Origin of the sequence: Amycolatopsis sp. CA-126428 (genome assembly GCF_002904335.1) — a bacterium.
GTDB lineage: Bacteria > Actinomycetota > Actinomycetes > Mycobacteriales > Pseudonocardiaceae > Amycolatopsis.
The window spans coordinates 1-115,343 of record NZ_PPHF01000164.1 but is presented as its reverse complement, the minus strand read 5'-3'; the positions used below and the strand labels follow the sequence as shown (position 1 = coordinate 115,343).

At 73.1% G+C, this 115,343-nt stretch carries 89 protein-coding genes and 3 pseudogenes (1 of these 92 running past the window's edge); 55 read left to right on the top strand and 37 right to left on the bottom strand.

The window, feature by feature from the left end; translation table 11 throughout:
- The 3 genes in view from C2L58_RS42245 to C2L58_RS42235 are tightly spaced (each overlapping or abutting the next) and all read left to right on the top strand, a layout consistent with a single transcriptional unit that may run on beyond the window.
- A protein-coding gene (locus tag C2L58_RS42245; RefSeq protein ID WP_103343227.1) for an FAD-dependent oxidoreductase crosses the window boundary here: on the top strand, nt 1-1,091 show its 3' portion. The gene continues 397 nt to the left of window position 1, outside the view; the window shows 1,091 of its 1,488 coding nt (coding positions 398-1,488); its start codon lies beyond the left edge, outside the window; its stop codon occupies nt 1,089-1,091.
- On the top strand, nt 1,088-2,365 hold the full coding sequence (locus tag C2L58_RS42240) for an amidohydrolase family protein (protein ID WP_103343226.1): 1,278 nt from the start codon (nt 1,088-1,090) through the stop codon (nt 2,363-2,365). The genes C2L58_RS42245 and C2L58_RS42240 overlap by 4 nt, the downstream gene beginning before the upstream one ends.
- Nucleotides 2,365-2,934: a TetR/AcrR family transcriptional regulator gene (locus tag C2L58_RS42235; RefSeq protein ID WP_103343225.1), complete on the top strand. Its 570-nt coding sequence runs from the start codon at nt 2,365-2,367 to the stop codon at nt 2,932-2,934. Before C2L58_RS42240 ends, C2L58_RS42235 begins: the two co-directional genes overlap by 1 nt.
- A 71-nt stretch (nt 2,935-3,005) precedes the next feature.
- On the opposite strand, the gene C2L58_RS42230 is transcribed toward C2L58_RS42235, so the two are convergent.
- Nucleotides 3,006-3,575, bottom strand: coding sequence for a TetR/AcrR family transcriptional regulator (locus tag C2L58_RS42230; RefSeq protein WP_103343224.1), 570 nt, complete (start codon nt 3,573-3,575; stop codon nt 3,006-3,008).
- 78 nt (nt 3,576-3,653) lie between these two features.
- Between C2L58_RS42230 and C2L58_RS42225 the strand changes: the two genes are divergently transcribed.
- The 8 genes from C2L58_RS42225 (at nt 3,654) to C2L58_RS42190 (ending at nt 22,315) form a co-directional block, all read left to right on the top strand.
- Nucleotides 3,654-4,340, top strand: coding sequence for an SDR family oxidoreductase (locus tag C2L58_RS42225; RefSeq protein ID WP_103343223.1), 687 nt, complete (start codon nt 3,654-3,656; stop codon nt 4,338-4,340).
- Between the two features lie 192 nt (nt 4,341-4,532).
- Nucleotides 4,533-8,369, top strand: coding sequence for a non-ribosomal peptide synthetase (locus C2L58_RS42220; protein WP_233226233.1), 3,837 nt, complete (start codon nt 4,533-4,535; stop codon nt 8,367-8,369).
- Nucleotides 8,366-16,846 (top strand): non-ribosomal peptide synthetase, encoded by an 8,481-nt coding sequence (locus C2L58_RS42215; RefSeq protein WP_103343221.1) that lies wholly within the window; start codon nt 8,366-8,368, stop codon nt 16,844-16,846. Before C2L58_RS42220 ends, C2L58_RS42215 begins: the two co-directional genes overlap by 4 nt.
- A gap of 23 nt (nt 16,847-16,869) precedes the next feature.
- On the top strand, nt 16,870-17,742 hold the full coding sequence (locus tag C2L58_RS42210) for a TauD/TfdA dioxygenase family protein (RefSeq protein WP_103343220.1): 873 nt from the start codon (nt 16,870-16,872) through the stop codon (nt 17,740-17,742).
- A gap of 28 nt (nt 17,743-17,770) precedes the next feature.
- The gene (locus tag C2L58_RS42205) at nt 17,771-18,979 is read left to right on the top strand and encodes a cytochrome P450 family protein (RefSeq protein WP_103343219.1); all 1,209 of its coding nucleotides are present in this window, start codon (nt 17,771-17,773) and stop codon (nt 18,977-18,979) included.
- Nucleotides 18,976-19,656 carry a hypothetical protein gene (locus tag C2L58_RS42200; RefSeq protein ID WP_103343218.1) on the top strand — a complete coding sequence of 227 codons (681 nt, stop codon included), beginning with the start codon at nt 18,976-18,978 and terminating at the stop codon, nt 19,654-19,656. The genes C2L58_RS42205 and C2L58_RS42200 overlap by 4 nt, the downstream gene beginning before the upstream one ends.
- A 2-nt stretch (nt 19,657-19,658) precedes the next feature.
- Nucleotides 19,659-21,122, top strand: a complete 1,464-nt coding sequence (locus tag C2L58_RS42195; RefSeq protein WP_199191686.1) for a serine hydrolase domain-containing protein — start codon at nt 19,659-19,661, stop codon at nt 21,120-21,122.
- Nucleotides 21,119-22,315 (top strand): glycosyltransferase, encoded by a 1,197-nt coding sequence (locus C2L58_RS42190; protein ID WP_103343216.1) that lies wholly within the window; start codon nt 21,119-21,121, stop codon nt 22,313-22,315. Before C2L58_RS42195 ends, C2L58_RS42190 begins: the two co-directional genes overlap by 4 nt.
- A gap of 81 nt (nt 22,316-22,396) precedes the next feature.
- Here C2L58_RS42190 and C2L58_RS42185 read toward each other — a convergent pair whose 3' ends face one another.
- Together C2L58_RS42185 and C2L58_RS42180 are read right to left on the bottom strand one after the other, a co-directional pair.
- Nucleotides 22,397-22,750: an L-rhamnose mutarotase gene (locus C2L58_RS42185; RefSeq protein WP_103343215.1), complete on the bottom strand. Its 354-nt coding sequence runs from the start codon at nt 22,748-22,750 to the stop codon at nt 22,397-22,399.
- Between the two features lie 29 nt (nt 22,751-22,779).
- Entirely contained in the window at nt 22,780-23,538 is a 759-nt protein-coding gene (locus C2L58_RS42180) for a FadR/GntR family transcriptional regulator (protein ID WP_103343214.1), read from the bottom strand.
- Nucleotides 23,539-23,689: 151 nt separating this feature from the next.
- Between C2L58_RS42180 and C2L58_RS42175 the strand changes: the two genes are divergently transcribed.
- Genes C2L58_RS42175 through C2L58_RS42160 form a run of 4 tightly spaced genes read left to right on the top strand, consistent with a single transcriptional unit; the run spans nt 23,690 to nt 27,914 of the window.
- Nucleotides 23,690-24,958, top strand: coding sequence for an ABC transporter substrate-binding protein (locus C2L58_RS42175; protein ID WP_103343213.1), 1,269 nt, complete (start codon nt 23,690-23,692; stop codon nt 24,956-24,958).
- A gap of 4 nt (nt 24,959-24,962) precedes the next feature.
- Nucleotides 24,963-25,910, top strand: a complete 948-nt coding sequence (locus tag C2L58_RS42170) for a carbohydrate ABC transporter permease (protein WP_233226232.1) — start codon at nt 24,963-24,965, stop codon at nt 25,908-25,910.
- Nucleotides 25,910-26,737 (top strand): carbohydrate ABC transporter permease, encoded by an 828-nt coding sequence (locus C2L58_RS42165; RefSeq protein ID WP_103343212.1) that lies wholly within the window; start codon nt 25,910-25,912, stop codon nt 26,735-26,737. Before C2L58_RS42170 ends, C2L58_RS42165 begins: the two co-directional genes overlap by 1 nt.
- A 1-nt stretch (nt 26,738) precedes the next feature.
- On the top strand, nt 26,739-27,914 hold the full coding sequence (locus C2L58_RS42160; protein ID WP_103343211.1) for a mandelate racemase/muconate lactonizing enzyme family protein: 1,176 nt from the start codon (nt 26,739-26,741) through the stop codon (nt 27,912-27,914).
- A gap of 32 nt (nt 27,915-27,946) precedes the next feature.
- Here C2L58_RS42160 and C2L58_RS42155 read toward each other — a convergent pair whose 3' ends face one another.
- Nucleotides 27,947-28,855, bottom strand: a complete 909-nt coding sequence (locus C2L58_RS42155) for an SDR family NAD(P)-dependent oxidoreductase (protein WP_103343210.1) — start codon at nt 28,853-28,855, stop codon at nt 27,947-27,949.
- Nucleotides 28,856-28,982: 127 nt separating this feature from the next.
- On the opposite strand from C2L58_RS42155, the gene C2L58_RS42150 reads away from it, so the two are divergent.
- Both C2L58_RS42150 and C2L58_RS42145 read left to right on the top strand, forming a co-directional pair.
- Nucleotides 28,983-29,651: a TetR/AcrR family transcriptional regulator gene (locus C2L58_RS42150; protein ID WP_103343209.1), complete on the top strand. Its 669-nt coding sequence runs from the start codon at nt 28,983-28,985 to the stop codon at nt 29,649-29,651.
- A gap of 19 nt (nt 29,652-29,670) precedes the next feature.
- Nucleotides 29,671-30,039 (top strand): hypothetical protein, encoded by a 369-nt coding sequence (locus C2L58_RS42145; protein WP_103343208.1) that lies wholly within the window; start codon nt 29,671-29,673, stop codon nt 30,037-30,039.
- Between the two features lie 3 nt (nt 30,040-30,042).
- Here the strand turns inward: C2L58_RS42145 and C2L58_RS42140 are convergent, their stop codons facing one another.
- A complete protein-coding gene (locus tag C2L58_RS42140) occupies nt 30,043-30,939 on the bottom strand; it encodes a LysR family transcriptional regulator (protein ID WP_103343207.1) in 897 nt (298 codons plus the stop codon).
- 84 nt (nt 30,940-31,023) lie between these two features.
- On the opposite strand from C2L58_RS42140, the gene C2L58_RS42135 reads away from it, so the two are divergent.
- A complete protein-coding gene (locus C2L58_RS42135; protein ID WP_103343206.1) occupies nt 31,024-32,232 on the top strand; it encodes an MFS transporter in 1,209 nt (402 codons plus the stop codon).
- A gap of 48 nt (nt 32,233-32,280) precedes the next feature.
- Complete coding sequence (locus C2L58_RS42130) at nt 32,281-32,958, top strand: alpha/beta fold hydrolase (RefSeq protein WP_103343205.1); 678 nt, start codon at nt 32,281-32,283, stop codon at nt 32,956-32,958.
- A 2-nt stretch (nt 32,959-32,960) separates the two neighbouring features.
- Here C2L58_RS42130 and C2L58_RS42125 read toward each other — a convergent pair whose 3' ends face one another.
- On the bottom strand, nt 32,961-33,734 hold the full coding sequence (locus C2L58_RS42125; protein ID WP_103343204.1) for a maleylpyruvate isomerase family mycothiol-dependent enzyme: 774 nt from the start codon (nt 33,732-33,734) through the stop codon (nt 32,961-32,963).
- A gap of 65 nt (nt 33,735-33,799) precedes the next feature.
- Here C2L58_RS42125 and C2L58_RS42120 point away from each other — a divergent pair, with 65 nt between their 5' ends.
- From C2L58_RS42120 to C2L58_RS42110, 3 genes are all read left to right on the top strand, one after another.
- Nucleotides 33,800-34,249 (top strand): hypothetical protein, encoded by a 450-nt coding sequence (locus C2L58_RS42120; RefSeq protein WP_103343203.1) that lies wholly within the window; start codon nt 33,800-33,802, stop codon nt 34,247-34,249.
- A gap of 78 nt (nt 34,250-34,327) precedes the next feature.
- On the top strand, nt 34,328-35,908 hold the full coding sequence (locus tag C2L58_RS42115; RefSeq protein WP_103343202.1) for a long-chain-fatty-acid--CoA ligase: 1,581 nt from the start codon (nt 34,328-34,330) through the stop codon (nt 35,906-35,908).
- 50 nt (nt 35,909-35,958) lie between these two features.
- Nucleotides 35,959-36,330 (top strand): MerR family transcriptional regulator, encoded by a 372-nt coding sequence (locus C2L58_RS42110; protein ID WP_103343201.1) that lies wholly within the window; start codon nt 35,959-35,961, stop codon nt 36,328-36,330.
- 38 nt (nt 36,331-36,368) lie between these two features.
- Here the strand turns inward: C2L58_RS42110 and C2L58_RS42105 are convergent, their stop codons facing one another.
- On the bottom strand, nt 36,369-37,217 hold the full coding sequence (locus tag C2L58_RS42105) for an SCO6745 family protein (RefSeq protein ID WP_103343200.1): 849 nt from the start codon (nt 37,215-37,217) through the stop codon (nt 36,369-36,371).
- 140 nt (nt 37,218-37,357) lie between these two features.
- Here C2L58_RS42105 and C2L58_RS49560 point away from each other — a divergent pair, with 140 nt between their 5' ends.
- The 5 genes from C2L58_RS49560 (at nt 37,358) to C2L58_RS42085 (ending at nt 40,876) form a co-directional block, all read left to right on the top strand.
- Complete coding sequence (locus C2L58_RS49560; protein ID WP_155258927.1) at nt 37,358-37,495, top strand: hypothetical protein; 138 nt, start codon at nt 37,358-37,360, stop codon at nt 37,493-37,495.
- Nucleotides 37,496-37,562: 67 nt separating this feature from the next.
- The gene (locus C2L58_RS42100; RefSeq protein ID WP_103343199.1) at nt 37,563-38,096 is read left to right on the top strand and encodes a MauE/DoxX family redox-associated membrane protein; all 534 of its coding nucleotides are present in this window, start codon (nt 37,563-37,565) and stop codon (nt 38,094-38,096) included.
- 13 nt (nt 38,097-38,109) lie between these two features.
- Nucleotides 38,110-38,601 (top strand): TlpA family protein disulfide reductase, encoded by a 492-nt coding sequence (locus tag C2L58_RS42095; protein WP_103343198.1) that lies wholly within the window; start codon nt 38,110-38,112, stop codon nt 38,599-38,601.
- Nucleotides 38,598-40,403 carry an ABC transporter ATP-binding protein gene (locus C2L58_RS42090; protein ID WP_103343197.1) on the top strand — a complete coding sequence of 602 codons (1,806 nt, stop codon included), beginning with the start codon at nt 38,598-38,600 and terminating at the stop codon, nt 40,401-40,403. The genes C2L58_RS42095 and C2L58_RS42090 overlap by 4 nt, the downstream gene beginning before the upstream one ends.
- A complete protein-coding gene (locus C2L58_RS42085; RefSeq protein ID WP_103343196.1) occupies nt 40,403-40,876 on the top strand; it encodes a S26 family signal peptidase in 474 nt (157 codons plus the stop codon). Before C2L58_RS42090 ends, C2L58_RS42085 begins: the two co-directional genes overlap by 1 nt.
- On the opposite strand, the gene C2L58_RS42080 is transcribed toward C2L58_RS42085, so the two are convergent.
- Nucleotides 40,849-43,719, bottom strand: a complete 2,871-nt coding sequence (locus C2L58_RS42080) for an AfsR/SARP family transcriptional regulator (protein ID WP_103343195.1) — start codon at nt 43,717-43,719, stop codon at nt 40,849-40,851. The genes C2L58_RS42085 and C2L58_RS42080 overlap by 28 nt on opposite strands.
- Nucleotides 43,720-44,461: 742 nt before the next feature.
- On the opposite strand from C2L58_RS42080, the gene C2L58_RS42075 reads away from it, so the two are divergent.
- On the top strand, nt 44,462-46,150 hold the full coding sequence (locus C2L58_RS42075; protein ID WP_233226231.1) for an enoyl-CoA hydratase-related protein: 1,689 nt from the start codon (nt 44,462-44,464) through the stop codon (nt 46,148-46,150).
- A 6-nt stretch (nt 46,151-46,156) separates the two neighbouring features.
- Here the strand turns inward: C2L58_RS42075 and C2L58_RS42070 are convergent, their stop codons facing one another.
- Nucleotides 46,157-46,720 carry a CGNR zinc finger domain-containing protein gene (locus tag C2L58_RS42070; protein ID WP_103343194.1) on the bottom strand — a complete coding sequence of 188 codons (564 nt, stop codon included), beginning with the start codon at nt 46,718-46,720 and terminating at the stop codon, nt 46,157-46,159.
- An 82-nt stretch (nt 46,721-46,802) separates the two neighbouring features.
- Here C2L58_RS42070 and C2L58_RS42065 point away from each other — a divergent pair, with 82 nt between their 5' ends.
- Entirely contained in the window at nt 46,803-47,975 is a 1,173-nt protein-coding gene (locus C2L58_RS42065) for an epoxide hydrolase family protein (protein WP_103343193.1), read from the top strand.
- A 152-nt stretch (nt 47,976-48,127) separates the two neighbouring features.
- A complete protein-coding gene (locus C2L58_RS42060) occupies nt 48,128-49,276 on the top strand; it encodes a polysaccharide deacetylase (protein ID WP_103343192.1) in 1,149 nt (382 codons plus the stop codon).
- Between the two features lie 28 nt (nt 49,277-49,304).
- Here C2L58_RS42060 and C2L58_RS42055 read toward each other — a convergent pair whose 3' ends face one another.
- Together C2L58_RS42055 and C2L58_RS42050 are read right to left on the bottom strand one after the other, a co-directional pair.
- The gene (locus tag C2L58_RS42055; protein ID WP_103343191.1) at nt 49,305-50,780 is read right to left on the bottom strand and encodes an RICIN domain-containing protein; all 1,476 of its coding nucleotides are present in this window, start codon (nt 50,778-50,780) and stop codon (nt 49,305-49,307) included.
- Between the two features lie 31 nt (nt 50,781-50,811).
- Nucleotides 50,812-52,920 (bottom strand): RICIN domain-containing protein, encoded by a 2,109-nt coding sequence (locus tag C2L58_RS42050; protein ID WP_233226230.1) that lies wholly within the window; start codon nt 52,918-52,920, stop codon nt 50,812-50,814.
- A gap of 380 nt (nt 52,921-53,300) precedes the next feature.
- Here C2L58_RS42050 and C2L58_RS42045 point away from each other — a divergent pair, with 380 nt between their 5' ends.
- Nucleotides 53,301-55,976 (top strand): glycoside hydrolase family 9 protein, encoded by a 2,676-nt coding sequence (locus tag C2L58_RS42045; protein ID WP_103343189.1) that lies wholly within the window; start codon nt 53,301-53,303, stop codon nt 55,974-55,976.
- 7 nt (nt 55,977-55,983) lie between these two features.
- Here the strand turns inward: C2L58_RS42045 and C2L58_RS42040 are convergent, their stop codons facing one another.
- A complete protein-coding gene (locus C2L58_RS42040) occupies nt 55,984-56,976 on the bottom strand; it encodes an RNA polymerase subunit sigma-70 (protein WP_103343188.1) in 993 nt (330 codons plus the stop codon).
- 175 nt (nt 56,977-57,151) lie between these two features.
- Nucleotides 57,152-58,144: a zinc-binding dehydrogenase gene (locus C2L58_RS42035; protein WP_103343187.1), complete on the bottom strand. Its 993-nt coding sequence runs from the start codon at nt 58,142-58,144 to the stop codon at nt 57,152-57,154.
- Nucleotides 58,145-58,348: 204 nt separating this feature from the next.
- On the opposite strand from C2L58_RS42035, the gene C2L58_RS42030 reads away from it, so the two are divergent.
- Nucleotides 58,349-58,915 carry a DM13 domain-containing protein gene (locus C2L58_RS42030; protein ID WP_103343256.1) on the top strand — a complete coding sequence of 189 codons (567 nt, stop codon included), beginning with the start codon at nt 58,349-58,351 and terminating at the stop codon, nt 58,913-58,915.
- Between the two features lie 49 nt (nt 58,916-58,964).
- The gene (locus tag C2L58_RS42025) at nt 58,965-60,152 is read left to right on the top strand and encodes a cytochrome P450 (protein WP_199191685.1); all 1,188 of its coding nucleotides are present in this window, start codon (nt 58,965-58,967) and stop codon (nt 60,150-60,152) included.
- Here C2L58_RS42025 and C2L58_RS42020 read toward each other — a convergent pair.
- From C2L58_RS42020 to C2L58_RS41985, 8 genes are all read right to left on the bottom strand, one after another.
- Nucleotides 60,142-66,531: a beta-ketoacyl synthase N-terminal-like domain-containing protein gene (locus C2L58_RS42020; RefSeq protein ID WP_103343185.1), complete on the bottom strand. Its 6,390-nt coding sequence runs from the start codon at nt 66,529-66,531 to the stop codon at nt 60,142-60,144. The genes C2L58_RS42025 and C2L58_RS42020 overlap by 11 nt on opposite strands.
- Before the next feature lie 19 nt (nt 66,532-66,550).
- A complete protein-coding gene (locus C2L58_RS42015) occupies nt 66,551-68,692 on the bottom strand; it encodes a DUF6351 family protein (protein ID WP_103343184.1) in 2,142 nt (713 codons plus the stop codon).
- Nucleotides 68,693-68,823: 131 nt separating this feature from the next.
- Nucleotides 68,824-70,962 carry a transglutaminase family protein gene (locus C2L58_RS42010; RefSeq protein WP_103343183.1) on the bottom strand — a complete coding sequence of 713 codons (2,139 nt, stop codon included), beginning with the start codon at nt 70,960-70,962 and terminating at the stop codon, nt 68,824-68,826.
- Nucleotides 70,962-72,107 carry a DUF58 domain-containing protein gene (locus C2L58_RS42005; protein WP_103343182.1) on the bottom strand — a complete coding sequence of 382 codons (1,146 nt, stop codon included), beginning with the start codon at nt 72,105-72,107 and terminating at the stop codon, nt 70,962-70,964. The genes C2L58_RS42010 and C2L58_RS42005 overlap by 1 nt, the downstream gene beginning before the upstream one ends.
- 2 nt (nt 72,108-72,109) lie before the next feature.
- Nucleotides 72,110-73,069: an AAA family ATPase gene (locus C2L58_RS42000; RefSeq protein ID WP_103343181.1), complete on the bottom strand. Its 960-nt coding sequence runs from the start codon at nt 73,067-73,069 to the stop codon at nt 72,110-72,112.
- 129 nt (nt 73,070-73,198) lie between these two features.
- Nucleotides 73,199-73,537: a hypothetical protein gene (locus tag C2L58_RS41995; protein WP_146073790.1), complete on the bottom strand. Its 339-nt coding sequence runs from the start codon at nt 73,535-73,537 to the stop codon at nt 73,199-73,201.
- A 4-nt stretch (nt 73,538-73,541) separates the two neighbouring features.
- Nucleotides 73,542-74,354, bottom strand: a complete 813-nt coding sequence (locus C2L58_RS41990) for a hypothetical protein (RefSeq protein ID WP_103343179.1) — start codon at nt 74,352-74,354, stop codon at nt 73,542-73,544.
- Entirely contained in the window at nt 74,351-74,599 is a 249-nt protein-coding gene (locus C2L58_RS41985; RefSeq protein WP_146073789.1) for a hypothetical protein, read from the bottom strand. The genes C2L58_RS41990 and C2L58_RS41985 overlap by 4 nt, the downstream gene beginning before the upstream one ends.
- Between C2L58_RS41985 and C2L58_RS41980 the strand changes: the two genes are divergently transcribed.
- Nucleotides 74,598-75,908, top strand: coding sequence for a serine/threonine protein kinase (locus C2L58_RS41980; protein ID WP_103343177.1), 1,311 nt, complete (start codon nt 74,598-74,600; stop codon nt 75,906-75,908). The two genes, C2L58_RS41985 and C2L58_RS41980, sit on opposite strands and share 2 nt — an antisense overlap.
- Before the next feature lie 12 nt (nt 75,909-75,920).
- Here the strand turns inward: C2L58_RS41980 and C2L58_RS41975 are convergent, their stop codons facing one another.
- The 3 genes from C2L58_RS41975 to C2L58_RS41965 form a co-directional block, all read right to left on the bottom strand.
- Nucleotides 75,921-77,771 carry a fibronectin type III domain-containing protein gene (locus C2L58_RS41975; protein ID WP_233226229.1) on the bottom strand — a complete coding sequence of 617 codons (1,851 nt, stop codon included), beginning with the start codon at nt 77,769-77,771 and terminating at the stop codon, nt 75,921-75,923.
- An 81-nt stretch (nt 77,772-77,852) separates the two neighbouring features.
- Nucleotides 77,853-79,097, bottom strand: coding sequence for a sensor histidine kinase (locus tag C2L58_RS41970; RefSeq protein ID WP_103343175.1), 1,245 nt, complete (start codon nt 79,095-79,097; stop codon nt 77,853-77,855).
- Entirely contained in the window at nt 79,094-79,765 is a 672-nt protein-coding gene (locus tag C2L58_RS41965) for a response regulator transcription factor (protein ID WP_199191684.1), read from the bottom strand. Before C2L58_RS41965 ends, C2L58_RS41970 begins: the two co-directional genes overlap by 4 nt.
- 56 nt (nt 79,766-79,821) lie before the next feature.
- Here C2L58_RS41965 and C2L58_RS41960 point away from each other — a divergent pair, with 56 nt between their 5' ends.
- The 3 genes and pseudogenes from C2L58_RS41960 to C2L58_RS41950 all read left to right on the top strand — a co-directional run bounded on the left by C2L58_RS41960 (nt 79,822) and on the right by C2L58_RS41950 (nt 82,194).
- Nucleotides 79,822-81,264 (top strand): AfsR/SARP family transcriptional regulator, encoded by a 1,443-nt coding sequence (locus C2L58_RS41960; protein WP_103343174.1) that lies wholly within the window; start codon nt 79,822-79,824, stop codon nt 81,262-81,264.
- 21 nt (nt 81,265-81,285) lie between these two features.
- Nucleotides 81,286-81,483: pseudogene (locus C2L58_RS41955) on the top strand (helix-turn-helix domain-containing protein); the annotation flags it as partial.
- 27 nt (nt 81,484-81,510) lie between these two features.
- Nucleotides 81,511-82,194 (top strand): winged helix-turn-helix domain-containing protein, encoded by a 684-nt coding sequence (locus C2L58_RS41950; protein ID WP_103343173.1) that lies wholly within the window; start codon nt 81,511-81,513, stop codon nt 82,192-82,194.
- Between the two features lie 29 nt (nt 82,195-82,223).
- Here C2L58_RS41950 and C2L58_RS41945 read toward each other — a convergent pair whose 3' ends face one another.
- The 10 genes and pseudogenes from C2L58_RS41945 to C2L58_RS41905 form a co-directional block, all read right to left on the bottom strand.
- Nucleotides 82,224-83,015 (bottom strand): FHA domain-containing protein, encoded by a 792-nt coding sequence (locus tag C2L58_RS41945; protein WP_103343254.1) that lies wholly within the window; start codon nt 83,013-83,015, stop codon nt 82,224-82,226.
- Nucleotides 83,012-84,214: a right-handed parallel beta-helix repeat-containing protein gene (locus tag C2L58_RS41940; protein WP_146073787.1), complete on the bottom strand. Its 1,203-nt coding sequence runs from the start codon at nt 84,212-84,214 to the stop codon at nt 83,012-83,014. The genes C2L58_RS41945 and C2L58_RS41940 overlap by 4 nt, the downstream gene beginning before the upstream one ends.
- Nucleotides 84,215-84,295: 81 nt before the next feature.
- Nucleotides 84,296-86,077 (bottom strand): serine/threonine-protein kinase, encoded by a 1,782-nt coding sequence (locus C2L58_RS41935; protein WP_103343171.1) that lies wholly within the window; start codon nt 86,075-86,077, stop codon nt 84,296-84,298.
- A gap of 96 nt (nt 86,078-86,173) precedes the next feature.
- Nucleotides 86,174-86,305: pseudogene (locus C2L58_RS51085) on the bottom strand (RICIN domain-containing protein); the annotation flags it as partial.
- Nucleotides 86,306-86,317: 12 nt separating this feature from the next.
- Nucleotides 86,318-87,493 (bottom strand): RICIN domain-containing protein, encoded by a 1,176-nt coding sequence (locus C2L58_RS41930; protein ID WP_233226227.1) that lies wholly within the window; start codon nt 87,491-87,493, stop codon nt 86,318-86,320.
- 153 nt (nt 87,494-87,646) lie between these two features.
- A complete protein-coding gene (locus tag C2L58_RS41925; protein ID WP_103343170.1) occupies nt 87,647-88,501 on the bottom strand; it encodes a class II fructose-bisphosphate aldolase in 855 nt (284 codons plus the stop codon).
- Nucleotides 88,498-89,439 (bottom strand): 1-phosphofructokinase family hexose kinase, encoded by a 942-nt coding sequence (locus tag C2L58_RS41920; protein WP_103343169.1) that lies wholly within the window; start codon nt 89,437-89,439, stop codon nt 88,498-88,500. The genes C2L58_RS41925 and C2L58_RS41920 overlap by 4 nt, the downstream gene beginning before the upstream one ends.
- Complete coding sequence (locus C2L58_RS41915; protein ID WP_103343168.1) at nt 89,436-90,347, bottom strand: DMT family transporter; 912 nt, start codon at nt 90,345-90,347, stop codon at nt 89,436-89,438. The genes C2L58_RS41920 and C2L58_RS41915 overlap by 4 nt, the downstream gene beginning before the upstream one ends.
- 9 nt (nt 90,348-90,356) lie before the next feature.
- Nucleotides 90,357-91,313 (bottom strand): N-acetylglucosamine kinase, encoded by a 957-nt coding sequence (locus C2L58_RS41910; protein WP_103343167.1) that lies wholly within the window; start codon nt 91,311-91,313, stop codon nt 90,357-90,359.
- Nucleotides 91,314-92,456 (bottom strand): SIS domain-containing protein, encoded by a 1,143-nt coding sequence (locus tag C2L58_RS41905; protein WP_103343166.1) that lies wholly within the window; start codon nt 92,454-92,456, stop codon nt 91,314-91,316. It lies immediately after the preceding gene.
- 125 nt (nt 92,457-92,581) lie between these two features.
- Here C2L58_RS41905 and C2L58_RS41900 point away from each other — a divergent pair, with 125 nt between their 5' ends.
- The 12 genes from C2L58_RS41900 to C2L58_RS41845 all read left to right on the top strand — a co-directional run bounded on the left by C2L58_RS41900 (nt 92,582) and on the right by C2L58_RS41845 (nt 106,320).
- Entirely contained in the window at nt 92,582-93,388 is an 807-nt protein-coding gene (locus tag C2L58_RS41900; RefSeq protein WP_103343165.1) for a DeoR/GlpR family DNA-binding transcription regulator, read from the top strand.
- Nucleotides 93,389-93,478: 90 nt separating this feature from the next.
- Entirely contained in the window at nt 93,479-94,294 is an 816-nt protein-coding gene (locus C2L58_RS41895; RefSeq protein ID WP_103343164.1) for an endo alpha-1,4 polygalactosaminidase, read from the top strand.
- A 215-nt stretch (nt 94,295-94,509) separates the two neighbouring features.
- On the top strand, nt 94,510-95,775 hold the full coding sequence (locus C2L58_RS41890; RefSeq protein WP_103343163.1) for an ABC transporter substrate-binding protein: 1,266 nt from the start codon (nt 94,510-94,512) through the stop codon (nt 95,773-95,775).
- A 9-nt stretch (nt 95,776-95,784) separates the two neighbouring features.
- Nucleotides 95,785-96,696, top strand: a complete 912-nt coding sequence (locus tag C2L58_RS41885) for a carbohydrate ABC transporter permease (protein ID WP_233226226.1) — start codon at nt 95,785-95,787, stop codon at nt 96,694-96,696.
- Nucleotides 96,693-97,583, top strand: a complete 891-nt coding sequence (locus C2L58_RS41880) for a carbohydrate ABC transporter permease (RefSeq protein ID WP_103343162.1) — start codon at nt 96,693-96,695, stop codon at nt 97,581-97,583. Before C2L58_RS41885 ends, C2L58_RS41880 begins: the two co-directional genes overlap by 4 nt.
- Before the next feature lie 35 nt (nt 97,584-97,618).
- Complete coding sequence (locus tag C2L58_RS41875; protein ID WP_103343161.1) at nt 97,619-98,926, top strand: alpha-glucosidase/alpha-galactosidase; 1,308 nt, start codon at nt 97,619-97,621, stop codon at nt 98,924-98,926.
- Nucleotides 98,927-99,312: 386 nt separating this feature from the next.
- Nucleotides 99,313-101,370 carry a PQQ-dependent sugar dehydrogenase gene (locus C2L58_RS41870; protein WP_103343160.1) on the top strand — a complete coding sequence of 686 codons (2,058 nt, stop codon included), beginning with the start codon at nt 99,313-99,315 and terminating at the stop codon, nt 101,368-101,370.
- Between the two features lie 61 nt (nt 101,371-101,431).
- Nucleotides 101,432-102,439: an SMP-30/gluconolactonase/LRE family protein gene (locus C2L58_RS41865; protein ID WP_103343159.1), complete on the top strand. Its 1,008-nt coding sequence runs from the start codon at nt 101,432-101,434 to the stop codon at nt 102,437-102,439.
- A 241-nt stretch (nt 102,440-102,680) separates the two neighbouring features.
- The gene (locus C2L58_RS41860; protein WP_103343158.1) at nt 102,681-103,175 is read left to right on the top strand and encodes a SigE family RNA polymerase sigma factor; all 495 of its coding nucleotides are present in this window, start codon (nt 102,681-102,683) and stop codon (nt 103,173-103,175) included.
- Nucleotides 103,175-104,044: a hypothetical protein gene (locus C2L58_RS41855; RefSeq protein WP_103343157.1), complete on the top strand. Its 870-nt coding sequence runs from the start codon at nt 103,175-103,177 to the stop codon at nt 104,042-104,044. The genes C2L58_RS41860 and C2L58_RS41855 overlap by 1 nt, the downstream gene beginning before the upstream one ends.
- Nucleotides 104,045-104,187: 143 nt before the next feature.
- A complete protein-coding gene (locus tag C2L58_RS41850; RefSeq protein ID WP_103343156.1) occupies nt 104,188-105,024 on the top strand; it encodes a serine hydrolase in 837 nt (278 codons plus the stop codon).
- 54 nt (nt 105,025-105,078) lie between these two features.
- Nucleotides 105,079-106,320 (top strand): prolyl oligopeptidase family serine peptidase, encoded by a 1,242-nt coding sequence (locus C2L58_RS41845; RefSeq protein WP_103343155.1) that lies wholly within the window; start codon nt 105,079-105,081, stop codon nt 106,318-106,320.
- A gap of 20 nt (nt 106,321-106,340) precedes the next feature.
- Here C2L58_RS41845 and C2L58_RS41840 read toward each other — a convergent pair whose 3' ends face one another.
- From C2L58_RS41840 to C2L58_RS41830, 3 genes are read right to left on the bottom strand one after another with little or no spacing between them, the layout of a single operon-like run.
- Nucleotides 106,341-108,431, bottom strand: coding sequence for a xanthine dehydrogenase family protein molybdopterin-binding subunit (locus C2L58_RS41840; RefSeq protein WP_103343154.1), 2,091 nt, complete (start codon nt 108,429-108,431; stop codon nt 106,341-106,343).
- A complete protein-coding gene (locus tag C2L58_RS41835; RefSeq protein ID WP_103343153.1) occupies nt 108,428-109,432 on the bottom strand; it encodes an FAD binding domain-containing protein in 1,005 nt (334 codons plus the stop codon). Before C2L58_RS41835 ends, C2L58_RS41840 begins: the two co-directional genes overlap by 4 nt.
- A complete protein-coding gene (locus tag C2L58_RS41830) occupies nt 109,429-109,953 on the bottom strand; it encodes a (2Fe-2S)-binding protein (RefSeq protein ID WP_103343152.1) in 525 nt (174 codons plus the stop codon). The genes C2L58_RS41835 and C2L58_RS41830 overlap by 4 nt, the downstream gene beginning before the upstream one ends.
- A gap of 133 nt (nt 109,954-110,086) precedes the next feature.
- Between C2L58_RS41830 and C2L58_RS41825 the strand changes: the two are divergent.
- From C2L58_RS41825 to C2L58_RS48985, 6 genes and pseudogenes are all read left to right on the top strand, one after another.
- Nucleotides 110,087-110,284, top strand: a pseudogene (locus tag C2L58_RS41825) (glycoside hydrolase family 15 protein); the annotation flags it as partial.
- Nucleotides 110,285-110,469: 185 nt separating this feature from the next.
- Nucleotides 110,470-111,282: a maleylpyruvate isomerase family mycothiol-dependent enzyme gene (locus C2L58_RS41820; protein WP_103343151.1), complete on the top strand. Its 813-nt coding sequence runs from the start codon at nt 110,470-110,472 to the stop codon at nt 111,280-111,282.
- 51 nt (nt 111,283-111,333) lie between these two features.
- On the top strand, nt 111,334-113,010 hold the full coding sequence (locus C2L58_RS41815; protein WP_103343150.1) for an MOSC and FAD-binding oxidoreductase domain-containing protein: 1,677 nt from the start codon (nt 111,334-111,336) through the stop codon (nt 113,008-113,010).
- A gap of 83 nt (nt 113,011-113,093) precedes the next feature.
- Nucleotides 113,094-113,549 carry a hypothetical protein gene (locus tag C2L58_RS41810; protein ID WP_146073785.1) on the top strand — a complete coding sequence of 152 codons (456 nt, stop codon included), beginning with the start codon at nt 113,094-113,096 and terminating at the stop codon, nt 113,547-113,549.
- Nucleotides 113,550-113,881: 332 nt separating this feature from the next.
- A complete protein-coding gene (locus tag C2L58_RS48990) occupies nt 113,882-114,256 on the top strand; it encodes a hypothetical protein (RefSeq protein ID WP_146073784.1) in 375 nt (124 codons plus the stop codon).
- Nucleotides 114,257-114,307: 51 nt separating this feature from the next.
- Complete coding sequence (locus C2L58_RS48985) at nt 114,308-114,733, top strand: hypothetical protein (protein ID WP_146073783.1); 426 nt, start codon at nt 114,308-114,310, stop codon at nt 114,731-114,733.
- The last annotated feature ends 610 nt before the right edge of the window (nt 114,734-115,343 follow it).

Sequence of the window (115,343 nt, the reverse complement as noted above, 5' to 3'; positions counted from 1 at the left end):
CCGGGTTCGACCAGGACGGCACGTCGGTCACCGCCACCGTGCTCGGCGACGACGGCCCCGAACGGATCACCGCCCGCTACCTCGTCGGCGCCGAAGGCGGTTCCAGCGCCGTCCGCAAGCACCTCGGCCTCGGCTTCCTCGGCGAGACCCACGACCAGGACCGGATGCTCATCGTCGACGCCGTCACCACCGGCCTGTCCCGCGACCGCTGGCACGTCTGGCCCGGTGTGCAAGGGCGGTTCGCGGGTGCTTGCCCGCTGCCGCACGCCGACCTGTTCCAGTGGATGATCCGCCTGTCCTCCGGTGAAGAGCCGCCCGAAGGCGAGGAGGCGATCACCCGGCGGATCCGGGCGCACACCCGCGATCGGCGGATCGCCGTGCGCGACATCCGGTGGCGGTCGGTGTTCCGGCCCAACATCCGCCTGGCTGAGGCCTACCGCCGCGGCCGCGTCTTCCTCGCCGGCGACGCCGCACACGTGCACACCCCCGCCGGCGCGCAGGGCCTCAACACCGGCGTCCAGGACGCCTACAACCTCGGCTGGAAGCTCGGCCAGGTCCTCGCCGGAGCCGATCCGCGGCTGCTCGACAGCTACGAAGCCGAACGGCTGCCGATCGCGGCGGGCGTGCTCGGCCTGTCCACGAAGAAGTACGAAGGCCTCGCCAAGCTCGACCCGTCGAGCCTGCGCCGCGGCCAGGACGAACAGCAGCTGTCCCTGACCTACCACGGCGGCCCGCTCGCCCCCACCGCAACCGACCGCACGACGACGCTGCAGGCCGGCGACCGGGCACCCGACGCCGACCTGGGCGGCTCCCGGCTGTTCGACACCTACCGGGGACCGCACTTCACGCTGGTCGCGTACGGCCCGCAGGCCGCGGCGGCGAGCGACGAGCTCGACTGGCCGGCCGCGGGAGCGCCGCTCCGCCGCATCACCGTCGACGACCGGCACGGCTTCCGCCGCAGCTACGGGGTCGAGGGCGACACCTTGCTGCTCGTGCGGCCCGACGGCTACCTCGGCCACATCGCGACCCGCGACTTCCTCGCCTCGACCCGCGCCGCCGCCCGGGCGATGACGCCGGAGGTGACGGGATGAGCCGCACCCTGCTGCGCGGCGCACGCGTGATCACCATGGCACCACACCGCCCCGACGCCGAACACGCCGACATCCTCGTCAACGGCGGCACCATCGCCGCCGTCGGCGAAAACCTCGACGCGACCGGCGCCGAGATCGTCGACACCGCCGACCGGATCATCATGCCCGGCCTGGTCAACGCCCACCTGCACACCTGGCAGACCGCCCTGCGCGGCGCCGGCGTCGATTGGACGCTGGCGGACTACCTCGGCCGGATGCACGGCGCCGTGGCCCGGCACTACCGCCCCGAGGACATGCGCATCGGCACCCTCGCCGGCGCACTGGGCCAGCTCGACCGCGGCACCACCGCCCTGGGCGACTGGTGCCACAACACCCCCACCCCCGACCACACCGACGCCGCACTCGACGGCCTCCGCGCGTCCGGCGTCCGCGGGGTGTTCCTGCACGGCACCCCGTACTCCGCGCCCGACGCGACCCACCCCCTCGACGAGATCGACCGGCTGACCGGTGGCCCGCTGCTCACCATCGGCATGGCCGCCCGCGGACCGCAACTGTCCACTCCGGACACCGCGGTCGCCGACTTCCGCGCCGCCGCCGAACGCGGGCTCGTCGTGTCGATGCACCAAAGCGGTGGCGCACCCGGGCCCGGATGGGCGGCCGTGCGAGCCGCCGGGCTGCTCGGCCCGGCCACCAACGTCGTCCACGGTGCCGGGCTCACCGAAGACTGGCTCAAGATCCTGGTCGACGCGGGCGCGAGTCTCACCTGCACGCCCGAGAACGAACTCGGCCAAGGCCACGGCATCCCCGTCACCGGGCACCTGCTCCGGCTCGGCGCCGCGCCATCGCTGGGCACCGACACCGACGTCGTCACCCCCGCCGACGTGCTCTCCGCCGCCCGCATCGCCTTGGCGCACCAGCGGGGCCACGACCACGAGGACCACCGCCGGGCCACCGGTTCCTTCTCCCTCACCGCGACGATCACCGCCAAGCAGGCGCTCACCTGGGCCACCGTCGAGGGCGCCCGAGCACTCGGCCTCGCCGATCGTGTCGGCCGGCTCGACGCCGGCATGCAGGCCGACCTCATCGTCGTCGACGCCCCGGGGCCGAACCCGGTCGCCGCAGCCCTGCACGCCACCGCCGGTGACATCGAAGCGGTCATGATCGCCGGGCACTGGCGCAAACGCGACCACACCCTCCTCGACGTCGACCTCGACACCGTGCGAGCCGAACTCCACGAATCCTCGGCCCGGCTCCTCCCCCACCTCGCCGGCTGATGAGCACGCGGGACGAACACGCGAGCCGGACCCGGGCGGACCTGCTCGCCGCGGCGAAGCGGCTGTTCCCCGACCGCGGCTACCTCGACACCCGGATCACCGACATCGCCGCCGCGGCCGGGCGCGCCGTGGGCTCCTTCTACCGTCACTTCAGCGACAAGAAGCAGCTGCTCGCGGTGCTGCGCAGCGAACTCGGCGAGGCGGTGGACCCCGGCCCGGCCGGCGACGATGCGGTCCGCGAGCACGTCACGGCCTGCTGGACCGCGATGCGCACCCACCGTCCCGCGGCCATCGCCCTGCTGCAGTCGGCGATCGCCGCCGCCCCGGCCTCCGGCCGGTTCCGCACCGAGCTGACCACCTGGACGGCCCCGCTGCGCAAGCACCTGGAGAGCCGGCGTGACCGCGGCGAGCCGCTGCCCGGCGACCCGGAGCTGGTGGCCGCGGCGGTGGGCGCCATGCTCGCCGGCCTCAACCACGCCCTGCCCACCGACGACGGCACCCTCGCCGACACCGTCACGAACCTCGTGCTCCACGGACTGGCCGGACCACACCCGGGCCATCCCCGCTGACGGTGGCGGGCTTTCGTCAGCAGTCCCGCCGGCGCAGCACCGGACCCGCCACCGGCAAAGCCCCGCCCGTTTCACGTGGCGAAGAGGATGTGCCGCAGGATGCGGGCCAAGTGGTCGATCAGCGCCGGCACCGGCAGCTCGGCAAGGGGCCCGGTGCGGGCGATGTACCGGTTGACCGTCACGCCGATGAGCTGCGCACCGAGCATCGAGACACGGGCGGCGACGTCCTCGCCGTCGAGGACTTCGCGGTAGGCCCGGATGCTGCTCTCCTCCATCGCGCTGTACAGCTTCGTCGCCGCCTGCTGGTCCGAGGCGATGCTGCGCAGCAAGACCACGAGGGGGTCGACCGCGGCGTTGGCCTCCATCCGCTCCACGTAGCCGCGCGCGACGCGCTCGGGCAGCGTCTCCAGGTCGCCGGCGATCACCTCGTCGAGCTCCCGGTGTCCCGGGACGGCGGCGAGGAACAACTGCTCCTTCGACCCGAACTGCCGCAGGACGAGCCCGTGGGTGACGCCGGCGCGGGCGGCGATGTCCCGCACCGTCGCGCGGGCGAAGCCGCGTTCGCCGAAGGAAGCGCGGGCCGCGTCGAGGATGGCCTGGCGGTGGCCTTCCGGGTCGCGCCGATGGGGGCGTCGGGTCATGCCGCCCAATTTACCAAGCGGTCAGCAAGCGGCTTATGCTGCTTGCTGACCAACTGGTCAACAGGACGGAGAGACAGCATGAGCACCATGATGATCATCGGCGGCACCGACGGGCTCGGCCGCTTCATCGCCCAGCGGCACGCGGACCGGGGCGGCACCGTGGTGATCGCCGGGCGCGACGCGGACCGGGCCGAGACCGTCGCCAAGGAGATCGCGCCGACCGCGCTCGGCCTCGGCTTGGACCTCTCCCGGCCGGAGACCATCGCCGCCTCGGCCGCCGGCGTGCCGGCCCTCGACCACCTGGTCGTCACGGCGAGCCACCAGCGCCCGAACACCTTACGGGACTTCGACATCGCCGAGGCGATCACCGCGGTGACGACGAAGCTGGTCGGCTACGCCGAAGCCGTCAGAGTGCTGCGAGAGCGCTTCACGCCGGAAGCGTCGGTCGTCCTCTTCGGCGGCCTGGCCAAGGAACGGCCCTACCCGGGCTCCACCGTCATCACTACTTTCAACGCCGCCGTCACCGGCCTGGTGAAGACGCTCGCCGTCGAGATCGCGCCGCACCGGGTCAACGCCCTGCACCCGGGCCTGGTCGGCGACAGTCCCCGCTGGCGCGACGCCGACCTCGGGACGCTGGCCGAGCGCACCCCGATCGGGCGGCTGATCACCATGGACGAGATCGCCGACGCGACCGGCTTCCTGCTCCGCAACGGCGGGATGAACGGCCACGACCTGGTCGTCGACGGCGGTTTCCTGACCCGGTGACCCCGGACCGGGCGGCGCCGAGGGACTTCCGGGCAAGCAAAGGGACTTCCGGGCAAACTTCTGTCGCCCCTCGTCATCACCCGATGGTGTGGTGTTAACTGGCGCCACAGACAGAGAGCGTTTCCCCCACTCGGCTGCGACGGCACAAAGCAGTACCGGTTCGCCCGCCCCGCCCGGAAAGGCCCGTTCTCGATGCGAGTGTCCGCCCCGCTGTCGTCCGGTCAGCAGCGCCTTTGGACCGTTTCCCAGCTGGACGGGGCGGGACCGGCCTACAACGAGACCATGGCCTTCACCCTGCGGGGACCGCTGGACCGCGAAGCGCTGCAAGGGGCTTTCGACGCCCTCGGCGACCGGCACGAAGCCCTGCGCACCCGGATCGTCGTCGAGGACGGCAAACCGGTGCAGGTCGTCGAACCCGCCGGTCACGGGTTTCCGTGCATGGTCACCGAGGTCGCCGGGCGGCCGGGCGAAGTGGCCGAGCTGCGGCGGGCCGACGCGCTCGAGGCGTTCGAGCTCACGCGGGCGCCGCTGGCGCGGGCGCGGCTGCTGGTCGGGGCCGGGGCGCCGCCCCCCGGTCTCCACGTTACCGGGCAGCACCGACAGTTCCGGGATGACGAGCACGTCCTGCTGATCACCGTCCACCACGTCGTCTTCGACGGCTGGTCCCGGACCCTGCTGCTGCGCGAGCTCGGTGTCCTCTACGCCGCTCGGCTGAGCGGGACCGAGGCGGAGCTGCCGCCCGCGCGGCCCTACCGCGAACACGCCCGGGCGCAGCAGGACTGGCTGGCCGGGGACGGCCCGGCACCGCACGAGGCCTACTGGCGGGAGCGGCTCGACGGCGTGCCACCGGTGCTGGAGCTGCCGGCCGACCGGCCGCGGCCGGCCCGGCAGGACTTCCGCGGCGGGCGGGTGCCCGTCGCACTGGGAGCCGACCTCACCGGGCGGCTGACGACGTTGGCGCGCGAGCACGGCGTCACGCTCTACTCCACCATCCTGACCTGCTGGTACCTGCTGCTGTCCCGGCTTTCCGCGCAATCTGACATCGTTGTCGGCGTCCCCACCGCCAACCGCGGCGCCGCCGGCGAGCACCCCGACACGCTCGGGTTCTTCGTCAACACCCTGGCCGTGCGCGCCGACCTGTCCGGTTCGCGCACCGGGGCTGTCCTGCTCAAAGAGGTCCGGGCGGCCCTGCGGGGCGCGATCGACCACGCCGAGCTGCCGTTCGAACGGGTCGTCGAGCTGGTCAACCCGCCGCGCAGCCCGGCGCACACCCCGCTGTTCCAGACGATGTTCGCCTGGGTGCCGACCCAGCACGACCTCCTCGAGCTGCCGGGCGTGGCCGTCGCACCCCTCGACGTCGAGCACGCCCCCGCGAAGTTCGACCTCGCGCTCGGCCTCGCCGGCGAGGCCGGCGACGGCGGCGACGTTCTTGGCCACCTCGACTACGCCGTCGCTCTCTTCGACCACCCGACCGCCGAGCGGTACGCGCGGTACCTCGTCCGGTTGCTGGATCAGCTGGCCACCCGGCCGGACGCCGACATCGCGAGCTACGAGCTCCTCGACGACACCGAACGCCGCGAGATCCTCACCGCCTGGAGCACCGGCCCACGACCGCGACGACGTCCCGGCGGGCTCGTCGACCGGTTCACCGCCCACGCCGACGCCACCCCGGACGCGCCCGCGCTCGTCTGCGACGGCCGGACCCGCACCTACGGCGAGCTGGACCGCCGCAGCACGAAGCTGGCGAACGCCCTGCGCGCCCGCGGGGCCGGCCGCGGCCGGGTCGTGGGTGTCCTCAGTGGACGGTCGGCGGAGCTGATCACCGCGGTGCTGGCCGTGCTGAAGAGCGGCGCCGCCTACCTCCCGCTCGACCCGGCGCAGCCGGCCGCCCGGCGGGCGGCGATGGTCGAGGACGCGTGCCCGGTGCTGGTCCTCGGGGACGACGTCGGCGACCTCGAGGCCGAGGGCGAGGAGACCCGGCGACCGGTCGCGACCGAGCGCGGCGACACGGCCTACGTGATCTACACGTCGGGGTCGACCGGGCGCCCGAAGGGGGTCGCCGTGACCCACCACAGCGTTCTCGCCCTCTTCGACCAATGGCTGGACCGCTTCGGCGCGACCCCCGGCGAGGCGACGTCGGCGTGGTCGAGCATCGGCTTCGACGCCTCGGTGCACGAACTACTGCTGCCGCTGACCACCGGCGCCGTGCTGCACGTCGTGCCCGAGGACGTCCGGCCCGACCCGGCCGCCCTGATGACGTGGCTGCGGGAACACCAAGTGGTCCAGGCCTTCCTGCCGCCCGCGTACGTCCGCTGGATCGACGAGGATCCAGCGCGCGTTCACGGGCTCGCCCTGCGGCACGTCCTCACCGGCGTCGAGCCACTCCCGGAGGCCGCACTCGCCCGGTTCGCCGCCGCTCTGCCCGGCCTGCGGATCTGCTTCGGCTACGGGCCGACCGAAGCCACGCTGTACGCCACCGCGCACTTCGACCCACAGCCACGAGACCGGCCGGCCCCGATCGGGCGGCCACTGCCCGGCTCGCGGCTGTACCTGCTGGACGAGCGGTTGCGCCCGGTGCCGCCCGGGGTGGCCGGCGAGGTCTTCCTCGCCGGCGACTGCCTGGCCCGCGGCTACCTGCACCGGCCGGGGCTGACCGCCGAGCGGTTCGTGGCGGACCCGTTCGTTCCGGGCGAGCGCATGTACCGCACCGGGGACCTGGCCCGGTGGCTGCCGGGCGGCGAAGCCGAGTACGCCGGCCGCCGCGACGACCAGATCAAGCTGCGGGGCTTCCGCATCGAGCCCGGCGAGGTGACCGCCGCGCTGCTGGCCGTCCCCGGCGTCCGCGAGGCCGCCGTCCTGGTGCACCGCGAAGGCGAGCCCCGGCTCGTCGCCGGTGTCGCGTGCGACGAGCCGCGGACTCCGCACGAGTGGCGGGCCGCGCTGGCGGACCGGCTGCCGGACTACATGATCCCGTCGGTGTTCGCCGAGTTCGACCGGCTGCCGCTGAGCCGCAGCGGCAAGCTCGACCGCGACGCCGTGCTGGCGCGCGCCCGGACGAGCGCACCCGCAGCGGTCAACACCGCGGCTCCGCGCGACCGCGTCGAGCTGGCCCTGCTGCGGATCTGGCGGGACCTGCTGCTGCACCCCGCGATCGGCGTCTCGGACGGCTTCTTCGACGTCGGCGGCACCTCGATCTCGGCGATCAAGCTGGCGCACGCGATCGGCGCGGAGTTCGGCCGTGAGCTGCCGATCCGGGACGTCATCCTGCACCCGACCATCGAGGCGCAGGCCGCGCTGCTGCGCACGGACCACCCGCCGGAGGGCGGCAGCCTGATCGAGTTCCGCCGCGGCGCCGGGCACGCCCGGGTCGTCTGCGTGCACCCGGCGGGTGGCACGGCGTTCTGCTACCTGCCGCTCAGCGCCGCCCTGCCCGAGGACGCCGGCGTCCTCGGCATCCAGTCCCCCGGGCTCAACGCCGGGGAAGCGCCGCTGCCCAGCGTCGAGGCGATGGCCGAGGAGTACCTGCGACTGGTCGGCCCACGGCCGGACGAGACCTTGGTCCTTTGTGGACTTTCCTACGGCGGCTTGGTCGCCTACGAAATGGGCCGCCGGCTCGCGGAGCACCACCCGCGCGTCCATGTCGTCCTGCTCGACACCACCGCCACCGACGACCCCGCCGAGAAGGCGGCGATCGAGCCGGTGCCCGCGGCCGAGTTCCGCGAGAAACTGGTCCGCTTCAACGGGATGTACCCCGGGATCGAGGATGCCCAGATCGAGCGCTACCACCGCACGTACAACCACAACCGGCTGACCGCCCGCGAGCACGATCCGGGCGAGACGGCGGCGCGCGTGGTGTTCGTGCAGGCCGTCGGCGAGGACACCGTCCCCGGCAGCGCCGAGTTCTGGCGCCACCGGGTCCGGGGCGAGTTCGAGGTGGTCCCCGCGGACTGCGGGCACTGGGACATGCTGGAAAGCGACGCACTGCCGCTGGTCGCGAAGCTCATCACCGCCGAGCTGGCGGCTCGATGACGTCGATCGCCCGCCGCGTCCACGACCGGGCCCTGCGGCACCCGGACGCCCTCGCCGTGTCCGACTGCGACCGCCGGCTCAGCTACGCCGAGCTGAACGCGGGCGCCGCTGCCGTCGCGGAAGCGTTGTCCCGCCGGGGAATCCGCCCGGGGGACGCGGTCGCCGTCGGCCTGCCGCGCTCGGCCGAGCTGATCCAGGTCATGCTGGGCGTGCTGCGCCTCGGCGGGCAGGTCGTCCCACTCGACCGGCAGAGCCCGCCCGCGCGCCGGGACGTCATCCTCGCCGACGCGGGCGCGGCCGTGGTCGTCAGCGACGACCTGCCCGGCGTCACACCGGCCGAGCTGCTGGCCGAACCCGCCGAAGCGGGCACGCCCGCCGAACCCGCGCCGGCGTCGTTCCTCTTCGCCACCTCCGGCACGACCGGGCGGCCCAAGGGGGTCGAGGTCCGCGACGCCGGAATCCTGCGCCTGGCCGAACCCGGCTGGCTCGACATCGGCACCCGGTTCGCCTGCCTGGCCAACCCCGCGTTCGACGCGCTCAGCTTCGAGGTCTGGGTGCCGCTGCTGACCGGCGGCACGTGCGTCGTGCTCGACGACGAAACCGTCCGCGACCCACAGGCCTTTGCGGGCGCGCTGGTCCGCGAGCGCATCGACACGATGTTCGTCACCGCCACGCTGTTCAACGCGGTCGCCGAGACCGTGCCGGGCAGCTTCGCCACCGTGCGCCGCGTCGTCATCGGCGGCGAGCAGCTCAACGCCCCGCTGATCCGCCGCTGGTACCGGGCCAACCCGGACGCCCCGACGCGGCTGCAGAACGGCTACGGCCCGACCGAGACGACGACGTTCGCGCTCAGCTACGCCATCCCGCGCGGCTTCGACGGCGACGTCGTGCCGATCGGCCGCCCGCTGCCGGGCACCGGCGCGGTCGCGGTGACGCCGGACGAGCGCGTGGCCGCCGAAGGCGAGGTCGCCGAGCTGTACCTCTCCGGAGCCGGTGTCGCGCTCGGCTACCGCGGCCTGCCCGCGGAGACCGGGCGGCGGTTCGTCCGGCTGCCGTGGTTCGACGAGGGCCGCGCGCGGTTCTACCGCACCGGCGACCTGGTCCGGGTGCTGCCGGGCGGCCGGTACGCCTACGTCGGCCGCACCGACCGGCAGGTGAAGGTCCGCGGGTTCCGGATCGAGCCGGGCGAGCTGGAGCAGCGGCTCCTGGCCCACCCGGAGATCCGGCAGGTCCACGTGGCCGTGCGTCGCGCGGCCACGGCCGAGTTGCTCGCGTTCGTCGTGGCCGGCGAGCTGCCCTATGCCGCTTTCGAAGCGCATCTGGCCGAGACCGTGCCGGCCTACATGCGGCCGCACCACGTGTTCCGCCTCGGCGAGCTGCCGCGGAACGCGAACGGGAAGGTCGACGAAGCCGCGCTGCTGGCGGGCGGGTTTTCGTCCTGGCGGCCGGACACCGGCGGCGACGCGACGGCGTGGGAGCGCGAAGTCCTGGAGGTCGTGTCGGACGTCCTCGGTGTGCCCGGCCTCCGGCCGCTGGACACCTGGCTGCGATCCGGGGGCGACTCGCTCAAGGCCCTGCGGCTGCGGTTCGCGATCCGGGAACGCTGGGGCGCGGACCTGGCGCCGTCGGTCGTGCAACGCGGCACCTTCGCCGATCTCGCCGCGGCGATCTCGGGGGCGGGGCGCGCGGCCTACCCGGAGCCGGGCGCCCCGGCCACCGCGGCCGCCGCCCCCGCCACCAGTGAACAGCAGCGGCTTTGGCTGGTGCAGCACCGAAATCCGGCTTCCACGGCGTACCACGTGCCGCTGGCCTTCCGCGTCACCGGCGAAGCGGACCTCGACGCCCTGCGCCGGGACGTGCGCGGCCTGGTCGAGCGGCACCCCGCACTGCGCACCGCGTTCGAGGCCACCCCCGACGGCCTGCGGCAGGTGACGAAACCGGCGTACGACCCGTGGACCGAGCCCGGCGAGGACTTCTTCACCGCGCCCTTCGAGCTCGCCTCGGGCCGGCTGCTGCGCACGGCCTGGCGTCCCGACGGCACGTTCCTGCTGTGCCTGCACCACATCGCCGTCGACGGCTGGTCGCTCAACATCCTGTTCCGGGAGCTGTCCGGCGCTCCGCCGCGGACCGCGCCCACGCCACTCGACTTCGCCGCCTGGCAGTCCCGCTGGTTCGCCTCCCCCGGCTACCGCGCCCAGCTGACCGAGCGGTCCGACGACGCCGAACCGCTCGGCGAAGCGTCCCTGGCCGGACGGCTGCACACGACCCGCATCGACCGCGAACGCGTCGACGCATGGGCCGCCGAGCTGGGCCTCACGCGGTTCCAGCTCCTGCTGGGCGTGTTCGCCTGGAGCCTCTACGCGGTGACCGGGCGGACCCGGCCGCGGATCGCCGCGCCGGTGGCGAACCGGCCGGTGCGGGCGTTCGAAGACAGCATCGGGATGTTCGCCAACACGGTCCGGCTGCCGGTGACCGTGGACCCGGCCGAAGACCTGGACGGCCAGCTGCGCCGGCTCGGCGAGGCGGCGGGTGCGGCGCTGGACCACCAGGACGTCGCGTTCGCCGACCTCGACCCGGGCTACGCGGCCTTCGACTTCCTGTTCGTCCTGGAGAACACCGATTTCGGGGCGCTGCGGCTGCCCGGCTGCTCGGTCAGTCCACAGTGGATCGAAGCGACCGAGGCCAAGTGCGCGCTCACGCTGTCGGTCGTGGAACGCACCGACGGCTTCGACTGCCTGTGGGAGTACGGGGAAGGCCACTTCACCGAATCCGAGGCGACGGCCCTCGGCGAAGTCTTCGACCGCGCCCTGCACGGCGACGCCCGGACTCCGGAGCGCCGCGACCACGGCCGGGGCGAGCCGGCGGAGCTGACGTGGGAAACCGTGGCGGACGGCTTCGCGCGGCAGGTCGAGCGGACGCCGGACGCCCCGGCGCTGACCGGCGACACGACGGTGACCTACGCCGAACTGGACGCGCACGCGGCCCGGCTCGCCGCCACGCTGCCCGCGGACGCCACCGACATCGCGCTGTACTTCCGGCCGTCGGCCGAGCACGTCGTCGCGCTCCTCGCGCTGGCCCGGCTGAACATCACCGCCGTGCCGCTGGACCCCGCGTACCCGCCGGACCTGCTGCGCGCCATGCTCGACCGCGTCCGGCCGCGCTGCGTCCTGCTCGCCCCCGGGGAAACATTCGAGACCGACGTCGAGCGGCGGTTCGTCACGCTCACCGGCGGGCCGGTACCGGACGTCCCGGCCCGGCACGCCGGGCGGCCGCTCTACACGCTGTTCACCTCGGGCTCGACCGGCGTGCCCAAGGGCGTGCGCGTCCCGGACCGCACCCTGGCCAACCTGCTGCAGTGGCAGGACGCGCCGCCCGCGGCGACGCAGCAGTTCTCGATGCTGTCGTTCGACGTGTCGTTCCAGGAGATCTTCACGACGCTGTGCGGCGGCGGCCGGCTGCACCTGATCCGCCCGGAGTGGCGGCACGACGTGCCGGCGCTGCTGGCGCAGCTGGACACCGCCGGGATCGAACGGATCTTCCTGCCGTACGTGGCTTTGCAGCTGCTCGCCGAGCACGGCGTCCGGCTCGGGCGGTACCCGGCGCGGCTGCGGGACGTCGTCACCGCCGGCGAGCAGCTGGTGTGCACGCCGGCGATCCGCCGCTGGTTCGCCGGACTGCCCGGCGCGCGCCTGCACAACCACTACGGCCCGACCGAAACCCACGTCGTCAGCGCGCTGACCCTCGACGGCGATCCCGCGGACTGGCCCGACTCCCCCGCCATCGGCCGGCCGGTCGCGAACGCGGTCCTGCGGGTCGCCGACGCCGCGGGCACGCCGCTGCCGCCGGGACAGGTCGGCGAGCTCCTCATCGGCGGGCTCGCGGCGAACCGCTGTTACCTCGGCGAAGCGGCGCCGGAGAAGTTCGCCGAGCTGCCGGAGCTGTACTACCGCAGCGGCGACCTCGCGCACTTCGACCGCGCCGGGCTGCTGCACTTCGACGGCCGGGCCGACCGGCAGGTCAAGCTCAGCGGCCACCGCCTCGAACTCGGGCAGGTCGAGGCGGCGCTGCTGCGGCACCCGGACGTCGTCAACGCGGTCGTCGCGGCCGAAGACGACCGGCTGACGGCGTACCTGGAGTGCCGCCGGACGCCTGCCGCCGCGGAGCTGGCCGATTTCCTGGTGCCGTTGCTGCCGCCGCACGCGCGGGTGGACCGCTTCCGCGTCGTCGACGCCCTGCCGCGCACGCCGAGCGGGAAACTGGACCGGGACGCCGCCGTCCGGGTACCGGGGACGGACCTCCACCGGACGACCGGACGGCCGTCGAGCGAGCTGGCGGCGTTGTTCGAGGAGGTGACCGGCACCCCGATCGGTCCCGACGAGACGTTCTTCGCCGCCGGCGCCAGTTCGCTGTCGCTGATGCGGTTCCACCTGCGCTGCGCCGAAGCCGGGTACCGGTTCACCGTGGCGGATCTCTTCGAGCACGTCACCCTCCGGGACCTGACGCGGCACCTCGAGAGCGGCCCGGCGCCGGCGCGGGCCTCGGGCCGGGATGCCGCCGACGAGCCGGTGGCGGTGGTCGGCATGGCGGTGCGGCTGCCGGGCGCGCGGGACCTGGCCGCGTTCTGGGACCTGGTCGTTTCGGGTCGCCGGGGCATCGAGGAGTTCCCGGCGGCCGACGGCCTGGTCGGCGCCCGCAGCCTCCTGGCCGACCCGCTGGCGTTCGACCCGGAGCACTTCGGGATCAGCCACCGCGACGCCGGCCTGATGGACCCGCAGCAGCGGCAGCTGCTGATGGCGTGCGTGGAGGCGTTGGCGCACGCCGGGATCACTTCGGGTGCCGGCGTCGGGCTGATCGCGGGCGGCGGGGAGAGCACCTACTTCCAGCAGATGCTGCGCGAGGCCGACCCGGCGGCGCTGCCCGGCGGCTTCCAGCTGGCCCTGCACCACGAGAAGGACTTCCTCGCCACGAAGGTCGCCTACCACCTCGACCTGCGGGGTCCGGCGCTGACGACCCAGACCGCGTGCTCGAGTTCGCTGGTCGCGGTCCACCAGGCGGCGGCGATGCTGCGCGGCGGCGAAGCCGAGGTGATGCTGGCGGGCGGCGTGCTCGTCGACGTCACCCTGGCCGGGGGGTACCGGTACCGGCCGCAGCACATCTTCTCGGCGGACGGGCACTGCCGCCCGTTCAGCGACGACGCGGACGGCACGGTGGGCGGCAGCGGCGTCGGCGTGGTGGTGCTGAAGCCGCTTTCGGCGGCCCGCCGGGCCGGCGACACGGTGTATGCGGTGCTCACCGGCTCCGCCCTGACCAACGACGGCGCGGTGAAGCAGGGCTACAGCGCCCCGTCCCCGGCCGGGCAGCGCGCGGCGATCCAGGCCGCCCTTCGGCGGGCCGGCCGCTCGGGCGCGGACGTCGGCTACGTGGAGGCGCACGGGACGGGGACCCGCCTCGGCGACCCGATCGAGGTGGCGGCCCTGCGCGAGGCGATGCCCGACGCGGCGGAGTGTGCGCTGTCCTCGGTGAAGAGCCAGCTCGGCCACCTGGGCGCGGCGGCGGGCGTGGTGAGCTTCATCCGCGCGGCCCTGTCGGTGCACCACGGCGTGCTGCCGCCGACGGTCGACTTCCGCGCGCCGAACCCGGCGCTCGACCTGGGGCCGTTCCGGGTGCCGACCCGCGCGGAACCGTGGCCGGCGGGCCCGCGGGTGGCCGGGGTGAGCAGCTTCGGCATCGGCGGAACGAACGCGCACGTGGTGCTGGAGTCGGTCCGCCCGGTGCCGCCCCCGCGCCCGGATCCGGTGCGGTGCTTGGTGCTGTCGGCTCGTAGTGCGGCAGCATTGCGCCTCGACGCGGCCCGGGTGGCGGATTATCTGGCCGCGCACCCGGAGTCCTATGTGGACGTGATCCGGCACCTGCAGACCGGCCGCCCGGAAGAGCGCTGGCGCATGGCGGCGGCCTGCCCGGACGCGGCCGCGGCGGTCGAGTGGCTCCGCACCGCCGAGCCGCAAGAGGTGCCCGAATCACCCGCCCCGGCCGGCGTCGTGAGTGAAAAAGCGGGTTCTAACCCTCCTTACCACTCACGACCGGCCGCGGAAGACCGCCCGGCCGACGCTTGGCTGGCCGGGATCTCCGTCGACTGGGGTCACCACTCGTCCGCCCCCGCGCCGTGGGACTTCCCGCCGCCCGCCTTTGCCGCGCGCGACTTCGGCTTCCCGCGCCGGGCCGCCGTCGGACGGCTGCCCGAAGCCGAGTGGCTGCACCAGCCCACCTGGGTCCGCCTGCGCCGCGCGACCACCGCCACCCCCACCGATCGCGTCCTCGTCATCTGCGGCGAAGGCCCCCTCACCGCCCCAGCCCTCGACGCCGCCTACCCGCGCGTCGTGCGGGTTCACGTCGCCGACCGCTTCGCCCGCCTCGGGCCCGACACCTTCGAAGCCGACCCGGCCGACACGACCCACCTCCGCCAGGTGCTGGCTGCCCTACCGGCCACCGAAATCGACTGGCTGCACACCCTCCCCCTCGGCATCACCGGCCCCGTCGGCGAAAAGTCGCTGGACCGGGCGCGGTGGGCCTGCCTCGACACGCCCGCCGCTCTCCTGCGGGCCGCCCACGACCGTCCACTCAGGACTTGGTGGCTCTCCGCCGGTGCCGTGCCCGCGAACACCGCCGTGACGCGCCCCGAAGCCGGGCTGCTCGCCGGGATCACCGCCGTCGGCCCGCAGGAAAGCGGCCTCCCCGGCCATTGGGTCGACCTCGAACGCCCCGACCTGGATCGGACCGCCGACCTGCTCACCGGCCCTCCCCCGCCGGCGCGGGTCGCCCTCCGCACCGGGTTCTGGTGGACCCAGGACAGTGCACCCGTCGCCACCACCGAGGTCGGGCTCCCCGACGGCACCTACCTCGTCCTCGGCGGCACCGGCGGCATCGGCACCGCGATCGCCGAGGAGCTGCTGACCCGCACCGGCGGCCGCGTCGTCCTGCTCGCGCGCCACCCCTTCCTGCCCGAGGCCCTCAAGCCGTGGGCGGACCGGGTCGACCTGCTCGCCGCCGACCTCGCCACCGTCACCGCCGACGAGATCCCCGCTCCCCTCGCCGGGATCGTGCACGCGGCGGGGACACCGGACGGCGGCCTGATCGCCACTCGCGGCGAGAGCACGCCGAGCGGCAAGCTCGCCGGGGCCCTCCTCGTGGAACGGCTCATCGAACGCGACCGGCCGGCGTTCGCCGTCTCCTGCTCGTCACTGTCCGCGCAGTTCGGCGGCACCGGCCAGCTCGACTACGCCGCGGCCAACGGGTTCCTCGACGCGCTCGCCCACCGCGACGGCCCGACCGCCCGGCTCGCCATCGGCTGGGACGTCTGGCGCGACAGCGGCATGGCCGTCACGGCGCTGGAGACCGACACCCGGCACCAGGCCCACTTGGCCGTCGGCCTGAGCGACGACGAGGGCCGGCGCACCTTCGCCCGCGCACTGGCGGCGGGGCTTCCGCACGTCCTGGTCGCGACGACCGGCCTCGACGCCGCCCGCGCCTTCCACGAACGCGACACCACGCCGGCGGCGAAACCGGCCGCGGCGGACCTGACCGAGGAAGTCCGCGCCCTCCTGGGTGTCGCCGAACTCGATCCGGACATCCCGCTGTACGACCTCGGCGCCGACTCCCTCACCCTGCTGGACGTCGTCGATTCGGTGAAACGCCTGTACGGCGTCGACCTCGACCTCGCCTGGCTCGGCCCGGAGGTCACGATGGCGGCCTTGCTGGCGAAGCTCGCCCAAGCCGCCGACACCGGCGAAGTGGTCGTGCAGGTCTGGCGCGAAGGCAGCGGCGACCAAGCCGTCTGCCTCGTGCACCCCGTCGGCGGGGACGTGCACGCCTACCGCCCGCTCGTCGAGGCCCTCCCGCCCGGCCTCGGCGTCTGTGTGATCGCCGACCCGGCGCTCGGCCGGCCGGAACCGCCCGGCTGGCCGGTCGCGGACCGGGCCCGCCGGTACTACGCGGCGCTGCGCACGCAGTTCCCCGGCCGCACCTGGCAGCTGGCCGGGTGGTCGTTCGGCGCCTGGGTCGCGGCCGGCATGGCCGCCGAAGCCGAGGCGGCCGGGCAGCCGGTGCGGGCGCTGCACCTCATCGACCCGCCGCCGCCCGGCGCGAGCGCCGCCGACTACAGCGACGCGCAGCTGGAGACGGTCTTCGAGCGCGAGCTGGGCGCCTCCGGCGGCACCGCGGGCGAGCACGCGCGGCGGCTGGCCCGGGCGTGCCGGGCCAACCTGCGCAGCATGGCCGGGCACGAGCTGCCCCGGCTGGCCGCGACGCCCAGCCACGTCTGGCTCGCCACCGAACCCGAGCCCGGCCTGCCCGTGGCCGGCCGCGACGGCTGGCGCGCCCTGCTGCCCGAACCGAGCCACTGGCACGCACTGCCCGCCACCCACTACGGCATCGTGCGCGCCCCGCACGTCGCCGGAGTGGCCGCCGCCATCGAACGGTGAGACCCACCGGAGGAAAGGAAACCATGGAGCAGTACGAACTCGAGGCCGTCAAGCGGATCACGACGCGGCCGGCGCGCGGCTACCGGACCCTGGCGGTGCGGGGCCTGACCCCGGTGCTCGGCGCCGAGGTCACCGGCCTCGACCTGACGCGGGAACTGACGGAAGAACAGCTCACCGAGCTGAAGACGGCCTTCCTGGACCACCACGTGCTGGTGTTCCGCGACCAGGACATCTCGGTGGCCGACCACAAGCGCCTGGCCGCGAGCTTCGGCGAGCTGCGCCCGGTGAACCCGCCGCCCGAGCACGGCGACCCGTACATCCTCGAGGTCGCGACCGCGCCGGAGTCGGCCAACGTCTTCGGCAACGGCTGGCACGCCGACGGCACCGCCGACGCCGAGCCGTCACTGGGCTCGATGCTCCACATCACGCGGGTGCCCGAGCCGGGCAGCGGCGGCGACACGCTCTTCGCGAACATGCACCTCGCCTACGACATGCTGTCGCCGAAGCTGAAGGAGCTGCTGGCCGGGCTGACCGCGATCCACGACGGCGCGCACGCCTTCCGCGGCCACAAGATCCCCGACGGGTACGAGCCGCCGGTGAGCGAGCACCCGGTGGTGGTGCGGCACCCCGAGACCGACCGGCCCCTGCTGTTCGTCAACCCGGCCTACACCTCGCGCATCCCGCAGCTGTCGGCCGACGAGAGCCAGGCCGTGCTCGACCTGCTGTTCTCGGTCGTGCCGAACCGGCCGATGCTCGCCTGCCGCGTCCGCTGGGAGCCGAACACGCTGGTGTTCTGGGACAACCGCTGCGTCCAGCACCACGCGACGTACGACTACTACCCGCACACCCGCTTCGGTCACCGCGTCGCGATCAACGGCGGCCCGCTCAAAGGCTGACCCCGTCTTCCCCGAGGAGCTCTGTCCCATGTCGTCCGAACCCGTGGTGGACGTCCGCGATCCGGCCGTCCTCGACGACCCGATGCGCGGCTACGACCGCATCCTCGCCGCGTCGCCGGTCTGCCGCGCCCGGCTGCCGAACGGCGGGGAGGGCTGGCTGGTCACCGGCAGCGCCGAAGTGCGCGCCGTGCTGGCGGATCCGGCCGTGCGCAACGACCCGGCCGGCCTGCCGGGCCAGGGTGCGCAGACGCAGGAGGAGGCGTTCCTCGCGCTGGGCACGCCGCGGGAGCACCTGCCCTACCTGCGGGCGAGCCTGCTGAGCCTCGACGGCGCCGAGCACACGCGGCTGCGGCGCAGCATCAGCCACGCGTTCGGCGCGACGCGGGTCGCCACGCTGCGGCCGCGGGTGCAGCAGATCGTCGACGAGCTGCTCGACGGCCTGGACGGCACGGCGGACCTGCTCGACGAGTACGCCTACCCGCTGGCCATGGCGGTGGTGTGCGAGCTGGTCGGGGTGCCCGAAGCCGACTGGGCGGACTGGTACCGCTGGGGCAAGGTCCTCGTCGACGGCGACCCGGCGCGGATCACGCCGACGCTGGGCGAGATGTTCGCCTACTGCCACGCCCTCGTGGACCGCCGCCGGGCGGACCCGCGGGACGACCTGCTCAGCGAGGTCGTCGCCCAGGACGACCTGACCGACGTCGACGCGGTGGCCCTGGTCGTGTTCCTGGTGCTGGCCGGCCACGAGACGATGGCGAACATGCTGGCCAACGCGGCGCTGGCGCTGATGCGCGACCCGGCGCAGCGGGAGCTGCTGCGCCGCGAGCCCGAGCTGTGGCCCGCGGCGGTGCGCGAGCTGGTCCGCACGGACGGCCCGGTGCAGCTGGCCCGCTTGCGGTACGCGGCCACCGACCTGGAGGTCGGTGGCGTGCGGATCAAGGCGGGGGACGCGGTGCAGGCGGTGCTCGGCGCGGCCAACCGCGACCCGCGGCAGTTCGCCCACCCGGACCGGGCGGACATCCGCCGGCAGGCCGAGCACGGCGGCCGGGAGGGCAGCGTGGGATTCGGCTGGGGGCCGCACTTCTGCCTCGGCGTCGCGCTGGCGAAGCTGGAGGCGGAGGTCGCGCTGCGGAGCTTGTTCGAGCGCTTCCCGGAGGTCGAGCCGGTCGGTGAGGCGGCGTGGGTGCCGCTGCCGCGCGCCCGGCACCGGGTCGCGTTGGCGGTGCGGCTGCGGTGAACGCCCCCGATGTTTCGGTCATCCTGCCGTGCGCCGGGTTCGGGACGCGGTTCGGCGCGCCGTACGCGAAAGAACTGCACTGCCTCGCGCCCGGGACCACCGTGCTGGACCGCAGCCTGGAAGCCGTGGTGGAACTGGTGAAGAGCGGGCTCAGCGTGCGCGTGGTCGTCGTGTTCGGCCCGCACAAGCTGGACACGGTGAAGTACCTGGCGCGCTACGCCGGGACCTTCCAGCTGGTCTTCGTCTACCAGGACGACGTGGGCGAGCCGGGGCTCGACGGCGCGATCCGGTGCGCCCTGCCGCTGACGCGGGGACCGGTGGCGCTCGTCCTGCCCGACATCGTCGTCAGCGGCGTCGACAGCCTGCTCTCCGCGCTGCGGCAGGCGGACGTGACGGGCTGGAGCGTGGTGGCCGCCGAGGAGCGGGATCCCGGCGTGCTGCGGCAGATGGGCGCCCTGGCGGTGACCCGCGACGCCGGTGTCGTGACCGTCGAAGCCGCCGCGGAAAAGCCGGCCGACCCCGCGGGATTCAACGCGCTCTGGGGCATGGTGGCGGTCATCGAGGAGCAGGCCCACCGGCTGCCGGACGTGGCGCGGCGGGACGCGGCCAGCCCGCTGGCCGGGGCACGCGCCCTGATGGTGGCGCGGATCGTCAACTACAACACCACCGAGGGGTGAGCATGCTCGACGACGTGGTGGCGGCGCTGGACACCGTCCTGCCGCGGCTGGCCGCGGTCACCGGCACACCCGGGGTCGCCGTCGCCGTGGCGACGAGCGACGACCTGCGGACGGCCGCGACCGGGTTCGCGGACCTGGCCGTGCGCACGCCGATGACCGCCGGGACGGTCGCGCCGGCGGGCTCGCTCACCAAGCCCGTGACCGGCCTGGCCTTCCTGCAGCTCGTCGAGGCGGGGATGGCCGGGCTGGAAACCCCGGTCGACCAGGTGCTGCCCGCCGGACTGCGCGGTCCCGGCGCGGCCCCCGCCACCACCGCCATGCTGGCCGCCCACCAGGGCGGCTACTCCAGCGACATCGTCACCGCGGTCGCGCCCACGGCGCCGGCCGAGCCGATCCTCGACTACGTCCGGCGGCGGCACGAGACCGGCCGCGCCGTCGAGTACGGCGGGGTGCTGCCGCTGGTGATGGCGCCGGGGTCCTATTCGTACTCCAGCTTCGGCGTCGGCGTGCTCGGCGGCGTGGTGGAGCACCTGGCCGCCGAGCCGTACCGGGCCCGCGTCGAGCGGGACGTGTTCGCCGCGGCCGGGATGCGGGACACGAGCATCGACGACGGCACGGGGAACGCCGGTGGCGCCACCGGTTACGCCGCCTTCGGCGACTGGTGCCTGCCGAGCCCGCCCCTGCGCACCGCGGCCTACCCGGGCGTCGGCATGCACACCAGCGCCGCGGATTTCGCGCGGCTGCTGCAATCCCTGCTGCGCACCGCCCGGGGCGAGCGCGGGCTGGTCGGGCCGGACTCGCTCGCGGCCATGGTGGCTCCGCGGGCCGAGCGCCCGAGCCCGCACGGCGTCCGCTCGTTTTCCGGCCTGACCCTCGAACTCGCCGATCCGGCGCTGGGCGAGGACTGGTGGTGGGGGCACACCGCGGCGTTCCCGTGGGGTTTCTGGTGGGAAGCACGGGTCTGGCCGCACCGCGACCTGGCCGCGGTCGCGGTCGGCAACCGGTGGGACATGGCCAGGTTCCACAACCCCGCGAGCCGCAGCGCGCCCGGGCTGGCCGTGGAGTGGGCGGGCCGCTGGGCGGTGTCCGGCTCGCCGGCGAAGCTCCCCGACATGGACGGGCGGCCCCGGTGGACCGGTCCCCGGCCCACGCCGGAAAGCTCGCACTGGATGGGCGTCCTGGTGGGCGAACGCACCCACGGCCTGCTCGGCGTGCCCGGCCCGCTGCCGGTCACGACGCTGACCGCCGGCGCGCGCTCCCTCGGCGACGGCGACACCGGCGGCTGGGACCCGGCCGCGTTCGGACGCGGCCTGGAACAGGCGCGCGCGGTGGCGCCGGACCCGGCCGCGCTCGGGGCCCTGGGCCGGGAGCTGGGCCCGGCCGCGGCGCTGTGGATGCTGGAGTGCGGGGCGTCGGGCGCCGACGTCACCATGCCGGTCGGCTTCTACGCCGGGGCATCGCGGTGACGCGGGTCCTGCTCTCCACCTACGGCACGCGCGGCGACGTCGAACCGCTGGTCGCCCTCGCGGTCGAGCTCCGGGCGCTCGGCGCGGACGTGCGGATGTGCACCCCGCCGGACGAGGAGTTCACGGACCGGCTGGCCGGTCTCGGGATCGAGTCGGTACCGGTCGGGCCGCCGGTGCGGGCGTTGATGAACGCGACGGCTCCCCCGACCTCGGCGGAACTGACCCGGTACCGGACCGAACTGCTCGAAACGCAGTTCGCCGTTCTCCCCGCGGCGGCCGGCGGCTGCGACGCACTGGTGGCGGCCGGTCTGGCGCAGGTCGCCGCGCGGTCCGTGGCCGAGGCCGCGGGCCTCCGCTACGTCTACGCGACCTATGCGGCGGTCAACCTGCCGTCGCCGCACCACGCGCCGCCGCCGCGGCCCGGCTGGCCGGAGCCGGCCGGCGCGGACCACGCGGAGCTGTGGGAGCTGGACGCCCAGCGGGTGAACGCGCAGTTCCGCGAACCGCTCAACGCGCACCGGGCCGCCCTCGGCCTGCCGCCGGTGGACAACGTGCGCGACCACGTCTACTCCCGTCGGCCGTGGCTGGCGGCGGACCCGGCGCTGGGGCCGTGGCCGGAAACCGCGGGTCTCGAAGTGGTCCAGACCGGTGCGTGGACCCAGGTGGACGACCGTCCGCTGCCGGCCGAGCTGACGGCGTTCCTGGACGCCGGCCCGCCGCCGGTCTACGTCGGCTTCGGCAGCATCGGCGCGGCACCGAACATCGCGCGGTGGTCGGTCGAGGCGAGCCGCGCGCGGGGGCACCGGGTGCTGGTTTCGCGCGGCTGGGCCGACCTGGCCGTGGAGGGCTGCTTCGCCATCGGCGACGTCAACCACCAGCGCCTGTTCGGCAGGCTGGCCGCGGTGGTCCACCACGGCGGCGCGGGCACGACGCAGACGGCCGCCCGGGCCGGCGTCCCGCAGGTGGCGGTCCCCATCCGCGTGGCGGACAACCCGTACTGGGCCGGCCGGGTGGCCGCGAGCGGGGTCGGCGCGGCCCTCGACGGCCCGACGGCGACGTTCGAGGCACTGACCGCGGCGTTCGACACGGCGCTGGCCCCCGAAACCCGGGCGCGGGCGAAGGCGCTGGGCGCCGGGATCCGCACCGACGGCGCCACTACGGCCGCCCGCCTGCTGCTCGACCAGCTCCGGTAAGCGCGGCCGGCGCACGTTGTCGTGAGTGGTAAGGCGGGTTCTAACCCGCCTTACCACTCACGACCAGCCGCGGCAGGCTGCTCAACCGCCACCTTCGCCGGCGGGGGCCGGGGAGAGGTGCCAGACCTCCGCCATGGGCGTCCACCAAGCGCCCCCTTCGCGCTCGGAGAGCGATTCCTGACAGGGGTCGGTCAACTTCCACCAGCGCTGCGTTTCGGGGTCCGCGGCGATGCGCGCCTGATCGGCGTCGTGGTCTTCGCCGACGTATTCGTAGTACCCGAAGAGCAGATCGTCGTGCCGGAAGATGGTGAAGTTGCGGATGTTGGCCTCCCGCAGCATCCGCTCGACGCCGGGCCAGACCTCGGCGTGCAGCCGCAGGTACTCCTCGCGCTTCTCCGGGCGCAGGCGGATCAACATGCCGTAACGCTGGGCCATGGAACTCCTTCGGAAAACGGGGACAGGGGTCAACGTTCCAGGCGGCCGGGGTCGCCGGATCCGGGACGGCGGGCGAGCCAGGCTTCGGTGATGTGGTCGAACATCGCCTTCGCGGCGCCGTCGCCGTCCCCGGCCGCGATCCGTTCGTAGACCCGGCGGTGCCCCTGGTTCGAGGCCACGCACAGGGCGCGCTCGCTCGGGCCCACGTAGCGGGCGGTGTTGACGACCTGGCTCTCCAGCGCGCGCACCACGCCCCGGGCGAGGCGGTTGCCCGAGACCTGCATGATCGTGTCGTGGAACGCGAGGTCCTGTTCGCGGTAGGCGGCGGGGTCGTCGACGAGCTCGTCCATGAGGTCCACCAGCTCCCCCAGCCGGGCGACGACCTCCGGGCCGGCGGTCCGGGCGGCGACCAGCGCCATGTCCGCTTCGAGCAGCCGGCGCGTCACCACCAGGTCGTCGAGGACGGCGGAGGTCTCGTCCTCGGCGATCACCGCGGCCAGGACGAGCTCGTCGAGCATGTTCCACATCGACGCCGGGTTCACCACCGTGCCCGCGCCTTGGCGGACCTGGACCAGACCTTTCGCCTGCAGCAGCTTCACCGCCTCGCGGACCACCGTCCGGCTCACCGCAAAGCTCTCGCACAGCACCGGTTCGGCCGGCAGCGACGTCCCGGGCGGGTGGACCCCGCGCACCACGCGTCCCACGAGTTCGGCGGTGACCGCACTCGCCAGGTTCGCGGGTCGGCGCACCCAGTCGGGGACAGCGGGTGGCCGGTCTGATGCCGTCATCGTTCCTCCGGTCGCACTGCGCCGACCTCCGCCGAACGCACGTGAAGCTTACACAGCCCAGGCGTTGACGTCATACGTCATACGAGTTACGTTTTCCGGCACTGCGCCGGGCCACTCCCCGTCCGGCCACCGTCTGGAGAAGTGAGCAGCGATGAAGCAGCGCACACTATTCTCGGCCGCCCTCGTCGCGGCGTTGGCGTTGACCGCGGGCTGTGGAAGCGCCGCCGGCCCGGCCGCCCCCACCGGCGACGCGAGCGGCAAGCTCGTGGTCTGGGACTGGAAGTCCGGCGACGCGAAAGCCGCGAGTTACGTGGCGAAGGCCAAGGCCGAGTTCGCCAAGCAGCACCCCGGCGTCACCGTCGAGTTCGTGGCCCAGCCCTACGACCAGTACTACACGCTGCTGGGCGCGGCGATCCAGGCCAAGAGCGGGCCGGACGTCATGCTCTTCAACGGCGGCGGCCAGATCCGCGACCGGGTCGGCGACCTCGCGCCGCTGGACTCCTACGTCGCCGACGACCGCTCGCGCCTCAGCGGCTGGGACGCCTTCACCAAGGACGGGAAGGTCTACGCCGAGCCGGTCACCTTGCAGGGACACCCCTTCTACTACGACAAGTCGCTCTACGAAAAGGCGGGGCTGAACCCGCAGGCGCCGCCCCGGACCTGGGACGAGTTCGTCCGCGACTGCGGCACCATCGCCGCGAAGACCGGCGCGAAGTGCCTGGCGCTGGGCAACAAGGAAGGCGCCGGGATCCAGTTCTTCCTGTCGGCCGTGGGTTCGGCGACCCTGACGCCGCAGGAGGCCACCGACTGGATCGCGGGCAAGCGCGACTGGACCTCACCGGACGTCAAGCGGGTCTTCGAGCTCTGGAAGCAGGTCAACGACACCGGGCTGAACACCGACGGCCCGAACTCCACCGCGATGTTCAACGACGCGTTCGCGCTCTTCCAGTCCGGCAAGGCCGCGAACGTCATCGGGCTGATGTCCGACGTCGGGCACTGGAAGGACTTCGCCGAGTTCCTGGGGGCGGACAAGGTCGGCGTGATGACCACGCCGGTGGTCAACCCGGCCGCCACCCCGAGCCTCCCCTACGACGGCGGCATCGGCTACGCGGTCGCGAAGACCACGAAGGATCCCAAGCTGGCCGCGGACCTGGTCCGGTCGCTGAGCTCGACCGACGCCTTGAAGTCCTTCTACGCCGACAGCGGCGCGATCGCCGCGGACACGTCGATCGACGTCTCGGCGGGCGGCCCGGCCGTGGCGACGATCGTCTCGGAGGTCAAGACCGGCAAGCCCGCGCTGCACGTCGCGCTCTCCTCGAAGACGCTCGACCTGATGGGCCGGCTCTCGCAGCAGCTGCTGAGCGGGTCGATCGGCGTCGACGAGGTGCTGCAGCAGCTGGCCGCGTCGGACAAGGGCTGACCACGTGACCGGGTACTCCCCCGCCCCGGTGGACCGGGCCCCGGCCCGGCCCGCCGGGCGGCCCGCGCCGGCCCGGCGCGCCCCGCGCGGAACGCGGCTCGAGCGCTTCGCGCCGCTCGTCCTCGTCGCCCCGGCCGTGCTGATCGTCCTCCTGCTGCGGCTGTGGCCGCTGCTGCTGGGCGTCAACTTCTCCTTCACCGGGGACGGCGCCCGCAACGGCACGGCCGTCGGCTTCGACAACTACGCGACGCTGTTCGACGACCCGCTGTTCCACACCGCCGTGCGCAACGTCGGGCTGCTCGTGCTGCTGCTCCCGGTCGCCGTCGCCATCCCCGGCCTGCTCGCCACCTTCATCCACCTGAAGGTGCCCGGGCACCGGATCTACCGCGGCGTCTACTTCTTCCCGGCCGTGCTGTCCCCGGTGATCGTCGGGGCGATCTTCAACCTGCTGCTGGCCTTCGACGGGCCGGTCAACGCCTTGCTGGGCCTCGTCGGCCTCGGCCCGGTGGACTGGCTCGGAAATCCCAGCGTGGCGATCTTCGCCGTCGTCGGGGTGCACGTCTGGGCGACGTTCGGCATGGCGCTGGTCGTCTTCCTCGCCGGCTTCTCCACTTTGGACTCCTCGTTGCTGGACGCGGCCAAGGTGGACGGTGCGTCGCTGCCGCAGACCATCCGGCACGTGATCGTCCCCGGCCTGTCCCGCACCATCCAGTTCGTCTTCGTCACCACCATGATCGGGATGCTGACCTCGATGTTCGGCCTGCTGTACGTGATGACCAACGGCGGCCCGGCCGGGTCGACCTACCTGCCCGAGTTCTACGTCTGGTTCCAGCAGGGGCACCTGAACCAGCCGGCACTGGCCTCGGCGGCGTCCACGGTGCTGTTCCTGATCATGCTCGTGGTCGGGCTGGCCCAGATCGGCATCCTGCGGCGCGCCGGGAGGGAGGACTGATGCGGGGTTCCCGGCTCACGAAGTGGCTCGCCGCCATCCCCATGGCCGCGCTCGCCCTGGCGACGATCTACCCCCTGGTGTTCACCGCGAACGTCGCGATGAAGGACCGCCGCGAATACACCCTCGACCGGTTCGCGCCCGCCGGCGCCCTCCGCTGGGACAACATCACCCGGGCGTGGACGAGCGTGGGGATGTCCCGGTACTTCCTCAACTCGGTCGTCGTCGTGGCGTGCTCGGTCGCGGTGCTGCTGCTGCTCGGGTCGATGGCGGGCTTCGCGCTCGGCCGCCTGCGCTTCCGCGGGTCGTCCGCGGTCTACCTGGGCATCCTCGCCGCGCTGTTCGTGCCGTTCCAGGTGATCATGGTCCCGCTCGCGCGGCTGATGGCCGGCACCGGGCTCATCGACACCTACCCGGGGCTGGTGCTCGCCTACGTGGCGCAGTTCCTGCCGTTCACGGTCTTCCTGATGACCAGCTTCTACTCGGCCGTGCCGGCGGAGATCGTCGACGCCGCCCGCGTCGACGGGTCGACCGTCTACGGCGTCTACTGGCGGATCATGCTCCCCCTGGGTGCCCCGGCGCTGCTGTCGGTCGGGGTGCTCAACGCGCTGTTCTGCTGGAACGACGTGCTGATCTCGCTGCTGCTGATGCCGTCGGTGGAGCACCGGACCCTCATGGTCGGGGTGACCGCGCTGCGCGGGCAGTATTCGGCCGACATCCCCACGTTCGCCTCGGGCGTGCTGATCGCCGCGGTGCCGGTGCTGCTCGTCTACCTGTTCCTGCAACGCCAGATCGCCGACGGGGTCACCGCCGGGTCCACGAAGGGATGAAATGCGCATCACTGGTTTCCGGGCCCTCACGACCGTGCAGGAGTGGGGCCGCCCGATCGGTGACGCCAACGGCGTCCACGCCGACGGAGTCGTCCGGATGCCGATCGTCGTCGTCGAGACCGACGAAGGCGTCACCGGCGTCGGGCTCGGCTCGCACGTGCTGGCGGAGACCGTCTTCGCCGCGCTCGAGGGCGAGGACCCGCGTGGCGTGACCGCGCTCTACGACCGGATGCTGCGGCGGATGTTCAAGGCCGGGCACGCCGGCGCGGTGTTCGGCACCATCGGCGCCTTCGACACGGCGTTGTGGGACATCAAGGCGCAGCTGGCGGGCGAACCGCTCTGGCGGCTGCTCGGCGGGCGGGACCGCCGTGTGCCCGCCTACGCCTCGGGTCTCGACATCGCCCTGGACGACGACGAGCTGGCCGAGCTGTACCGGACCTACGCCGCCCACGGGCTGCGCGCGGCGAAGCTCAAGGGCGGCCTGGACATCGACCGCGACCGCCGCCGCCTCGGCCTCGTCCGCGACGTCCTCGTCGAGGCCGGCGGCGGTGACCGCCCGGGCCTGATGCTGGACGTCAACGAAAACTGGACGCGCAAGCAGGCGGTGCGGCACATCGGCGAGCTCGAACGGACCCTCGACCTGACCTGGATCGAGGAACCCGTGCGGCGCTGGGACGTGGACGGCCACGCGGCCGTCGGCCGCGGCGTCCGCGCCTCGGTGGCCACCGGGGAGAACCTCACCGGGCTGGAGCAGCACCGGCCGCTGATCACGGCCGGCGCGGTCGACATCGTCCAGACGGCCGCCGGCTGGGGCGTCACCCACTTCCTGCGGGTCGCCGCCCTCGCCCACGCCCACGACCTGCCGGTCAGCCCGATCGGCACGACCCCGGTCGGGCTGGCGCACGCCGCGACCGCGGTGCCCAACCACCTGGTCACCGAGCTGCAGGACCTCCGCCCCCCGCTCGGCGTGTCCCTGGCTCACGAAATCGGCGACGGCGCGTTCATCTTGAGCGACTCCCCGGGCCTGGGCATCCGCCTCGACGAAGCAGCCATCGCGGCCGCCGGCCACCGGCTCCCGGACCCGGCGTCCGACGGGACGCACATCCGCCCGGACCGCGCCGGTCACTACCTGTTCCCGGCGTCCGGCAACGGTGACCGCCCGGCCGTGGAGGCCTGAGCCCGCTCGGCGACGCGGGGCCGCCTTCCGGCTCAGCCGACGGGGAACTTGACCGCCGTCAGCTCCTCCGAAACGGCCCAAAGCCGCCGCTGGATCGCCGCGTCATAGGACTGGGGGCTGGACGCGACCACCTGCGGACGCCCGCGGTAGCCGCCCGGGCCGGCCGGGCCGTAGTACTGGCCGCCGAGGGCGGCCGGGTCGGTCGCCGCGCGGAGGGTCGGGAGGGCGCCGCGCTCCGAGCTCTGGGTGAACAGCGGGGCCACCACCGGGAAGAGCGCGCGCAGCACCGACGGCGAGTTGCGCATCAGTTCCGTGCGGGCCACGCCGGGGTGCGCGGCGATCGATGCCGTCGTGCCGTGCGGGGCCAGACGGCGCTGCAGCTCGTAGGCGAACATCAGGTTGGCCAGCTTGGCCTGCCCGTAGGCCGCGACGCGGTCGTAGGAGTTCTCCCACTGCAGGTCGTCGAAGTGGATCGCGGCGCGGAGGCGGTGGGCGATGCTGGCGACCGTCACCACCCGGGAGCCCTCGACCGGGAGCAGCAAGTCGAGCAGCAGGCCGGTCAACGCGAAGTGCCCGAGGTGGTTCGTGCCGAACTGCAGCTCGAAGCCGTCCCGGGTGGTCTGGCGCGGCGGGTACATGACGCCGGCGTTGTTGATCAGCAGGTCGATCTTCGGCAGCGTGGCGTGCAGGTCGGCCGCGGCGGCCCGGACCGACTCCAGCGACGACAGGTCCAGCTCCTGCACCGTGACGTCGGCCGCCGCGCCGAGCTGCGCGGCCGCCTGCTTGCCCTTTTCGACGTCGCGGACGGCGAGCACCACCGTCGCGCCGCGCTCGGCCAGCACCTTCGCCGTGTCGAACCCGAGGCCGGTGTTGGCGCCGGTGATCACGGCCACGCGGCCGCGCTGGCTGGGGACCTCGTGCTCGGTCCAGTTGTCGCTCATGGCGGTCCTTCCGTCGCGGCCCTTTCGGACCGTCGGTCTGTTATGACTCCGACGCTAAGGAACCGTCGGTCTATTGTCAAGAGACTGCCGGTCTCCAATCTCGCGGCTCGCGCGTTACGCTGGTCTCATGACGTTCCAGCGGGCGCGCAGCGCGGAGCAGCGAGAGGAGCGGCGCCGCACCATCCTCGACACGGCGCTGAAGATGCTCGACGAGATGCCGGTGGCCGAGGTGAGCCTCAACGAGCTCAGCCGCCGGGTCGGCCTGGCGAAGTCGAACGTCCTGCGCTACTTCGAATCCCGCGAGGCCGTGCTGCTCGAACTGCTCGACCGCGCGCTGCGGGACTGGCTGGCCGAGGTCTCCGACGAGGTGGCCGAGGGCGTCGCCGCCGGCCTTCCGGCACGGGAGCGGGCCGAGGCCTTCGCGGCGGTGGTCTCCCGCTCGCTGGCCCGCCGCACGGTGCTGTGCGACCTCATCGGCGCGCAGGCGGGCGTCCTGGAGCACAACGTGTCCACCGACGTCGTGGTGCGGTTCAAGCGGTCCGCCCTCGGCGGGCTGGACGCGATGGCCGAACTCCTCCGCGGTGCCGTACCCGAGGTCGGTGCCGAAGCCGCGCCGGTGTGCTTGCTGGCCATGATCCTGGCCGGCGGCCTGTGGACCCACTGCCGCCCGTCGCCCAGCGCCCTGGCGGCGTACGAAGCGGACCCGGCGCTGACCGCGCTCCGGCTGGACCTGGCGCCGGCCTTGGAACACGGGCTGGCCCTGCTGATCACCGGTGCCATGGCCCGCAACGGCTGAATTCCCCGCACGGTCGCGGGTGGTCCGGACCAGTTCGGCCGTCGCCGCCCCCGCCGTCGCGGACGCCGCCGATTCCTGCTCCGCCTACACCAACCGGGCCGTCCTCGGCGGCTACGAGCAGACCCTGACCTGCGTCGGCAGCTCCTTCCGGGTGGTGGCGGGTCTCGGCACCACCTTGACCGACGCCGCCACCGAAGCCACCGCACTGGTGCAGGACCCCGCCATCGCCGCCTCGAAGCGCAGCTTCTACAACGGCAGCAGCGCCGTGCTGGGCGGCTTCAGCGTGACGCTCCAGTGCACCGCCCCGGCCGGCCTCTACTTCGTTACCGGCACCGGCACGAAGCTCACCGACGCGGCCGCCTCGGCCCGCGCCCTGATCCACTTCTGACGGTCACATCCGCTCGGCGAGGTCGCGCGCGACCTCCACGGCGATCTCCCGCGCCCGGACCGCGAGCGGGGATTCGGTGCGCCCGGCCGGCCAGTGCAGGGACAGCTCGCGGGTCGGCGACGGCTTCAGCGGGTGGATGGCGAGCTGCTCGTCGGCCCAGGCGTCCTGGCCGTGCAGGGCAAGCCACGGCAGCACCGCCCAGCCGATGCCCGCCCGCACCATCGACAGGATGGTTTCGTGGCCCGTCGTGCGGAACACGAACCGCGGCTGCGCGCCGGCGCGGGCGAACGTCCGCTCCAGCCACCGCTGGTGGTGGGTGCGCGGCCAGGCGACCATCGGGACCTCGTCGAGCAGCTTCACCCGCACCGGGCCACCCCCGGGCACCGCACCGGCGCCCGTCACCAGCAGGTACGGCTCGTCGAACAGCTTGACGTGCTCGACGTCGCCGTCGACCGGGCCGTCGTGGAACAGCAGGTCCAGCTCGCCGATCCGCGGGTCCTCCGGCGGCACGTCGGACAGCCTGATGTCGCAGCCGGGGTGCTCGTCCAGCAACCGGCGGATGACGGCGGGCAGGATCAGGTTCGACACGCTCTGGAAGGTGCCGATGTCGATGCGGCCGTGGCCGGCCCGGAACCGGCCGACGGCGTCGGTGAGCGTCGCCGCCTTCGCCAGCAGCTCGCGGCCGTGGACCAGGACCACCTCGCCGAGCCGGGTGATCCGGACCGGCTTCGGCCCGCCGGGGCGGTCGAAGACCGGGCCGCCGACGGCCTTCTCCAGCGCGGCGATCTGCTGGCTCACCGAGGATTGCGTGTAGCCGAGCCGGGCCGCCGCCTGCCCGAACGTGCCTTCCTCGGCGATGGCGGCCATGGTCCGCAGGTGGCGCAGCTGGAAGTCGGCCATAGCGGCTTAACATAGCCGATGGCGATCAATTCGATCGGAATTCATCGCTTTTCGTGATGTGTTCGCGGACCTAGCGTGGTTCCCATGACGACCACGGGCACGATCGATCCGGCGACCACGGCGGCCCGGCCCCGCCTCCCCGAGCTCGTCCGGGCCCTGGCGGCCACGCACTTCGTCGGCCGGGCCGGCGGTGTGGTGCGGGCGTTCCTGGTGCTGTACCTGACGCAGGCGCAGCACCTCTCCCCCGCGACGGCGGGCTCGGTGGTCGCGGCGGTCGGGCTGGGCGACATCGGCTCCCAGCTGCTCGGCGGATGGCTGGGCGACCGGATCGGCCGGCGCAACACGATGCTGGCCGGCTTCATCGGGGCCGCCGCGGCGCTCACCGCGCTCGGCTCGGCGGACTCGCTGCCCGGCATCTGGGCGGCCGCCGTGGGCGTCGGGCTGACGATCGAGCTGTTCCGCCCGGCCGGGTCGGCCGCGGTGGCCGATCTGCCGGCGTCCCAGCGGATCCGCGCGTTCGGCGTGCTCTACTGGGCGGCCAACCTCGGCTTCTCGGTCGCCACGATCGCCGCGGGGTTCCTCGCCAAGTACGGCTACGGGCTGCTGTTCTGGATCAACGTGCTGGCCTCGCTGGCCGCGGCGCTGATCGTCTGGCGCCGGGTGCCGGAAACCCGGCCGGCGGGATCGGTGCGGACGCGGCGGCCGCTGCTGCCCGTCGTGCTGCGCGACCGGTTGATGCTCGCGATGCTGGCGCTGCACACCGGCTACTTCACGCTGTTCCTGCAGACGTTCACGACGTTGCCGCTGCTGATGGCGGCCGGCGGTCTCGGCCCGGCGGCCTACGGCGGAGTCCTGGCCCTGAACGGGATCGCCGTCGTCGCGCTCCAGCCGCCGGCGGTCCGGTGGCTCGCCGGCCGCAACGGCGCCGCGGTGTCGGCCGCCTCGATGCTCCTGGTCGGCCTGGGCGCCGGGCTCGGTGCCGTGAGCACGGGCACCGCCGCCTTCGCCGGCTCGGTCCTGATCTGGACGCTCGGGCAGATCGGGATCGCCGTCCGGTTCGGCGACACCTTCGCCGGCCTCGCCCCGGCCGAGCTGCGCGGCGGGTACCTCGGCCTGGCTTCGACGACCTGGAGCGTCGGCGCGGTGCTCGGCCCGCTGGCCGGAACCGCGCTGCTCCAGCCGGCCGGGCCGGTCGTCCTCGGGGCGGCCTGCGCGGTCGGCGGGATCGCCCTGTTCGCCGCCCAGCGGGCGCTCGGACCGGCCCTGCGGCGCCGGACCACCGCACACGCCTGAAACCCCTGACGACCACCACCCGCACGACCACCACGGAAAGGCCATCCCATGAGCACGTACGTCTTGATCCACGGTGGCGGCGACGCCGGCTGGGCCTGGCACCTCGTCGGCGCGGAGCTGCGGGCCCGGGGCCACGAGGTGGTGGCTCCGGACCTGCCCGCCGACGACGCGTCGGCCACGCTCACCGACTACGCCGACGCGGTGGTCGAAGCCGTCGGCGACCGGACGGACCTGGTCGTCGTCGGCCACTCGTTCGGCGGGTTCACCGCACCGCTGGTCGCCGACCGGCTCGCGGCCGGCCTGCTGGTCCTGGTGGCCGGGATGATCCCCGCGCCCGGCGAGTCGCCCGACGACTGGGGCCGGAACACCGGGTGCGGCGAGGCGGTGCGGGCCCAGGCGGCGCGCGACGGTGGCCGCACCGGCCACGCCGACCCGCACGTCAGCTTCTACCACGACGTCCCGCAGGCCCTCGCGGACGAAGCGCTGGGCCGGGAGCGGGCCCACCCGTCCCCCACCGCGATGCGGGAGCCGTGGCCGCTGGACGCGTGGCCGGCGGTGCCCACCCGGTTCGTGCTGTGCCGCGAGGACCGCTGCTTCCCGCCGGACTTCTTCCGCCGGCTGGCGGCCGAGCGGCTCGGCATCGTCCCGGACGAGATCACCGCCGGTCACTGCGTCGCGCTCAGCCGCCCCGCCGCACTGGCCGACCTCCTCGAGAGCTACCGGTGAACTCAGAAGCCGGGGAACACCCGGCGCAGCTCGTCGAGCGTCACGCCGCCTTCGACGGTGACACCCTTGTCGTACGGAGTCTTGAGGCGGCCGCTGAGCAGCCGGATGAACGCCTCCGGCGGCCCGGCGAAGGTCGCGGACGGCGCCTCGAGGTGGTCCACCACGGTGACCGCGTCGTCGATCACCAGGCCGGCGCCGGGAACCGCGAGGGACACCGGGTTCGCGAGCTCGGCCGGCTTCGCGAGGAAGCCCAGCATGAACCCGATGGGCCCGGTCAGGAGGTCGACCAGCACCGCGGCCGAGTCCGCGTCGACCCCGGCCTCGGCGTCGAAGGCGACGCGCACGTCCCACGAGTGGTTGGCCACCTCGCTCAGCCGCATGCCCAGCGCGGTCACCAGCGGCACCGGCTCCGGCAGGAAGCCGAGGTCGACGGTCAGCGACGAACGCTGCTCGGGCGTGAACGCCTCGGCCGTTTCGAGCCAGCGGCTGTTGTGCTCCAGGAAGCCTTCGGCCTGCGCCCGCGGCGTGGACACGTCCCAGCGGGCCCAGATCGTCTGGTTGTCTTCGGCGGCCACGGTCTCGCCGGCGGCCCGCGCGAGGGGTGCGCGGCCGATCTCGGCGCCGCTGCCGAGGTGGGACAGGGCCTGGGCGACGGTCCACTCCTCGGCACCGCTGGGTGCGGCCAGCTGGTCGTCGGTGAGGCCGCGGACGAGGGCGGCGAGCGTGTCGTGCTCGGAACGGAGAGCGGTGATCGTGCGGTCCACGAGTGGGGTCATGCCACCGTCAACTCCCGGAGGGACGCAGGTGTTCCGGAGATCACCGTGCTTGCTAGGTTTCCCCGGTGAGCCTCCTCGATGACGTGGCCGAGCGCGACGGCTGGCGCTGCTGGGTGTGCGACGAGCCGGTCGACCCCGGCATGTCGGTGAACGACCCGCGCGGGCCCAGCGTCGACAGCCGGACCGCCGACCGGAAGGCCAAGGTCGCCGAGCGGCTCGCGCACCGCGGGTGCAACACCCGCAAGGGTGCGGTCAAGGTGGTCATCGCCTGGCCGGACCGCCTGCACGTGGCCGAACCCGCGCCGCTGATCACCGTGGCCGGGCGGCTGGAGCGCAAGGGCGGCCGGGAGATGGTGGCCCGCTGCCCGACCGAGCAGGACGCCCGGGAAGCGGCGGACTGGCTGGTGGACCGGTTCTCCCGGCTGGTACCGGGGCTGCCGGTCACCGCCGACGTCCAGCCGGGCGGCGGCCAGTTCCTCGTCATCCTGGCCACCGGCGCCGCTGATCGGCGCTGATCGGCGCGGTGGACCCCGCGGCCGCCGCCGTGGTAGAAGTAGAACCTGTTTCACTTCTGCCCGCCTGGAGGTGCGCGGATGAGCGTCCCGACGGTGACCGAACTACTGCTGGCCCGCGCGGGCGACGAGCGTCCGGGACTGCGGTTCGAGGACGAAACCTGTTCCTGGGCCGAGCACGTCCGGACCTCCGCGCGCTGGGCGGCCGGCCTGCGCGAAGCGTTGCGCCGGGACGAACCGCCCCACGTCGGCGTCCTGGCCGACAACGTACCGGCGTTCTCCCTTCTCCTGGGCGCCTGCGCGTTCGCCGGAGCGGTGCTGGTCGGGCTCAACCCGACCCGGCGCGGGGAAGCCCTCGCGCGCGACATCCGGCTCGCCGACTGCCAGTTCGTGCTCGCCGAGCGGAAGTACCGGCCCCTGCTGGCCGGACTGGACCTCGGCGGGATCGGCGTGCGCGACCTGGAATCCTGGGCGCCGCCGAACGAACCGGCCGAGCCCGTCCCCGCGGCCGCGGCCGATCTGCTGATGCTGATCTTCACCTCCGGCACCAGCGGCGACCCGAAGGCGGTGCGCTGCACCCACGGCAAGATCGCGTTCCCCGGCGCGATGCTCGCCGAGCGCTTCCGGCTGTCCACATCGGACACGGTCTACGTCACGATGCCGCTGTTCCACTCGAACGCCATCATGGCCGGCTGGGCCGTCGGGCTCGCGGCCGGCGCGGCCATCGCCCTGCGCCGCCGGTTCTCCGCCTCCGGTTTCCTGCCCGACGTGCGGAAGTTCGGGGCGACCTACGCCAACTACGTCGGCAAGCCACTGTCCTATGTGGTCGCCACGCCGCCGCGGCCGGACGACGCCGACAACCCCCTGCGCCTCGTCTACGGGAACGAAGGGGCGAGCGCCGACCTCGCCGCGTTCGAGAAGCGCTTCGGCTGCAAGGTCATCGACGCGTTCGGCTCCACCGAGGGCGGCGTGGGCTTCGCCCGCACCGACGACACCCCGCCGGGCTCATTGGGCCGGCCGGCCGGCGACGTGGCGATCCTGCACCCGGACACCGGCCGCCGCTGCCCGCCGGCCGAGTTCGACGCCGACGGCCACCTGGTCAACGCGGCGGAGGCCGTCGGCGAACTGGTCAACACCGAGGGCGCCGGCTGGTTCGCCGGGTACTACCGCGACGCGCAAGCCGACGCCGAGCGGCTGCGCGACGGCCGCTTCCACACCGGCGACCTCGCCTACGCCGACGCGGCCGGCTTCTGCTACTTCGCCGGCAGGCTCGGCGACTGGCTGCGCGTCGACGGGGAAAACCTCGGCACGGCCCCGATCGAGCGCATCCTGCTGCGGCACCCCGCGATCACCGACGCCGCCGTCTACGCGGTGCCCGACCCGGTGACCGGCGACCAGGTGATGGCCGCCATCGTCACCGACGGCACGCCCCTGGAGCCGGCCGGCTTCGGCCGCTTCCTGGCCGGCCAGGCCGACCTCGGCCCCAAACAGGTGCCCCGGTACGTCCGCACGGTCCGGCAGCTCCCGCGGACCTCGACGTTCAAGGTCGTCAAGCGGCAGCTGTCCGCCGAGGGCCTCGACGGCGCCGACGTGATCTGGGAACGGACGGGCAAGGAGATCACCTACACCCGCCTGACCCCGGCGGCCCGCGCTAAACTCTGACATCAGTGTCAGAGGAAGACCTCGGGCACGGGTCACACGAGGAGGCGTCCGTGCGGATCGGCGAACTGGCGGCCCGGACCGGCGTGAGTGTCCGGTCCCTGCGCTACTACGAGCAGCAAGGGCTGCTCACCAGCACCCGCAGCGCGAGCGGGCAACGGCACTACACCGCCGACGAGGTCGAGCGGGTCGGGTTCATCCAGCGCATGTTCGCCGCCGGCCTGTCCAGCAGCACGATCGCCGACCTGTTCCCCTGCATCGACTCCCCCGGCGAGGAGACCTCCGAGGCGGCCGAGCGCCGGATGGTCCAGGAACGCGACCGGCTCACCGACCACATCGCCGAGCTGATCCGCACGCGCGACTCGCTCGACCAGCTCATCGCCGTCAACCGCGCCCACCGCGCAACTCTCGCGGCACCGAACTAGGCCTCGGCCCCGCCGAGCAGACGACCCCGATCACCCCGCTACGACCGGTTGAGCACCCACGGCATCAGCTTCCCCGCCAGCGCCCGGCTGAACGGCCGACCCAGCTCCTGCAACTCGACGCACGCGGCCTCGCCGAGCCGGGCGTAGGGGGTCACGCTGTTCTCGTCGGTCGCCTTCTCGAGCTCGGCCCGGCGGGCCGCACCCGCGGGCGTGAACGTCAGCTCAGGGTCGCCGGTGAGCCAGTCGCGCTCCCGGAGGCCGGCGACCGCCCGGTTCCAGTCCTCTTCGGACCACGACCGGGAGGTGCGCAGGGTCTCGGCGGGGACCGCACCCGAAGCCGCGTGGGTGACGAGGGCTTCGATGCCGCTCAACCCGGCCGTCAGCAAAGCGGCGACGTGTGCGTCGCCGCGGTACTCCCGGAGCAGGGTCTGGGCGTGCCACAGGACCAGGTGGGGTTCGGTCGGCCACGGCAGCGCCGCGTGGGCGGCGAAGAGCGGGCGGCCGGTGACGTCGTCGGCGACCGTCTCGGCGGCCTCGCGCAGCAGGGCCGCAGCCTTGCGCATCTCCGGCGAAGTGATCGCGTCACCCAGGATGCCGCGCAACGCCCGGTCGGCCGCCGCGTGCCGCGCGGCCAGGACGGCGGCCGGGTCGGTGGTGGACCAGGCGGCGGCGATCGACTCCCGGACGAGGGCCGGGTTGAAGTTGTAGAAGGTCGCGACCACGACCGGTGCCGGGACCGCGCCGAGCGCCGCCGACCGTGACGCGAAATAGCCGGCGCGACCGGTGACGCCGAGCTCCGCATAAGCGGCCGCGGCTTCCGGGGCGAAGTAGATCATTCCGTGGTACGGCTCGAGAATTCGCCACGTCCGGCGCGCCACTTCGATCACGCCGTCAACATACCATCCGGTCGGTATGACGCGGCCCGGCGAACTGTGGCCTCTCCGGTCGGCCGTTTCCTCGATAGCGAACGGATAGCGCGGCTGAGCCACGATCTCCCGGTCGATTCCCGCTACTGAGAGGAGTGATCATGGCTCGCATGATCAACACCCTGGGTGACCGGCTGCTGGGGCTGTTCCTGCGCGAGGTCAAGGCCGGCGCGTGCATCCCCGAGCACGGCCAGGTCTGCAAGACCCTGCACTACGACTGCTACGGCAACTGCAAGTAACCGCGGCACCGACGCCTTTCCCGCCGCGCCCCTTGCGGCGGGAAAGGCGTTCCGAAGGGGGTTCACGATGATCGGCGCCCAGTTCGTGCTCGCCGCCCGGGTCCTGATCGGGGTGGTGTTCGCGGTCGCGGCCGTCGGCAAGCTCGCCGGGCGGGCGCGGCTGGCGGAGTTCGCGGATTCGCTGGCGCCGCTCGGCCGGTCGCCGGTGGGCTGGCTGCCGATCGCCGCCGGGACGGCTGTCGCCGAGCTGGCCGTCGCCGTGCTCGTCGGGTTCTCCCCCACCTCCCGGCTCGGGCTCGGGCTGGCGACGGCGGTGATGCTCGTGTTCTGCGCCGCCATCGCCCGTTCGATGCGGCTGGGCCGCCGCGTCACCTGCCGCTGCTTCGGCCGCTCCGGCGCGGTTCTCGGCCGTGCCCACCTCGTCCGCAACGCACTTCTCGCCGGGTCGGCCGCCGCGGCCCTCGCCGTGCCGCCGGGACCCGGTCTCGGCCTCGACACCGGCGCGGCCGCCGCGCTCGTCGGCGCGTTCGCCGCCCTCGTCGCGATCAACTGGGACAGCCTGGCCGGCCTGGTCGGCCGGGCCGGCACCGCCAACCGCTGAAAAGAGGTATCTCATGTCGTTCCTGGTGGCCGTGGTCGCGGTGCTGGCCGTGCTGACGGTGCTCAACCTGCTGCTGTCCTCGGCGATCATCCGGCTGCTGAACGAGCAACGCCGGCCCGTGACGCCCGACCTGCCGGCCGTGGGCACCGAGATCGGGACGTTCGAGGTGACCGACGCCGACGGCCGGACCGTCACCGACCGCGAACTGGACGACGTGCTCGTCGCCTTCCTGTCGCCGACCTGCGGGCCGTGCCGGCGCATCGCCGGCCAGCTCACCGAGCCGACCGTCGCGTTCGTCATCGACGGCGGTGACCGGGACAAGGCCGTCGAGTACGCGGCCGGGCTGGGCTCCGCGGTGCGCGTCGCCTTCGTCGGCGACCGCAGCCCGGTGTCGGCCGCCTTCAACGCGGGCGACGTGACGCCGACCCTGGTCCGCGTCCGGGACCACCGGATCGCCGCCGCCGGCCACGACCTCGACGCCGTGCGCCCGCAGCACGTCCGATGAACCTGTTCCGGGCGGCGGGCCCCGCGTTCGGCATCGCCTGGCGCGCGTCCCGGGTGGCCACCGGCGGCTCGGTCGCGCTGGCGGTGCTCGCCTCGGCCGTGCCGGCGGTGTCGGCGTGGCTGGGAAAGCTGCTCTTCGACGAGCTGGCCGGCGGCCGGGACGGTGGTGGCCCGGACCGGGACCTGATCGTGCTGCTGGCCATCGGCTCGGCCGCCGGCCTCGCCGTCGCGGCGGCGATCACCGCCGTCGCCTCCTACTGCACCGCGATCGTGCGGGCCAAGTCCGCGATCGAGGCGGAGGACCGCCTGGTCGGGGCGGTCGGCGCGCTCCCCGGGCTGCGCCGGCTCGAAGACCCGGCGTTCCTGGACCGGGTGCGGCTGGCCGAGCAGGGGGCGCAGGAGGCGGCGCCCGCGGTGCTGGCCCTGACGGTCGAGTCGGTGCGCACCCTGGTCGCCGTGCTCGGGTTCGGTGGCGCGGTCCTGCTCGTGTGGCCGCCGATGGCCGGGCTGCTCGCCGCGTCACTGGCGGCGGCGGCGATCTCCCAGCTGACGCTGTCCCGCCTGCGCGCGCGGGAGGCCGAGGCGATGATGGCCACCCAGCGCCAGCGGTTCCTGTTCCGCTCGCTGTGCTCGGACATCCGCGCGGCGAAGGAGACCCGGCTCTTCGGCCTGGCGGACCTGTTCCGGTCGCGCATGGTGACCGCCGTCCGGACCGCCACGGCCGGTGAATGCGCCATGCAGCGCCGGATCGCCGTCGCCGGGATCGCCGCCGCGGTCGTGTCGGCGGTGGTGGCCGGCATCGCCCTCGTGGTCGCCGCGACCGGCGCCGCCCGCGGGTCGCTGTCCATCGGCGACGTCACCCTCTTCACCGCCGCGGTGGCCGGCATCCAGTCGCCGGTGGGCGCGCTGCTGGGCCAGCTCGGCCGGGCCGGCGGCTCGCTCGGCTTGTTCCGGCACTACCTCGACGTCGTCACGACCGAACCCGACCTGGTCTCCGGGACGGCCGCCGTGCCCGCGCTGACGACCGGCATCGAACTGCGGGACGTGTGGTTCCGGTACGACGCGGCCGGCCCGTGGGTGCTGCGCGGGGTCGACCTGGTCATCCCCGCCGGTGCCGCGGTCGGGCTGGTCGGGGTGAACGGCGCGGGCAAGTCGACGCTCGTGAAGCTGCTGTGCCGCTTCTACGACCCCGACCGCGGCCGGATCCTCTGGGACGGCGTGGACATCCGCACCTGCGACCCGGCCGCGTTGCGGGCCCGCCTCGGTGCCACCTTCCAGGACTTCACCAGCTACGACCTGACCGCGGCCGACAACATCGGCATCGGCGACGTCGGCCGTCTCGGCGATCTCGACCGCGTTCGCGCGGCGGCCCGCCTGGCCGAGATCGACCCGGCGCTGTCGGCGTTGCCGCGCGGCTACGAAACCCTGCTGTCCCGGGCCTTCCTGGACGTCGACGACAAGGCCGGGGCGGCGCTGTCCGGCGGGCAGTGGCAGCGGGTCGCGCTGGCCCGCTCGCTCATGCGCGACGAAGCCGACCTGCTCATCCTCGACGAACCCAGCTCCGGCATGGACGCCGACGCCGAAGCCCGGACCCACGAGGCACTGCGCGCGCACCGGGCCGGCCGGACGAGCGTGCTGATCTCCCACCGCCTGTCCGCCCTGCGCGGCGCGGACCGGATCGTCGTCCTCGGCGGCGGCCGGGTGCTCGAACAGGGCACCCACGACGAGCTCCTCACCGCGGGCGGCGAGTACGCCCGCCTGTTCTCTCTGCAGGCCAAGGGATATGCGATGGCGGAGGCGTGATGGCCGCGCTCACGGCGGTCGTGGTGGTGGTCCTGCTGGTCCTGCTGGTTCTCCTGCGCCGCCGGTATGTGGTGGCCCGCGTCTGGGGCCACAGCATGTCCCCGACCTTCCACGACGGCGAGCGGGTCGTCGCGACCCGGCGGCACCACTACCGCGTCGGGGACGTGATCGTCTTCCGGCCGCGCTCCCACGCATCTCTTTCGGGGGTCCGGGTGGCGGAGCCCCCGGCCCGGGGCGAAGCCCCGGATGTCACCGCGACCGATGTCGCTTGGCGCATCAAGCGGATCGCCGCGGTCGCCGGCGACCCGGTCCCCGCCTGGCTGGAGACGGACCACCTCGTCGTCCCGCCCGGGCGCGTGGTGGTCGTCGGCGACAACACCGGCCACAGCGAGGATTCCCGCCAGCTCGGCTACATCGACCTCACCACCGTCGCCGGCGCCGTCCCTCACCGCGCCGCACCCGACGGCAACTGACCACCGATCTCCGCCAGCACCCGCTCCACACCCACCCGCTCCACCGGACTGTCGAACCGATCCTGCAAACGCAGAGCCGCGTCGGCGAGACGCCGAGCAGCGGCCCGGTCACCGGCGGCCAGCTCGATCGAGGCCAGCGCGAGCAGCGCGGCCGACTCGGCGTCCGGACGGCGGGTCCGGCGGGCCAGGCCCAGCGCGCGGTCGGCGCATCTCCGGGCGGCGAGCAGGTCGCCGTTCGCGCGGTGGGCGTCGGCTTCCGCGGCCAGGCACCAGGTCCAGCCGATCGGGTCGCCGTGCTGTTCCGCCAGGCCGCGGGCCTGCCCGGCGAGGCCGACCGCGGTCGCCGCGTCGCCGCAGGCCAGTGCCGTGCGCACGGCCACGAGCCGCACCTGGGCGCGGGTCTTCCAGTCGCCCGCGGCGTCGGCCAGCCGCAAGGCCTTCGCGCCGTGCACCCGCGCCGCGCCGAGGTCGCCGAGGTGGTCCCGGTACAGGGCGGCCAGCGTGCCGTGGCAGCCCGACATGCCCGCCAGGTTACCGGACTTCCGGAAGCACCCGACCGCCTCGCGCACGGCGGTGATCGCGCGGTGCCAGTCCCCGCACCGCTCGTACGCGTCACCCAGCTTGGTCAGCACCTCCGCCCGCAGCGCGAAGTCGACGTCTCGCAGCGGCACCTCGTTCAGGATGGCGACGACGTCGGCGTACCGGCTGCGGTGCATCCGCGCGGTCGCCGTGACCAGCGCCGCGGTCACCCGCACCACCGGGTCCGGGCCGCCCACGGCCGTCAGCCGCGCGGCCGCCCGGGCGCCGTGGTCGGAGAGGTCGAGCCGCACGAGCGGCGCCCGCAGCACCAGCAGCAGCGCCGCCGCGGGCCGGAGCAGACCGCCACGCACGGCGAGGGCGAACACGGCGAGCAGGACGTCGACGTCCGCGCCCACCCACGACAGCGGCTCCTTCACCACGTGCCCCAGCACGTCCCGGCCCAGCGGCGCGGCGGTCTCGGCGAGCACGGTGTAGCCGACCGGGGCGCCCAAAATGCCCTCGTAGGCGTGCCGGGTCAGCGCGACCGCCCAGCCGGCCAGCCGGTTCAGGGGGCCCGCGTCGAGCGACGGGCCGACCGTCCGGCAGTAGGCCCGCACGAGGTCGTGCATCCGGTAGCGGGGCACGCCGTCGCGCCCCGGGCCGGCCTGGTCGAGCAGGTTCATCGCGCACAGGTGCGCCAGCACCTCCTCGGTGCGGGCGAGCGGTACGTCGAGCACGGGCGCGAGCGGCCAGCCGGTGAACGTGGCCGATCCGATCGCCGCCAGCGCCAGCATCGCGGCCCGCGTTTCCCGGTCCAGCAACCGGAAGCTGGTGTCGAGACTGTCCCGCACGCTGCGCTGCCCGGCCACCAGCTCCCGCATCCGCCGCGACTCGTCGGACAGCCGCGCGGCCAGCTCCGCCACGCTGAGCTTGGGGTACGCGGCGAGCTGCGCCCCGGCGATCCGCAACGCGAGCGGCACGCCCCCGCACGCCTCGATCACCGTGGCGACCGTGCCGTCGCCGTCACCGTCGTCCAGCCGGGCCGCGCCCGCGACGTTCGCCAGCACGGTCCCGGCCACCTGGTCCGGCAGCGGCCCGAGCGGCACCCGGACCGCCGACTCGACCTCGGGCAGCACGGACCTGCTGGTCACGATGGTGGCGCAGGCCGGATCGGCGGCCAGGAGCGGCTCGATCTGCCCGGCGGTGGCGGCGTTGTCGAGCAACACGAGCACCCGCTTGCCCGCCGTGCGGCTGCGGAACTCGGCCGTGCGCTCCTCGACGGTGGCCGGCATCGACCGCGCCGGCACGCCGAGCGCGCGGAGGAAGCCGCCCAGGATGTCGTGCGGCGCGGCCGGCCGGGCATCGGCGCCCCGCAGGTCGGCGTAGAGCTGCCCGTCGGGGTAGGCGTGCCCCGACGCCGCGCCCGCGTGCACGGCCAGCGCGGTCTTGCCGATCCCGGGCATCCCGGTGACCAGCACCAGCGGTGGCGCGTCGGTCCGGCGCGTCACCGCCGCCCTGATCGCGGCCGACTCCGCCGCGCGCCCGGCGAACCCGGCGGTCCGCGGCGGCAGCTGGGCGGGCACCACGGCCGCCGCCGGAGGCGTTCCGACGGCGAGGATCTCCCCCTCCAGCGCCAGCAGTTCCGGGGACGGATCCACGCCCAGTTCGTCCCGCAGCACGCGCCGGGCCTCGTGGAACGCCGCCAGCGCGTCGGCCCGCCGCCCGGCGCGGTGCAGGGCCAGCATCCGCCGGTGGTGCAGGCCCTCGCGCAGCGGGTGCGCTTGCACCAGCGCGCTCAGCTCGGGCAGCAGCCGCGCGGCCCGCCCGCACGCGAGCTCCGCGTCGATCCACTCCTCGACCAGGCACATCCGCAGCTCGTCCAGCCGGAGCAGCTCCGCACCGGCCAGGTACGGCGTCACCCCGCCCAGTGGTGTCCCGGCCCACCGGTCGAGCGCGGACCGCAGCAGGCCGGCCGCGTCCGCGGGATCCCCGGCCGCCCGCGCCGTGCTGAGCAGCCGCCGCACCTCGTCGACGTCGACGAGGCAGTCCAGCAGGTACCCGCTCGCGACGGTGACCACGGCGCCGGCGGCGCCCGCCCGGTCGAGCGCGGCACGGAGCTTGGACACCTGGATGTGCACCTGGGTCCGCGCGGTGGCCGGTGGCAGCTCGCCCCACAGGGCGTCGATCAGCCGTTCCACCGACACCGGCTGCCGGCAGGCCAGCGCCAGCACGGCGAGGACCGTGCGTCCCAGCCGTCCCTTGACCGGGACCGGTGTTCCGTGGACCCGCGCGCCGACGGGACCGAGGACAGTGGCTTCCAGCATCCCCTGCCCGAACCTTTCGAGATCGTGTGACGACCACCCGGGAGTGGCCCGAGCCGGGCGGAGTCCGGCACGGGCACTTCGCGCGCAGCCCGAACCGCGGTCCGGGGCACCGCCCGGTGGCGGCGCGCGCCGGCGTGGTCGAACCGGGCGGCGTCGCCGCCGGTGGAGTGAGCTCAGCCGAGAGCCTCAGAAGGCGTCCGGCGCGGCCGGAAACTCAGCCGGCGGTCACCCGTGTCCCCGGGCGATCGGAGGTCCTGCGGTTTCCGGTCCACAGTGGTTCGTCATGCGGGCGTCCGCCTTCCCCAGAAAAGTTCGGCCCAGTACCAAAAACGCTGCCAGCGGCGCTCGAGCACCGTCAACCACGCTGAAAACGTTTCGCGCTTGGCCGAAAGATAAGGTCGTTCCCCGGTTCGCGCAACCTCCCGACGTCGGGCTGTCGGGCACCGCGGGGATCGGCGGCGGAGACAGCGACCGGACACGGCCACTGATTGTCCACTTTGACCGGTTCAAGGAGGGCGTCCACCATTTCCCGAAGAAATATCTCCGGACCCCCGCCATAATGGATTGTTTCAAACGGAGATCCACGAACTCAATGAACGGCGGGATATCGAGCGCCGCCCGAACGGCCCGGTTGGCCGAATGCGGTTACCCCGTTGGCCGCGTCGCAGCCGACCGTGCTTCGGGTAACGTCAATCGGTCGTCTTGTCGCCCTTCATCAAAAGCGTCAACGAGCGGAGGCCCGTTGAAAATCCTGCTGTTGTGCTCGGCGTTCAACGGACTCAGTCAGCGCGCTTGGCTGGACCTGTGCGCCCGCGGCCACCGCGTCACCGTCCGGATCGTGCGCGATTCGCGGGAAATCGCCGCGGCGGCCGCGGCCACCGAGCCCGAATTGATCGTGTGCCCATTCCTGCGCCGGCGGGTGCCGGACGTGGTCTGGCGGCGCTACCGCACGATCGTCATCCACCCCGGCCCGGAAGGGGACCGCGGCCCGTCCGCACTCGACTGGGCGATCATGGACGCCGAGCCCACCTGGGGCGTCACGGCCCTGCAGGCGACCGGGGACCTCGACGGCGGGCCGGTCTGGGGCACGCGGGTGTTCCGGATGCCGGCCGATCCGCCGCGCAAGAGCAGCCTCTACAACACCGAGGTGTCGGACGCCGCGCTGAGCCTGATCGGCGAGGTCGTGACCAAGGCCGAAGACCCCGGGTTCACCCCGCGTCGCCAGGACCGCCGGGCGGGCACGGTCCGTCCCCTGGTCCGGCAGGCCGACCGGGCCTTCTCCTGGGGTGACCCGGCCGGCCACATCCTGCGTCGCATTCGCGCCGCGGACGGCCGTCCCGGGGTGCACACCGAGCTGGCCGGGGTGCCGGTCGCGGTGTTCGACGCCCGGCCCGGGGACGCTTCCCCCGGCGAACCCGGCACCATCGCCGGACGGCGGCAGGGTGCCGTGCTGGTCCGGACCGGCGACGGCGCCCTGTGGATCGGGCACGCGCGGCGGCTGGCGCCCGAGGCCCCCGGCACGACGGTCAAGCTGCCCGCGGTTCTCGCTCTCGAGGACCGACTCGGCGAGATCCCCCGGATCGACGGCCCGCCGGGCCTCGGGGAAATCGGCTACCGCCGGGTGGGCGACGTCGGCTTGGTGGACTTCGCGTTCTACAACGGTGCGATGTCCACCACCCAGTGCCGGCGGCTGGCCGCGGCCGTGCGCCACGCCGCCGCGCAGGACACCACCGTCCTGGTCCTGGCCGGCGGCGAGGTGTTCTCCCACGGCCTGCACCTGGGTGTCATCGACGCCCACCCGGATCCCGCGGCGGAAGCCTGGCGGAACATCACCGCGATCGACGACCTCTGCCGGGAGATCATCGCCGGCACCGATCAGCTCGTGGTCTCCGCGCTCGCCGGCGACGCCGGTGCCGGCGGGGCGATGCTGGCCTTGGGCGCCGACAAGGTGATCGCCCGCGACGGCGTCCTGCTCAACCCGCACTACCGCACGATGGGCCTGTACGGCTCGGAGTACTGGACCTACGTGCTGCCCCGCCGGGTCGGCGAAGCACAGGCACACCGGCTGACCACCGACTGCGGACCGGTCACCGCCGCCGGCGCGGCCGGGATCGGGCTCGTCGACCGGCTCGCGGCCGGCGACCGCGCGGGCTTCCTGGAGGAAGCCCTGGACTACGCCACCGAACTCGCCGCCGGCGGGCACGCGCGCGCCCTGCTCGACCGGAAACGGGCGACCCGGGAAGCCGACGAACACCGCAGGCCCCTGGAGACCTACCGGATCAGGGAGCTCGCCGAAATGAGCCACGACATCTTCGACGACCGCCACGGTTTCGCCCGCACCCGGCGCGCCTTCCTCACCGGCCGGTCCACCGGCCCGGCCACGCCGGAGGGCCCCCGCCTGCCCGACCCGCGGATGGCGCCCGTCAGCTGATCGAGATCAGGGCTTTTTGCGCTGGTTGGCGTGGAAGCGCGCCTTCTTCTGACGATTTCCGCACGTGTTCATGTCACACCATTTGCGCGTGCGGCTTTGGCTCGTGTCGAAGAAGGCGGCCCGGCAGGTCGGTGACGCGCACAGGGCCAATTTCCCGTCCCGTTCGCCCGCGACGATGCCGATCGCGTCGGCGGCGATCACGCCGAGGGCGTCCTCCACGCTGGAAGCCGAGCCGAGCTGCCATCGCCGATGACCTTCGGGCGTCAGGACGGCTGCGGCCCGGCCCTGCACGCTGCGGTCGTTGAGGACCTGGACCGCGGCCGCCGGAAGGGCGTCCTGCAGCGCCGCCGCGGTCGCGACGGCGTGGATCGACTCCCTCAGCTCGCGGGCTAGGCCGAGCTGCGCGGCAGTGCAGGTCTCCACGGCGAGGCCGCTCACGGCCAGCCAGTCGACGAGCCGCTGTGGCGTGGGAATGCGCTCCACGGGGTCGCCACAGCGTTCCGTCAGCGTCGCCGTGAAGCTCGTCGCCAGCACGGTACCGAGGCGGAAGTCGGGGAACCCAGCACGCATGGAACCAGCTTAGCCGGTTGCCTGCCGGGTGGCCGGCGTGTTAGAACCGTCTTAGCCGGTTCCGCCGTGGTCAGGAGATCTCATGCCCCAGCTCGCCAGCGATGTCCGAGCATTCGAAGCCCGCGCCACCGACGCCGATCTCGACGATCTGCGCGCGCGGCTGGCCGCGGCGCGGCTGCCGGAGGCCGAGACGGTCCGGCACGCCGCGCCCGGCCCGGCCCGATGGGGCCAGGGCGTTCCCCTGGCCGACCTCGTCGACGTCGTGGACTACTGGCGCACCGGGTACGACTGGCGGTCGTTCGAAGACCGCCTCGACCGGATCGGCCAGTTCCGCACGACCATCGAGGGGCTGGGCATCCACTTCCTGCACCGCCGGTCCCCGCGCGCGGACGCCACGCCGCTGATCCTGACGCACGGCTGGCCGGGCAGCATCGCCGAGTTCGTCGACGTCGTGGCCGAGCTGGCCGATCCGGAAGATGCCGGGGCACCGGCGTTCCACGTCGTGGTCCCGTCGCTGCCGGGCTTCGGGTACAGCGACAAGCCGGCGACCACCGGGTGGGGAACGGAGAAGATCGCGGCCGCGTGGGTGGAGCTGATGGACCGCCTCGGCTACCGCAGGTTCACCGCCCACGGCGGCGACTGGGGCGGCAACATCACCACGGTCCTCGGCGGGCGGTTCCCGGAGCACGTTCTCGGCATCCACACCACGTTCGCGGCGGGACCGCCCGGGCTGATCACGGACGGGCTGACGCCGGCCGAGCGCCGGTGGACCGAGGAAACCCACGATTTCTGGCACCACCGCGCGGCGTACGCGAAGCAGCAGGCCACCCGGCCGCAGACCATCGGCTATTCGCTCGTCGACTCACCGGTCGGGCTGCTCGCCTGGATCCTCGACAAGTTCGCCGAGTGGTCCGACACCGAAGACAGCCCCTTCGAGACGATTTCCCGCGACCGCATCCTCGACGACGTCACCCTGTATTGGCTGACCCGGACCGGCGCGTCGGCGGCCCGCATCTACTACGAGAGCCACAACTCGCTGGACCCCGAGCTGCGGGTCGACGTCCCGTCGGCCATCACGACGTACCCGCGCGACATCGAGAAGTACCCGCGTGCCTGGGCACAGGAGCGGTACCGGCGGATCGTCCGGTGGCGGTCGCCGGAGACCGGGGGGCACTTCCCGTCGCTGGAGGTTCCCGGGTATTTCGTGAAGGACCTGCAAGACGGCCTCGCGGCCGTGCTGGCCGCCCCTCGGTGATCCTCCGGCGAGGTGAACGCGATAGCGCACCGAGCGACTCTGCGTGCGTCAGCGCGGTTGCTTATGGGTTACGGATATCACTTCGATGCACCCGGATCGACCACCTCCGCGTCCTGCTTATGACGGTGCGTAATAGGGGGAGGGGGTCTTCGATGAGTTCTCGCTCGTCACGATTGGCGCGGTGGCCGGGCGCCTGGTTGACCGTCATCGTCGCCCTCGTGCTGGCCGGCGTCCTGATCATCTCCCTCGACGACGGCCCCGTCCCGCCGAGCCGGCCGGCCGGGGGTTCGCCCGTCGCCGCGTCCACCACGCCGCCTCCGGTTGTCCAGGATCCGGTGTGGATGCACCCCTTGCGGCCGGGGGAAAAGCCGCCGCAGTTCGTGCTCTTCTCCTTCGACGGGGCCGGCTCGCACGAACACTGGAGCCGCTACCTCGCCCTCGCCAAATCCGTCAACGCGCACTTCAGCGGCTTCCTCTCGGGCATCTACCTGCTGACCGACGAGCAGCGGGCGCGCTACACCGGCCCCGGCCACCGGCCCGGCGGGGCGTCGATCGGCTTCGGCCGCAGTGCCCGGGAAGTCGCCACCCGGGTCCAGGACCTCAACACCGCCGTCGCCGCGGGGCACCAGATCGGCACGCACTACAACGGGCACTTCTGCGCCGGCGCCGAGCCGAGCGTCGGACGGTGGACCGCGGCGGGCTGGGCCGACGAAATCGGCCAGTTCAGCCGCTTCGTCGACGACGCCCGCGACCGGCTCGGGCTGCACCTGTCCGCCAAGGACGTCACCGGTGGCCGGACGCCGTGCCTCGAAGGCAACTGGGCCGCGGCCTTTCCCGCCATGCGCGACGCCGGCTACACGTTCGACTCCAGCCAGCCGTCCGACGGCGTCAAGTGGCCCACCGAGATCGACGGCATCCGGGAGTTCTGGATGCCGTACGTGAAGGTGCCCTCGCTGCACAAAAAAGTCATCATGATGGACTACAACCTGTGGTACCAGTTCAACCACGCCAGGAACGACCCGTCCCACGCCGAGCAGTACACCCAGGCCACGCTCGAGACCTACCGCGCCGCCTACCACGCCGCCTTCGACGGCAACCGCGCTCCGCTCGTCATCGGCAACCACTTCAACGACTGGGCCGGCGGGGCGTTCTCCCGGGCCGCGGAGGGCTTCATGGGTGAGGTGTGCACCAAACCCGAGACGGTCTGCGCCACCTACGCGGAAGTCACGAAGTGGATGTCGCTGCAGAACCCCGCCGTCCTGGACCAGTACCGGTCGATGCCGCCCGCGCAAGCCGGCTGAAGCGCGAGCGGGCGGCACGCCGGCCGGCTCAGGAGACCGCCCACACCTGGCTCGAGGCGCCCGACCCGCCGAGCTGGCTGACCTGCGCCCCGCTCGCGGTGGACGACCCGGACACCCCGATCACGAGGCCGCTGCCGACGTTTTCCAGGACGTACTGACTGCCGGTGAGGCTGCCCACCAGGTCCGCGGCCCACTGCTGACCGGCGGCACCGGTGCAGGTCCACTGCTGCAGCTGGACGCCGTTCGCCGTGGACCCGTCCGGGACGTCGAGACACAGCCCGCTGTTGACGTTGACCACCGTGAAGACGTTGTCGGACACCTTCGTCAACCGCCATTGCTGGTTGGTGCCCCCGTGCGCCGGCCACTGGATGATCTTGCCGCCGGTCGCCGTGGAGGCGCCCGAGGCGTCCATGACCATTCCGCTGTTGGCGTTCTTCAGCACGTGCGTGCCGGCGGCGGGCAGGCCCGAGTTCGCCGACCACGTCCCCGCGCCGGTGTCGAGGCTCCAGCTCGGGTACTGGCCCAGGTTGACCGTCGTGCCGCGGATCGTGAGCGGCAGCCAGATCAGCGGCGAATCGCCCATGGCGTTGCCCGTCCAGCGGTCGCCCGCGTAGAGGTAGGTGGTCGCCGAGCTGCCCTGGACCGTGATGATGTTCGCGGTCTGGCTGTTGTAGGTGTTCGTGCCCGCCGCCGCGAAGTTCCGGAACGCCGACCACGGCCCGGCCATCGACGACGCGGTCGCGTACACGTTGTCGTTGGTGGCCCACCCGGTCAGGTGGGACGCCAGCAGGTAGTACGTCCCGCCGACCTTGATCACGGCCGGGGACTCGTAGTTGGGCAGCGTCGCCACCGCGCTCGCCACCGTCGTGTAGTCCGCGGACAGCCGGTAGATGCGGAGGCTGCGGCCGGCGTTCTCGCTCATCAGGTACGCCGACCCGTCGGTGTCCTGGAACAAGCCGATGTCGCGGCTCTGGTTGCCCAGCGGCTGGAAGCTGCCCCGGTAGCTGTACGGCCCGCAGGGCGTGGGGCTGGTCGCCACGCCGACGCGCTGGTCGGAGTAGCTCGTGTTGTCGATGTGCAGGTACATCACGAACAGCTTGGTGGCGGCGTTGTACAGCACCTTGGGCCGCTCGACGATGCGGTTCGGCCCGAGGTCGCCGCTGCTCTGCTTCGCCAGCGCGATCCCCTGGTGGGTCCAGTTCGCCAGATCGGTCGACGTGTAGCAAGGAATGTCCTGGAAGGCGGTGTTGGCCGTGGTCTGGCCGGTCTTGTCCTCGCCGAAGCCGTACCAGGTGTCCCCGGCCTGCACGATGCCCATGCCGTGCAGCTGCAGCGCGCGGCCGGCGGTGTCGTACCGCGTGGCGCCGAGGGTGAACGTGTTCACCGCCGCCTGCGCCCGGGCCGCGGGCACCAGCAACCCGGCCACGACGGCCAGCAGGACGGCGAGCAGAGCGAGTGGCCGGTTCGCCCGTTCCCTCGGGAGCCGGTGCGGTGAGCTGGACATCCTGGGTTCCTTTCCTTGCCGCGCGGGTGCGTCAGCGTGCGGAGAAGTCCTGGTTGGTGCCGGGGGCGTTCTTGCACGGCCACTGGTCCAGCTGCTGTCCCGCGGTGCCACTGGCGCCGTAGACGTCCAGGCACAGGCCGCTGTTCCGGTTCTTGAACTGCCAGGTGCCGTCGGACTGCTGCTGCGGTAGCCAGAGGCTTCCGGCGGAGGTGCTGGCCGGCTGCTGGACGATGTCCGGCACGCCTTGCGCCGTCGAGCTGCCCGACACCGAGACGTCCTGGCCGGAGTTGCGCGCCCGCAGTTCGCCGTAGCCGCCGGAAGCCGCGACGAACTGGAACTGCTGGTTGCTTTGCCCGTTGCAGGACCACTGGTCGATGACGGCACCGGAGGTGCTCGAGTTGCCGTAGACGTCCAGGCACAGGGTGCCGGCGACGGTCACCAGCGTGTGGTCGCCGCCCGGGAACCCGCCCGCGCCGCCGGAGATCGTCCAGGTGAACGTCGCCGTCCCGGACGCGCCGGTGGTGTCGGTGGCGGAGACCGTCACGCCGTAGCTGCCGCCCGCCGCCGGGGTGCCGGTGATCAGGCCGGAGGAGGCGTTGATCGACAGCCCCGGCGGGAGGCCGGTGGCCGCGTAGGCCAGGCTCTGCCCGGCCGCCGAGTCGGTGGCGTGGATCTGCACGCCGCCGATCGCCGTCCCGGCGGTCCCGGTCTGGTCGCCGGGGCTGGTGACGGTGACGGTGTTGCCGCTCCCCGGACCCGTCGCCGTCAGGTAGATCGCGAAGGCGTCGTGGGAGGCCTGGAAGGTGAACGGGATCGTCACCGAGCCGCCGGCGGCGTTCACGTTCTGGCTGAAGACGACCTGCGGTGCGCTCAACGGTGCCTGGTCGGGGATGCGCTGCACCACGACCTTGACGCTGCCGTTGCCGGCCAGCCACGGCACCGAGGACAACCCGGTGAAGGCGACCGACGCGGGGCCGGTGTACCCCTTCTCGTCACCGATGACGGCGACGGCGCGGCCGGCCGCGCTGTCCTTGGCCGCCGAGATCGCCGTGGAGCCGACCTGGCCGGAGGTGTTCACCAGCGTGCCGGTCATGTCCGCGTAGTCGCGCAGCGCCCACCAGTGGCCGGTCGGCAGCCAGGTCCCCCCGCTCTGGGTGAGGACCCCGGTCAGGTTCGGGGTCACGCAGCAGACCCAGTTGCCCCGCATCGCGTTGACGTAGCTCGACTGCGCGAAGCGCGCCAGGTACCAGGCCGTCACGCCGGCGGTCTGCCGGTCGGCCGGCTGGTATTCGTTGGCGGACAGCGGGATCGGCGAGAGGCCGTTGTTCGCGAGGTACCGGGTGATCGACTGGCCGACCTGCACCGGGTCGTCGCCGTCGCCCTCGTCGTGGTTGGTGATCTCGTCCGGCACGGTCCCGGCCGCCTTGGTGTGCGAGAGGAACGCGTTCCACTCCCCCGGGTTCTGGTCCGGCGTGAACGCCAGCGACGGGCCCACGATCAGCGCGCCCGGCGCCAGCCGGCGGATCTCCCGGTAGGCGGTGTCCCACATCTGGAAGTACTGCGGGCTGGACACCCCGCGCGTCCAGAACGCGGAGATGTCCGGCTCGTTCCAGATGTCGTAGGCGAACTTCAAGCCCGTTCCCTGCAGGGCTCCCACGGTCGCGTCGATGAAGCTGATCCAGTTCGCGCAGTTGCCGTTGTCGCACGGGTACATCGTGTTAGACGGCTGACCGCCGTTCGCCCCGTAGATGTCGCTGACCAGCACCTGGTACTGGGCGTGGTAGGGCGGCTGGGTCAGCCGCTTCGCCTGCGCGATGATCGAGTTCAGGTCGGCCTTGGTGGCGCTGCCGTTCTGGTAGTCGTCCCGGATCCACCCGCCGGAGAACCAGCCGCCACCGCGGAAGGCCGTGATGCCCAGCGGCTGCAGGTACTGGTCCGCCGGCTGCGTGCCGTCCTGGCTGATGCCGTACAGGAACCCCTCGCCGACCCCGGTCGACGGCCCGCGCGCCGACGCGAGGTCCACCGTCATCGACTCACCCGCGGCCGCGTACCCCGAAGCCGCCGGCAACGCCGGGAACGCCACCACCAGGACCGCCGCGGCCACCGAAGCCAGGCGTCCCAGCCGGAGATTCGTCTTCATCGACTCCTCCTGCGGTTCGGCGAGCCGTCGAACCGGTTCGCCCGGTCGGCTCGGCAGCATCGTACGAACCCGCTCGGCGGAAGGTCAATGAAGCCGTCTGTCAACTGTCCACAACAGACACATTTTGGGTTCCGGCCAGCCGTCGGACGATCGGCTGAAGCTGTTGTTTTGAAACAGGTTTCCTCATCCCCGCCGTCCTGAACCGGCACCCGGTTCCCGGCGGCAGGGCCGAAAGGGAGGTGAAAGTTACACCGCCACTGAAGGTACAGTCGAATCGGTTCGAGAACAACGGGCCGCCGAACCGGATGCTTTACACAGCGAGCGCGGCTTCCTACTCTTTCGTCTGGAAGCGCTCCCAGACTCGACGAGGAGGAGGCGGAGTGCGTACTTCGACGACGAAGGCAGTGGCCCGCGCGGTCGTGGCGCTGCTCGTGCTCGGCCTGACCTTGGCGGTTCCGGGAGTGTCCGCCGGCGCCCCCGCCGGGAAGTTCAACTACGGCGAGGCGCTGCAGAAGGCCGTCTGGTTCTACGACGCTCAGCGCTCCGGGGCGCTGCCCGCCGGCAACCGGGTCTCCTGGCGCGGCGCGTCCGCCCTCGACGACGGCAAGGACGCCGGCCTGGATCTCACCGGCGGGTTCTCCGACGCCGGTGACCACGTCAAGTTCGGGCTGCCGTTCGAGTTCAGCATGACCATGCTCGCCTGGGGAGCGCTGGAGAACCGCACCTCCTACCAGAATGCCGGCCAGTGGTCCGCCCTGCTGTCGAACCTGCGCTGGGGTGACGACTGGCTGATCAAGGCGCACCCGCAACCCGACGTGCTCTACGGCCAGGTCGGCAAGGGCGACGACGACCACAAGTGGTGGGGCCCCGCCGAGACGATGGCGATGGCCCGGCCCGCCTACCGGATCGACGACTCCTGCCCCGGCTCGGACCTCGCCGGCGAGGCCGCCGCGCAGATGGCCGCGAGCTCGATGGTGTTCAAGGCCGACGACCCCACCTACGCGGCCACCCTGCTCACCCACGCCAAGCAGCTGTACTCGTTCGCCGACAACCACCGGGGCGTCTACTCGAACTGCATCACCGACGCCCAGAACTTCTACAAGTCCTGGAGCGGCTACCAGGACGAGCTGGTGTGGAGCGCGATCTGGCTCTACAAAGCCACCGGTGACGCCGGCTACCTGACGAAGGCGCGCGCCGAGTACGAGAAGCTGGCCACCGAACCGCAGACCACCACCCGCTCCTACCGCTGGACGCTGGCCTGGGACGACAAGTCCTACGGCGCCTACGTCCTGCTCGCCCAGCTCACCCACGACCCCGAGTACGTCGCCGACGCCAACCGCTGGCTGGACTGGTGGACCACCGGCGTCAACGGCCAGCACGTGCCCTACTCCCCCGGCGGGCAGGCCGTGCTCGACCAGTGGGGCTCGCTGCGTTACGCGGCGAACACCGCGTTCGTCGCGCTCACCTACGCGGATTCGTTGCGCGCCACCGATCCCACGCGTGCCGCCACGTACCACGACTTCGGCGTGCGGCAGATCAACTACGCGCTCGGCGACAACCCGCGCGGCGCGAGCTTCGAGGTCGGGTTCGGCGTCAACCCGCCGCGCAACCCGCACCACCGCACCGCGCACGGGTCCTGGGCCGACAACATCAACGAACCCGCGCAGAGCCGGCACGTCCTGTACGGCGCGCTCGTCGGCGGCCCGTCCTCGCCCAACGACACGTACACGGACGACCGCACCAACTACACGATGAACGAGGTGGCCCTCGACTACAACGCCGGCTTCACCGGTGCCCTGGCCCGGCTCTACGGCGAGTACGGCGGCACGCCACTGACCGCCTTCCCCCCGAAGGAAACCCCCGACGGCCCGGAGATCCTGGCGCAAGGCGCGCTCAACCAGCCCGACGGCGGCACGTTCACCGAGGTCAAGGCGTACGTGCTCAACAAGTCGGCGTGGCCGGCCCGCACGTTCACCGGCTCCCTGCGCTACTACTTCACGCTCGACGGCAGCACCACACCCGGCCAGATCTCGGTCACTTCCGCGTACAACCAGTGCGACGCGCCCACGCTGCACCAGTTCTCCGGCGCGGTCTACTACGTCGAGGTGCCGTGCTCCGGCGGCGTCGCCCCCGGCGGGCAGTCCCGCTACCGCAAGGAGGTGCAGTTCCGGATCGCCAGCACCGGCACCTGGGTGCCCGGCAACGACTGGTCGCACACCGGCCTCGCCCCCAGCGGCAGCGCGCCCGCCGACAACCCGCAGCTCGTGCTCACGCAGGGCGCCGCGGTGGTGTGGGGCAGCCAGCCGGGGCAGTCCACGGGTGACACCACCGCGCCGACCGCACCCACCGGGGTCACCGCCACCGCCGGCAGCACCGGCGCCACCCTCACCTGGACGGCCGCCACCGACGACGTCGGCGTCGCCGGCTACGACGTGCTCGACTCGGCGGGCGCGGCGATCGGCAGCACCACGGGCACCAGCTACCAGGTCACCGGCCTCACGCCCGGTACCGCGTACACGTTCTCGGTCCGCGCTCGCGACGCCGCCGGCAACCAGTCGCCGCTCAGCAGCCCGGTCGCGGTCACCACCACGACCACCGGCACCGGCACCGGCTCGCTCGCGGTCCAGCAGCGCGGGGGCACCGCCGCCACCGCCAACCAGATCCGCACCAGCCTCCAGATCGTCAACCGGGGCAGCACGTCCGTGCCGCTGAACAGCGTCACCGCGCGCTATTGGTTCACCGGCGACGCCGCCAACCCGGGCTACCAGGTCTGGTGCGACTACGCGGTTCCCGGCTGCGCCAACGTCACATTGCGCGTCGTGAAGCTCAGTACGCCGCGCCCGGGTGCCGACGCCTACGTCGAGGTCGGCTTCACCGGCGGCACCCTGGCCGCCGGGGCGAACACCGGCGAGCTCCAGATCCGGGTCGCCAAAGCCGACTGGGCCGCCTTCGACCAGTCCGACGACTACAGCTACCGCACCGCGGCGTCCTTCACCGACCTCGCCACCGCCACCGCCTACCAGTCCGGGGCGCTCGCCTGGGGTACCGAGCCCTGAGGCCCGGTCAGTCCGTGTGCCGGTCCGGGAAGCCGAATGCGGTGACCAACGCCGGGTCGTGGAACTCGACCACGCGGGAGATGCCGGTGGCCGTCGGGGTCAGCACCACGATGCCGTGGGCCCGGAGTTCGCCGCCGGTGTCCCGGTGGTACACGGCGGCGGCGGGCTGGCCGTTGGCGGTGGTGGCGCTCATCCGCCAGTCGCCGGGCCGGCCCAGCACGTACGTCTCGAGGAGGTGGAGGCACTTCACCCGGCCCGCGTACCAGTCGCGGAACGGGGCCGCCTCGAGCGTGGCGTCCGCGCGCAGCACGCGTTCCAGGAGGCCGGCGTCGGAGCGTTCGAAGGCGGCGATGTACCCCTCGAGCAGCGCCCGTGCCCGCCGGTCGGTGAGTTCGAGCAGGTCCTCGGGCGGTGGTCCGAGGTCGTCGAGCCGGGCCCGGGCGCGCTGCAGGCCGCTCTTCACCGCCGCCGTGGTGGTGCCGAGGATCCGGGCCGTTTCCGGTGCGGTGAACGCCAGCACCTCCCGCAGGAGCAAGATCGCGCGCTGGCGCGCCGGCAGGTGCTGCAAGCTGACGACGAGCGCGAGCCGCAGGGACTCGCGCGCCACCACGGCCGCCGCCGGATCGGCGACCCAGTGGTCGGGCAACGGCTCCAGCCAGGAGACTTCGCCGGGCGCGGCCGGGGCCGGCGGGCGCTCGGGTCCGTCGTACGGGCCGGTCAGCCCGGAGGGCAGCACCCGGTTCCGCCGCGGCTCCAGCGCGGTCAGGCACACGTTGGTGGCGATGGCGTAGAGCCACGACCGGATCGACGCCCGGCCCTCGAAGCCGGCGTAGGACCGCCACGCCCGCAGGTAGGTTTCCTGCACCAGGTCCTCGGCGTCGTGCGCCGAACCGGCCATGCGGTAGCAGTGCGCCAGCAGCTCCCGGCGGAACCCCGCCGTTTCGGCGGCGAACCGGTCCTGCTCGTGCGCGGGCGCCGCCGCGGATTGCCTGCCTGCCATGTGTGCTCCTCGTTCCGCCCGATCGACCTTTCCCCGGTACGACCGGCACACCACGGAAAAGGAATCGAAGCACAGGTCAGCAGCCCACCGCGAACGGCGGCGCCGGCGGTTGCTTCGCCGGATATGGGCGAGATGCGGTTCGGACGGCGCCCCGGCTCGGCGGCCGCGTCCACGGTCACGGCAGCAGGGCCAGCTTGCCGACCGTCGCCCGGGCGGCCAGTTCGGCGAGGGCCTGGGGGCCGTCGGCCAGGTCGTAGGTGACCGGGCGCGCCGGCGGGACGACGCCGGCGGCGACGAGCGCGGCGAGCTCACCCATGACCTCGCCGAAGATCCCGGGTGCGGCTTGGATCAACGTGCCGATGTTGAGGCCGATGACGTGGACCTGGTGCCGGTACACCAGTTCCCAGTTGGTGAGCGAAGCTTCGCCGCCCGCCAGGCCGTAGACGACGACCCGGCCGGTGACCGGCTTGGCCGCGGCCAGGCTCGCGGCGAACGCCGCGCCGCCGGCCGATTCCAGCACCAGGTCGGCGCCGGCCCCGCCGGTCAGGCGCCGGACCTCGGCGGCGAGGTCGCCGTCGCGGGAGTCCAGGACGTGGTCGGCGCCCAGCGCCCGCACGGTCTCGTGCTTGCCCGGTGCGGCGGTGGCGACGACGGTCGCGCCGTAGTGCTTGGCCAGGGTCACCGCGGCCTGGCCGGTCGCGCCCGCGGCGGCGGGGACGACCACGGTCTCCCCCGCCCTCACCCGCCCGAGCGGCTTGAGCGCGGCGAGCGCGGTGGGCCAGTTCACGACCAGGCCCAGCGCCTGCTCGGCACTCCAGCCCGCCGGCACCGGCATCGCGGCCGCCGCCGGCAGGACCAGGTATTTCGCGAAAGCCCCGTCTCCGACGCCGATCACGCGCGTCCCCGGTGGCGGGCCGGTCACCGCCTCCCCCACCGCCACGACCTCGCCGGCCGCCTCGAAACCCGCCCGGTACGGCGGTTTCGGGCCGTCCCGGAAGGTGCCGTGGGCTTTCGACAGGTCGGCGAAGTTGACGCCGGCGGCGGCAACCCGGACCAGGACCTCACCCCGGCCCGGGCTCGGCACCGGCGCGTCGGTGATCAGGCGCATGTCCTGCGGTCCGTCCAGCGAGGTCTGCTGCAGGGCGCGCATGGTGGCGGGAACGCTCACGGCGATCGGCTCTCCTTCTCGGTCGGTTTCGGCGGGGCCGGCCGCTTCGGCGGGCCGGACCTCCGACAGGGAGACCGTGGCCGCTCCGGAAAGGAATCGGCGGCCTGGCCCGCCCGTAAGGGATCGGTAACCGCGCACGGGACGTCACTGGGCGATTCGTCCCGTTGAATGAACCGGCAGCAGAGCGAAGACGAGGAGAGCGCGATGAACCGGACGCGGCTGGTCCGCCGGCCCTGGGTCCTGAGCATCCTGGTGGCGGGCGTGGTCGCCGTCGCGGCCGGGTTGTTCTGGTTCCAGCCTTGGCAGCTGGTGGTGGACGAAACGGTCCAGGAGGACCTGCCCGCCGCCGCGCCGGTGCCCGTTCCGCCGTCGCTGTCCGCACCGCCTTCGGCGGCTTCTTCAGCCGAGCCCGCCGAGCCCGCCGAGCTCGCGGGCGGCACCCTGATCAGCCACGAGCACCGGACCACGGGCACCGTCCGGGTCCTGCGCGCGGGCGACGGGTCACTCGTGCTGCGCCTGGAGAACCTGGCCACCAGCAGCGGCCCCGACGTGCACGTCTGGCTCACCGACGCCCCGGTGAAACCGGGCAAGGACGGCTGGGACGTCTTCGACGACGGCAAGCACCTCGACGCGGGCAAGCTCAAGGGGAACAGGGGAAACCAGAACTACCCCCTGCCCGCCGGCACCGACCTGACCGCCTACACCAGCGTGAGCATCTGGTGCGACCGCTTCGACGTCTCCTTCGGCGCGGCGGAGCTGGCGCACCCCTGACCACCGATGGGCGGTACACCGCGGCGCGCCCCTGCCGCACGATGGGGCGATGGACGTCCCGCCGGTTCCCTATCCCTTCGGGGACGCCGTGGCGCTGCGGGTCCACCCGCGGTTCGCCGAGCTGCGGAAGTCCGGGGCGCCGGTCCGCGTCACGATGCCCTACGGCGGGGATGCCTGGCTGGTGACGCGCTACGAACAGACGCGGTTCGTGCTGTCGGACCCGCGGTTCTCCCGCGCCGCCGCGGCCGGGGCGGATGTGCCGCGCGGGCGGCCCGGTTTCGAACCGGCGGGCAACCTGCTGGCCATGGACCCCCCGGAGCACCACCGCATCCGGGCGCTCGTCGGCAAGGCGTTCACCGCCCGGCGGGTGGAGCTGCTGCGGCCCCGGATCCAGGAGATCGTCGACACGCTCCTCGACGGCACCGGGCCGCCCGTGGACTTCGCCTCGGCGGTCGCGTGGGAGCTGCCCGTCCTGGTGATCGGCGAGCTGCTCGGTGTTCCGCCGGGCGAGCGGCGGATGGTGCGCGAGTGCACCGAAACGCTGGTCGCCTCGGGCGGGACCGTGACCCCCGCGGACGTCGCGGAAGCCCGCGGGAAGCTGGCGGGCGCGCTGCACACCCTGATCGCGCAGCGCCGGGAAGCGCCCACCGGCGACCTGCTGACCGCGCTCGCCGCGGCCCGCGACGACGAAGACCGCCTGACGGACAACGAACTGCTGATGCTCGGCGTGGCGCTGCTGGCCGGTGGCCACGAGACCACGGCGAACCTCATCGGCAGCATGCTGGTCGAGCTCCTGACCGACCGCGAACGGTGGACGGCCCTCGTCGCCCGTCCCGACCTGATCCCGGCGGCGGTGGAGGAGCTGCTGCGGTTCGTACCGCTGGCGACGGTCGCGGACTTCGCCCGGATCGCCCGCGAGGACCTGGAGATCGGCGGCCAGGCCATCCGGGCCGGCGACGCGGTCCTGGTCCAGCTGGACTCGGCCAACCGCGACGAATCGGTGTTCCCCTCGGCCGGCGACCTGGACTTCGGCCGCAAGATCAACCACCACCTCGCGTTCGGCTTCGGCGTGCACCACTGCGTCGGCGCGCCGCTGGCGAGGCTGGAGCTGCGTGTCCTGCTTTCGACGCTGGTTCGTCGTCTGCCGGGCCTGCGCCTCGCGATTGCCGCCGACGCCATCGAGTGGCGCCGGGACGGGTTGCTGCGCGGGGTCTCGAGCCTGCCCGTCACCTGGTGAAACCCCGGCGCTCCAAGAGATATCCGGCCAGCTCGGCGACGGTCGGCCGGTCGAACACAACGGTCGCGGGCAGCTCGACGCCCGACAACCCGGACAGCCGGGTGCGCAGCTCGATCACCGTAAGCGAATCGAACCCCAGCTCCGGGAACGGCCGATCGTCCCCGATCACGGCGGGGTCCGGGTGCCCCAGAACCGTGGCGACCTCCGCACGCAGCAACTCACGCAGCTCCGGCTCGGCCGGGTTCTCCGGCCAGGTCTGACGCACCGGAGCCGGGCGCGCGGCCGAGCCGCCGGTCAGCGGGGCCATCGAGGCCGATGGGTCGAAGCGGACCGGTACCAGCACCGGTTCGGCCGAGCCGAGCGCCGCGTCGAACAGGGACAGGCCCTGCTCGGCCGTCAGCCCCTCGACGCCGGACGCGTGGATGCGCCGCCGGGCGGTGGCCGAGATGCGGTCGCCGAGGCCGGTGCCGAGCTCCCACAGCCCCCACGCCAGCGACAACGCGGGCAGCCCGGCCGCGCGGCGGCGGCACGCCACGGCGTCCAGCACCCGGTTCGCGGCCGCGTAGTTCGCCTGCCCGGCCTTGCCGAACACGCCGGCGATCGACGAGAACAGGATGAAGGCCGTCAGCGGCAGGTGCCGGGTCACCTCGTCGAGGACCAGCGCCGCATCCGCCTTGGGACGCAGCACGACGTCCAGGCGGTCCGGCGTCTGGGCCGCCAGCACCCCGTCGTCGACCACGGCCGCGCTGTGCACGACCGCCGTCAACGGCGGATCGCAGCTGCCGACCAGGCCCACCACGGTGGCCCGGTCCGCGATGTCGGCCGCGACGATCCGCGCGTCCGCCCCCAGTTCCCGCAGGGAGGCCAGCAACTCCCCGGCGCCGGGCGCCGCCGGTCCGCTCCGGCTCACCAGCAGGAGGTGCCGGACGCCGTGTGCGGTGACGAGGTGCCGGGCCAGCACGGCGCCGAGCGCGCCCGTCCCGCCGGTGATCAGCACCGTCCCGCCCGGGTCGATCGGCTGCGCCGGCGCCGGGGCGGCGCGGGTGATCCGCAGGACGTGCGGCACACCGTCGCGGACGGCGATCTGCGGCTCCGCGCTGCCGCCGGCGAGGTCCGCCACCCGCGTCACCGGGAATCCCGGCTCGAGGTCGACCAGGCCGATCCGGCCCGGGTATTCCGCCGCCGCCGCGCAGCCCAGTCCCCACGCCGCCGCGGCGGCCGGGTCGGGATCGGGGCCGGTCGCGTTGCGGGTGACCAGGAGCAGCCGCTCGCCGCTGCCTTGCCAGTCGTGGAGCACGGAAAGCGCGTGGCCGGCCGCCGCGCGCACGTCACCCGGGGCGATTTCGACGGTCCGCACCGGTTCCGAAGACGCCGCCGCCGCCACCGGCGGCAGCGGAATCCACTGTGGACGGTAGAGCATCGTGTCGGGTGCCGCCATCGGCCGGGTCGTCAGCGTGGCGATGCCGGCCGTCGGGTTCCCGGCTTCGTCGTACAGCGTGACGCGGACCGCGCCGGCGCCGAGGCGGACGCCGTGCACCCGGGCCCGCCGCGCCCCGGGCGCGTAGACCTCGACGCCGCTCCAGAGGAACGGCACCCGCTGCCCGGCCGCCGGCCCCTCGGCCAGCGCGGTCGCGTGCACGGCCGCGTCCAGCAGGACCGGGTGCACCGCGAACCGGCCCCCGACGTCCGGTGGCAGCTCCACCTCGGCGAAGAACTCCTCATCGCGCACCCACAACCGCTGCACGGCTTGGAAAGCGGGCCCGTAGGCGTGCGCGCGGTAGCCCTCGGCGACGTCGGCTTCCCCGGCCCCGGCCGGCGGCCACTCACCCGTCCAAGCGGGCGGGAGCGGGCCGCGCGGGCGCAGCTTCCCCCCGGCGTGCTTGCGCCAGTGCTTCTCGTCGCGGGCCCGGGCGTAGACGTCGATCCTCGGTTCGTCCACGACGACCTGGACGTGGACGTCCTCGGTGTCCAGGCGCAGCGGGGCTTCGATCGCGAGCTCCTCGATACCCGCGCCGCCGGCGTGCAGGGCCAGCTCGGCGAACAGCGTCCCGGGGACCAGCACGGACCCGCCGACGACGTGGTCGGCGAGCCACCGGTGGCGGCGGACGCCGAGCGAGCCGCCGTGCACGACCCGCGGCGAGTCGGGCGCTTCCAGCGGCGGACCGAGCACAGCGTGGTCGCCGCCGGCCTGCTCCGGGGACGGCTGGTCCAGCCAGTACCGGGTGCGCTTGAACGGGTACGTGGGCAGCGGCGTGATCCGCGCGCCCGAGCCGGCGAACACCGCGGGCCAGGCGACCCGGGCGCCGGCCGTGTGCACCGCGCCCGCGGCGGCCAGCACCCCGGGGCCCGACATCGTGGCCGGCGCGGTCGGCATGACGTCGGCGGTCAACCGGCCGAGCACCGGCGCCGGGCCGATTTCGAGGCCGGCGACCGGACCGGACGCCGCCGCCGTGGCGAGCGCGTCGGCGAACCGCACGGTCGAGCGGGCGTGCCGCCGCCAATGGCCGGGCTCGATCTCGTCGACCAGCTCGCCGGTCACGCACGAAACGAGCGGGAGGGCAGGACGGTGGTGCTTCAACCCGGCCGCCACCTCGTGGAACTCGTCGAGCATCGGGTCCAGCAGCGGCGAATGGAAGGCGTGGCTGACGCGCAAGAGCGTCCCGCCGCCGAAGCGGGCGGCGAGCGCCGTCGTCGCGGCCGTCTCGCCGGAGAGCACCACCGAACGCGGCCCGTTGACCGCGGCGACGGCCACCGTGTCGCCCACGAGCGGAGCCACGTCCGCCTCGGTGGCCTCGACGGCGATCATCACCCCGCCGCCGGGCAACGCGGCCATGAGCCGCCCGCGCGCCGCCACGAGCGTCGCCGCGTCCCCGAGCGACAGCACGCCGGCGACGTGCGCGGCGGTGATCTCCCCGATCGAATGTCCCAACAGGACGTCCGGACGCAGCCCCCACGACTCGAACAACCGGTACTGCGCGACACCGAAGGCGAACAGCGCGGCCTGCGCGTGATCGGTGCGGTCCAGCGCTTCCCCACCGGTGAAGGCGACTTCGCGCACGCCGCCGCCCAGGGCTTCGCACGCCTCGTCGAAGGCGTCGGCGAACGCCGGGAACCGCTCGGCCAGCTCCCGGCCCATCCCGGCCCGCTGCGCGCCCTGCCCGCCGAACAGCACGGCCAGCCGCGTTCCACTTCGGACGGTCCGGCCGGGCACCCGCCCGTCGGCGACGGCGCGCAGGGCCTCCCGGTTTCCCGCGGGCACCAGCACGCGGTGCGCGAGCGGCGTCCGCCGGGCGAGGGTGTAAGCAGTGTCGGATACGTCGGCGGTGTCGGGCGCCTCGGCCAGCCCGGCCGCGACGAGCCGGAGCGCGTCGCCGTCCGCGGCACTGAGCAACCAGGGCGCCTCGGGGAACGGCCGACGGGCCGGCGGCTGCGACGGCCGCGGTGCCTCCTCGACGATCACGTGCGCGTTGGTGCCGCCGATCCCGAAGGCCGACACCCCGGCCCGGCGGACGCGATCCGTGTGCGGCCACGGCCGGGCTTCCGCCAGCAGCCGCACCTCGCCGGAGGCCCAGTCGACGTGCGGGCTCGGCTCGTCCGCGTGCAGCGACGCCGGCAGTTGCTCGTGCTGCAACGCCGTCACCACCTTGATCACCCCCGCGATCCCGGCGGCGGCCTGGGTGTGGCCGATGTTCGACTTCACCGAGCCCAGCCAGAGCGGCTCCCGGCGCGGGCCACGCCCATACGCCGCCATCAGCGCGTCCGCCTCGATCGGGTCGCCCAGCGGCGTTCCCGTCCCGTGCCCTTCGACGGCGTCGACGTCCGCCGCGGTCAGCCCCGCGTCCGCGAGCGCCGCCGCGATCAGCGCCTGCTGGGCGCGTCCGCTGGGCGCGGTCAGGCCGTTCGAGGCGCCGTCGGAGTTCACCGCGGTGCCGCTCAGCACGGCCAGCACCGGGTGCCCGTGCCGCTGGGCGTCGGACAGCCGTTCCAGCAGGATCACGCCGGCGCCCTCCGACCACGCCGTGCCGTCCGCGCCGGCGGCGTAGGACCGGCAGCGGCCGTCCGGGGAGAGGCCGCGCTGCCGGCTGAAGGCGACGAAGGTCCGCGGGGTGGCCATCACCGTGGACCCGCCGGCCACCGCGAGCGAACACTCCCCGTCGCGCAGCGCCTTCACGGCCAGGTGCAGCGCGACCAGCGACGACGAGCAGGCCGTGTCGACCGTGAGAGCGGGCCCGGTGAGCCCGAAGGTGTAGGAGAGCCCGCCCGAGGCCACCGCGTGCGAGGAGCCGATGCCCAGCCACGCCTCGAGTTCGTGGGAGGTGGTGAACCGGCTCGCGTAGTCCTCGTTCATGACGCCGACGAACACGCCCGTGGCGCTGCCGCGCAGCGTCGCGACGTCGATGCCGGCCCGCTCGAACGCCTCCCAGGACGTTTCCAGCAGCAGCCGCTGCTGCGGGTCGGTGGCAAGGGCCTCCCGCGGCGAGATGCCGAACATCCCGGCGTCGAAGTCCGCGAACCCGTCGAGGAACCCGCCGCGGCGGGTCACCGAGTGGCCGAGCCGGTCCGGATCGGGGTCGTACAACCCCGCCACGTCCCAGCCGCGGTCGGCGGGGAACTCCCCCGTCGCGTCCACCCGGTCCGCCACGAGCCGCCACAGGTCCTCCGGCGAGCGCACCCCGCCGGGGAACCGGCACGCCATCGCCACGACGGCGATCGGTTCCGCCGACGGCGCCGGGCTCGCGCGCGGCGGCTCCGCCGGGCTCGCCGAGCCCAGGCGCGTCAGCTCGGCGATCACCGCGCCCGGCGTGGGGAAGTCGTAGATCAGCGAGTGCGGGACGGGCACCCCGGTCAGCGCGGTGATCCGGTGCCGGAACTGCACGCCGGCCAGGGAGGACAAGCCGAGGTCGGTGAACGGCCGGTCCCGCCACCCGTCGCCGCCGTCGTGGCCGCAGAGGGCCGTCAGCTCGGCCCGCACCACCGCGGCGAGGTCCGGCTGTTCCGGCGCGCTCGCCATCGCGTGCCGCTTCGGTTTGCCCGACGCCGTCCGCGGGATCGCGTCGACTTCGAGGTAGGCCACCGGCACCTTGTGCAGCGAAAGCCGGCTGAGGCAGAGGCGGCGCAGTTCCTCGGCGTCGAAGCCGTCCGGCCCGGCGACCACGAACGCCACCGGCACCTGCCCGACGACGTCGTCGGGCCGGCCGGTGACGAGGACCTCCCGCACCGATGGGGACTCCTCCAGCACGGCCTCGATCTCGGTGGGGTGGACGTTCTGGCCCCCGCACACGATCACGTCGTCGACGCGGCCGGCCAGCACCAGCCGGCCGTCTTCGAACCGGCCGGCGTCACCGGTGCGGTACCAGCCGTCCCGCACCGGCGACTCGGTCTGCCCGTGGTAGCCCAGCATCAGGCCCGGGCCGCGGACGAGCACCTCCCCCGCGTCGATCCGGACCTCCATGCCGGGCACCGGGACCAGTCCCGGTTCGCCGGGGCGCTCCACCGCGACCTTTCCGCCCGTCTCGGTGCTCCCGTAGCCGTCGACGAGGGACAGGCCGAACAGCTCCCGGACCGCGGCGCGGGTCGCCGGCGTGCACGGCGCACCGCCGGTCAGGCACAGCCTCGGCGAGACGACCGGGCCGTCGGCCTCCTGGCGGAGCCGGAGGTAGGTGGCCGGCACCCCGGCGAGCACGCAACCCGGGTGCTGGGCGAGCAACTCCGGCGAGCAGCCGTCGGCGAGCCGGGTGTGGGCGCCGAGCGCGATCGTGGTGGTGAAAGCGAGCGACAGGGCGTAGGCGTGGTGGAGCGGCAGCGGCCACACTACGGTGTCTCCGGCCTCGATCCCGAACACGGGGACGTACGCGGCGGCGGTCGACCACAGCACCGCGCGCTGCGAAAGGAGAACGCCTTTCGGCCGTCCGGTGGTGCCGGAGGTGTAGAGCAGCCAAGCGGGTTCGTCCAGCCCGAGGTCGTCCCGCGGCGGTCCCGCTGCCGGCGGCGGCTCCTCGACGAAGAGCACCCGCAGGCCCGGACGCAGCCGCCGCGCCGGCTCGGCGTGCCGGGCCTCGGTGATCAGGAGCGTCGCCCCCGAGTCGTCGGCGAAGTGGGCGAGCTCGGCCTCCGTCGATCGCACGCTCACCGGCACCCCGACGGCCGCCGCCCGCAGCACCGCCAGCAGCGACACGACGAACTCGACGCGGTTGCCGACGTGGATCAGCACGCGATCGCCCCGGGACACGCCGAGCGCCGCGGCGAGATCGGCACTGGCGCCGGCCAGCTCACCGTAGGTCAGCGTCCGCCGCCCGTCGGAGAAAGCCGGGCGGTCGGCGGGGTGCGCGGACAACGACGTCAGCAGCGGCCTGAGGAACTCGGCCCGGATTTCTTCCACTGCTCCGGGTATACCGCAATCACCGCGGCGGCGTCGGCGAGGTGGTGCCGGTCCGTTCGTCGCCGTAGCTCAGCCACGTCCCGATCGGGGGACGCTGCCCGATACCCGGGCGGCGGTAGTCGCACACCCCGCCGGGGAACGCTGCCCGCAGCCGTTGCCGGTCCGCGGCGGTGAAGGTGACCGGGTAGTCGCGGAAGTCCAGCGGCTTGAGCCGGCACTTCAGCACGTCGAGGGCCAGGCCCTCCCCGGCGACCATCCGGGTGTTGGCCGCCACCGGGTACTGCGCGCCGCACTGGCCGCTCGCGGGGTACGTCAGCTTCTCGGTGATCCGCGACGCGGCCGACAGGTAGCACCCGTCGCCGAGATCGCCCGGCCGGTTCGCCAGCACCTTCTGCCGGCGGCCGCGGTGCGAACGGTCGGCGTCGATCGCGGTCAGCCAGCGGTCCATCGCGTCGAGCTCGTAGGCACTGGCCGCCCCGGCTTCGGCCGCGGTGGGATGGTTCTCGATGATGACCTGGTTGCCCGCCGTGCCGTTGGCCCGCAGAAGCCGTTGCCGCATGACGTAAGACCACTCGGTGGTGTGGATGTCGTTGCCGAAGCCGGCGAAGTCGAGATCGGTCCGCTGGTCGATGATCGGCGTTTCCCGCAGGCCTTGCGACGCGGAGTTCACGAGGTCGTCGGCGTACACCGCGTCCAGGGCCTTCGGGTCGGCCGCGATCCGTTGCGGCACGGGCGTTCCGGTGTAGTCGAGGCCACCGATGGCGGCGTTGAGATCGGCGAACTGCGCGGCGGTGATCGTGCCGGCCGTCAGCGCGTTCAGGCCGTACTGCACGCCCGTGGTGTCCAGCGGGCTGCGCACGAACCCGGTCTTCGGGTCCCGCCCGAGCTGGTTGACCAGCTGCTCGTTGGAGTTGCACTTGACCCCGCGCGGGTTGGTGACCGGGTCCCACCGCGCCGCGACCGGGATGGCCGCGTTGCAGCTGCCGGTCGCGGTGGCGCGGCTGGCGAAGGTCTTGTCCCAGGAGACGCAGGTGTCGTAGCTGCCGAAGCCCGCCACAGCCTGCTTCTGCGCCGCCGTGAACGACGCGCCCGGCCCGGCGAAGTACCGCTCCAGCAAGCGGCAGTCCGACACCGGGCCGCCGGTGCTCAGCGGGTCCGGGAACGAGACGCCGGGGATGATGCCGTCGACGATGCCGGGGTAGTTCTCCGCGATGTCGTACTGCTGGATCGCGCCGCCCGAGCCACCCCAGCCGATGGTGTGCGCGACCGGGCCGTAGGTCTCGACGAAGTGTTCCTTGACCATCATCGCCGCCTCGGCCGAGATGATCGGGCTGCAGTTGGTGTCGAGCACGTTCAGGGTCGACGACGCGACCGCGTAGCCCCGGGCCAGGAACAGGTCGTTGACGACCCCGCCGGTCGAGCTGCCCTGGTGGTAGCCCGCGTTGCAGCCGCCGCCGAAGGTGTAGACCAGCTTCCCGTTCCAGCCGCCTTCCGGCGCGACCGGCGACGGCGCGCCGTCGTAGAGCGCCGCCATCTCGTAGACGGCACGATCGATCGTGCCGCGTTCGACGCGGACCACGTACGGCACCGCGTGCCCGCCGACCGTCGCCGTCGCGAGGTCCGCGGGCCGGGCCGCCGGGTCCGCCAGCGGCGCGAACGCCCCGGCGGTCGTCCGGTACTGGTAGCTCACCTGGGTCGGCGCGCCGCAGAACGGCTGCGACGCGGCGGGCAGGCCGAACGCCGTGGTCTCGCAGTAGAACGGGAGCTGCTGCGCGCCGGAGAAGACGGGCCCGGTGATCGGGTGGTTGGTGACGCGCAGGTGCGCCCACTGACCCGGGCCCGTCCGGGCGCTCAGGTCGTTGGCGCCGTCGCGCAGGCCGGTGACCAGGCCGAGCAGGCTGCCGTCCGGCTGGGCGTGGAAACTCGAGGTGACGTCGTGGCCGTTGGCGCTGACGGTGACCCGCTTTTCCGCCGGGACGATCCTGACCAGGACCTGTCCCCCGCTGACGAGCGCGGGCCGCGGGTTCGACACGGTCTCGATCGTCAGCTGCCGCCCGGGCGGAAACCCGGGAGCGGCCACCGCGGTCGCGGTCCCCAGCAGGAGCACGGGCGCGGTCAGGGCCGCGACCAGGGTGGACGAGCGCACAGCACGGTTGGCCACCAGACACTCCGGTCGTTCGTGGCGTCGCGTCGGTGCGACACCGGGCTGCTGCCGGTATAGCACCTGCGGCCCACCCGGAACAACGGCCGGATGCGGTGCTGAAGGCGTTCGAGACGGGGAACTACGCGATTTCATTCCCGGGACCGGAGTGTGCGGGGATCGAGCGCCGCACGCAGGCGGAGACGCGGACCGCGACCGGCCAAGCCGCGCCGGACCGTGCGGACCGCGGCCCACGCCTCGGAACCCGCATGCGCGCCCGGAACATCGCCGGACCACAGGACCTGATCCACGGTGCCGCCCAGTGCGTGCAAGCCGTCCACTATGGACGGATTGCCGAGCCGCCGGGCGGCCGACGCCAGGTCACGCGCCGTCATCCCTGCCGTCCACGGAACACTGTGGTCGCGGAGGCGGTCGCGGGCCTCGAGCCAGGCACCGAGCACCGCGCCGGACCCCGCCCTGCGCCGTCGGCGCCACGAACGCAGGAGCTTGGCCAGCGGCACCCCCACGAGCCAAGCCGGCAGGAACGCGGCCGGCCCGGCGAGTACCCAGAGCACCGGGAACGACCGGTCGCCGGTGTCCCCACCACCCGCGTCGCCGGGACCCTTGACCGGTGCGACCGGGGCGTCGCGCTGCTGCGCCGCCGGCGGCAGCTGGGCCCGGGCCTGGGCGGTGACCTCGGAAAGACCGGCCGGGCCACCGGCACCGCCGAGGCGGGTCGTGCCGGTCGGATCCAGCGGCACCCAGCCGGCCCCGGCGACCGCCACCTCGGGCCAGGCCAGGACATCGCCGTTGCGGACGGTGTAGCCGCCGCCCGCGGCCGGCCCGGCCGGGCTGCGGAAGCCGACGACCAGGCGGGCCGGGATGCCGACGATCCGCGCCAGTGCGACGTACGCGGCCGCGAACTGCTCGCTCGTCCCGCGGCGCGTCTCGATCAGGAACTTGCGCAGCTGCGGCCAGCCGTGGCCGCTCGGCAGGCCGGGGCCCGCCGCGGTGTGGTAGCCCTCGCGGAAGAACCGTTCCAAGGTGAGCGCCGCCTGGAAACCGGGGTGCAAGCCGCCGGCCGCGGCCCGCGCCATCGCCTCGACGTCCGCGGGCGGCTCGCCGATCGCGCCGAGCCCGCCCGGGGCCCGCTGGTCGATGGCGGCGGCCGCGAGGTCGGCGACCGGGACCTGCGGTTCCCACCAGCTCAGCCGGTACTCGCCGGCCGGGCGTGGCAGCCACAGCGAGCCCTGCGACTCCTCGACCAGCGGATCGGCGCCGCTGACCGCGGCCGGCCAGGTCTGGCTCGGCAGCCACGGCCCGTCGAGGTCGCCGAGCCGGATCGTCGCCGTCCGTTCCCGGGACGGCACGGTCACCAACGGGCTCCGCGGCAACTCCGCGCCGAGCCGCCGGTAGTGGCCGCCCGGCGTCCAGTTGACTCCGTCGAAGGTGTCGAGCACGACCAGCGGCCACCGGTCGGGCCGCGCGTCGCCGCGGACGGAGAACAGCGGCACGTCGGGGTGCTGCAGCCGGTCGGCGATGTCGTCCAACGGCCCGGTCACGCGCCCGCTCACCTGCGCCGGCTGGTCCTGCTTCAGCGAAAACGCCGGCCCCGGCGCGGGAAGCAGCATCCCGGCCGCGGCCGCCGCGGCCAGCCCGACGATCACCACCGGCACCCCCGACGCGAACGCCGGCGCTCTCCGGCGGGCCCGGCCCGCCGGCTTCTCCGCGCCCGGACGGCTCAGGACCAGCAACGCGCCCACGACCGCCGCGTACCCGAGCCCGGCGGCGACGGCCGCGAGTCCGGACAGCGCAACGTAAAGCTGGCTCACGACGACCACCGCGAAACTCGGGATCAGCGCCACCATCGGCTTCCGGACGCGCAGCACCAGTTCGGTTCCGAGCACCCCGGCCGCCACGGCCAGCAACGGGACGAACAGCAGCTGGTCCGGCGACGGCCGCGCCGGCCAGGTCGATTGCAGGGTCAGCCGCCAGGATCCGGTGACCCCGGACGCCAGCGCGGACACCGTTTCGCCGGTGGGCAGCCCGGCCGCGGTCGTCGGAAAGAGCACGGTCTCGACGACCGCGAGCAGCCCGGCCAGGAGGAGCAGCAGCGGGCGCCACGCGGTGAGCGCCTCGGTGCGCGCACACAGCCGGGCGACCCCGAACAGCACCGCGGCGGGGACCAGGAGCGGTGCGAGCAACGCCGTCACCCCGAACACCGGCACGAAGAACAGGCCCGCGACGACGGTGGCGAGCAGCACGCACAGCGCGGCGGACCGGCCGGGCATCACACCACCTCGTTCCACCGGCGCACGGCGTCCGCGGCGCTGCCGGCGCCGAGCACCCGCGCGCCGGGAACCACCGGCGGGACGCCGCCGGAACCCAGGTCCAGGACGAAAACCGACGAATACCGCGCGCGCAGCCCGGCGAGGCCACCGAGCGCGCCGGGGCCGCCCGATCCCGACGTCACGACCGTCAGGCAGCCACCCCGGTGCCGGACGGCGGACAGCACACCCGGCACGAGCGCCTGCTCGGCGCCGGTGTCCTGGCGTACCTGGCACAGCTCGTCGAGCAGCTGCCGGACCGCGAGCGGGCCGCCGGAAGTCGCGAGGTCGGCACCGCCCGAGGTGACCAGCCGGCTGTGGTGCCCGGCCGTGGCGGACGCGGCGAGCAGTGACGCCGCGAGATCGACGGCTTCCTCGAAGACGGCCGGTGGCAACGCATCGCCCCGGGTGTCGAGCAGCAGGGTGAAGCGCGGCTGCTCCGGGTCGGCGTAGTCGCGGACCATCATCCGGCCGGTCCGCGCGGTCGCTTTCCAGTGCAGGTGCCGGACTTCGTCGCCGGGCTGGTACTCGCGGACGTCGCGGAGGTCCAGCGAGCCCCGCAGCGAGTCGTCGGTGGTGGCGCCGTCGTGGTGGTGCCGGGGGAAGCCGCCGGTCCGGGCGCGCGCCGGGTACGTGCGCGGATACACCCACAGCGTCGCGATTTCGCCCGCCGGGTGCCGGTTGCGGGCGAGACCGAAGGGATCCGCGCGCAGCAGCGTCAGCGGCCCGACGGCCAGCAGTCCTCGGGTCCCGGTCGGAAGCTCGTACTGGTACGTCGCTTCCGCCCCCTCGGCCAGCGCGCGCACCTGGACCGACCGGGTACTCCCGCCGGCGTGGTCCCACGCGGCGAAGCCCGGCTGGGGCCGGCCGGCGAGATTGCGGACCCGCAGCTTCGCCAGGGCCGGCCGGCCTCGCTCGACGCGGTCCGGGTAGACGACCCGGGAGACCGCCACCCGCATCCCGCGGGCGGTGACGGCGACGGCGGCGAGCAGGGCGCCGAGCCCGATCGCGCCGAGCACGCGGAACAGCGGGTAGCCCGCCCACTCCGCCGCCGCGACGAGCAGCACGGACACCCCGAGGACGGCGGCCCCGCGCGCGGTCGGCCGCATGGTCAGCGGCCCGCGTGGTGCATCGCCGGTGCCGGTGTCCCGGCCAGGACGTCGGCCACGACGTCGGCGGCGCCGAGCCGGCCGAGCTCGGCCTCGGTGGTGAGCACCAGCCGGTGCGCGAAGACCGGCACGGCCACGTCCTTGAGGTCGTCCGGCGTGACGAACCCCCGGCCTTCGGTGGCGGCCATGGCCTGGGCGGCACGCACCAGCGCGATGCTCCCGCGCGGGCTCACCCCGAACCGCACCGCGGCGTGTTCGCGGGTCGCCGCGGCGAGCCGTGCCGCGTACTCGACGACCGCCCGGTCGAGGTGGGAAGCCCGGACCTCGGCGATCGCGTCGAGCAGCATCGGAACGTCGACCACCGCCGGGAGGTCGTCGGGGGACACGCCCGCGCAGTCGCTCATGATCACCATGACCTCGGCGTCGAGGTCCGGGTACCCGACGGACAGGCGCATCAGGAACCGGTCGAGCTGGGCCTCGGGCAGCCGGTAGGTGCCCTCCATCTCGATCGGGTTCTGGGTGGCGATGACGAGGAAGGGCCGCGGCACGTCGTGGGAAACGGCGTCGGCGGTGACCCGCCGCTCGGACATCACCTCCAGCAGCGCGGACTGCGTTTTGGGCGTGCCACGGTTGATTTCGTCGGCCACGACGACGTTCGAGAACACCCCGCCGGGGTGGAAGGCGAACCGCTCGTCCTTCTGGTGGTAGACGGTCACGCCGGTGATGTCGCCGGGAAGCAGGTCCGGCGTGAACTGGATCCGGCTCCAGCTGCCGCCGATGCTGCGCGCCAGGCACCGCGCGAGGGTGGTCTTGCCGAGGCCCGGCACGTCCTCGATCAGCAGGTGCCCTTCGGCGAACAGCGCGGCGACGGCGAGCCGGACCACCTCCGGCTTGCCGCGGATCACCCCCTGGATGTTCCGTGCGATCAGCGCGTAGGCCTCGCCGGCCCTCGACTCACCCATGGTGTCTCCCCACCTCGTCGAACCTGCCCTCTTTTTCCGAGGTACGGATCCGGCCGACCGTAGCGCCGGCTTCCGGGGACCGGTCCCGGGTTCGTCGACCGCTTCTCCCTTCCTGCGGCAGTGCGAATCTCAGTGCTTGCGGTCGTGGATTTCCTCGGCGAGCGAACTGCCCATCAGGCCGCCGAAGATGCCCGCCGCGACGCCGGCGGCCAGGCCGAGCGGCGAGGTGGCGAGCGCGCCGGCGACGATGCCGAACACCAGCGAGCCCGACACGCCACCGATTCCCGTCACCGCGCCGAGGCCGAGCGGCGCCCTCGGCTCGAGCGGCGGCAGGTAGTACGTCTCGGAGATCTCCTCGCCGCGGTCCCGCTCCTCGACCGGCGCCTTCTGCCCGAGCCACACCTGCTCCGGGATCACGATGTAGTAAGCGTCGTCGAGCGCCGGCTCCTCGGCCAATGCCGTGCTCACGACGTCACCACGCCGTCGCGGAGACGGTGCCGTTGGTCGCCGTCGCGGTCGAGGACGCGGACACGCCGCCGGACGTGACGGACGCGGTCTTCGAGACCACCTTGCCGTGCTCGCCGGCAGTCCGCTTCCCGTGCTCGGTCTTCCGCACGGGCGCGTCGTCGCACGGTCCCTTCTTGGTCTTGAGGCCGTCGCGGATCTTCTTGAGATCCGCCTTCGTCTTGCCGAGCGTGTCCTTGGCCTGGTGGAGCGCCCTGCCCGCCTCGTCGAAGGTCTTTTCCGCGTCCCGGACGGCCTGGTGCGCGACGCCGACCGCCTTGACGGCTTCGTCGAGTCCTTGATCGGTCGTCGCGGCGGGGGCCGGCCGGCCCTCCGGCGTCTTGACCGCCGGCGCGGAGGCCTGGGCCGCGGCCCGCACGATGTACCGGGTGGTCGACGCGTCGACCGTCTTCTGCGCCGCCGAAGAGCGGGGCCGCGACGGCGATTTGGCGTGTTTCGCGGCCGGCTGCGCCGGCAGGATCGGCCGCGCCGCCGCGACGGCCGGGCGGTGCGCCGCCGCGGGCACCACGTGCCGCGGCGGCTCCGGCTGCTTCGGCCCGTCGACCGTGTGCTGCGGCGTGGCGATCTTCGCCGGCGGAGCGGCGACGACGGGAGGAGCCTGCTGCGGAACCGCGGCCGCCTGAGGTGCGGCCGGGACCGGCTTCACGTCGTGGTTTTCCTGGCCGTCTTCGGCGAGGGCGCTCGCCGTCGATGCCCCGATCGCCGCGGTGGCGAGACCCGCCACCCCGTAAACGGCCGCCCGCTTCAGATTCCGCTTCATTCCCTCACCTCGCTGATCATCGGCGACCGGTCGCCGCCACGCCGCAACAATCCCCGGAGGCGGTCCACCACGAATACATCGGCGATACATTCGCGGCCGAATCCCCGCGCGATCCGCCGTTGTGGCGCGCCGATGGCCACAACCTGCCACGCAGGGCGCGCCGCGGGCCGGGGCATTCCTAGAATGGGAGTGCACGCCCGCACGAAGCCGGGCATCGGCACGAGCGCGAGGGCGACCAGGACCATGGCGGACACGGAACACGGCGAACTGGTGCCGCTCGGCGAGGGCCCGGTCGCGCGAGTGCTGGCCGGGGTGCACGGCACGACCGGCGAGGCGTTCGCGCTCAAGGTGTACCCGGGCAAACTGGATCGCCGGACCCGCACCGAACTCGACAAGGAATTGAGCGCGCTCGCCGAATTGCGCGAGCTGGATACCGCGCTGATCCCGGACGAGGTCGGGGAACTCGCCGACGGCCGCTTCGGGATCCGGATGGAGCTGTGCGCGCAGTCGCTGCCGGAACTGGTCGCCGCCTTCGGGCCGCTGTCGATCACCGACACGCTGGCGCTCGGCGAAGCCCTCGCCACCACCCTCGCCCAGGCGCACCAAGCCGGGCTCGTCCACGGCGGTGTCACGCCGGGCAACGTGCTCTTCCGGGCGTCCGGCGCCCCGGTGCTGGCCGACTTCGGCTCGACCCTGCGCCAGGCCTTCCCCCGCGACCTCGAAAGCGGCGTCGAATACCTCGCGCCCGAGACCCTGCGCGACGGGACGATCGACGAGCGCACCGACCTGTGCGGCCTCGGCGCCGTCCTGTACCTCGCGCTGTCCGGGCAGCCTCCGCACCAGGGCCGCCCCGGCGAGCCCGCGGACGCGGTGACGCTGCGCGTCCTCGGCGGCGACGTTCCCCCGCTGGACCGGCCGGATCTGCCCGGCGGCCTCGCTCATCTGGTGTCGGCGCTGCTCGCGGTCGACCCGGACGCGCGGCCGATCGACGCCGCCCTCGTCGTCACCCGGCTCGGCGCGATGATCGGCCCCGCCGTCCCCGGGAACCACCCCGCACCAACACCTTCCGCAGCCGTGCTCCCCCGGCCGCGACCGCTCGGCGAACTGGTGGCCGAGTACGGCCCCACGACCGGCACGCCTCGCCGGCGCCGCACCGCGCTGACGGTCGCGGCCGCCGCGGGCGCGGCCGCGCTCGCCGTCGTCGCGGTGGTCGTCTTCACGAACCGGCCGGAGGAACTGAGCGTGCCCCCGGCCCCCACGACCGGCCGGCCGGCCCCGTCGCCGTCGGCCGCGCGGATCGAGTTCGCGACGCCCGCCGACCACGACACCTATGTGGACCTCAGCTGGCGCGGCAGCACGCCGGAGCTCGTCTACGCCGTCGTCGTCGCCCCGGAGGGCAAGCCGAACCACACCGAATACGTGCAGCGCGAGACGAGTCACCGCGTGGACGTGGAGCCGGCCCTGAAGTACTGCTTCGTCATCCAGGGCACCGACGGCTCGGCGACCGTCCAAAGTGCACCGCAGGGGATCCGCGACGCCCACTGCACGCAGTAGGCGGTTCGGGGCTCAGCCGGGCGGCCAGGTGTACTTGGCGGACGAGACGCCGTTGTCCGAGGTGACCCAAGCCTGCTTGCCGACCGCGCCGAAGTCGAACGCCTCGAAGGTGACCGCACCGTTCGCGTCGGTGGTGTACGAGCGGCCCTCGTTCGAGTAGGTGCACCCGCAGTGCGGCGTGAAGTGGAACTCGGTGTTGGGCGCGAACCCGCGCACGACGACGTGCATCTTGGCGCAGTCCGGCGCCGAACACTCTTCCGGGGCCGGCTCGTAGGTCCCGGTCTTCCCCCGGGTCACCGTGATCGTCGGTTTCGGGATCGCCGGGCCGGTCACCTTCGCCGTGGCCGGCGTCCCGCGCCCGGCACTGTTCTCCGCGACCACGGTGACCGTGTAGGTGATGCCCGCGCGCAGCCCGGGAATCACCGCGGACCGCGCGGAGCCCGCCAGATCCGCGGACCCCGCTCCGGCGCCGGACGACGGAGTCCACGTCACGTGGTACGCCGTGACCTCGGCCCGGTTGTCGGCCGCCGCGCCCCAGCTGAGCTGCGCATCACCGCCCTGCAGCCGCGCGGTGAGCCGGGCCGGGATGCCCGGCGGGCTCGGCGGGAGGGGCTTCTGCTGCTGGGTCACCGGCGGGTCGGCCTTCCGCACCGGCGGAGGCTGCTGCTTCGGACCGTCCGCCCGCACGTCGGGCTTGGCCTTCGGCGGTTGCTGAGCCGGTGGCTGCTGGGTCGGCGGCGGCGGTGGTGACGTCGGTGGCGCCGAGGTGGCGGGAGCCTTGTCGGCGACGACCGGCACCTGGCTGACCTGGCCGTCGGGGTCGACGACCAGGACGTGCTTGCCCTCCCCGCCGTCCACGTAGACGCGCTTGTCGTCGCCGCGCACCAGTTGCGGGGTGCCCGATTCCGGCGGGATCGCCGTGGCCTGCCGTGGCTTGCCGTCCGCACCGTAGGTGAGCACCTGGTGGCGGGTCAGATCGAGGAGCACGACCGAGGACGCACTCGCCGCCGGGTTCGAATAGACGCCGTCGGGCAGGCCGACCGTGATCGGCTGCGCGGGCGCGCGCCCGGCACCGGGCACGCCGGCGTCGAGCAGGTACAGCTGCCGCTTTTCCGGCTCCAGCACGGCGATCCGGCCGTCGGCGTCGGCGGGAGCGATCTGCGCCGCCGGGGAAAGGTCGGTCCCGATCGCCACCGGTTCGCCCGGCGCGTCCCCCGACACCTGCCGGATCGTGTCGGTCGTCGTGTCGACGAACACCGCGCGGTCGCCGGCGACGCTCAGCCCGCCGGTGTGCCCCGCGCCGAGGTCGCCCCGGCAGGCCACCGTGTCCGCGTCCTTCGCCAGCCGGCACAGCGCGCCGGAGTCGAGGCGGTTCAGCCAGAGCGTGCCGTCGGGGGTGGCCACCGGGGCACCGAGCGGACCGCCCGCGGGCAGCGTGGTGAAGCCGCTGCCGAGCCGGACCACCCGGCCCGCTTCCCGGTACACCAGGTACGGGCCGCCGGAGGCTTCCACGAGCGCCGGCCGTTCGCCGGACGGCGGGGTCAGCGTCCGGTCGACCGCCAGGTCCGACTTGCCGAATTCGACGATGGCGGACTTGCCGATCACGTACCCGCTCGTCGGGCCCTGCACCACCTGGCTGCCCGGTTCGAGGCCGGCCACGGGCACCTGGGCGTCCACGCTCTTGGCCGAACCGTTGACGAACAGCACCAGGTTGAGGGCCGGGCTGGCGATCCAGTGCCCGGCCTGCGCGAGTTCCAGCCCCGGCAACGGCGAAGCGCCCCCGGACACGGCCACTCCGGTCAGCACCGCGCAGACGCTGACGAGCGCGGTCAGCGGAAGCCGTCGGAGTCCCCTCTTACCCACCCGCCGATCGTAGAAAATCCTGGTACACGAACCGGCCCGGTCGAATACATTCCCGGCTCGGGTGCGCGCTGAACCTGACATTCATGCCTCCGGCAAACTCAGTTCGAAGATCGCGCCGCCCACTTCGGCGTTGTAGACACGCAGGACACCGCCGTGGGCCTGGGCGACCCAGCGGACGATGGACAGCCCGAGCCCGCTCGACCCGGCACCGCTGGTGAACCGGTCGAACGTCTCCTCGGCGACCGCCGCGTCGATGCCGGGCCCGTGGTCCGCCACCGTCACCCGGCCGCCGGCCACGGTGATGTGCACGATCGCCTCCGCCCCGGGCCGCCGCCCGTGGCGCATCGCGTTGTCCAGCAGGTTCCCGATGGCCCGCTGGACCAGCGCGGGGTCCGCGAGCACCTTCGTCGGGGCGACCGTCACCGTCACCTGGGCGTCTTCCTTCGGTGTCTCGTCCACCACGCCGGTGACCAGCTGATCGAGCCAGACCGGCTGGATGGCCAGTGACTCGACACCCGCCGCGAGCCGGGCGCGCACGAGCAGGCCGTCGATGATGCTGCCCATCCGGCCGGCCAGCCGGACCGTGCGCGGCAGCAGGTCGGCGCGTTCGGCCGGGTTCCGCAGGGCCGTTTCGGCCAGCGCCCGCAGCGCCGCCACCGGGGTGCGCAGGTCGTGCGCGGTTTCCGCGAGCAGGACCTCCTGCTGTTCCAGCGCGGCCGTCGCGGGCCGGATCGCGCGCCCGGACAGGACGTGCCCGGCGACCCCCAGCGCCGCGACGAGCAGCACGCACCCGCCGGCGACGAACAGCACCAGCCGATCGTGGTCCGCCTCCTCGGCACGGGCGTCGGCGACGACGACCACCGCGCCGGCGTACTGGCCGGCGGTGTTGCGGAACGGTTCCGCGCCGATCCTGACCAGCTCTCCGCCGGTGCCGCTGCCGTAGCCGGTGAGGACGGCTTCCCCGCGCACCGCCTCGTTGGCCCAGGCACGCAGCTTGACCGGGTCCACCGGGACGCACGTCCGCGCGCTGGTGAAGCCGGCGAACCGGCCCGCGCCGGCGGGCAGGACCACGAACTGCGGGCACTGGCCGCTCACCGGGTCCTGGCCGACCAGCGCGGTCACGACCTGGTCGCCCTCCTTGACCAGCCGGGTGACCGCCGCGGTGACCCGGCTGGTCCGGCCGTCCAGGCGTACCTCGCGCTGCTGCGCGTCGGCCTGGACCGCGAGCCAGGCGAACACGACGAGGCCGGCCGCGTTGAGCCCGGTGAACAGCCAGGTGAGCACCCGGCGCAGGTGGCGCAGCCGGTCGGCCGCCGAGCGCCTCACCGGGTGGCCAGCCGGTAGCCGCGCCCGCGCACGGTGAGGATCAGCTCGGGTTCGCGCAGCTTCCGGCGCAGCCGCCGGACGACGACGTCGACCACATTGGACATCGGATCGGTCCGGCTGTCCCAGCAGTGTTCGATCAGCTCGTCGCGCCCGACAGCTTGCCCGGGCCGGGTCAGCAGGACTTCGAGCACGGCGAACTCCTTACCGCTCAAGGTGAGCAGCGTCCCGGCCCGGCGGACCTCGCGGCGAGCGCAGTCCATTTCCAGGTCGTCGTGCCGCAGCACGGAGGGCCGTCCCGAGCCGGCCCGGCGGCACAGCGCGGTCACCCGGGCGGCCAGTTCCGCCACGGCGAACGGTTTCACCAGGTAGTCGTCGCCGCCGTGGGCGAACCCGGCCACGCGGTCGTCGAGGCTGTCGCGGGCGGTGAGGAACAGCACCGGCACCGCCCAGCCCTCCAGCCGGCGCCGGTGGACGTAACCGATCGAGTCGCCGTCGGGCAGCATGCGGTCGAAGACGGCGCAGTCGTGGTCCGCGGCGGCCAGCTCGGCGTGCGCGCCCGCGAGGTCACCCGCCTGGCCGACCCGCAGTCCGGACGCGGCCAGCTCGGTGGTCACCGCCACCCGCAGGTCTTCGTCGTCCTCCACCACCAGCACCCGCGCGGCTGTCATCGGAACCTCATGTGCGTCGCGCGATCGTGGGCGTCAGACGGAGCGGGGGTGTGAGCATGGTGCTCTTCCAGGTCCTGGGACCACTCGAGGTGCGGGGCCACGACGGTCTCGGGTGCCGGCTCGGCGGCGGCAAGCCCGTCGCGGTGCTCGCCGCCCTCCTCGTGGAGCCCAATGCGTGGATCACGGTGGACCGGCTGATCGCGGCCACCTGGCCGGAACCGGGCGCCCCGGCGTCGGCCGAGGCCAACCTCAAGACCTACGTGTGGCGGCTGCGGCGGCTGTTGCCCGGCCACGAAGACGGCCCGCGCATCGAGAGCAGGCCCGGCGCCTACCGGCTGCGGGTCGCTCCGGGCGAGCTCGACGCCCAGTGCGCCGCGGAAGCGGCCGAGAACGCCCGGCACGCGCTGGCCGCGGGTGCGGCGGAGACGGCGTTCGCTCTGGCCACCGAAGCACTGGGGCTCTGGTGCGGGCGGCCGTACGAGGGATTGGACCTCGACCTCGGCGGCACGGTGGCGAGGCTCGACGACCTCCGGCGTGAGCTGTGGGCGTGCCTCGCCGAGGCCCAGCTGGCGCTCGGCCGCACGGCCGACGCCGTCACGACCCTGCGGTCCCTCACCGCCGACGATCCGCTGCGCGAAGACGCGTGGGCGCGGCTGGTCCGCGCGTGGCACACGCTGGGACGCCCGGCCCAGGCGCTCGCCGCGTACCACGAGGCACGCCGCGTCCTGGCCGCCGAGCTGGGCGTCCGGCCGGGGCCCGAGCTGGCGGAGGCGCTCCGGGCGATGCAGTGCGGCGCCCGCCCCGCCGAGCGGCCGCCCCGGCGCGAGCTGCCCCGCGACACGCCGTTGTTCACCGGCCGCGCCCGGGAGCTCGAGCTCCTGGACCGCGCGTGCACCGGCACCCCGCGGATCGCTGTGGTGACCGGCCCGGCCGGGGCCGGCAAGACGGCCCTCGCCGTGCACGCGGCGCACCGGCTCGCCGCGCGGTTCCCCGACGGCCAGTTCTCCGTCGCGCTGCACGCGGCGGGCTCGCCGGTGCCGGTCGCGACGGTACTGGCCAGGCTGCTGCACAGCATCGGCATCCCGCCCGCGCTCGTCCCGGCCGACGCGGACGGACGGGCCGCGCTGTGGCGATCCGAACTCGCGTTCCGGCGGGTGCTGCTGCTCTTCGACGACGTCGCGGACGCCGCGCAGGTGGAGCCGCTGCTGCCCGCGACCGGCCCGAGCGCGGCGCTGATCACCGGCCGGTCCGAGACCCTGCACGTCGACGGCGCGGTGCGCGTCCGGCTCGGGCCGATGTCCCCGGCCGAGGCGGCGGCGCTGTTCCGCGCGGTGGCCGGGGAACGCGGCGCGGTCGCGGACGAGCCGGCCGTCGCCGCGACCGTGCGGCGCTGCCACGGCCTTCCGGCCGCCCTGCGCGAAGCCGCGGCGACCGCGGGTACCCCTTCGGTCCATCCACTGTGGACGAGCCGGCGGCGCGAACCCGAAAAGGTCGCGTGAGCCATGAGTGTCCACGACGAATTGAGCGATCGGGAACGGCAGCTGCTCACGCTGCTCACGGCCGGCTACACCGACGAGTCGGCGGCGGTGCGGCTGGGCATCTCGGTACGCACCGTGCGCCGGCTGGTCTCCGGCATCATGAACCGGCTCGGCGCGCGAAGCCGGTTCCAGGCCGGGGTGAAGGCGGCCGATCGCGGCTGGCTCCTCGACGTGGGCTGAGTGGCCGATCACGCTACGCTGCGCAGCATGCGTGTGCTGGTCACCGAAGACGACGAGAATCTCCGGGTGGCCGTGGAGGCATCCCTGCGCGGCGCGGGATTCGCGGTGGACGTCGCCGCCGACCTGCCCGAAGCCGACGAAGCGGTGAGCGTCAACGCCTACGACTGCGTGGTGTTCGACCGGATGCTGCCCGCCGGCGATTCGCTGGCCTACGTGACGGACCGCCGCCGCAGCGGCTGGGGCGTACCGGTCCTGTTCCTCACCGCGCGGGACACCGTGGCCGACCGCATCGCCGGGCTGGCCTGGGGCGACGACTACCTGGTGAAGCCGTTCGCGATGGCCGAGTTCCTGGCCCGGGTGCGGAGCCTGTGCCGGCGTAGCGGCACCGGCCCCGCCCCCGTCCTGCGGTTTTCCGACCTCGAGCTGGACACCGGCCGCCACGAGGCGCGCCGCGGCGGCGTCCTGCTCACGTTGACCGGCAAGGAGTTCGCCGTCCTGCGCCGCCTGCTCGCCACACCGGGCGAACCGGTCCGCCGCGCCGACCTGCTCGCCGCCGGCTGGGACGAGCTGGTCGCCCCCACCACCAACGTCCTGGACGTCCTCATCCTCCAGTTGCGGGGCAAACTCGGCGAACCACCGGTGATCCACACGGTCCGCGGCGTCGGTTACCTGCTCGGCCGGGCCGGGCGGACCGAGCAGGGGCGCGAGTAGGCCGGGCCGCCGGGAAACCGCCGCCGCCGTCATCCCGGGGACAGCGGCGGATCGGGGAGCTCGAGCCATTCCAGGTCCATCGGCACCAGCGTCGTCGACAACACCAGCTCGCGAAGCAGGTTCACGGTCAGGGTCAGCCCCACCGGCTCCCCCACCTCCTCCCGCCGCAGCCCGTGCACGCCGGCGTCGGAAAGCCGTTGCCGGACCCGGGAAACAAGGTGCTCGACGCGCTTGACCGTCCAGTTCTCCTGCGGCCGCCGGTCGGCGAGCTCGGCGGCCGCCTGCTGCCGGGACAGCGGCAGCGGCTGCGGGTCGTAGCCGAGGTAACGCTGCCCGAGCACCGCCAGCACGAGGTGTTCCTCCCGGGACAGCCGCCACCGCTTCGGCGGCGCCGTCGGGTGCGTCGGGCGGCCCGTGGCGACACCGGTCTCGCCGTCCGAGACGAGCAGCTCCAGCACGTGCTCGCGGGTGCCGCGCAGGAACAGCGCGGTGTAGCCGTCGGCCAGCGGCAGCGGTTCGCTGTCGCGGTGCAGCAGGACGCTGTCGGACAGCCGGATCGGCGAGCGGCCGGTGTTGCGCAGCCACCAGCGGTCCCCCTCGCGCAGGAGCAGCCCGTGGACCCGGCTGATCCGCACGTCTTCCTCGCCGACGCAGACGTCCACTTCCAGCCGGTTGCGCCCGAAGGTCACCCGGCTCCCGGGCGACGGCGGCACCGCGACGCCACCGGTGACGGTGAGCGCGCTCAACGTGCCCGGCACGGTGTCGGCGACGCCGTGGCGCAGGCTGCGCCGGCGGTGCGGGTCGAGGCGTTGGGTGGTCACGGCCACCTCCGTTCGTAGGCGCCGATGTCGAAGCCCGCGCCGGCGGGCCGGGCGACGCCGTCGAGGTCGAACGCGGGAGCGTGCCGGGGGCTGCCCGCGTCGATCGCGGCCGAGCCCGCGGCGAGGTGGTAGTCGCCGCGGGCCGGATCGGCGAAGCCCGGGTTCCCGGCGAAGTTGTGGTCGGCGGCGAACGGCCCGGCGTCGACCGGTCCGTCCCCGAACACATTGTTGCGCAGGGTGTTCGTCCCGGTGAACCGGTCCGCGTCGATCAGCAGGGAGCCGCGGGCGTTGCCGGCGAAGGTGTTGTTGACGATCTTCAGGTCGCGCATGGTCCCGGTCGACTCGACCCAGAGGCTCAGCCCGGCCTGCGCGTTGCCGGTGGACAGGTTGTCGAAGACCCGGATGTCCGAGAGCAGCCGGTTTTCCGAGTAGTCCTCGACGGCGAGGCCGATGCCGGCCTTGGTGGCCTCGCGGGTATCGCCGACCACGTTGGCGTAGACGTTTACAGTGGACGAGGAGTCGACGTAGACGTCCGGTCCGCGGTTGCCGGTGACGACGTTGTGGTGGATCTTCACGCGGGCGGCTTCGTCGTACTTGACGTCGATGCCTTCCTCGCCGTTGCCGTGCACGCGGCAGCCGGACACCTCGACGTCCGACGAGCCCGAGGCGATGGTCAGCGCTTCGTGGTCGGCCGAGGTGCCGCGGGAGTTGGTGCCGCGGATGTCGCAGTCCGCGACGCGCACGCGCCGCGTACCGACCAGTGCGAGCCCGCCGTCCCGGGCGCCGTCGACGCCGAAGCGGTCGAACACGAGGTCGTGCGCGCCCTCGGCGTACACACCGAAGCCGGTCGAGCCGGCCACGGTCACGTCGGTGAACTCCAGCCAGCCGTGCCCGCCGACGGCCAGCAGCCCGGCCGGGCCGCCGGTCCCGGTCAGCACCGCGGTGCCGCCGGTGCCGGTGAACCGGATCGGGCGCCCCGGGGCGCCGTCGCGGCGGACGGTCAGCCCACCCGGGTAGGTGCCGGCTTCGATCGCGATCGTGTCCCCCGGGCGGGCCAGGTCGGCCGCGGCCTGGACTCCCGCGTACTCCCCGTGCGGCCCCACCCGCCAGGTCCGGGGCACCGGTCCGGCGGCCCCCTCGGCCGTCGGACCGGCCATGGCCACCAGGAGCGCCACCCCGGCCAGTACCCGTATCGCCACTTCTCGTCCCGCCTCCTCCGGCCCGCGGATCCGGGCCGGCTGCCCCTTTCTAGCCGAGGCCGCCGGGGACCGGTCCCCGGTTCACGGCAGCCGCCGGACGAGGACCTCCGCCAGCGAGCGCGCGGTCGCGCACAGCGCGTCCCCACCGGCCGCCGTGGTGTCCTCGACGGAGACCACGGCGATCTCCTCCCGGTTCGGCTCGGTGCCGTTCAGCACCGGCAGCGCCGGGGTGTAGAAGCGGTGCACGACCTTCACGGCGCACTCCGGGTGGCCGCCCGGCACCGGCGCGATGACGGCTTTGCGGTTCCCCACCTGGATCCGGGCGCCCGGCACCTCGTCGTCGCCCTCGATCGGCCATTCCCGGCTGAACTCCACGGTGATCGTGCGCGGGTCGTGCTCCCAGGTGCAGTTCCAGCCGCTGAACCCGCGGTCCGGTTCCTTGGCCCGGCCCAGCACCGCCGACGTCGTGGCGGTGTCGAGCAGGCCGCAGGCGTCGACGTGCGCCAGTGACCAGTCCGGGAACGGCCGGGCGCGCCGCGGCAGGGGCCCGTTGGCGAGCGTGGCGAGCACACCGGACAGCACCGACTCCGAGAAGGAGCACAGCGGCGCGTCCTGCGCCCGGTTCACCGGGTGCGAGGTGACGACGATCCGGTTGGCGTCGGCCAGCGAGATGGCGCGCTCGCAGGAGCCGTCGTGGGCCTCGGGGTACTCGATTTCACCCATCTTCCCGGGCACCGGCGGCCGGGGCGGGTACCGCAGCGGGCCGGTCAGGTCGAGCCGGGTCTGCACCTGCCCGGACTTGTCGGCCAGCGTGGTCGTGACCACGCAGGTGCCGAAGTTCAGCACCTCGGGGTCCACGAACGGCCGGCCGAACCCGGTGAGCGAGTTGAGCGAGATCGCCGCGCACGGGTCCGTCCCGGCCGGGTCGGCGCCGAGGGTGTTCGGCCCGGCCGGGGCGGCGGCGGTGGTGGTCGTCCACAGCGGCCGGGCGAGGACGAACCCGGCCACCAGCGCGGCCACCGCCACCACCGCGGCCCCGGCGAGCAGCCGGCGGCGCAGGCGGCGGCCGGGTCGGCGTAGCGGCGCGGGCGCGTCCGCCGCGAGCAGGGTGACCACCTCGGCGGCGGCGGGCCGGTCGGCCGGGTGCCGGGCCATCAGCGCGGCGAGCACCGGCGCGAACGATCCGGCGCGCTCGGCGGGCGCGGGGCGGCCGGCGGCGGCGCGGCGCATCTGCGCGAACGGGCCGTCCTCGCCCGAGCCCCACGGCGACCGGCCTTCGATCGCGGCGTAGAGGGTGGCCCCCAGCGAGAAGACGTCCGAGGCGGGCCCGGCTTCGGCGCCGTCGGCCACCTCCGGCGCGACGTACCCGAGCGTGCCGGTGAGCTGGGCGCCGCCGGTGCGGGTGACCTCGGTCCAGCGGGCGATGCCCAGGTCGGTGAGCTTGGCGACGTCGTCCGCGGTCACCAGGACGTTGCCCGGTTTGACGTCGCGGTGGACGATGCCGCGGGCGTGCATGTCCGCCAGCGCCGCGGCGAGCTGCGTGCCGATCCGCCGGACGCGGTCCTCGGGCAGCGGCCCCCCGTCGTCGACGAGCTCTTCGAGGCTCCGGGCGGCCAGGTACTCCGTGACCAGCCACTGGGCGTCCCCGTCGGTGACGGTGTCGAACACCGTGACGACGTTCGAGTGCAGCAGCCCGGCCCCGATCCGCGCCTCGCGCCGGATCTGCCCGGCATCCTCGCCCAGCGCTCGTTTGAGCGTCACCTGCCTGCCGAGCTCCAGATCGACCGCTCGCCAGACCACGCCCATGCCACCTCGGCCGAGCTCTTCCTCCAACCGGTACCGGTTGGCCACGACCCGCCCCATGCCCACGCGGGCAGTGTACGAAATCGCGTATCGGCTCGCTGACCCCGCGTCACCGTGCCGGCGCAGCGGCGGCCGTGCATCGCCCGCCGTCCGGGGTCAGCCGAGGCTCCACCGCTGGTTGCTGCCGCCGTTGCAGGACCACAGTTCGACCGGGGCGCCCTCGGCGGTGGAACCACCGGTGACGTCCAGGCACAGCCCGGACCCCGCCGCGGTGACGGTGCCGTCGGGGTTGACGTTCCACTATTGGTTGGCCTGGCCGTTGCAGGACCAGACGATCACCTTGGTCCCGGGACTGGTGCCCTGGCCGGAGGCGTCCAGGCACAGCGGCGTGCCGGCCGGCGTGACGGTCAGCCGGTCGTCGGCGGTCCGCGTCCAGGTCTGCCCGGGCCGTCCGTCGCACCCGCCGATGGTCACCTGCGTGCCCGCGGTGCCGGCCGAAGGTGCGGCGAGGCACTTGGCCGCGCCCACCGCGTGCAGCGGGCCGGTGGTCCCGTTCCCCGGTGGCGTGCTGCCGGGCACGTACGGGCACTTGGGCGTGTAGACCGAGATACCGCGGGGATCGGGTGGCGCCGGGCACAGGAAGGCCGGGTACCGGGTGTCACTGTCCAGGAACGTTTTCAGCCACGGGATCAGCAGTTTCATCTCGACGTTGTTGGGGTGGGTGTAGTAGACGTGGTCGGCGCCGGCGATCTGCGCGAAAGCGCTCTGCGTCGAGGCGGGCATGGTGGCGTAGAGACCGCTGAGGTAGGACGGCGTGACCACGGTGTCGTTCTGCCCGCCGAGCACCATCGTCGGCACCCGGTCCGTGGCCAGCGACAGGTTGCCCACCGGCGAGCCGGGCGCGAGCCCGATCGCGGCCTTGAGCGTGGGCCGGTTTTCCGCCGCGAGCAACGCCCCGGCCCCGCCCGCGGAGTGGCCGAGCACCGCCAGCCGGCTCGGGTCGACCCGGTCGCGCACCGGGCTCTGCGTCGTCAGGTAGTCCAGCGCGGCCAGCAGTTCGGTACCGCGGGCGTCGGCGCTGTCGGTGCGGGTGCTGGTCTCCACGCCGAGCACCACGAACCCGAACGAGGACAGCCACGGCCCCATCCACGCTTCCTCGTCGGCGAACAACGCGGAATAGCCGGGCACGATCGCCAGCGCACCCCAGGTTCCCGGGCTGGTGTCGGCCGGGTAGTACACCCGTCCGCCGTTGAACCCGTGGCCCGCCGGCACGCTCGCCGACGCCGTCGCGAACGGGCCGGTGCTCGATTCGATCATCGCCACCGTCGGATCGGGGCCTCGCTGGTACGGGTTGTCCGCCGCGCTGTCCCGTGGCCGGGCGAGGGCGGGCCCGGCCGTGAGCACGGCCGCGGCCAGCGTGGCCAGGACGGCCACGACGATTCCGGCCGCCCGGGCCGGTGTCACGCCTCGTTGCATGCTCGCCTCCAGCGCCACGTGGACATTCCGCCTCAGCGTGGCAAGACGGCTCCGCGACTTCAACGACGAGCGCAAACCGGCGGAGCACCGCGCCGGCACGTCACCGGATCACCACTGGTCACTCGCTTGTTTTCGATTCGTTCGACGCGGCCGTCACCCGGCGATGGCGGGGAAAGTTTCATCGCGGCACGCGAGCAGGGTGAGCAACCTGGAAACTTCGTCGCGGACCGCGTCCCGGCCGGGAGCCAGGTAACGGCGGGGGTCGGTGATCGTCGCGTGTTCCCCGAGGGTGGAGCGCACCGCTTCGGTGAGCACCTGGTTCAGCCGCGTGCCGATGTTGACCTTGACGATGCCGCTCGCCACCGCCCCGCGCAGACCCTCGTCGGTCACCCCGGAGGAACCGTGCAGCACCAGCGGCACCGGAACGCTCCCCGCGAGCGCGGCGATCAGCGCCTCGTCGAGCACCGCACTGCGGTCGGTCATGGCGTGCGACGATCCGACGGCCACCGCCAGCGAGTCCACGCCGGTCGCGGCGACGAATTCGCGCGCCTCGGCGGGGTCCGTGCGCACGCCGGGGGCGTGGGCGCCGTTCTTGCCGCCGATCTCGCCGAGTTCGGCCTCGACGCGGCAGTTCGCGGCGTGACAGCGTTCGACGACCGCTTTCGTCCTGGCCACGTTTTCGGCGTAGGGCAGCGCGGCGGCGTCGAACATGACGGAGGTGACGCCGAGGTCGAGTCCTTCGTGGATCAGCCGCTCGTCCTCGACGTGGTCGAGGTGCACCAGCACGGGCACGGTCGCGTTCGCGGCCAGACGCAGGCAGGCGGCCGCGAACGGCGCGAGGGAACCGTGGTAGCGCACGGCGTTCTGCGAGATCTGCAGGATCACCGGGAGCCCGCTCAGCTCCGCGCCGGCCACGACGGCCTCCGCGTGCTCGATCAAGATCGCGTTGAACGCCCCGATCCCGCGCCGCTGCGCTCGCAGGTCGTCCAGCAAGGCGGCCCAGTTCATGGAATCCTCTCCGCTTTCACCACACGAATCCACCGATCTCTGGCCGCGACGTCGATCTCGCCGGCGACCGGCCGCAGCACCGCGGCGGCCGACGTGGCGACGACGTCCGCCAGTGCCACCGGCCAGTCCACTTCGGACGTTCCCCCGGCGTCACTCAGGTGCCTGGCCAGCGCGGCGGCCGCGGCGTCCCCGGCACCGGCCGGATTGCCGGTGACGACTTCGGCCGGCCGCGCGCGCCAGGCGCCCCGCGGGGTGACGGCGATGGCGCCGTCGGTGCCGAAGGTCGCCACCACGGCCGCGGCTCCTTCGGCGACGAGGTCGTGACAGGCGTCGGCCGCCGCCCGGTCCGGGCCGGTCAGTTCCGCCAGCTCGGTCTCGTTCGGCATGAGCACCGCCCCGCTGCCCGCGGCGAAGCGGAGAGCGGCGCCGGAGACGTCGGCGATGACCGGCACCTCGTGCCGGACGCACAGCCGGGCCAGCTTCGCGGGGACGTCGGCGGCCAGCCCGGCGGGCACGCTGCCGGAGATGACGACGGCGCCCGCGCCGGCCGCGAGCTCGGCGCGAAGCGCGTCGAGAATGCCCGCTTCTCCCGCTTCGCCGGCCGGAAAGCCGTTCTCCTGCAACATCGTCGTGCCGTCGGCACGGGTCACCACCGCGACGGTCCGCCGCACCGCGGGCAGCGCGGGCACGAGCCGGTGCGCGAGACCGAGCCGGGTCAGCCCGGCCCGGAACTCGTCCGGCGCGCCGGTGGTGGTCAGCGCCAGCGCCAGGCTCTCGCCGCCCAGCGCCCGGACCACCGCCGCGACGTTCACGCCCTTGCCGCCGGCGCGCGACCGGACGTCCGGCACCCGCACGGTCTCCCCCACGCGCAGCACGTCCACCCGGTAGGTCACGTCGATGGCGGGGTTCAGGGTGACGGTGAGGATCCGCGGCGTCACGGCACCGCGCTGCCGGGGACCAGTTCCGTGGACTTTTCCGCGCGGTACACCATCAGGGTCGAGCCGGCCAGGGCCAGCACGATGCCCGCGATCTGGAACACGGTCGGAGCGGAGCCGAAGAGCAGCAGCGACAGGACGACGGTCAGCACGGGGGCGAGCGCGTTGGTCACCGGCGCCACGATCGACGCCTTGCCGCGGCTCATGGCCATCACCAGGAACAACGCGCCGACCGAGTTGAGCAGCTGCGTGCCCGCGGTGAGCGCGGGCGCCTGCCACGGGAACGCCAGCGGCAGCCCGCCCATCATCAGCACGGCGACCGGGATCAGCAGCAGCCCGCTGATCGTCATCCAGCCGAACGTCGAGGCGTCGTCCACCCCGGCGAGCGCCGCCTTGCGCATGAAGAACGCCTGCACGCCCCACGCCACGCAGATCCCGACCGCCAGCAGCAGGTAGAGCCACCCGTCTCCCCCGGCCTCCCCGGTGGAGACGGAGAACAGGACCACGGCGACGAGCGCGAGCACCACACCCGTCCACGACCACCCGCCGAGCCGCTCACGCAACACGCCGAGCGCCAGCAGCACCGTGACCGCGGGCGAGAGCGCGACGATCGGGAAGATCACGTACGCGGGTCCGATCGTGAGCGCCTTGAACAGCACCAGCTGCCCGCCCGCGCCGGTGAGCCCGATCAGCAGCCCGTACCCGGCGGCGACCCGGCCGCGGTCGAACTTCCGGCCCCGCAGCGAAAACCACGCGGGCACGAGCATGGTCAGCGCCCAGAGCACGTAGACCATCGGGTCGGGGTAGTTGTAGAGCTTGGTGGGCAGGCTGGAGAGGGCTCCCCAGACGCCCCAGAACACCACCAGCAATCCCGCGTACGGGATCCAGCTGTTCGTGCGGGTGAAGGACATCTCGGCTCCTCAGCGGGACAGGGATGCGGTCGAGTGGACTTGCCCGGCCCGCAACGGGTGTCCGTGCAGGCGTGCCGCGTAGAGAGCGGCACCGATGTGCGGTTCCAGCAGTGGCTCACGCAGGTCGTACTCGAGGGAAAGCGCGTCGCGGAACGACGCCAGCACGTGCGCCGAACCGAACATGCCCCCGGAGTACGACACCGGAACCCGTTGTGCGTCGGGGAATTCGAGAGCGCGCCGGCCGACGTCGACGAGCAGCGCGAGCTCCCGCCCCGCTTCCCGGAGCACCCCGGTGGCCACCGCGTCGCCCGCGTCCGCGGCCCGGACCACGACCTTGCTCAGGCTCGCGATGCGCCCACGGTCGCCGTGCCACCGGTTCACCACGACGTCGATCGCGTCGAAGTCGGCGGCCAGCCCCAGCGCTTCGCGCATGGCGCCGACCAGCGGCCCGGCCGGCAGCCGTCCGTCGACCATCCGGCTGAACGCGTTCAGGCCCTGGATCGCGACCCAGTAGCCGGATCCCTCGTCCCCGAACAGTTCGCTCCAGCCACCGCCGCGCCACTGCCGGCCTTCGTGCTCCCCGTAGGCGATCGAGCCGGTGCCGGCGACGACGCCGATGCCGTCGGCCGCCCCCAGTGAGCCCGCCCAGCCGCAGATCATGTCGTTGCCGCACCGGTAGTTCGCCGTACCGAGGATCTTCGCCGGCAACGCGTCGAGCTCGGGCACGTCGGCACTGATTTCGCCGTAGGCGGGCAGTCCGAAGAACGCGTAGGTGATGTCCGCGACCGCGATGCCCGCGGTGTCACACACTTCGCCGATCCCCTGCCGCAGCAACGGCTCCACGATCGGCAGCCCGTCGCTGAGGTAGTACACGCTCGCGGTCCTCGCCTCCGCGGCGATCCGGCCGGCCGCGTCGATCAGGCAGAACGCCGTCTTCGTTCCCCCACCGTCGACACCGAGGAACATTCAGCTCACCTCCGTGGGATCGAACTCGTGGATGACCACGCCCTGCACCACGCGGTTCACTTCGCCGCCGGGGAACGGGTTGTCCGGGGTGAGGCCCAGCGCGAGCGAGCAGGCGAGGGCCGTGGACTGCGCCGCGATCACGGCGAGCAGCGCCCAGGCCGCGACGGGCACGCCGGGCGGCGACGGGACGGGCCAGCACCGCGCCCCACCCAGATCCGCGCCGTCGTCCCCGCCCACCACGACCACCCGCTCCTCGCCGAGCGACCGCACCAGCTCCCGCGCGATGTCCTCGTCGTACTTCCGCGCGTGCGGGTCGACGGACCGGAACACCACGGCGATCGTGCGGTCGTCGAGCACCGACTTCGGCCCGTGCCGGAAGCCCAGTGCGGAATCGGCGAGGCCGACCACCTCGCCCCGGGTCAGCTCCAGGCACTTGAGCGCGGCTTCCCGGGCCAGTCCGCGCAGCGGTCCCGAGCCCAGGAACACCAGCCGGGCCGGCTTGGCGCCGGCGATCGCGGAGGCGCGGTCCGCGGCACCGTCGAGCACTGCCGCCCCGGCGCGCGCCAGCGCCTCGACGTCGACGTCCAGGCCGAAGGCGAGCAGCGCCGCCAAGGCCATGCCGGTGAACGACGAGGTCATCGCGAAGCCGCGGTCGTTCACCTCGTCCGGCAGGGCCACCACGACGGCGTTCTCCGCGTCCGACCACTGCCGGGCGAGCTGCCCCCGCGGGTCGCAGGTGAGCACCAGGTGCCACAGCCCGGGAGCCAGCCGGTGCAGCAGCTCCGCCGCGGCGACGGACTCGGGGCTGTTGCCGCTGCGCGCGAACGACACCAGCAGGATCGGCCGGTCGTCCACGACCACGGCCCGCGGATCGGCGACGATCTCCGTGGTCGCGATCGCCTCCACCGGGCGGCCGAGGTGGCTCGCCAGATCACGGGCCACGACCTCGCCGATGAACGCCGAGGTGCCCGCCCCGGTCAGCACGATCCTGGCGCCGGTACCGGAAAGGGCGGCGCCGACCAGCTCCCCGATCTCCGGCCGGGCCCGCCGCACGACGTCCGCGACCCGGATCCAGGTATCGGGCTGCTGCCCGATCTCCCGCGCGGTCCGGCTGTCGCCGGACCACCGCACGCTCCCGCTCATAGGTGTTGCCTCCGATTTGCCGTTCGTCCTCCGGAGACTCATCCGCTCCCCGCCGCGGGGGCAAGGTCCGGTGTCCAAATGCGCATTCGGATTGAGCGTTTCGCCGGCTGTCGTAGGCTCGGCCCATGTCCACACGGAAGCGGGGCACCACCCGGGCCGAGCGGCTCTCGGAGATGTTGCGGGTGCTCGCGGACGCCGGCTCGGTGCAGGTGGGTGAGCTGTGCGCGCGCTTCGGTGTCTCCGCCGCCACGCTGCGGCGCGACCTCGCGAAGCTGGAGGAGCAGCGGCTGCTGACCCGCACCCACGGCGGCGCGCGGCCCCGGGGGCGCACGAACGAGGTGCCGCCGCCCTACCGGGAAGGCCGGTCCCGGGACGCCAAACGCGCCATCGTGCACGCGGCGATCCGCACGCTGCCGACCGGGCCGCACGTCATCGCCCTGACCGGCGGGTCGACCACGAGTGAGCTCGCGCGGGAACTGCCGGGCCGGGCGGACCTGACGGTGGTCACGAACGCGTTGAACATCGCGATGGACCTGGCGCTGCACCCCCGGCTGAAGCTGGTCGTCGTCGGCGGCGTCGCCCGGCCCCAGTCCTACGAGCTGGTCGGCCCGTGGGCCGAGCACGTGCTGGCCTCGATCAGCGTCGGGACGGCGTTCGTCGGCGTGGACGGCATCGACGCGACGGCGGGCATCACCACGCACGACGAGAACGAGGCCCGGACCAACCGCGCCATGCTCGGCCGCGCCCAGCGGGTGGTCGTGCTGGCCGACGGCAGCAAGCTCGGGCGGTCCACCCTCGCCCGCATGGGTGACATCCAGGACGTGCACGAGGTCATCACCGACGCCTCCGCCGCGGCCGGGGCGGTCGCGGCGATCCGCCGGGCCGGGGTCCGGGTCACCGTGGTCGAGGTCGGTTCCGCCGGGCACCGCTGAAACGCTCATCGCGAATGCGCGTTTCGTTGACCGCGGTGATCGGGCTGCCTACCTTTCGCCGACAACAGCCCCGACGATGATGGAGTCCGGATGAAGCGCTCTCTCCCCGTCCACGGCAAGCGGCTGGCTTCGTTCGCGGCGGCGGGCGCACTGGCCGCCGGCGTGCTCGCCGCGGCCGCCACACCCGCCTCGGCCGCGGTCACCCTGCCCCCGCAGGCCGCCGGGTTCGACTACCAGATCGGCGGCGCCTACACCCCGCCGTCGGGAGTGCAGATCGTCAGCCGCGACGTCTCGGCGGCCCCGGCGAGCGGCAAGTACAACATCTGCTACCTCAACGCTTTCCAGGCCCAGGAAGGCCAGGACGGCGACTGGCCGAGCGACCTGCTGCTCCGCGATGCGAACGGCAACAAGGTCGTCGACCCCGACTGGAAGGAAACCCTGCTCGACCTGCGCACCGCCGACAAGCGCAGCCGGGTGGCGGCCAAGGTCGGCAGCTGGATCGACACGTGCGCCTCGAAGGGCTACCAGGCGATCGAGCCGGACAACTACGACAGCTACAGCCGGTCGAAGAACCTGCTCACCACCACGCACGCGCAGGAGTACATCAAGCTCCTGTCCTCCCGCGCCCACGGCAAGAACCTCGCCATCGCCCAGAAGAACACCCCGGAACTGGCCGGCAACCGGGTCGCCAACGGCCTCGACTTCGCCGTCACCGAAGAATGCGGGGAATACGAGGAGTGCGCCGACTACGCGGGCCCGTTCAACAACCGGGTGGTCGACGTCGAGTACACCGCTTCCGGCATGAGCAAGGCCTGCCCGGAGTGGAAGAGCAAGATCAGCATCGTCCGGCGTGACCTCTACGTGGTGCCCCAGGGATCGAGCGGATACGTCCGCAAGACCTGCTGACGCGCGCACCTTGACACGTTCGATCGCGCTCGCTTTACTGCTGTCCACGTCGGAACGAACACCCGGCGTCAGAGGTATGCCCAGCCGGTATGTCGGTTCCCCCGCGAGCCCGGACTGAGTCGCCAGGACCTCTTCGAGAGTCCGAGGCGGGGTCGTGCCCACCATCATCCGGAGTTTTCGATGATGTCGTTTCCGTTCCCCGGCAAGGCACCCTGATGGACCGCCGCGGATTCCTGCGCGGCGCCGGTGGTCTGGCCCTCGGTGCCGCCCTCGCCGGCTGCGGCCCGGCGCGGGCCACCGGGGGCCCGGTCACCGTCGAGATCTGGCACGGCCAGACCGACACCGGCAAGAAGGTGCTCGACACGCTCGTCGCGGACTTCCACCGGACCCACCCCGGGATCCGGATCGACCTCGGCGGCGGGGTCCTCGCCGACGCGATGCTCCAGAAGATCACCGCGGCGCTCGCGTCGGGGTCGTTCCCGGACATCGCCTACGTCTTCGGTTCGGACCTCGCCAGCGTGGCCCGCAGCCCCAGCGTCGTCGACGTCACCGACCTCGTCGACGCGGGCCCCGGCTTCTGGGCCCCGGCCCGCGAAGCGGTCACCGTCAACGGCCGCGTCCGCGCGGTCCCGGCGCTGCTCGACTCGCTGGCCGTGGTGTGCAACAAGGAGCTGTTCGCCAACGCGGCGATCCCGCTGCCCGACGCCGGCTGGACGTGGGCCGACTTCGTCGCCACCGCGCGAAAGCTCACCGACCCGGGCACCGGCACCTTCGGCACCGCGTGGCCCGCCACCGGCGACGAGGACACCGTGTGGCGGCTGTGGCCGATGATCTGGGACCTCGGCGGCGACGTCATCGGCGCCGGTGGGCGCGGCATCGGGTTTGCCGATCAGGGTGTCCGCGTCCTCGAAGTCCTCCGCGACCTCGCCGCGGCGCACGCGGTCTACCTCGACCCGAAGACCGGCAGCGAGCAGATGTACCAGGCGTTCGAAGCCGGTCACATCGGCATGGTCCCGACCGGCCCGTGGCAGCTGCCCGACATCGCCGACGCCGGGATCGACTACGCGGTCGTGCCGCTGCCGAGCTTCAGCCGCCGTGGAGTCACCATCTCCGGCCCGGACACCTGGACGCTGTTCGACAACGGCGAAGAACGGGTGACGGCGGCCCGCACTTTCCTGTCCTGGCTGGCGGACCCGGCGCAGGACGTCCGCTGGGACGACGGCGCGGGCAGCCTCCCGCTGAGCCGCCGGACGCAGCAACTGCCCGCGTGGCAGGACAAGACCGCCGAGACCCCGGGGCTGCCGGTGTTCGTCGACGCGCTGGAGAACGCCCGCGTCCGGCCCGTGCACCCGGCCTACCCCCAGGTGTCGGCGGCGCTCGGCACCGCGATCGTCGCCGTGCTGCTCGGCCGGGCGACCCCGGCCGACGCCATGCGCGACTGCGCCGCGGCCGCGAACGCCGCCCTGATCATTCCGCGATAGGGAGCCGCCATGCCCGGACTGCCGAGGCCGATCACCGTCACACCGAGCCAACGCCAGCGGCGCGAAACCGCGGCCGCGTGGGCCTACGTCTCCCCCGCCGTGCTCATCATCCTCGGCCTCGGCGTGGTGCCGGTGCTCTGGTCGCTGGTGCTGTCCTTCCAGGTCGACGACCTGGTGACGCCGAGCCGCTGGGTCGGCCTGGACAACTACGCCGCGCTCGCCCAGGACCCGCACTTCGCGCAGGCCGTGGGAAACACCGTGCTGTACACGGTGCTCTACGTGCCGCTCAGCATCCTGTTCGGGTTCCTGCTGGCACAGGCGCTGAACCGGCGCATCCGCCTGGTCGGCGTCTACCGGACGCTCGTGTTCGTCCCGTTCGTGCTGTCGGCGACGGCCCAGGGCGTGCTGTTCTCCTTCATCCTCGACCCGCAGTTCGGCGCGGCCAACTCCCTGCTGCACCACCTCGGCGTCTCGCCGCAAGGGTTTCTGACCGACCCGGGCCAGGCGTTGCTGGTGCTGGTCGGCATCACGCTGTGGAGCGGCACCGGCTTCTGCGTCGTGGTGTACCTGGCCGCGCTGCAGGACGTCCCGCCGTCGCTGGTCGAAGCCGCGCGGCTGGACGGCGCCGGAACGTGGCGGGTGCTCCGGCACGTGACGCTGCCCGCGGTCACCCCGGTGACGGCGTTCCTCGTGCTGTGGCAGCTGATCACGTCGCTGCAGGTGTTCGACCTGGTCTACGTGACGACCAAGGGCGGCCCGCTCGGCTCGACCACGGTCATCGTCTACTTCGTCTGGGAGCAGGCGTTCAAGAACTTCACCGCCGGCTACGGCGCGGCGTCGGCCTACGTGCTGGCGCTGGCCCTGCTGGTCGTCGTGATCGCCGTCCGCCTGCTGCGCCGGCCCGGGAAGGCGCTCCGATGACGATACAGCCGACACGGCCCGCCCGGCTCGACGTGCCCGCGACCCCCGCCGTGCTGCCCGTGCTGCGCCGGCCCCGGCTGCCCTTCAGCCCGTGGCACCTGCTGCTCGTACCGCTGGCGCTGCTGTTCGCGGCGCCGCTGGTGTGGCTGCTGCTCAGCTCGGTGATGAGCAACGCCGAGATCAACCGGTTCCCGCCCGCGCTGTGGCCGTCCCAGGTGGACTTCGCCGGATACCGCTACGTCCTCGAGAACGCGCTGTTCCTGCGCTGGTTCACGAACTCGCTGATCGTCTCGGCGGTGACCGTCGTGTCGAACCTGCTGTTCGGCACGCTCGGCGGGTACGCGTTCGCGCGGATGCGGTTCACCGGCTCGCGGGCGGTGCTCGCGCTGATGGTCGCGACGATGGCGATCCCGTTCCAGCTCACCATGATCCCGACGTTCCTGGTGATGAAGAAGCTCGGCCTGATCGACAGCCTGGGTGCGCTCATCGTGCCGTCGCTGGTGACGCCGTTCGCGGTGTTCCTGCTGCGTCAGTTCTTCCTGTCGCTGCCGAGGGAACTCGAAGAGGCGGCCTGGATCGACGGCTGTTCGCGGCTGCGCGTGCTGTTCACCATCGTGGTCCCGCTGTCGCGGCCCGCGCTGAGCACGGTGGCCGTGCTGACGTTCCTCAGCACGTGGAACGACCTGACCTGGCCGTTGATCGCGGTCAACCACGACACGACCTACACGCTGCAGCTGGGGCTCACCACGTTCCAGGGCCAGCACCACACGAACTGGGCCGCGGTGATGGCGGGCAACGTCATCACCGTGCTGCCCGTGCTGCTGGCCTTCCTCGGCGCGCAGAAGACGTTCATCCAGTCGGTCACCTCCAGCGGACTCAAGGGCTGAGGCGTCCCCACCGCACGAACCGGATCGGAATTTCCATGCCTGTCAAGATCACCTTCGTCGGCGCGGGCAGCGTCGTGTTCACCCAGGGCCTGCTCGCCGACCTGTTCGCCTACCCGGAACTGGACGGCGTGCACGTCGCCCTGCACGACATCGACCCGGACCGGCTGGCCACCGCGCTGGCCGCGGCCCGGCGGATCGCCGAAGTGCGCGGCGTCAAGCCGGTGCTCACCGCGCACGCGAACCGCCGGGAAGCGTTGTCGGGCGCGGACTTCGTCGTGAACATCGTCCAGATCGGGATGGGCGAGGCGACGCGCACCGACTTCGAGGTCCCGGCGCGCTACGGCCTGCGCCAGACCATCGGGGACACCCTCGGCATCGGCGGGATCTTCCGCGCGCTGCGGACGTTCCCCTTCCTGAAGGCCCTCGGGGAAGACATCGCCGACGTCTGCCCGGAGGCGTGGCTGCTGAACTACACGAACCCGATGGCGATGAACGTCCAGTACCTGAGCGAGGCCACCGGGCTGACCCGGGTCGTCGGGCTGTGCCACTCGGTCTACTGGACGGTGCACGGTCTCGCCGAGCTCGTCGGCGTGCCGTTCGACGAGGTCACCTACGTCGCGGCCGGCGTCAACCACCAGGCGTGGGTGCTGCGGTTCGAGCACGCGGGCGCCGACCTCTACCCGCGGCTGCGGGAGCTGGCCGAGTCCGACGGGCAGCTGCGGCGGCGCGTCCGGTTCGACATGCTGCGGCGGCTCGGCTACTACCCGACGGAGACCAGCGAGCACTCCGCCGAGTACGTGCCCTGGTACCTCAAGCACGACAGCGAGATCGAGCGCCTGCGGCTGCCGATCGGGGACTACCTCGGCATCGTCGCGGAGAACGAAGCCGAGTACGAACGGACCCGCCGGGCGATCGCGGCCGACGAGCCGCTGCCCGTCGAAGGCACCGGCGAATACGCGCCGCAGATCGTCCACAGTGTCTTGACCGGCACCCCGCGGACCATCTACGGCAACGTCGTCAACCGGGGCCTGATCGAGAACCTGCCGTCCGGCGGCGTGGTCGAGGTGCCGTGCCTGGCCGACGACACCGGCGTCCGGCCGACGCGGATCGGCGCGCTGCCGCCGCAGCTCGCCGCCCTGAACCGGACGTACCTGAGCGTCAACGACCTGGTCGTGCGCGCGGCCGTCGAAGACGACCCACACCACATCCGCCACGCGGCGATGACCGACCCGGCCACGGCGGCGGCGCTGCCGGTCGAGCGGATCTTCGAGCTGTGCGACGACCTGGTCCGCGCCCACGGCGACCGGCTCCAGCCCGCCCTCCGAGCCGTCCTCGGCCGCTGACCCGCGGCTTCCGGAATCGGCGGCGGGCGGGGCATCGCCGAGCCCCGCCCGCCGCGGGCCCGGCCGCACCGGGTACCCCGCTCGGCCGGGACCGATGCACCGGCACTTCGCCGGCCCGCCGCGGTACAACCCCTCCGCCGTGGGCGCTGATTCGTGGCCGGCGACCGTGAAGCGGTGAAATTTTCCCGAACGCCCGTCACCGGCGCCGGGTGGTTGGATACCCGCTCACCGGTCTTGTCGACGGCCAACGGTTTACGCTACGGTGACCTGGGAGCGCTCCCAGCCCGCGGGCTCAATGCCTGCTGCCTCGCATTCCGTGAGAGAGGAACACCATGCGAGATACCGTGGGAAGGAAGCGCGCGGTCCCCCGCTCGGGTCTCCGAGGGGTGTGCGCAGTGGTGCTGGCCGGCCTGGGTGTCGTGCTCCCGGCACCGGCCGCCTCGGCCGCCACCGTGGACACCGGCGCCGCGTACGTGCTGGTCAACCGCAACAGCGGCAAGGCGCTGGACGTCTCCGGAGGCGCCACCTCCGAGGGGGCCAGGATCACCCAGCGCACGCGTGACGACCGCACTTCGCAGCAGTGGCAGTTCGTCGACTCCGGCGGCGGCCAGTACCGCATCAAGTCCAAGCACAGCGCCATGGTCCTGGGTTTTCCCTCCACCGCCGACCGCGCCGGGCTCGTGCAGAGCACCGACACCGGCCGCGCCGGGCAGCAGTTCCGGCTGGCCGACTCCGCGGGCGGCGACGTGCGCCTGCTCAACCGGGCCAGCGGCAAGGCCGTGGACGTGCTGGGTTCCTCGACCGCCGACGGCGCGCGGGTCGTGCAGCTGCCCGACTCCGGCGGGGCCAGCCAGCGGTGGCAGCTGATCAAGCTGAACGCCGACACGACGCCACCGACCGCGCCGGCCAACCCCCGCACCGCGAACCTGACGTGCACCGGCGTGACGTTCTCGTGGTCGGCGTCGTCCGATGACGTCGGGGTGGCCTTCTACGACGTCTACCACGACGGGCAGCTGATGACGTCGGTGCCCGGCACGGCGCTGTCGGCCGACCTGACCGTCGTGCCCGGGGCGACCTGGGGCCTGTACGTCAACGCCCGCGACGCCGCGGGCAACGTTTCCCAGGCCAGTCCCACGGTTCCGGTCAGCGTGCCGCAGTGCCAGGCCGACACCGAACCACCCACCACCCCCACCGGCGTGACCGCGACCGCGTCCGGCACGACGGTCACCGTGCGCTGGACGCCCGCCACCGACAACGTCGGCGTCACGGGCTACGAGGTGCTGCGCGACGGCACCGTGGCCGGCTCGGCCAGTGGCGCGGCCACGACGTCGTTCACCGACAGCGGCCTGGCCGCGAACACCCGCTACCAGTACCAGGTGCGGGCGCGTGACGCCCAGGCCAACCGCTCGGCCCCGAGCACGGCGGTTGCGGTCACCACCGGCGCCTCCTGCGCCACGGCGCTGTGCTCGGTCACCAGGGTCACCACCGAAACCGACCTGCCCTGGGGGCTGACCACCCTGCCCGGCGGACAGGTGCTCTACAGCCGCCGCGACACCTTCGAGATCGTCCGCCTCGACCCCGCCACCGGCACGAAGACCGTCGTCGGCCGGATGCCGGACGTGGCGGGAACCGACGGCGAGGGCGGAGTCCTGGGTCTCGCCGTGGCCACCGACTTCGCGAGCGACCCGTGGCTCTACGTCATGCACACCAGCTCGACCGACAACCGGGTGGTGCGCATCCGCTACACCGGCGGCGTGCTCAGCGGCAGCCCGCAGATCCTGCTCACCGGCATCCCGCGCAACAAGTACCACAACGGCGGCCGGCTGCGCTTCGGGCCCGACGGCAAGCTCTACATCTCGACCGGTGACGGCCAGAACGGCGACTGGGCCCAGGACCTCACCATCCTGGCCGGCAAGGTCCTGCGCATCAACCGGGACGGCACCGTTCCCTCGGACAACCCGTTCGGCACGCCCGTGTGGAGCTACGGCCACCGCAACCCGCAGGGCCTGGCCTTCGACTCGCAGGGACGGCTCTGGGAACAGGAGTTCGGCAACTCCGTGATGGACGAGACCAACCTGATCGTCCGCGGCGGCAACTACGGCTGGCCCCGCTGCGAGGGCACCACGGGCAGCTGCGGCGAAGCCGGCTTCATCGCGCCCAAGCACACCTACCCGGTGGCCGAGGGTTCGTGCAGCGGCATCGCCGTGGTCCGCACCGGCCTCTACATCGCCTGCGAACGCGGAACGCGGCTGTACCGGGCGGAAATCTCGGGTGACAGCCTCACCGACGTCCAGCAGTACCTCAACGGCACGTACGGGCGGCTGCGCACCGTGGAGCCGTCCGCCGACGGCGGCTTGTGGCTGACCACCAGCAACTACGGTGACAAGGACAGCATCCCCAACAACAGCAACGAAAGCATCCTCAAGGTCGAGCTCGGCCGGTGACCCCCGGCCGCGGGCCGGGACCACCGGCCCGCGGCCGTCCCCTCACGGAAGGAGAGCCGGCATGGCTCACCGCAGGACACCCACGCACCGTCGACTGTGGACGGTGCCGGCGGCGGCGATCGTCATCGCGGGCGCGGTGGCGCCCGCGGCGTCCGGCGCCACCACGGCGGCACCCTGCACCCCAGGGGCGACCTACGGGCCGCCGTTGCCGGGCGAGGCGGTGACGGCCCAGCTCGTCCGGGGCGGGTTCGCCTTCCTCGAAGGGCCCACCTGGGACCGGCGGACGGGCACCCTGCTCCTGTCGAACATGCAGAACCCCACCGGTCCCCAGAGCGTGCAGCCGTCGGCGATGCTCCGGTACACGCCGCCGGCCACCTTCGAGACGTTCATCGCCGCCTCCGGCAGCAACGGGCTGGCGATCAGCGCCGACGGGACGCGGGTGCTCGCCGCCACCCACGACAACCGCACGGTTTCCGCCTACAGCCTGGCCGACCGCAGCCGCACGACGGTGGCGGCCGGCTACCTCGGCCGCGCGTTCAACTCGCCGAACGACCTGACCACCGGCCAGGACGGCACCACCTACTTCACCGACCCGAACTACCAGCGCGGCAACCGCGCCGACGAGCAAGGCGGCCGCACCAGCGTCTTCCGCGTCCGCGACGGCGTGGTGAGCCTCGTCGACGACACGCTGCCGCAGCCGAACGGCATCGTCCTGTCCCCCGACGGCAAGACCCTCTACGTGGGGGCCACCGGCGCCAACGCGATCATGAAGTACACCGTCTTCCCCGACGGCACGACCGGCAACCGCACGACGTTCGCGAGCATGCGAACCCCCGACGGCGCGACCATCGACTGCGCGGGCAACCTGTACTGGGCCTCCTACGACGAAGGGCTCGTCCACGTCTTCGCCCCGACAGGCACCCAGCTCGGCACGATTTCCGCCGGTCGCAACACCACGAACGCGGCATTCGGCGGCCCGGACGGGCGGACGCTGTACCTCACGTCCGGTGTCACCGGCAACTTCGGCTTGTACCAGACGCACCTCAATGTGCCCGGCAACCCGTACTGACCGAGCCGGCGCGGGTTCGGCCGCGGATCGCCTTGGCGGAGGAGCAGGCCTTGTCGCCACGGCACGGCCGGGCTGGGTGCGGGTTCGACCGCACCCGGCCCGGCCGTGTCCGTCCCTGTTCCGCCCCGTCCGCGGATGCCTCATCAGGTGAGCGGCGCATCGGGCGGCTTCGCGCCGCCCGCCTCGGGAAGTTGTCGCGCGCAACTGCAACAGATCGCGCGCCGGGGGCATCTTAAGGGGTGTGCACTTCGAAGAGTTCGCACGAGAACAACTGCCCAGCCTGCTGCGCTTCGCCGCCGTCCTGACCGGTGACCGGGAACTGGCTCAGGACGTGGTGCAGGACGCGCTCGTGCGCGCGCACAAAAGCTGGCGGCGGATAGCGACGGCGGACCGGCCCGAGCTGTACATGCGGAAGGTGGTCGTCAACGGCTATCTCTCGTGGCACCGCCACTGGTACCAGCGGTCCGTGCACCCCACCTCGGACGTGGCCCGGTTCCGGGAGCCGGCCGCGCCCGATCCGGCGCGGCGGATCGCCGATGCCGACCAGCTCACCGGGATGCTCGCCCGGCTGAGCCGCGCGCAACGGGCGTCGATCGTGTTGCGGTTCTACGAGGACCGCGACGACGACGAAATCGCGGCGGTGCTCGGCTGCGCGACCGGAACGGTGCGCAGCCACATCTCGCGCGGACTGAACTCGCTGCGCATCCAGCTCACCGAAGGCAAGGAGACCGTCTGATGACCGACCTCGACGAGTTGCGCCGCGCGCTGCGCGCCCGGGAAACCCTGGCGCCCGATCCCGGTGCCGTGCTGACCGTCGCGACCCGCCGGATCCGGCGGCGCCGGACGGTGAGCGTCGCCGCGGTGACCCTCGCCGTGGCCGCCGCCGGTGCCGGCACCTTCGCCTTGCTCGACCGGGGTGCCCCGGCGGTGTCACCGGTCACGCCCGCGAGCGCGCTGTCCGACGTGCCGGCCGATGCCGAGGTACCCCCGGCCGCGCCGTCGGTGAGCCTGCAGGACCGTTCCTGGGAGCTGGCCATGTGGGCCGTCCAGCCGCACTTCGCGAGCCTGCACTACGGGCAGGACCACAAATACGCGTTCGAGATCGAAGTCCGGGAGAGCGCCGCCCCCAAGGGTGCCCTGCCCGCGAAGCCTTCGACCGCCGGCCAGCTCGCCCATCCGCAGTCGGTCATGTGGCAGGACGGACCGGATCGCTGGATCTGGGCGAGGACCACGAAACCGGTGACGGCCGGGGAAATGCTCGCCCTGGTGGGGAAGATCGGCACCACGCCGCCGTCGATCGCGTCGCCGCTGAAGTCGGTGCGCGTCCCCGACGGGCAGAAGGTCGTCACGTTCACCAGCGAACCCCTGGCCAACACCCTCGTCCTCTGCCCCGAAGCCGACGCGGTGAAGGCCCCGCTCGACAGCCGGTGCTTCTCCATGTTCGTTTCACCGAGCAGCCGCGCCGCGGACACCGTTTCGCCCGGGGACCCGCTCCCCGTGCACCAGCACCGGACGCTGGGGGCCTACACCATCGAAATCGACAGCTCGCCGGCCGGCAAGCAGGCCGCACAGGAACTGCTGAATTCGGTGCAGCTGAACCACTGATTGGTTTCACCGGTATTCATCGGAACACTTCCGGAACCCGCACGGGTAGCAGTGCACGGCAAAGGGGCGCCGCCGCGCCCCTTTGCCGTCTCACCGTCCCGCATTCGTGAGCATTGGCGAATCGCCCTGCCGAAAGAGTTTCGATGCGTACCTCCGTGATCTTCGTCCTGCTGAGCGTCATCGTCGGTGCGGGCGCCGCGGCGATCTTCCTCGATCCCGCGAAGGTGACCGCCACACCGCAAAGACCGGCCTCGACCACGACGCCGGACATCCCCGCGCGGTCGTCGATCGCGCGCCCGGCCGCACCGAGCCCGAAGGACGTCAAGGTGGCGGTCGACGTGCGGGGCGAGTGGTCCTGGGCGTTGCGCGAACTCGGCTCGGGTGTCGTGGTCGGCGACGGAACCTTGCGCAACACGACCGAATCCATGGTCAAGATCTGGCTCGCGGTGGACTTCCTCGCCTCGCACGCGGCACCGCTCGCGGCCGACGACGAGAGCCGGCTGACCCGGATGATCCGGGACAGCGACGATCGCGCCGCCCAGGCGCTGTACCTGCGGCTCGGCGGGGACGAGTCGATCCGGCGGATGATCCGGGCGTGCGACCTGCACGAGACGCGGATCCACCCGGACTGGTGGTCCAAGACCACGATGTCCGCGAGCGACGCCACCCTGCTCGGCCGGTGCGTGGCGCGCGGTCCGGGAGTGAGCGAACCGTGGCGGACCAAGGTGCTCGAGCTCATGCGGTCGGTCGATCCGGGCACCGCGTTCGGCATCCCGGAGGCGCCGGCCCTCGCGGGCGAGCGCGTCGCCGTCAAGAACGGCTGGACGCGGCACGGCACCTGGTGGGCGGTGAACTGCCTGGCGATCTGGGACCACTGGGTGCTCGCGGTCATGGTGCACTACCCCGACCAGGGCAGCGAACACCGCTACGGGGCCGATGTCTGCATGAACGTGGCCCAGCAACTGTTCGGCTCGTGGTGAGCCGGCCGGGGCAAGGCGTGGACAAAGAGCCGGCCACCATCGAAAATGGTTCACATGGACAAGGTCTTCAGCCGCCGGACCGCACTGGTCGCCGGCGCGGGCCTCAGCGCCGGCCTCGCGTTCCCGGGCGTCGCCCGGGCGGCCGGCGACGGCATCGTGGGGTTCACCCTCGACGCCGAGACCCTCGACGGCGGGGAACAGATCACCTCGGTCACCCTCGGCACCGCCCGGATCGGGCCGATCGACCCCGCGAGCCTGACCACGGGCACGTTCCGCGTGCACGCCAAGGCCACCAGCCCGATCGACACCGGCGGCCAGGACGCCGGCTACGACCTCGACCGGCCCGTGACGGCCGCCCGGCTGGACCGCCGCGGCGACATCGTGCTCGAACTCGCCCACGGGGAAGGCCAACCCGGAGCGGGCACCCTCGGCTACCTCGACAGCAAGAGCCGCAACGTCCGGCTCGACCTCGTCTACACCATCACGCAGACCGCCCCCGTCCGTTCGCGGCACGGCCGCCCGGTCACCTTCACCCGGTTCACGCAAGGCCGGCTGGCCAACCCCGAGGTCGACGCCTTCGGTTACCACACTTCCCGCTCCGGGATGAAGTACCGGCTGTACTCCCCCGCGGCGCCACGCGGCCGGCGGCCCTTGATCGTCTGGCTCCACGGCGGCGGCGAAGGCGCTGCCCTGCCCGATCACTACTACGACAACGAAACCACGTTGCGCGCCAACCGCGGCGCCCTCGGGTTCGCCACCCCGGAAGCGCAAGCGATCTTCGGCGGCGCCTACGTGGTGGCCCCGCAGAGCACGTCCGCCTGGATGGACGACGGCCCCCGCTTCGCCCCGCTCATCCACGAAATCATCCGGGAGGTCCAGCGCATGCGGCCGATCGACCCCGGCCGCGTCTACGTCGCGGGCTGCAGCAACGGCGGCTACATGACCCTGAAGATGACGACGACCTACCCGGAAACGTTCGCCGCGGCGGTCCCGATCTGCGGCGTCGTCAGGGCCCGGAAAGCGGGCGATCCCCCGCTGGTGGCCGACGCCGAACTGGCCGCGATCAGCACCCCCACCTGGCTGGTCGCCTCCCGCGACGACGACACGGTGGACCCCTTGGCCAACACCGTCCACGCGCACGAACTCATCCGCCGCTCCGAACTGACGCTCTACGACCAGGTCGTCCGGAACGGCCACCGGTTCCCCGGCCACTGGTCGTGGATCTACGTGGCCCGCAACGACCCGAGCACCCACGGCACCCACCTCTGGCAGTGGCTGGCGCGGAAACGCCGCTGAACCCGACCCCGGGTGCGCGGTCAGGGCAGCGCGTCCAGCAGGGCGTCGAGGGTGATCGGCAGCTTCCGCACCCGCACGCCGGTCGCGTGGTACACCGCGTTCGCGACCGCCGCCGCGGTGCCGACGATGCCGATCTCGCCGACGCCCTTGGTGCCCATGGGGTTCACGTGCGGGTCGTGCTCGTCGAGCCAGTCCGCGCGCAGGTCGCCCACGTCGGCGTTGGTGGCGATGTGGTACTCGCCCAGGTCGTGGTTGACCACGTGCCCGGTGCGGGGATCCATGACGCTGCCTTCGAACAACGCCATCGACAGCCCCATCGTCATCCCGCCGAGGAACTGGGAGCGCGCGGTCACCGGGTTGACGATCCGGCCGGCCGCGAACGTGCCGTACAGCCGCGGGACGCGGATCTCGCCGGTGTCCGCGTCGACCCGCACCTCGGCGAACTGCGCGCCGAAGGCGTACATCGAGTACTGCTCCTCGGCCGGGTTCTCCGGCGTGTCCGCGCTCGCTTCGGCGCCCTCGGCCGGGTCGGTGCCGAACTTGTCCCGGAACGCCCGCGCGGCCGCGACCACCGCCGATCCCCACGACGCGGTGCCGGACGAGCCACCGGCGACCGTGGCGTTCGGGTAGGCCGTGTCGCCGATCCGGGCCTCGACGTCCGGCGCGGGCACGCCGAGCGCGTCGGCCGCGATCTGCGGCAGGATCGTCCACGCGCCCGTCCCGAGGTCGGCGGCGCCGATCTCCACGACGTACCGGCCGTCTTCGAACCGGATGAGCGCCGTGGAGCCGGGTGATCGCTTCGCCGGGTACACCGACGCGGCGACGCCGGTCCCGGTCAGCCACCGGCCGTCCCGGCGGACGCCGGGACGGCGATCCCGGTCCGCCCAGCCGAAGCGCTCGGCCCCGGTGCGCAGGCAGGCGACGAGGTTCCGGCTGGAGAACGGGCGCCCGTTCTCCGGGTCGCGGTCGGGCTCGTTGCGCACCCGCAGGTCGACCGGGTCGATGCCGAGCGCCACGGCGAGCTCGTCCATCGCGACCTCCGGGCCGAACATCCCCGGGCACTCCCCCGGCGCCCGCATCCACGACGGCACCGGCACGTCCAGCGCGGCGAGCCGGTGGCTGGTGGCCCGGTCCGGCACCGCGTACATCATCCGCGCGGGCACCGCGGTCTGCTCGGCGAACTCCTTGATCCGCGAGGTCTGCTCGACGACGTCGAGCCGCAGCGCGCGAAGGCGCCCGTCGCGGTCCGCGCCGAGCCGGACGCGCTGGATCGTCGGCGTCCGGTACCCGGCCAGTGCGAACATCTGCTGCCGGGTCAGCGCCAGCTTGACCGCGCGGCCCGGCACCGCGCGGGCGGCCAGTGCGGCGAGCACGACGTTCGCGTGCGGCCTGCCCTTCGACCCGAAGCCGCCGCCGACGTAGGGGCAGCGGACCCGGACCTTTTCCGCGGGCAGCCCGAACACCTCGGCGAGGGTGGACCGGACGGAGTGCACGCCTTGCGTGGAGTCCCAGAGGGAAAGCACCCCGTTGTCCCACAACGCGGTGGTCGCGTGCGGCTCCAGCGGGTTGTTGTGCTGCATCGCCGTCGTGTACGTCTCCTCGACGGTCACCTCCGCGCGGGCGAGCCCGGCGTCGGCGTCACCTTGGGCGGTGTCGGTCGGGAAGTCCGGGTTGACCGAGTCCGGCGCGTACAGGTCGTCGCGATCGGCGCCGAGCACGACGTCGTGCGGCTCGGCGTCGTACTCGACCGTCACCAGCTCCGCGGCGTGGCGGGCGGTCTCCGGGGTCTCGGCCAGCACCAGCGCGACCACGTGGCCGCGGAACGGGACGTCGTGGTCCTGCAGCACCGCGAGCTCGGCGTCGTCGGTGCTCGCCAGCCGCTCGGCGGTGAACGGCGTGATCACCTGCACGACGCCGTCGACGCTTTCGGCGGCCACGGTGGCGATCCGGCTGCAGCGGCCGCGGCCGATGGTGGCCTGCACCGGGTGGCAGTACAGCGGCCGGTCGGCCGGGGCCTCGAAGGCGTACGGCGCGGTCCCGGTGACCTTGGCCGGGCCGTCGCGGCGGGTGGTCGCGGTCCCGATGGCGTGGGGTTCGAGCAGCTCGGTCATCGGCTCGGCTCCTCGGTCGTCAGGTCGCGCAAGACCGCGACCAGGGTGCGGCGGGCGAGCGGGATCTTGAAGGCGTTCCCGCCGTCGACGCCCTCGAGCGCGCGGGCGGCGGCCAGCTCGGCGTCCGCGGCGGCGCGGAACACGTCTTCGCCCGGCCGGGCGCCACGCAGCACGGCTTCGGCTTCGACGGCCCGCCACGGTTTGTGGGCCACCCCGCCGAACGCGACGCGGATGTCGGCGATCCGGCCCTCCACTGTGGACACCGCGACGGCGACCGAAACGAGCGCGAACGCGAACGACGCCCGGTCCCGGACCTTGCGGTAGGCCGACCGCCGCGCCCACGGCACGGCGGGCAGCGTGAAGCCGGTGATCAGCTCGCCGTGCGCGAGCACGGTGTCGCGTTCGGGGGTGTCGCCGGGCAGCCGGTGCAGGTCCCCGAAAGCGATTTCCCGCTCCCCGCCGGCCCCGGTGACGTGCACCCGGGCGTCCAGGATCGCCAAGGCGACCGCCATGTCCGACGGGTGGGTGGCCACGCAGGCTTCCGACGCGCCGAGGATCGCGTGCTGGCGCGTGGCCCCGCCGAGGGCCGAGCACCCCGAACCGGGCGCGCGCTTGTTGCACGGCGTCGTCACGTCCTGGAAGTACAGGCACCGGGTGCGCTGCAACGGGTTTCCGCCGGTGGTGGCCATGTTGCGCAGCTGGGCGGACGCACCGGACAGCAGCGCTTCGGCCAGCACCGGGTAGCGTTCGCGAACCACGGGGTGGTTCGCCAGGTCGCTGTTGCGGACGCCGGCCCCGAAGAACAGGCCGCCGGCGTCCTCGCGGATCTCCGCCGAAGTCACGCCGGTGACGTCGACGACCCGGTCCGGCCGGGCCACCCCCAGCTTGAGGTGGTCGACGAGGTTCGTGCCGCCGCCGAGGAACACCGCAGCCGGCTCCCCGGCCACGGCCCGCACCGCCTCGGCCACGGTGGCGGGCTTGGCGAAGGCGAAGGTCTTCATCGCGACTCCCGGACGGCGGCGACGATCCCGGCGTAGGCCCCGCAGCGGCACAGGTTGCCGCTCATCCGTTCGGCGATCTCCTCGTCGGACCACCGCGGGGCAGCACCGACCGGCGAAGTGACGTGGCTCGGGGCGCCGTCGGCGAACTCGGCCAGCAGCCCGGCCGCCGAGCAGATCTGCCCCGGTGTGCAGTACCCGCACTGGAAGGCGTCGTGGTCGAGGAAGGCCTGCTGGATCGGGTGCAGGCCACCGTCGGCGGCCAAGCCGGCGGCCGTGGTGACCTCCGCGCCGTCGCAGGTCACCGCCAGGGTCAGGCAGGCCAGCACGCGACGGCCGCCGAGCAGCACCGTGCACGCACCGCATTGACCGTGGTCACAGCCCTTTTTCGGGCTCATCGCGCCCAGCTGGTCGCGGAGCAGGTCGAGCAGGGTGCGCCGCGGGTCCACCGCCTGCCGGTGCTCGGTGCCGTCGATCCGCACCCCGATGGTGTGGTCCGGGTCAGCGTCTTCGGTCGTCGCCATGGGCCCGCCGCCTCTCCGTGTGATCGTTCGGCGTACCCGCTCGGGAGGGTCCGAAACGAACAGCGGGCCACTGGTAAGGGCACGTCGACGGGCAATGTCACCTGCGGCCGTTTGGCGGAGGCCCGGAGCGGCTATCGACGCGCTCGACCGCGCCGGCCGGCTCGAGGAGGCCCGCACGGCGTTCGAGAAGATGCTGACCTACGCCAACCACGTCGGCCTCTACGCCGAGGAAATCGCGCCGACCGGGGAGCAGCTCGGCAACTTCCCGCAGGCCTTCACCCACCTCGCCCTCATCGACGCCGCGGTCACCCTCGATGCCGCGCTCGGCTGACCCGGCCGAGCCCGGCGGGGTAGAAAGCGTCGCACCGGGGGAAATCGCGGCCATGGCGCTGCCCGAAGCGCTCTTCCTGCGCGGATACGCGGTAGGTTCCGGCTGACCGGTCGTCGATTCCGGCTGACGTCGTTCGACGCGTGGTCGAAGGCGCCCGCGGGGGCCCACCGAGCAGAGGACACCGCATGACCGAAGTGACCGCCGGCCACGCCCGGCGAGCGATCGTCGAACACACCCGGCGCCTGGCGGACGCGGCCGCCGAGGCCGGTCCCGGCGCCACCGTGCCGACGGCCCCGGGGTGGACCGTCACCGACCTGGTCGCGCACGTGGGCCAGACCCAGCACTGGGTCGCGGAGATCATCGAGCACCGCATCACCGACCCCGCCCGGCTGCCCACGGAAATGGCCGAGCTGCCCACGGACCCCCGCGAGTGGCCGGCGTGGCTGGCCGAGGCCGCGCAGCGGGTCGCGAGCGCGTGCTCCGATGACGCGCTCGACGCGCCGGTGTTCAACGCCGCGGGCGACGAGCGCTCCGGGACGCGGTTCTGGCTGGCCGGCCTGCTCAACGAGGCCGTCGTCCACGGCATCGACGCGGCCAACGCGGCGCACCGGCCCACCGACGTCGAGCCCGCCGTCGCGGCCGCGCTCATCGGCAACCACTTCGCGATGCTCACCTCCCCCACGTGGGAGCGGCAGCGGCCCGAGTCCGCCCACGCCCTCCGGGGCACCGGGCAGACCCTGCAGTGGCGGGCCACCGACACCGAGGACGGCGCCGACGCGTGGTTCGTCGAACGGCGGCCCGACGGCGCGACGTGGCAGCCCGCGACCCGCGAGGCCGACGTGACGGTGACCGGCCCGGCGGGATCGCTGCTGATGGTCCTGACCCGGCGGCGCCCTCTCCCCGATGGCCCCGACGGCGAAGGCACCGACCTCGGCATCGACGGCGACCTCGGCCTGGCCCGGCATTGGCTCGGCAACACCGCGCACGTCAGCGGCTGACGAGTGTCGCGAGGCCGGCCGCCAGGCCGCGGATCGAAGGAGACGACCACCATGGCCCGCTTGGTCTCACTGAACGTCGGACTGCCCCAGGACGTGCCCTGGCAGGGCCGCACCGTCCACACGGGAATCTTCAAGTACCCGGTCGACGGCCGCCGCCTGGTCCGCCGGCTCAACGTCGACGGCGACGGCCAGGGCGACCTGGGCGGCCACGGCGGCGAGAACCGCGCGGTGCTCGTGTACCAGCGCCAGTCCTACGAGCACTGGCGGCGGTTCCTCGGCCGCGAGGATCTCGAGGACGGCCGGTTCGGCGAAAACTTCACCGTCGACGGCCTGCCCGACGACGAGGTGCACATAGGCGACCGGTACCGGATCGGCGAGGCCGAGTTCGAGGTCACCCAGCCGCGTGTCACGTGCTTCCGCGTCGGGATGCGCCTCGGCGAGCCGCGGATGCCCGCCCTGCTGGTGGCGCACCACCGGCCCGGCTTCTACCTGCGGGTCATCACCGAAGGCCACGTCCAGGCCGGCGACGAGATCGTCCGCACCCGGACCGGCCGGCACGAGCTGAGCGTCGCGGACGTCGACGCGCTCCTCTACCTGCCGGGCCGCGACCAGGAAACCCTGCGCAAGGCCGTCGACATCCCGGCGCTCAGTCCCGGCTGGCAGGGATCGTTCCGCGACCTGCTGGCCGCGGCGGAGCCACCGGTATCCCACGGCTGGAGCGGGTTCCGGCCGCTGCGCGTCGCCCGGGTGGTGCCCGAGAGCACGACCGTGGCCTCGCTGCACCTGGCCGCCGAAGACGGCGCACCGCTCCCCCGGCCCGAGCCGGGCCAGTACCTCACCCTGCGGGTCCCCGGGGCCGGCGACCCGGCCCCGGTCCGCAGCTACTCGCTGTCGGCGGCGCCGTCGGACCGCGAGTACCGCATCAGCGTCAAGCGGGACGGAGTGGTCAGCAGCTACCTCCACACGCGCCTGGCGGCCGGCGCGATCGTGGACGTCGCAGCGCCCCGAGGCGACTTCGTCCTGACCGACGACGACCGGCCCGTGGTCCTCGTGTCCGCGGGCATCGGCGTGACGCCGGTCCTGGCCATGCTGCACGCCCTCGCCGCGAGCCGGACCGCCCGCGAGGTCTGGTGGCTGCACACCACCCGGACCGCGGCCGAACACGCGTTCGCCGGCGAAGCGCACGAGCTGCTGGCGAGCCTTCCGCACGGCCACGAGCACATCCACTACACCGCGGAAACCGGCCGGCTGACCCGCGAAACGCTGTCGGCTTGGGCTCTTCCCGCCGACGGCACGGCCTACTTGTGCGGACCGGACGCCTTCATGACGGCGATGCGAGAGTCCCTGGTATCACTCGGTTTCGACCCCACTCGTGTCCACAGTGAACTGTTCGGCGGCGTGTCCGCGATCAACCCGGGCCTCACCGGCGTGGTCCGGAAGACTCCCCATCCCCCGGCCGGTCCCGCGGGAACGGGACCGGCGGTCACGTTCGCGCGCAGCGGCCTCACGGTGCCGTGGAGCGACGGCTACCCGAGCCTGCTCGAGTTCGCCGAGGCCTGCGACGTGCCGACGCGCTGGTCCTGCCGCACCGGCGTCTGCCACACGTGCGTCACCCCGGTGCTTGCCGGCCACGTGCGGTACGACCCCGAACCGCTCGAGCCACCGGCACCGGGCGAGGCACTCGTCTGCTGCGCCCGGCCACTGGAGGACGTCGTCCTGGACCTCTGACGACGGCCCCGGCCCGCGGCGCGATCGTTACGCCGATCGGGTGATCGCCCGCGAACTCCCTCAACCCGCGATCACCGTCGGCCGTGTCGGCTTCGAAGTCGACCACTGCCGAAGGAGAAACCGTGACCACACGGCCTGCCCAGCGCAGCCTGACGTTAGCCGGGATCATCGTCGCAGCCACCTCCGCACTCGTCGGCCCGGCTGTCGCCGGCACCACCGACACCGAGGTCGTCTGCTACGCGAACGCATTGTGCAACAGCAGTACGGGCGGTGGGACCACCGTTTCGAAGGTCTACGCCTGGCGAGACCGCAGCGAGACCGGCGCAACCGGATTCTTCGAGGTCTTCGGCCCCAACGGGTACAAGCAAACCGGCCCCACCGATCAGGAGGTCGACCACACCTTCACCGTGAACCGATCCTTCCCGAACGGCTCGCTGATCTGCGTGTCCTTCTGGAAGAAGAACAGCAACGGCTCCTTCACCAAGTTCAAGGGCGTGAACGGCAACGCCTGCACGTCGGTCCCGATCTTCGGAGCTTGAGACCGAGCGACGCGCAGCGCTCCTCGGGCGCGCCGCTGGAGCCTGTATCGAAGTCGGTCAGAGCGGCCACCTGCTTGACGTTCTCATTGGCGGCCTCGATCCCGAGGGACGGCAGAACGTCAACTCACACACTCGACCAGGCCAGCGCCCTGGACAGACCTGGGCAGCCCTTCTCGTGCGCTAATCGGGTTTCGACCGATACAGCATCGCCTCTGCATACTCAGTCACGAGCGATGGCAACCTTCATGCCCACCCAGTTGGCGGTACCAAAAGCCCGCACGTGTGCGATTGTCAGAAGTGATCACTATGGGGAGGCAATAATGCGAAGGTCTTTGACCATTGTCATGCTCGCACTACTTGGCGTTCTTGGAATTGGCATTTCGTCAAATGTTGCCAATGCGATCGGGTTCAGCGAGACCTGCAACAAGTGGGGCGGCTGCGCCGCTGCGAACATGTCGTTCTCGAATCGATCGGCCACGATCCAAGGATACGTAATCAACAGCCCGAGCGGACCGACGACCGTTATGTTCGAGTTCTACGCCGGAGGAAATATCTTCAGTACGCAGACGCGGACCGCGGATAACGAAAAGCGCTCCTTTCATTTCACCGAGCCAGGTCCGGTGGGCGGTTTCGACTTCGTTCGCGTTTGGTTGATCAACAAAGTAAGCTCCGGCTACATTCAAATTGGTGATTATCCAAATCGGTGATGGCGATGTTCGCGCCGACAGTCATGCTCACTCCACCCGGAGAGGAACCAAGTGAGACGACCCCTAATAAGTATCGCCTTTGCACTACTTAGCGTTGGCGGAATTGGTTCACCAACAAGTGTAGCCAGTGCAACTGCCGGCCCCGCACTGGCTGATGACCACTGCGTCGCAAAAACTGGCTGCATCGACTTGAGCGTTTCGTTCTCGAATCGTTCGGTCACGGCCGTAGGATCGTTATACGATTACAGCAATGCCGGTTCGACGACTGCACTGTTTGATTTTTACGTCGGCACCAACGAGTGGAGCAATCAGACCCGGACGGCAACGAGCGAGAGGAAATCCTTCCATTTTACAGAGACGGGACCGTTGGGTGGTATTGATTATGTCGAAGTCTACCTGATCAATAATTCAACAGGCGACAAAACATGGGTCGCGTATTGCCAAAAATCGACCGGAGGCTGCCATTGGGAAATTTAGTGCTAATATCGAAAATTATCGGGCTTGTCTCCGGTAGGTGGTTCGTCGACCAAGAAGAACCTGAACACCGGAGACGGGCGCGCCGCGGCGGCACATGCCCGCAGGGTATGGATCCTGGGCGGCGGATGGGCTGTTCCGGCGCCGGCAACATGCAGGTGTCCGGCAGACGATTCTGACCGCGCTGCAAGCCGCGGCCGAGGCGGTCGGGCGGATCACGGGGGACGTGAGCGTGGATTCCACGATCGCTCGGGTGCATCAGCATGCCGCGGGGGCGCGGAAAGGGGGATCTGCAGGCCGAGCCGCCCGGACAAGCCCGCAGTTCATTCCGGTCCTGGCCGGGATGCGGGTGCCCGTCCGGGTGTCGGCCGGCCGCGGACGCGTCCGGATCGGGTGCTGGCGGGCAAGGCCTGCACCTCGAAAGCCAACCGGGCTCACCTGCGCAGTCGCGGGATCGAGGCGACCATCCCGAGCAAGGCTGATCAGGACGCGCACCGCAAGGCCGAGGGGAACGAATGGCTCTGACCCACTTCGATACAGGCCCTAGTAGTGCTTTGTTAGGTGTTGGTGTGTCGTGGGGGCGTGGAGCGGGCTGGATGATTTCATGCTTCGG

Bases quoted from the DNA above. Each gene is read 5' to 3' on its own strand.
- C2L58_RS42240 (WP_103343226.1), top strand. From the start codon at position 1,088: ATGAGCCGCACCCTGCTGCGCGGCGCACGCGTGATCACCATGGCACCA.
- C2L58_RS42235 (WP_103343225.1), top strand. From the start codon at position 2,365: ATGAGCACGCGGGACGAACACGCGAGCCGGACCCGGGCGGACCTGCTC.
- C2L58_RS42230 (WP_103343224.1), bottom strand. From the start codon at position 3,575: ATGACCCGACGCCCCCATCGGCGCGACCCGGAAGGCCACCGCCAGGCC.
- C2L58_RS42225 (WP_103343223.1), top strand. From the start codon at position 3,654: ATGAGCACCATGATGATCATCGGCGGCACCGACGGGCTCGGCCGCTTC.
- C2L58_RS42220 (WP_233226233.1), top strand. From the start codon at position 4,533: ATGCGAGTGTCCGCCCCGCTGTCGTCCGGTCAGCAGCGCCTTTGGACC.
- C2L58_RS42215 (WP_103343221.1), top strand. From the start codon at position 8,366: ATGACGTCGATCGCCCGCCGCGTCCACGACCGGGCCCTGCGGCACCCG.
- C2L58_RS42210 (WP_103343220.1), top strand. From the start codon at position 16,870: ATGGAGCAGTACGAACTCGAGGCCGTCAAGCGGATCACGACGCGGCCG.
- C2L58_RS42205 (WP_103343219.1), top strand. From the start codon at position 17,771: ATGTCGTCCGAACCCGTGGTGGACGTCCGCGATCCGGCCGTCCTCGAC.
- C2L58_RS42195 (WP_199191686.1), top strand. From the start codon at position 19,659: ATGCTCGACGACGTGGTGGCGGCGCTGGACACCGTCCTGCCGCGGCTG.
- C2L58_RS42185 (WP_103343215.1), bottom strand. From the start codon at position 22,750: ATGGCCCAGCGTTACGGCATGTTGATCCGCCTGCGCCCGGAGAAGCGC.
- C2L58_RS42180 (WP_103343214.1), bottom strand. From the start codon at position 23,538: ATGACGGCATCAGACCGGCCACCCGCTGTCCCCGACTGGGTGCGCCGA.
- C2L58_RS42175 (WP_103343213.1), top strand. From the start codon at position 23,690: ATGAAGCAGCGCACACTATTCTCGGCCGCCCTCGTCGCGGCGTTGGCG.
- C2L58_RS42165 (WP_103343212.1), top strand. From the start codon at position 25,910: ATGCGGGGTTCCCGGCTCACGAAGTGGCTCGCCGCCATCCCCATGGCC.
- C2L58_RS42160 (WP_103343211.1), top strand. From the start codon at position 26,739: ATGCGCATCACTGGTTTCCGGGCCCTCACGACCGTGCAGGAGTGGGGC.
- C2L58_RS42155 (WP_103343210.1), bottom strand. From the start codon at position 28,855: ATGAGCGACAACTGGACCGAGCACGAGGTCCCCAGCCAGCGCGGCCGC.
- C2L58_RS42150 (WP_103343209.1), top strand. From the start codon at position 28,983: ATGACGTTCCAGCGGGCGCGCAGCGCGGAGCAGCGAGAGGAGCGGCGC.
- C2L58_RS42140 (WP_103343207.1), bottom strand. From the start codon at position 30,939: ATGGCCGACTTCCAGCTGCGCCACCTGCGGACCATGGCCGCCATCGCC.
- C2L58_RS42135 (WP_103343206.1), top strand. From the start codon at position 31,024: ATGACGACCACGGGCACGATCGATCCGGCGACCACGGCGGCCCGGCCC.
- C2L58_RS42130 (WP_103343205.1), top strand. From the start codon at position 32,281: ATGAGCACGTACGTCTTGATCCACGGTGGCGGCGACGCCGGCTGGGCC.
- C2L58_RS42125 (WP_103343204.1), bottom strand. From the start codon at position 33,734: ATGACCCCACTCGTGGACCGCACGATCACCGCTCTCCGTTCCGAGCAC.
- C2L58_RS42115 (WP_103343202.1), top strand. From the start codon at position 34,328: ATGAGCGTCCCGACGGTGACCGAACTACTGCTGGCCCGCGCGGGCGAC.
- C2L58_RS49560 (WP_155258927.1), top strand. From the start codon at position 37,358: ATGGCTCGCATGATCAACACCCTGGGTGACCGGCTGCTGGGGCTGTTC.
- C2L58_RS42100 (WP_103343199.1), top strand. From the start codon at position 37,563: ATGATCGGCGCCCAGTTCGTGCTCGCCGCCCGGGTCCTGATCGGGGTG.
- C2L58_RS42095 (WP_103343198.1), top strand. From the start codon at position 38,110: ATGTCGTTCCTGGTGGCCGTGGTCGCGGTGCTGGCCGTGCTGACGGTG.
- C2L58_RS42090 (WP_103343197.1), top strand. From the start codon at position 38,598: ATGAACCTGTTCCGGGCGGCGGGCCCCGCGTTCGGCATCGCCTGGCGC.
- C2L58_RS42085 (WP_103343196.1), top strand. From the start codon at position 40,403: ATGGCCGCGCTCACGGCGGTCGTGGTGGTGGTCCTGCTGGTCCTGCTG.
- C2L58_RS42080 (WP_103343195.1), bottom strand. From the start codon at position 43,719: ATGCTGGAAGCCACTGTCCTCGGTCCCGTCGGCGCGCGGGTCCACGGA.
- C2L58_RS42070 (WP_103343194.1), bottom strand. From the start codon at position 46,720: ATGCGTGCTGGGTTCCCCGACTTCCGCCTCGGTACCGTGCTGGCGACG.
- C2L58_RS42065 (WP_103343193.1), top strand. From the start codon at position 46,803: ATGCCCCAGCTCGCCAGCGATGTCCGAGCATTCGAAGCCCGCGCCACC.
- C2L58_RS42060 (WP_103343192.1), top strand. From the start codon at position 48,128: ATGAGTTCTCGCTCGTCACGATTGGCGCGGTGGCCGGGCGCCTGGTTG.
- C2L58_RS42055 (WP_103343191.1), bottom strand. From the start codon at position 50,780: ATGTCCAGCTCACCGCACCGGCTCCCGAGGGAACGGGCGAACCGGCCA.
- C2L58_RS42050 (WP_233226230.1), bottom strand. From the start codon at position 52,920: ATGAAGACGAATCTCCGGCTGGGACGCCTGGCTTCGGTGGCCGCGGCG.
- C2L58_RS42040 (WP_103343188.1), bottom strand. From the start codon at position 56,976: ATGGCAGGCAGGCAATCCGCGGCGGCGCCCGCGCACGAGCAGGACCGG.
- C2L58_RS42030 (WP_103343256.1), top strand. From the start codon at position 58,349: ATGAACCGGACGCGGCTGGTCCGCCGGCCCTGGGTCCTGAGCATCCTG.
- C2L58_RS42025 (WP_199191685.1), top strand. From the start codon at position 58,965: ATGGACGTCCCGCCGGTTCCCTATCCCTTCGGGGACGCCGTGGCGCTG.
- C2L58_RS42010 (WP_103343183.1), bottom strand. From the start codon at position 70,962: ATGCCCGGCCGGTCCGCCGCGCTGTGCGTGCTGCTCGCCACCGTCGTC.
- C2L58_RS42005 (WP_103343182.1), bottom strand. From the start codon at position 72,107: ATGCGGCCGACCGCGCGCGGGGCCGCCGTCCTCGGGGTGTCCGTGCTG.
- C2L58_RS42000 (WP_103343181.1), bottom strand. From the start codon at position 73,069: ATGGGTGAGTCGAGGGCCGGCGAGGCCTACGCGCTGATCGCACGGAAC.
- C2L58_RS41990 (WP_103343179.1), bottom strand. From the start codon at position 74,354: ATGAAGCGGAATCTGAAGCGGGCGGCCGTTTACGGGGTGGCGGGTCTC.
- C2L58_RS41980 (WP_103343177.1), top strand. From the start codon at position 74,598: ATGGCGGACACGGAACACGGCGAACTGGTGCCGCTCGGCGAGGGCCCG.
- C2L58_RS41985 (WP_146073789.1), bottom strand. From the start codon at position 74,599: ATGGTCCTGGTCGCCCTCGCGCTCGTGCCGATGCCCGGCTTCGTGCGG.
- C2L58_RS41965 (WP_199191684.1), bottom strand. From the start codon at position 79,765: ATGACAGCCGCGCGGGTGCTGGTGGTGGAGGACGACGAAGACCTGCGG.
- C2L58_RS41960 (WP_103343174.1), top strand. From the start codon at position 79,822: ATGGTGCTCTTCCAGGTCCTGGGACCACTCGAGGTGCGGGGCCACGAC.
- C2L58_RS41950 (WP_103343173.1), top strand. From the start codon at position 81,511: ATGCGTGTGCTGGTCACCGAAGACGACGAGAATCTCCGGGTGGCCGTG.
- C2L58_RS41935 (WP_103343171.1), bottom strand. From the start codon at position 86,077: ATGGGGCGGGTCGTGGCCAACCGGTACCGGTTGGAGGAAGAGCTCGGC.
- C2L58_RS41930 (WP_233226227.1), bottom strand. From the start codon at position 87,493: ATGCAACGAGGCGTGACACCGGCCCGGGCGGCCGGAATCGTCGTGGCC.
- C2L58_RS41925 (WP_103343170.1), bottom strand. From the start codon at position 88,501: ATGAACTGGGCCGCCTTGCTGGACGACCTGCGAGCGCAGCGGCGCGGG.
- C2L58_RS41915 (WP_103343168.1), bottom strand. From the start codon at position 90,347: ATGTCCTTCACCCGCACGAACAGCTGGATCCCGTACGCGGGATTGCTG.
- C2L58_RS41910 (WP_103343167.1), bottom strand. From the start codon at position 91,313: ATGTTCCTCGGTGTCGACGGTGGGGGAACGAAGACGGCGTTCTGCCTG.
- C2L58_RS41905 (WP_103343166.1), bottom strand. From the start codon at position 92,456: ATGAGCGGGAGCGTGCGGTGGTCCGGCGACAGCCGGACCGCGCGGGAG.
- C2L58_RS41900 (WP_103343165.1), top strand. From the start codon at position 92,582: ATGTCCACACGGAAGCGGGGCACCACCCGGGCCGAGCGGCTCTCGGAG.
- C2L58_RS41895 (WP_103343164.1), top strand. From the start codon at position 93,479: ATGAAGCGCTCTCTCCCCGTCCACGGCAAGCGGCTGGCTTCGTTCGCG.
- C2L58_RS41890 (WP_103343163.1), top strand. From the start codon at position 94,510: ATGGACCGCCGCGGATTCCTGCGCGGCGCCGGTGGTCTGGCCCTCGGT.
- C2L58_RS41885 (WP_233226226.1), top strand. From the start codon at position 95,785: ATGCCCGGACTGCCGAGGCCGATCACCGTCACACCGAGCCAACGCCAG.
- C2L58_RS41880 (WP_103343162.1), top strand. From the start codon at position 96,693: ATGACGATACAGCCGACACGGCCCGCCCGGCTCGACGTGCCCGCGACC.
- C2L58_RS41875 (WP_103343161.1), top strand. From the start codon at position 97,619: ATGCCTGTCAAGATCACCTTCGTCGGCGCGGGCAGCGTCGTGTTCACC.
- C2L58_RS41865 (WP_103343159.1), top strand. From the start codon at position 101,432: ATGGCTCACCGCAGGACACCCACGCACCGTCGACTGTGGACGGTGCCG.
- C2L58_RS41855 (WP_103343157.1), top strand. From the start codon at position 103,175: ATGACCGACCTCGACGAGTTGCGCCGCGCGCTGCGCGCCCGGGAAACC.
- C2L58_RS41850 (WP_103343156.1), top strand. From the start codon at position 104,188: ATGCGTACCTCCGTGATCTTCGTCCTGCTGAGCGTCATCGTCGGTGCG.
- C2L58_RS41845 (WP_103343155.1), top strand. From the start codon at position 105,079: ATGGACAAGGTCTTCAGCCGCCGGACCGCACTGGTCGCCGGCGCGGGC.
- C2L58_RS41840 (WP_103343154.1), bottom strand. From the start codon at position 108,431: ATGACCGAGCTGCTCGAACCCCACGCCATCGGGACCGCGACCACCCGC.
- C2L58_RS41835 (WP_103343153.1), bottom strand. From the start codon at position 109,432: ATGAAGACCTTCGCCTTCGCCAAGCCCGCCACCGTGGCCGAGGCGGTG.
- C2L58_RS41830 (WP_103343152.1), bottom strand. From the start codon at position 109,953: ATGGCGACGACCGAAGACGCTGACCCGGACCACACCATCGGGGTGCGG.
- C2L58_RS41820 (WP_103343151.1), top strand. From the start codon at position 110,470: ATGACCGAAGTGACCGCCGGCCACGCCCGGCGAGCGATCGTCGAACAC.
- C2L58_RS41815 (WP_103343150.1), top strand. From the start codon at position 111,334: ATGGCCCGCTTGGTCTCACTGAACGTCGGACTGCCCCAGGACGTGCCC.